Source organism: Candidatus Manganitrophus morganii, from assembly GCA_021651055.1.
Classification (GTDB): Bacteria; Nitrospirota; Nitrospiria; order SBBL01; family Manganitrophaceae; genus Manganitrophus; species Manganitrophus morganii.
Genome location: JAJHOH010000001.1, coordinates 115344 through 230686, shown reverse-complemented (window position 1 = coordinate 230686; position 115343 = coordinate 115344). Strand labels below are relative to the sequence as shown.

The 115343-nt window shown below is 53.4% G+C and carries 102 protein-coding genes and 2 pseudogenes (1 of these 104 only partly in view); 82 read left to right on the top strand and 22 right to left on the bottom strand.

Annotated features, from left to right (window positions below; all coding sequences use genetic code 11):
- Positions 1–140: 140 nt before the first annotated feature.
- The 20 genes from MCM46_01020 (at position 141) to MCM46_00925 (ending at position 22746) form a co-directional block, all read left to right on the top strand.
- Entirely contained in the window at positions 141–1136 is a 996-nt protein-coding gene (locus MCM46_01020; GenBank protein ID MCG3110377.1) for an NAD-dependent 4,6-dehydratase LegB, read from the top strand.
- Positions 1137–1181: 45 nt separating this feature from the next.
- A complete protein-coding gene (locus MCM46_01015; GenBank protein MCG3110376.1) occupies positions 1182–1907 on the top strand; it encodes a nucleotidyltransferase family protein in 726 nt (241 codons plus the stop codon).
- Complete coding sequence (locus MCM46_01010) at positions 1900–2754, top strand: NAD-dependent epimerase/dehydratase family protein (protein ID MCG3110375.1); 855 nt, start codon at positions 1900–1902, stop codon at positions 2752–2754. The genes MCM46_01015 and MCM46_01010 overlap by 8 nt, the downstream gene beginning before the upstream one ends.
- Positions 2755–2850: 96 nt before the next feature.
- Positions 2851–3711, top strand: coding sequence for a glycosyltransferase (locus tag MCM46_01005; GenBank protein MCG3110374.1), 861 nt, complete (start codon positions 2851–2853; stop codon positions 3709–3711).
- Positions 3712–3778: 67 nt separating this feature from the next.
- A complete protein-coding gene (locus tag MCM46_01000) occupies positions 3779–5074 on the top strand; it encodes a hypothetical protein (protein ID MCG3110373.1) in 1296 nt (431 codons plus the stop codon).
- Positions 5075–5133: 59 nt separating this feature from the next.
- The gene (locus tag MCM46_00995; GenBank protein MCG3110372.1) at positions 5134–6252 is read left to right on the top strand and encodes a glycosyltransferase family 4 protein; all 1119 of its coding nucleotides are present in this window, start codon (positions 5134–5136) and stop codon (positions 6250–6252) included.
- Between the two features lie 66 nt (positions 6253–6318).
- Positions 6319–7458: an N-acetyl sugar amidotransferase gene (locus tag MCM46_00990; GenBank protein ID MCG3110371.1), complete on the top strand. Its 1140-nt coding sequence runs from the start codon at positions 6319–6321 to the stop codon at positions 7456–7458.
- On the top strand, positions 7455–8069 hold the full coding sequence (gene hisH / locus MCM46_00985) for an imidazole glycerol phosphate synthase subunit HisH (protein MCG3110370.1): 615 nt from the start codon (positions 7455–7457) through the stop codon (positions 8067–8069). Before MCM46_00990 ends, hisH begins: the two co-directional genes overlap by 4 nt.
- Positions 8070–8071: 2 nt before the next feature.
- Positions 8072–8845: an AglZ/HisF2 family acetamidino modification protein gene (locus MCM46_00980; GenBank protein MCG3110369.1), complete on the top strand. Its 774-nt coding sequence runs from the start codon at positions 8072–8074 to the stop codon at positions 8843–8845.
- A 100-nt stretch (positions 8846–8945) separates the two neighbouring features.
- Positions 8946–11087 (top strand): bi-domain-containing oxidoreductase, encoded by a 2142-nt coding sequence (locus MCM46_00975; protein MCG3110368.1) that lies wholly within the window; start codon positions 8946–8948, stop codon positions 11085–11087.
- Positions 11084–12166, top strand: coding sequence for an acyltransferase (locus tag MCM46_00970; GenBank protein ID MCG3110367.1), 1083 nt, complete (start codon positions 11084–11086; stop codon positions 12164–12166). Before MCM46_00975 ends, MCM46_00970 begins: the two co-directional genes overlap by 4 nt.
- Positions 12167–12280: 114 nt before the next feature.
- A complete protein-coding gene (wecB, locus tag MCM46_00965) occupies positions 12281–13333 on the top strand; it encodes a UDP-N-acetylglucosamine 2-epimerase (non-hydrolyzing) (protein MCG3110366.1) in 1053 nt (350 codons plus the stop codon).
- Positions 13334–13377: 44 nt separating this feature from the next.
- Positions 13378–15060: a heparinase II/III family protein gene (locus MCM46_00960; GenBank protein MCG3110365.1), complete on the top strand. Its 1683-nt coding sequence runs from the start codon at positions 13378–13380 to the stop codon at positions 15058–15060.
- 8 nt (positions 15061–15068) lie between these two features.
- Positions 15069–16244 (top strand): glycosyltransferase family 4 protein, encoded by a 1176-nt coding sequence (locus MCM46_00955; GenBank protein MCG3110364.1) that lies wholly within the window; start codon positions 15069–15071, stop codon positions 16242–16244.
- The gene (locus MCM46_00950) at positions 16241–17218 is read left to right on the top strand and encodes an SDR family oxidoreductase (protein MCG3110363.1); all 978 of its coding nucleotides are present in this window, start codon (positions 16241–16243) and stop codon (positions 17216–17218) included. The genes MCM46_00955 and MCM46_00950 overlap by 4 nt, the downstream gene beginning before the upstream one ends.
- Positions 17202–17762 carry a sugar transferase gene (locus MCM46_00945; GenBank protein MCG3110362.1) on the top strand — a complete coding sequence of 187 codons (561 nt, stop codon included), beginning with the start codon at positions 17202–17204 and terminating at the stop codon, positions 17760–17762. Before MCM46_00950 ends, MCM46_00945 begins: the two co-directional genes overlap by 17 nt.
- A 75-nt stretch (positions 17763–17837) precedes the next feature.
- A complete protein-coding gene (locus MCM46_00940; protein MCG3110361.1) occupies positions 17838–18452 on the top strand; it encodes a YdcF family protein in 615 nt (204 codons plus the stop codon).
- 431 nt (positions 18453–18883) lie between these two features.
- Positions 18884–21499: a polysaccharide biosynthesis protein gene (locus MCM46_00935; protein ID MCG3110360.1), complete on the top strand. Its 2616-nt coding sequence runs from the start codon at positions 18884–18886 to the stop codon at positions 21497–21499.
- A gap of 163 nt (positions 21500–21662) precedes the next feature.
- Entirely contained in the window at positions 21663–22217 is a 555-nt protein-coding gene (locus MCM46_00930) for a hypothetical protein (protein ID MCG3110359.1), read from the top strand.
- Between the two features lie 34 nt (positions 22218–22251).
- Complete coding sequence (locus MCM46_00925; GenBank protein ID MCG3110358.1) at positions 22252–22746, top strand: hypothetical protein; 495 nt, start codon at positions 22252–22254, stop codon at positions 22744–22746.
- 8 nt (positions 22747–22754) lie between these two features.
- Here MCM46_00925 and MCM46_00920 read toward each other — a convergent pair whose 3' ends face one another.
- Together MCM46_00920 and MCM46_00915 are read right to left on the bottom strand one after the other, a co-directional pair.
- A complete protein-coding gene (locus tag MCM46_00920; protein ID MCG3110357.1) occupies positions 22755–23606 on the bottom strand; it encodes a squalene/phytoene synthase family protein in 852 nt (283 codons plus the stop codon).
- Positions 23603–24745 carry an NAD(P)/FAD-dependent oxidoreductase gene (locus MCM46_00915; protein MCG3110356.1) on the bottom strand — a complete coding sequence of 381 codons (1143 nt, stop codon included), beginning with the start codon at positions 24743–24745 and terminating at the stop codon, positions 23603–23605. Before MCM46_00915 ends, MCM46_00920 begins: the two co-directional genes overlap by 4 nt.
- Positions 24746–24847: 102 nt before the next feature.
- Between MCM46_00915 and MCM46_00910 the strand changes: the two genes are divergently transcribed.
- The 4 genes from MCM46_00910 to MCM46_00895 all read left to right on the top strand — a co-directional run bounded on the left by MCM46_00910 (position 24848) and on the right by MCM46_00895 (position 28483).
- Positions 24848–26392: an FAD-dependent thymidylate synthase gene (locus tag MCM46_00910; protein ID MCG3110355.1), complete on the top strand. Its 1545-nt coding sequence runs from the start codon at positions 24848–24850 to the stop codon at positions 26390–26392.
- Positions 26393–26631: 239 nt separating this feature from the next.
- Entirely contained in the window at positions 26632–27255 is a 624-nt protein-coding gene (locus MCM46_00905) for an MBL fold metallo-hydrolase (protein ID MCG3110354.1), read from the top strand.
- Positions 27256–27320: 65 nt separating this feature from the next.
- Positions 27321–27515, top strand: coding sequence for a hypothetical protein (locus tag MCM46_00900; protein ID MCG3110353.1), 195 nt, complete (start codon positions 27321–27323; stop codon positions 27513–27515).
- A 23-nt stretch (positions 27516–27538) separates the two neighbouring features.
- Positions 27539–28483 (top strand): histone deacetylase, encoded by a 945-nt coding sequence (locus MCM46_00895; protein ID MCG3110352.1) that lies wholly within the window; start codon positions 27539–27541, stop codon positions 28481–28483.
- Between the two features lie 38 nt (positions 28484–28521).
- Here the strand turns inward: MCM46_00895 and MCM46_00890 are convergent, their stop codons facing one another.
- Together MCM46_00890 and serB are read right to left on the bottom strand one after the other, a co-directional pair.
- Positions 28522–28869 (bottom strand): DUF2203 domain-containing protein, encoded by a 348-nt coding sequence (locus MCM46_00890; GenBank protein MCG3110351.1) that lies wholly within the window; start codon positions 28867–28869, stop codon positions 28522–28524.
- 124 nt (positions 28870–28993) lie between these two features.
- Entirely contained in the window at positions 28994–30220 is a 1227-nt protein-coding gene (serB, locus tag MCM46_00885) for a phosphoserine phosphatase SerB (protein MCG3110350.1), read from the bottom strand.
- Positions 30221–30451: 231 nt separating this feature from the next.
- Here serB and MCM46_00880 point away from each other — a divergent pair, with 231 nt between their 5' ends.
- The 19 genes from MCM46_00880 to MCM46_00790 all read left to right on the top strand — a co-directional run bounded on the left by MCM46_00880 (position 30452) and on the right by MCM46_00790 (position 45143).
- Positions 30452–31981: a SagB/ThcOx family dehydrogenase gene (locus tag MCM46_00880; protein MCG3110349.1), complete on the top strand. Its 1530-nt coding sequence runs from the start codon at positions 30452–30454 to the stop codon at positions 31979–31981.
- Positions 31978–32616 (top strand): CoA pyrophosphatase, encoded by a 639-nt coding sequence (locus tag MCM46_00875; GenBank protein ID MCG3110348.1) that lies wholly within the window; start codon positions 31978–31980, stop codon positions 32614–32616. The genes MCM46_00880 and MCM46_00875 overlap by 4 nt, the downstream gene beginning before the upstream one ends.
- Positions 32613–33425, top strand: a complete 813-nt coding sequence (locus MCM46_00870; GenBank protein ID MCG3110347.1) for a hypothetical protein — start codon at positions 32613–32615, stop codon at positions 33423–33425. Before MCM46_00875 ends, MCM46_00870 begins: the two co-directional genes overlap by 4 nt.
- A gap of 14 nt (positions 33426–33439) precedes the next feature.
- Positions 33440–33730: a Fe(2+)-trafficking protein gene (locus MCM46_00865; protein ID MCG3110346.1), complete on the top strand. Its 291-nt coding sequence runs from the start codon at positions 33440–33442 to the stop codon at positions 33728–33730.
- 15 nt (positions 33731–33745) lie between these two features.
- Entirely contained in the window at positions 33746–34507 is a 762-nt protein-coding gene (nth, locus tag MCM46_00860) for an endonuclease III (protein ID MCG3110345.1), read from the top strand.
- The gene (locus MCM46_00855) at positions 34504–35382 is read left to right on the top strand and encodes a YicC family protein (GenBank protein ID MCG3110344.1); all 879 of its coding nucleotides are present in this window, start codon (positions 34504–34506) and stop codon (positions 35380–35382) included. Before nth ends, MCM46_00855 begins: the two co-directional genes overlap by 4 nt.
- Before the next feature lie 50 nt (positions 35383–35432).
- Entirely contained in the window at positions 35433–35741 is a 309-nt protein-coding gene (locus MCM46_00850) for a DUF370 domain-containing protein (GenBank protein MCG3110343.1), read from the top strand.
- A gap of 18 nt (positions 35742–35759) precedes the next feature.
- On the top strand, positions 35760–36389 hold the full coding sequence (gmk, locus tag MCM46_00845; protein MCG3110342.1) for a guanylate kinase: 630 nt from the start codon (positions 35760–35762) through the stop codon (positions 36387–36389).
- 53 nt (positions 36390–36442) lie between these two features.
- A complete protein-coding gene (rpoZ, locus tag MCM46_00840; protein ID MCG3110341.1) occupies positions 36443–36829 on the top strand; it encodes a DNA-directed RNA polymerase subunit omega in 387 nt (128 codons plus the stop codon).
- A gap of 75 nt (positions 36830–36904) precedes the next feature.
- Positions 36905–38101 carry a bifunctional phosphopantothenoylcysteine decarboxylase/phosphopantothenate--cysteine ligase CoaBC gene (coaBC, locus tag MCM46_00835; protein ID MCG3110340.1) on the top strand — a complete coding sequence of 399 codons (1197 nt, stop codon included), beginning with the start codon at positions 36905–36907 and terminating at the stop codon, positions 38099–38101.
- Between the two features lie 51 nt (positions 38102–38152).
- Positions 38153–39349, top strand: a complete 1197-nt coding sequence (locus MCM46_00830) for a tetratricopeptide repeat protein (GenBank protein ID MCG3110339.1) — start codon at positions 38153–38155, stop codon at positions 39347–39349.
- A complete protein-coding gene (locus tag MCM46_00825) occupies positions 39339–39698 on the top strand; it encodes a hypothetical protein (protein ID MCG3110338.1) in 360 nt (119 codons plus the stop codon). Before MCM46_00830 ends, MCM46_00825 begins: the two co-directional genes overlap by 11 nt.
- Positions 39698–40177 (top strand): type II 3-dehydroquinate dehydratase, encoded by a 480-nt coding sequence (gene aroQ / locus MCM46_00820; GenBank protein ID MCG3110337.1) that lies wholly within the window; start codon positions 39698–39700, stop codon positions 40175–40177. The genes MCM46_00825 and aroQ overlap by 1 nt, the downstream gene beginning before the upstream one ends.
- Complete coding sequence (gene efp / locus MCM46_00815) at positions 40174–40734, top strand: elongation factor P (protein ID MCG3110336.1); 561 nt, start codon at positions 40174–40176, stop codon at positions 40732–40734. Before aroQ ends, efp begins: the two co-directional genes overlap by 4 nt.
- Before the next feature lie 81 nt (positions 40735–40815).
- Positions 40816–41265: an acetyl-CoA carboxylase biotin carboxyl carrier protein gene (gene accB, locus MCM46_00810; GenBank protein MCG3110335.1), complete on the top strand. Its 450-nt coding sequence runs from the start codon at positions 40816–40818 to the stop codon at positions 41263–41265.
- An 83-nt stretch (positions 41266–41348) separates the two neighbouring features.
- A complete protein-coding gene (gene accC, locus MCM46_00805; protein ID MCG3110334.1) occupies positions 41349–42707 on the top strand; it encodes an acetyl-CoA carboxylase biotin carboxylase subunit in 1359 nt (452 codons plus the stop codon).
- 104 nt (positions 42708–42811) lie between these two features.
- Complete coding sequence (gene thiE, locus MCM46_00800; protein MCG3110333.1) at positions 42812–43420, top strand: thiamine phosphate synthase; 609 nt, start codon at positions 42812–42814, stop codon at positions 43418–43420.
- A gap of 77 nt (positions 43421–43497) precedes the next feature.
- A complete protein-coding gene (locus MCM46_00795) occupies positions 43498–43641 on the top strand; it encodes a hypothetical protein (protein MCG3110332.1) in 144 nt (47 codons plus the stop codon).
- Positions 43642–43679: 38 nt separating this feature from the next.
- Positions 43680–45143: a response regulator gene (locus MCM46_00790; protein ID MCG3110331.1), complete on the top strand. Its 1464-nt coding sequence runs from the start codon at positions 43680–43682 to the stop codon at positions 45141–45143.
- 6 nt (positions 45144–45149) lie between these two features.
- On the opposite strand, the gene bioD is transcribed toward MCM46_00790, so the two are convergent.
- From bioD to bioF, 3 genes are read right to left on the bottom strand one after another with little or no spacing between them, the layout of a single operon-like run.
- The gene (gene bioD / locus MCM46_00785) at positions 45150–45884 is read right to left on the bottom strand and encodes a dethiobiotin synthase (protein ID MCG3110330.1); all 735 of its coding nucleotides are present in this window, start codon (positions 45882–45884) and stop codon (positions 45150–45152) included.
- 8 nt (positions 45885–45892) lie between these two features.
- A complete protein-coding gene (locus tag MCM46_00780) occupies positions 45893–46642 on the bottom strand; it encodes an SDR family NAD(P)-dependent oxidoreductase (protein ID MCG3110329.1) in 750 nt (249 codons plus the stop codon).
- A gap of 7 nt (positions 46643–46649) precedes the next feature.
- Positions 46650–47759 carry an 8-amino-7-oxononanoate synthase gene (gene bioF / locus MCM46_00775; GenBank protein ID MCG3110328.1) on the bottom strand — a complete coding sequence of 370 codons (1110 nt, stop codon included), beginning with the start codon at positions 47757–47759 and terminating at the stop codon, positions 46650–46652.
- 241 nt (positions 47760–48000) lie between these two features.
- Between bioF and MCM46_00770 the strand changes: the two genes are divergently transcribed.
- From MCM46_00770 to MCM46_00645, 26 genes and pseudogenes are all read left to right on the top strand, one after another.
- The gene (locus tag MCM46_00770) at positions 48001–50430 is read left to right on the top strand and encodes an ATP-dependent Clp protease ATP-binding subunit (protein ID MCG3110327.1); all 2430 of its coding nucleotides are present in this window, start codon (positions 48001–48003) and stop codon (positions 50428–50430) included.
- A gap of 137 nt (positions 50431–50567) precedes the next feature.
- On the top strand, positions 50568–51386 hold the full coding sequence (locus MCM46_00765; GenBank protein ID MCG3110326.1) for a tetratricopeptide repeat protein: 819 nt from the start codon (positions 50568–50570) through the stop codon (positions 51384–51386).
- Positions 51383–52396 carry a tRNA (adenosine(37)-N6)-threonylcarbamoyltransferase complex transferase subunit TsaD gene (gene tsaD / locus MCM46_00760; protein ID MCG3110325.1) on the top strand — a complete coding sequence of 338 codons (1014 nt, stop codon included), beginning with the start codon at positions 51383–51385 and terminating at the stop codon, positions 52394–52396. Before MCM46_00765 ends, tsaD begins: the two co-directional genes overlap by 4 nt.
- 451 nt (positions 52397–52847) lie before the next feature.
- Positions 52848–56012: a tetratricopeptide repeat protein gene (locus MCM46_00755; protein MCG3110324.1), complete on the top strand. Its 3165-nt coding sequence runs from the start codon at positions 52848–52850 to the stop codon at positions 56010–56012.
- Positions 56013–56348: 336 nt separating this feature from the next.
- The gene (locus tag MCM46_00750; protein ID MCG3110323.1) at positions 56349–57710 is read left to right on the top strand and encodes a hypothetical protein; all 1362 of its coding nucleotides are present in this window, start codon (positions 56349–56351) and stop codon (positions 57708–57710) included.
- 5 nt (positions 57711–57715) lie between these two features.
- Complete coding sequence (locus MCM46_00745) at positions 57716–61549, top strand: FG-GAP-like repeat-containing protein (GenBank protein MCG3110322.1); 3834 nt, start codon at positions 57716–57718, stop codon at positions 61547–61549.
- A gap of 173 nt (positions 61550–61722) precedes the next feature.
- Positions 61723–62031 carry a hypothetical protein gene (locus MCM46_00740; GenBank protein MCG3110321.1) on the top strand — a complete coding sequence of 103 codons (309 nt, stop codon included), beginning with the start codon at positions 61723–61725 and terminating at the stop codon, positions 62029–62031.
- 60 nt (positions 62032–62091) lie between these two features.
- On the top strand, positions 62092–63342 hold the full coding sequence (locus MCM46_00735; GenBank protein MCG3110320.1) for a capsule assembly Wzi family protein: 1251 nt from the start codon (positions 62092–62094) through the stop codon (positions 63340–63342).
- 15 nt (positions 63343–63357) lie between these two features.
- Positions 63358–64320, top strand: a complete 963-nt coding sequence (locus MCM46_00730; GenBank protein ID MCG3110319.1) for a metal ABC transporter substrate-binding protein — start codon at positions 63358–63360, stop codon at positions 64318–64320.
- A gap of 20 nt (positions 64321–64340) precedes the next feature.
- Entirely contained in the window at positions 64341–65156 is an 816-nt protein-coding gene (locus MCM46_00725; protein MCG3110318.1) for a metal ABC transporter ATP-binding protein, read from the top strand.
- On the top strand, positions 65149–66066 hold the full coding sequence (locus tag MCM46_00720; GenBank protein ID MCG3110317.1) for a metal ABC transporter permease: 918 nt from the start codon (positions 65149–65151) through the stop codon (positions 66064–66066). The genes MCM46_00725 and MCM46_00720 overlap by 8 nt, the downstream gene beginning before the upstream one ends.
- A gap of 539 nt (positions 66067–66605) precedes the next feature.
- On the top strand, positions 66606–67283 hold the full coding sequence (locus MCM46_00715) for a MotA/TolQ/ExbB proton channel family protein (protein ID MCG3110316.1): 678 nt from the start codon (positions 66606–66608) through the stop codon (positions 67281–67283).
- Positions 67284–67292: 9 nt separating this feature from the next.
- Complete coding sequence (locus MCM46_00710) at positions 67293–67718, top strand: biopolymer transporter ExbD (GenBank protein MCG3110315.1); 426 nt, start codon at positions 67293–67295, stop codon at positions 67716–67718.
- Positions 67715–68476: a TonB family protein gene (locus MCM46_00705; protein ID MCG3110314.1), complete on the top strand. Its 762-nt coding sequence runs from the start codon at positions 67715–67717 to the stop codon at positions 68474–68476. Before MCM46_00710 ends, MCM46_00705 begins: the two co-directional genes overlap by 4 nt.
- 12 nt (positions 68477–68488) lie before the next feature.
- Positions 68489–69925 carry an ABC transporter permease subunit gene (locus MCM46_00700; protein MCG3110313.1) on the top strand — a complete coding sequence of 479 codons (1437 nt, stop codon included), beginning with the start codon at positions 68489–68491 and terminating at the stop codon, positions 69923–69925.
- A 9-nt stretch (positions 69926–69934) separates the two neighbouring features.
- Entirely contained in the window at positions 69935–71308 is a 1374-nt protein-coding gene (locus MCM46_00695) for an ABC transporter permease subunit (GenBank protein ID MCG3110312.1), read from the top strand.
- 49 nt (positions 71309–71357) lie between these two features.
- Positions 71358–72128, top strand: a complete 771-nt coding sequence (locus MCM46_00690; protein ID MCG3110311.1) for an ABC transporter ATP-binding protein — start codon at positions 71358–71360, stop codon at positions 72126–72128.
- A 259-nt stretch (positions 72129–72387) separates the two neighbouring features.
- Positions 72388–72600 (top strand): annotated as a pseudogene (locus MCM46_00685) (TonB-dependent receptor plug domain-containing protein).
- Positions 72580–72696 (top strand): annotated as a pseudogene (locus MCM46_00680) (TonB-dependent receptor plug domain-containing protein). The pseudogenes MCM46_00685 and MCM46_00680 overlap by 21 nt, the downstream one beginning before the upstream one ends.
- Entirely contained in the window at positions 72673–74466 is a 1794-nt protein-coding gene (locus MCM46_00675; GenBank protein ID MCG3110310.1) for a TonB-dependent receptor, read from the top strand. Before MCM46_00680 ends, MCM46_00675 begins: the two are co-directional and overlap by 24 nt.
- A gap of 137 nt (positions 74467–74603) precedes the next feature.
- The gene (locus tag MCM46_00670; GenBank protein ID MCG3110309.1) at positions 74604–74756 is read left to right on the top strand and encodes a hypothetical protein; all 153 of its coding nucleotides are present in this window, start codon (positions 74604–74606) and stop codon (positions 74754–74756) included.
- Between the two features lie 99 nt (positions 74757–74855).
- Positions 74856–75113 (top strand): hypothetical protein, encoded by a 258-nt coding sequence (locus MCM46_00665; GenBank protein ID MCG3110308.1) that lies wholly within the window; start codon positions 74856–74858, stop codon positions 75111–75113.
- A gap of 283 nt (positions 75114–75396) precedes the next feature.
- The gene (locus MCM46_00660) at positions 75397–76446 is read left to right on the top strand and encodes a metal ABC transporter substrate-binding protein (protein MCG3110307.1); all 1050 of its coding nucleotides are present in this window, start codon (positions 75397–75399) and stop codon (positions 76444–76446) included.
- Positions 76447–76528: 82 nt separating this feature from the next.
- Complete coding sequence (nikR, locus tag MCM46_00655) at positions 76529–76945, top strand: nickel-responsive transcriptional regulator NikR (protein ID MCG3110306.1); 417 nt, start codon at positions 76529–76531, stop codon at positions 76943–76945.
- 2 nt (positions 76946–76947) lie between these two features.
- The gene (locus MCM46_00650; GenBank protein ID MCG3110305.1) at positions 76948–77784 is read left to right on the top strand and encodes an ABC transporter ATP-binding protein; all 837 of its coding nucleotides are present in this window, start codon (positions 76948–76950) and stop codon (positions 77782–77784) included.
- Positions 77781–78746, top strand: a complete 966-nt coding sequence (locus MCM46_00645; protein MCG3110304.1) for a metal ABC transporter permease — start codon at positions 77781–77783, stop codon at positions 78744–78746. Before MCM46_00650 ends, MCM46_00645 begins: the two co-directional genes overlap by 4 nt.
- A 21-nt stretch (positions 78747–78767) precedes the next feature.
- On the opposite strand, the gene MCM46_00640 is transcribed toward MCM46_00645, so the two are convergent.
- The 3 genes from MCM46_00640 to MCM46_00630 are packed head-to-tail and all read right to left on the bottom strand — an operon-like array spanning position 78768 to position 82203.
- Positions 78768–80738 carry an Ig-like domain-containing protein gene (locus MCM46_00640; protein ID MCG3110303.1) on the bottom strand — a complete coding sequence of 657 codons (1971 nt, stop codon included), beginning with the start codon at positions 80736–80738 and terminating at the stop codon, positions 78768–78770.
- A 4-nt stretch (positions 80739–80742) separates the two neighbouring features.
- Complete coding sequence (locus tag MCM46_00635) at positions 80743–81219, bottom strand: hypothetical protein (GenBank protein ID MCG3110302.1); 477 nt, start codon at positions 81217–81219, stop codon at positions 80743–80745.
- Between the two features lie 24 nt (positions 81220–81243).
- Positions 81244–82203 carry a D-glycerate dehydrogenase gene (locus MCM46_00630; GenBank protein MCG3110301.1) on the bottom strand — a complete coding sequence of 320 codons (960 nt, stop codon included), beginning with the start codon at positions 82201–82203 and terminating at the stop codon, positions 81244–81246.
- Between the two features lie 158 nt (positions 82204–82361).
- Here MCM46_00630 and MCM46_00625 point away from each other — a divergent pair, with 158 nt between their 5' ends.
- From MCM46_00625 to MCM46_00595, 7 genes are all read left to right on the top strand, one after another.
- Positions 82362–83933 (top strand): peptide ABC transporter substrate-binding protein, encoded by a 1572-nt coding sequence (locus tag MCM46_00625; GenBank protein ID MCG3110300.1) that lies wholly within the window; start codon positions 82362–82364, stop codon positions 83931–83933.
- Between the two features lie 256 nt (positions 83934–84189).
- On the top strand, positions 84190–84279 hold the full coding sequence (kdpF, locus tag MCM46_00620) for a K(+)-transporting ATPase subunit F (protein MCG3110299.1): 90 nt from the start codon (positions 84190–84192) through the stop codon (positions 84277–84279).
- Positions 84279–86072 (top strand): potassium-transporting ATPase subunit KdpA, encoded by a 1794-nt coding sequence (gene kdpA / locus MCM46_00615; protein MCG3110298.1) that lies wholly within the window; start codon positions 84279–84281, stop codon positions 86070–86072. The genes kdpF and kdpA overlap by 1 nt, the downstream gene beginning before the upstream one ends.
- 253 nt (positions 86073–86325) lie before the next feature.
- Entirely contained in the window at positions 86326–88398 is a 2073-nt protein-coding gene (kdpB, locus tag MCM46_00610) for a potassium-transporting ATPase subunit KdpB (GenBank protein MCG3110297.1), read from the top strand.
- 315 nt (positions 88399–88713) lie between these two features.
- Complete coding sequence (kdpC, locus tag MCM46_00605) at positions 88714–89301, top strand: potassium-transporting ATPase subunit KdpC (protein ID MCG3110296.1); 588 nt, start codon at positions 88714–88716, stop codon at positions 89299–89301.
- 118 nt (positions 89302–89419) lie between these two features.
- A complete protein-coding gene (locus tag MCM46_00600; GenBank protein MCG3110295.1) occupies positions 89420–92128 on the top strand; it encodes a sensor histidine kinase KdpD in 2709 nt (902 codons plus the stop codon).
- Positions 92125–92817 (top strand): response regulator, encoded by a 693-nt coding sequence (locus MCM46_00595; GenBank protein MCG3110294.1) that lies wholly within the window; start codon positions 92125–92127, stop codon positions 92815–92817. Before MCM46_00600 ends, MCM46_00595 begins: the two co-directional genes overlap by 4 nt.
- A gap of 4 nt (positions 92818–92821) precedes the next feature.
- On the opposite strand, the gene MCM46_00590 is transcribed toward MCM46_00595, so the two are convergent.
- From MCM46_00590 to tkt, 7 genes are all read right to left on the bottom strand, one after another.
- Entirely contained in the window at positions 92822–92962 is a 141-nt protein-coding gene (locus MCM46_00590; protein MCG3110293.1) for a glucokinase, read from the bottom strand.
- Positions 92959–93435 carry a ribose 5-phosphate isomerase B gene (gene rpiB / locus MCM46_00585; protein MCG3110292.1) on the bottom strand — a complete coding sequence of 159 codons (477 nt, stop codon included), beginning with the start codon at positions 93433–93435 and terminating at the stop codon, positions 92959–92961. Before rpiB ends, MCM46_00590 begins: the two co-directional genes overlap by 4 nt.
- Positions 93432–94220 carry a 6-phosphogluconolactonase gene (gene pgl / locus MCM46_00580; GenBank protein ID MCG3110291.1) on the bottom strand — a complete coding sequence of 263 codons (789 nt, stop codon included), beginning with the start codon at positions 94218–94220 and terminating at the stop codon, positions 93432–93434. Before pgl ends, rpiB begins: the two co-directional genes overlap by 4 nt.
- Positions 94177–95748, bottom strand: a complete 1572-nt coding sequence (zwf, locus tag MCM46_00575) for a glucose-6-phosphate dehydrogenase (protein MCG3110290.1) — start codon at positions 95746–95748, stop codon at positions 94177–94179. Before zwf ends, pgl begins: the two co-directional genes overlap by 44 nt.
- The gene (gnd, locus tag MCM46_00570; GenBank protein ID MCG3110289.1) at positions 95726–96625 is read right to left on the bottom strand and encodes a decarboxylating 6-phosphogluconate dehydrogenase; all 900 of its coding nucleotides are present in this window, start codon (positions 96623–96625) and stop codon (positions 95726–95728) included. Before gnd ends, zwf begins: the two co-directional genes overlap by 23 nt.
- Before the next feature lie 102 nt (positions 96626–96727).
- A complete protein-coding gene (gene tal, locus MCM46_00565; protein ID MCG3110288.1) occupies positions 96728–97870 on the bottom strand; it encodes a transaldolase in 1143 nt (380 codons plus the stop codon).
- Positions 97867–99921 carry a transketolase gene (gene tkt / locus MCM46_00560; protein ID MCG3110287.1) on the bottom strand — a complete coding sequence of 685 codons (2055 nt, stop codon included), beginning with the start codon at positions 99919–99921 and terminating at the stop codon, positions 97867–97869. Before tkt ends, tal begins: the two co-directional genes overlap by 4 nt.
- Before the next feature lie 325 nt (positions 99922–100246).
- Between tkt and MCM46_00555 the strand changes: the two genes are divergently transcribed.
- From MCM46_00555 to MCM46_00540, 4 genes are all read left to right on the top strand, one after another.
- Entirely contained in the window at positions 100247–101167 is a 921-nt protein-coding gene (locus tag MCM46_00555; GenBank protein ID MCG3110286.1) for an ABC transporter permease, read from the top strand.
- Positions 101168–101175: 8 nt separating this feature from the next.
- Positions 101176–102057 (top strand): ABC transporter permease, encoded by an 882-nt coding sequence (locus MCM46_00550; GenBank protein MCG3110285.1) that lies wholly within the window; start codon positions 101176–101178, stop codon positions 102055–102057.
- Between the two features lie 25 nt (positions 102058–102082).
- Complete coding sequence (locus MCM46_00545; protein MCG3110284.1) at positions 102083–102268, top strand: hypothetical protein; 186 nt, start codon at positions 102083–102085, stop codon at positions 102266–102268.
- Positions 102269–102390: 122 nt separating this feature from the next.
- Entirely contained in the window at positions 102391–105279 is a 2889-nt protein-coding gene (locus MCM46_00540; GenBank protein ID MCG3110283.1) for a PAS domain S-box protein, read from the top strand.
- A 68-nt stretch (positions 105280–105347) separates the two neighbouring features.
- Here the strand turns inward: MCM46_00540 and MCM46_00535 are convergent, their stop codons facing one another.
- The 3 genes from MCM46_00535 to MCM46_00525 form a co-directional block, all read right to left on the bottom strand.
- Complete coding sequence (locus MCM46_00535; GenBank protein MCG3110282.1) at positions 105348–106490, bottom strand: pectinesterase family protein; 1143 nt, start codon at positions 106488–106490, stop codon at positions 105348–105350.
- Positions 106491–106678: 188 nt separating this feature from the next.
- Entirely contained in the window at positions 106679–110149 is a 3471-nt protein-coding gene (locus MCM46_00530; GenBank protein ID MCG3110281.1) for a translocation/assembly module TamB, read from the bottom strand.
- Positions 110146–111927, bottom strand: a complete 1782-nt coding sequence (locus tag MCM46_00525) for an autotransporter assembly complex protein TamA (protein MCG3110280.1) — start codon at positions 111925–111927, stop codon at positions 110146–110148. Before MCM46_00525 ends, MCM46_00530 begins: the two co-directional genes overlap by 4 nt.
- Positions 111928–112218: 291 nt before the next feature.
- On the opposite strand from MCM46_00525, the gene MCM46_00520 reads away from it, so the two are divergent.
- Both MCM46_00520 and MCM46_00515 read left to right on the top strand, forming a co-directional pair.
- Positions 112219–112704 (top strand): MarR family transcriptional regulator, encoded by a 486-nt coding sequence (locus MCM46_00520; GenBank protein MCG3110279.1) that lies wholly within the window; start codon positions 112219–112221, stop codon positions 112702–112704.
- The gene (locus MCM46_00515; protein ID MCG3110278.1) at positions 112701–113150 is read left to right on the top strand and encodes a DoxX family protein; all 450 of its coding nucleotides are present in this window, start codon (positions 112701–112703) and stop codon (positions 113148–113150) included. The genes MCM46_00520 and MCM46_00515 overlap by 4 nt, the downstream gene beginning before the upstream one ends.
- 45 nt (positions 113151–113195) lie before the next feature.
- Here MCM46_00515 and MCM46_00510 read toward each other — a convergent pair whose 3' ends face one another.
- Together MCM46_00510 and MCM46_00505 are read right to left on the bottom strand one after the other, a co-directional pair.
- Entirely contained in the window at positions 113196–114593 is a 1398-nt protein-coding gene (locus MCM46_00510; GenBank protein MCG3110277.1) for an NAD-dependent succinate-semialdehyde dehydrogenase, read from the bottom strand.
- Between the two features lie 307 nt (positions 114594–114900).
- Positions 114901–115343, bottom strand: the 3' portion of a protein-coding gene (locus tag MCM46_00505; protein ID MCG3110276.1) for a hypothetical protein. It continues 322 nt past the right edge of the window; 443 of the gene's 765 nt are visible here — the last part of the coding sequence; its start codon lies off the right edge, out of view; its stop codon occupies positions 114901–114903.

Sequence of the window (115343 nt, the reverse complement as noted above, 5' to 3'; positions counted from 1 at the left end):
AAAGGACGACCTGAGGTGGCGCTTCGAGGTCCGGACGGTGAAGGAATCTGAAATGTTTCCACCTTCGATGATTCGGCGCTTGCAGTTAACGCGAGGGAAAACCGCTTTTAAATAGCTGCACTGATATTGGGGAATATACCATGAAAATATTGATCACCGGCGCTGACGGTTTTATTGGCTCTCATCTTACAGAGGCTCTAGTCCGCGAAGGACATGATGTTCGAGCCTTTGTTCTCTACAACTCTTTTAATTCTTATGGTTGGCTTGATTATTGCGCAGCGGACGTGAAAAGCCGGTTTGAGGTTTTCGCGGGCGATATTCGCGATCCGCATGGAGTAAAAACAGCCATGCAGGGTTGTGATACGGTGTTGCATTTGGCCGCTCTGATTGCAATTCCGTATTCCTATCACTCTCCAGATACCTATGTTGATACCAATGTTAAAGGAACTCTCAACGTGGTGCAAGCGGCGCGAGAAATGGGGGTCCGCAAGGTTGTCCACACTTCCACCAGCGAGGTATATGGGACGGCGCAGTTTGTCCCGATCACGGAAGAGCACCCGCTACAGGGTCAATCTCCCTACTCGGCAAGTAAGATCGGCGCCGACCAGATTGCTCTCTCATTTTATATGTCTTTCGGTACTCCACTTGCGGTATTGCGACCCTTTAATACCTATGGTCCTCGGCAGTCCGCGCGGGCAGTTATTCCTACGATCATCACCCAAATTGCTTCAGGTAAACGCAAAATTAAATTAGGTGCTATACATCCAACCCGTGATTTTTCCTATGTGGATGACACTGTTCGAGGTTTTATTTCTGCAATGAGTTGCGAGGCAGTTAATGGCACTGTGACCAATATTGGGAGCGGTTTCGAAATTTCGATTGAGGAGACTGTTCGTACCATTGCGGAATTGATGGGAGTACGGATCGACATCGAGTGTGACGCCGTTCGACTTCGCCCTGAAAAAAGTGAAGTGGAGCGCCTCGTTGCAAGCTACCAAAAAGCAGAGAAACTGATGGGCTGGAAGCCTCAATATAGCGGTCTGGAAGGTTTTAAGCAGGGGTTGAGAAAAACGATTGAATGGTTCACCGATCCGACCAACCTGGCACGTTATAAGATCGATGCATACAACTTATGACCCAGAAATGAAGTCCAATGATCAATCTGTTTATGATGAGGATACATGAAAAATAGGATGTCTAAGCGCGCAATCATTCTCGCGGGCGGCAAAGGTACACGCTTGCGACCGTATACAGTTGTCTTACCTAAGCCGCTGATGCCGATTGGCGATTATCCGATTCTGGAGGTGATCGTCCGGCAATTGGCCCGTCAAGGGTTCGATCACATTACCTTGGCGGTGAACCATCAGGCTGAGTTGATCAAGGCTTTCTTCGGTGACGGTACCAAGTGGAATGTCTTGATCGATTATTCACTGGAGAGTCAACCGCTTGGAACCATGGGGCCGTTGCGTCTGATTTCAGATCTTCCAAAACACTTCCTTGTCATGAACGGAGATATTCTTACCGATCTGGATTTTGGTGCATTCTACGAACAACATATTAAAGATAATCGTCTATTCACCATTTCGGCGCACCGGCGTGAGCAACTAATTGACTATGGCGTGCTGGAGACAGATGGTCATGAGATTCTGAGAGGTTTTTGTGAAAAACCCAAAACCAGTTATGAGGTCAGTATGGGAATTTATATGCTTAGCCGTGAAGTGTTGCGATTCATACCCGATAGTATTCCGTATGGTTTTGATAGGCTGATGTTAGATCTTCTTGCGCAGAAACATGGCATTGCCGTGAAAACCTATGGCGGCTACTGGATGGATATAGGACGTCCCGATGATTACATGCAGGCGATTGAACAATTTGAATGCTTGAAGGGAAAGTTTATCGATGGCTAAGGTTTTAGTGACAGGCGCATCGGGGTTTATTGGCAAACATTTGGTCTCAAAACTTCTCGCTGATCAGCATGATGTCATCAAAGTAAGCAGTGCTTCGGGTGATATCGCGGAAAAGACTACCTGGTCCTCTCTTCAGGCTGCGGAGGTGGTCATCCACCTGGCAGGTAAAACTTTCGTTCCCGACAGTTGGAAAGATCCGGCCGGTTTCCTGAAGACGAATCTATACGGTACGATGGGTGCTCTTGATTATTGCAGGCAATTTCACGCTCGGTTAGTGTTTCTGAGTTCCTATTTATACGGCAACCCGGAGAAACTGCCGATACCGGAATCTGCATCGTTAAAAGCAAATAATCCATATGCCCTTTCAAAAAAACTAGCTGAAGAGGTCTGCGAGTTTTACGCGAATCATTTCGGTATCAAGGCGACCATTCTGCGTCCGTTTAATGTCTATGGTCCTGGGCAAGCCGACTCCTTTCTTATTCCATCAATCGTGAATCAAGTGAATGCTGGCGATATCGTTCGTATCAAGGATTTAGAGCCCAAGCGAGATTATATTTACATCGACGACTTGGTGGATGCCATTATAAAGGCTGTAAACCTGGATCGAGCGTTCAGCATCCTCAATGTGGGCACAGGAGTCAGCCATTCGGTTGCCGACATTATTGATTTAATTCAAGAGATTAAGGGTACGAGCTGGGTTGTCCAATCGGCTTGCGAAAGGCGCCCTGAAGAGATCATGGATACGAGGGCCGATATCACAAAAGTATCTGAAGTTCTGAAATGGACTCCAAAGTGGTCCCTGAGATCGGGGCTGGAAAAAGTTTTAAGCGAGGCCTATGTCTCTTAAAAATTTATATTGGTCGATGTTCTCTATTCACGCATGGAGCGAGAAAGAGCGATGACTGTAAAACCCCTTCGGAGAGCTCCCAGAGTCTCGGTGATCATGACTATCTATAACGCGGCGCCGTTTCTGAAGGAGGCCATCGACAGCATTGTCACGCAGACTTTAACCGATTGGGAGTTGATTGCGGTTGAGAACGGCTCGTCCGACGAGTCGCCGACCATCTTGGCCGGCTATACCGATGAACGGATACGCGTATTTTCTTTGCCCAAAAATATCGGTCGAACCCCCGCATTGCGATATGCCTTCGAGCGGGCGCAAGGAGAATATATTGCGGTATTAGATGCGGATGATGTCTCCTATCCGGAAAGACTTGCACAGCAGACTGAGTACTTGGACCAGCGACCTGACGTCGGACTGGTGGGGTCTTGGGTCGAATATATTAATGAAAAAAACGTTGTAACCGAGAAATTTAAGCCGCCCGTAGAACCGGGCGAACTATATGACCTATTGGGATGGATGAACCCTTTTGTGCACTCTTCAATTATGTACCGAGCAAGACTTGGAAAGGATAGAGGTGGATATCCAGAGAGATATGTCTATGCTCAGGATAAAGCGCTTATTCTGAATATTGCCAAGGTTTCTCAGGTGGCAATGATAGACGAATACCTTTGCAGATTGCGAGAAACGGCATTGAGCATCACACGGTCTCCGGAATATTCTGTCACGGTTGCAACGGAAAGGCTTTTATTGCTTAAGCAGACAGCCAGAGATCTTTCACTGTCGAAAAAAGCATTAAAGCAGAATAGACTCAGACAAGCTGCAGCGCAACTAAAGCTAGGCGCCGCCTTATTGAGAAGATGGCATATTTTAGATGGGTTGAAACACATATTATTGGGTATCGTCAAAGATCCTTCCGGGCTTTGGAATAACGGTGTTACTAACAGACGGCTGATATCTTGAAAGAATAAGCTCTTAACTAGAATCTTACTACGTTCATCATCTCCCGAACGTTATATCGGCAAAGTAAATGATGCTCGCCAAAGACAGCACATCAGATTCCATCTCGATCCCGGCCGTTTTGATCGCAGCGACGGCTCTCATTTTTCCTTTCGTAAACATCATTTATATTATTTACCCAATTACATTTTTAGGGAAGAACGTTTGGCTTGTTGCACCGGTCCTTGTCATTATGGCGCTTTATTTATCGACTTTGTTTGATGTTCGAAAAGGCTTCACGGTTAAGAAGACTGACATTATTTTCTTAGCGATTGTTATCGCTGGCGGATTAATTTTTTATTTAAGGGAACTGGTTTATGTGGAACGGAGATCCTTTTTGGATTATCGATATATCCTTGCCCCAACTATTTTTTTATTGGTCTCCAAAAGATTTGTAAATGGCGATAAAAATATTAATTTTCTTTCCTCCGCTTTGGTTCTTACCTGTTTTATTCAGGCCATTTTGGGAATTTTGCATGCCTCTTTTTTCCCTGAATTAAATATTAGTTTTGATCCGGATAATGTTAAAAATGTCGAGTTTGTATTTGACGCGGAGAGGACCCGGGAGGGAGGAACATTGGGAGCTTCCATTTACGCGAATGTAATCGTTTGCGGGATGTTTTTGCTCGCGACAAAAAGGCCAACCCCGACATCGTTGCGCTCATCTATTTTATTAACTATTTCAATCATGGTGATGTTATACGCAGTAACGCTGAGCGGCTCGCGCTATCCGATCGTCATTGCCGGTCTGCTGACCCTTACTTTCTTCATAAACTCTCTATCGAATTGGCGGCAGTGGGTGGCGATTGGAATGCTCGCGATATTCTCAATTATTTGGTTTACGAACATGGAGAATGTTGAGTTCTATTCCATCTTTAGATTCAGCGAAGATTCCGGTGGACGTATAGATAAATTAATACTTCCCTTTGAGCTTCTTATCGCGGATATGTTCCATCTTTTGGTTGGAGCTTCTAATGAACTGACGGCGAACACGTATTCTTCCTCTGGCGTGGGAATATCCGATAATTCCTATTGGCTCCTGTCTTTGCAATTCGGGCCTATATTTGCGCTTTTCTGGTTTGGTTTTGTAGTCAACCTCCTTATGAGAGATATTGTGAATAACGCGTCATTCTTTTTTCTAGTTTATTTCCTTATTGGACTGGGGATTACCAATTGTATTCTCTGGGAGCCTTGGGTTTTTTTGGCAATTTTCACGGGTACCATCTTGCATAGGCGTGACCAGATCGGGGGCGAAATCTATGATAAGTATTACCCACACAGTGAATTAAGATGGAGATTAGAAAATAGTACAGAACCAATAAACTAAGTATGTAGGAAACATAAAACGGTACAACAGCCGATTTTAGAAATGGGTGAATAGATTAGATGATGGAAAACGTGAAGGCTGCAATGAGTGAAATAATAATCATTGGGAATGCGCGTTGTTACCATTCCATGGATTGGTACAGAACGATAAAGAAAGTTTGCAGCCACAGAGAGATTCTATTTGCAACAGACTTGATTGATAGTGAAAGCCATCAGAAGATTACTTGCGAAGACGATCATATTATCGATTTGTATAATATCGATTGGCTGTTATTCAAGCGGCAAACCAACATGGGGAATGTGTGGAGAAATATCGTGAAATTCCTTGTTTCCCCGCTGCAGATATTGAAAATAAGATCAATCGAGAAAAAATATCCAAACGCCGTTTTTCATGCTCATACAATGTACTATATGTTTTGCTGCTGGTTGGCTCGGATCAAATTCGTCGGGACGCCGCAGGGCAGCGAGGTGCTCGTTCGGCCGGATCGATCCTCCATTTATAAGTATTTTGCCTGTAAGGCATTAAAAGCAGCCGATCATCTGATCGTCGATTCTACTAATTTGAAAAATAGAATCCGGGAGTTGTGCGGTAAGGATGCAGTGGTCATCCAAAACGGAATGGATGCTTCCACTATTTTAATGAAATCAAATAAAAAAAATGAGCGGACAAAGGTCACGTCGTTTCGGGGGATGTATCCGATTTATCGTATAGACGAAATCGTAGAGGGGCGAACAAACTCTAGACTAAAACCGCCATTAACATTCAGTTATCCTTTTTGGGAAGAGGAATATAAAGGAAAAATTATATCGAAATTGGAACGAGGCGACACTGATTTGGGTCGCCTTCCCCTCAAGGATGAGGTGTATGAATTGCTTTTCACGACAGTACTGGCGATATCTATTCCCAAAAGTGATTCATCCCCCAGAAGTGTGTATGAAGCGATCTTTTGTGGATGCTGTGTGGCGGTCACCTACAATCCATGGATTGAAAGCCTGCCTTCCTGTATGAGATCGAGATTATTTATCGTCGATCTTCAGGATAAAGCCTGGTTCGATAAAGCGATCGAGTTTGCACATTCAATAACAAAGAATCCATTTGTACCTTCTCAAACGGCGTTAGATTTGTTTGATCAGGAACGGACGATGAAGAAAGTTGCGGAGACATTCTACGAAGTATAGTTGATCAGAGGGAACAGGTTGTATGATCCCTCCCTCACGAAAGAGAGATGGAAGGAAGCTCAAATGATGAGAAGTAATAAAAGCCAAGTTTGCTCCAATTGCGTCATGGACACGACCGACTCCCATATCACTTTCGACGATAAGGGGGTCTGCGACCATTGCAACAACTTTTACAAGAATATCCTTCCCAACTGGCATACGGATGAAAGGGGAAGGCGGGCGCTTCAGGAAATCGTGGATGAAATCAAGAAAGAGGGAGTCGGAAAGGATTTCGATTGTATTATGGGGATGAGCGGGGGCGTCGACAGCTCCTATCTGACCTACATCGTGAAAGAACAGTTTGGATTACGGCCTTTGGTTTTTCATGTTGATGCCGGCTGGAATTCCCAGGAGGCGGTCAATAACATTGAAAAATTGGTCGATAAATTGAATTTGGATTTGTATACCGAAGTGATCGATTGGGAAGAAATGCGGGATCTTCAGCTGGCCTTTTTTAAATCCGGTGTCCCGCACCTCGACACCCCTCAGGATCATGCGTTTTTCGCGACCCTGTATAATTTCGCGGCAAAGTATAAAATCAAATATATTCTGACGGGGGCGAATTTTTCAACCGAATGCGTCAAGAATCCGCTTGAATGGCACTATCATGCCAGTGATTTGGTTCAACTGAAGGATATTCATAATAAATTTGGAGAACGTCCTCTGGCAAATTTCCCTTTGGCCAATATTCTGAAATACAAAGTCTTTTATCGTTATTTCAAAGGTGTACAAGTCGTCAAACCCTTAAATTATGTGCCATACATCAAAGAGGAGGCCATGCAACTCCTGATTGATCGATTTGGATGGCAAAAGTATCCACAGAAACACTTTGAATCGAGATTCAGCAAATTTTATGAAGCCTATTGGCAGCCTAAGAAATTCGGCATCGATAAAAGAAAGGTTCAATTCTCAAGCTTGATTCTGACGAAGCAGATGACCAGGAAAGAGGCATTGGAGAAACTTTCGAAGCCGGCATATGACGAGAATACGATAAAACAGGATTTCGAATATATCGCCACCAAGCTCGGCATTTCCGTGGCGGAGTTGCAAGGATACTTAGACGCTCCCAATAAGTCTTATCGGGATTACAAATCGCAATTGGGGACTTTTGTGTTGGGGACAAAAGTGATGACGGCATTAGGCATGGAAAAAAGAGCGATAAGATGATCGCCATCGTCGATTATGGATTGGGTAATATCAGGGCATTTGCCAATGTCTATAAAGAATTAGACATCCCGTTTTTGATTGCTTCAAAAGCCGACGATTTGAAAAAGGCGAGCAAGATCATCTTGCCGGGGGTTGGCGCGTTTGATCAAGCGATGGAACTTCTGCAAAATTCCGGTATGCGGGAGTTACTGGACGATCTTGTGTTACAACGTAAACTTCCGGTGCTGGGGATCTGCGTTGGAATGCAGATGCTGGCGCATTCAAGTGAGGAAGGAAAATTGCCCGGGCTTGGATGGATTGATGGCGTCGTCAAAAAATTCAATGCTTCACGCTTAGTATATAAGACCCGTCTTCCCCATATGGGGTGGAACAAGATAAGTCCCAAAAAGGAGAACAAATTGTTTCAGGAATTGGGTGACGGGCCCCGGTTCTATTTCCTTCATTCATATTATTTCCAGTGCCATTATGACGGGGATACCGCCGCGCAAACGGATTATGGAGATCTATTTTCCTCTGCGGTTAATTCAGGGAATATTTACGGCGTTCAATTCCACCCGGAAAAAAGCCATCGAAATGGCATTCAACTTCTTAAAAACTTTGGAAATCTATAAAAATGCTGTACCCAAGAATCATTCCCTGTTTATTGGTTAAAAACAAAGGTCTTGTCAAAACAACGAAATTCAAGGATCCCAAGTATGTCGGAGATCCCATCAATGCGGTGAAAATATTCAATGAAAAGGAAGTGGACGAACTGATTGTACTTGACATCGATGCGACGGTCGAAAATAGAGAACCCGATTATAAGATGATTGAAAACTTGGCGGCAGAATGCAGAATGCCGCTTTGCTATGGCGGAGGCATTAAAAAGGTCGAGCAGGCACAAAAGATTTTTGGTTTAGGGGTTGAAAAAATTGCAATCAGTTCTGTCGCGCTGGATCGTCCTGACCTTGTAAGGCAGATCGCTGAACAAGTAGGTAATCAGAGTGTCGTTGTGGTTTTAGATGTTAAAAAGAGTTTGGAGGATAAGTATGAGGTCTGGACACACAATGGGAAAAATAATACAGGAGAATGTCCGGTAGCCCTCGCAAAGTTAATGGAAAGACTTGGAGCCGGCGAAATCGTCATCAATTCAATTGACAATGACGGCATGATGAAAGGGTATGATTTTTCTATCGTCGATAAGATCCGAGAATCAGTCAGTGTTCCAATGTCCGTACTTGGCGGGGCAGGGTCTCTTCAAGATATCGGTCAATTAATTGGTAAGTATGGAATCATTGGTGCTGCAGCAGGGAGCCTGTTTGTATTTAAAGGGGTTTATAAGGCCGTTTTGATAAATTATCCAAATCGTATTCAAAAAGAGGCGCTCATAAAAGAGAATTTTTTATAGACGGTGAAAACCGAAGAACCCAGTTTAGGCTTTTTCGTATTGAATTTGATGCCGGGGCGTATCTTAGACGTCCGCAAGAAAAACCCTGAGTGAGGAAAAAATGAAACAAATTCTTCAAAGTCTTAAAACAGGCGCCACCGAAGTGGCGGAGATCCCTTGTCCTGCAGTCAGGCGGGGAGAGTTGCTCATTCGTTCAACGCGCACGCTGGTGTCGGTCGGCACCGAGCGGATGTTGGTGGCGTTCGGCAAGGCCGGGTGGATCGAGAAGGCCCGCCAGCAGCCGGATAAAGTTCGCATGGTGTTGGACAAGATCAAAACGGACGGACTGATACCGACATTAGAGGCGGTGTTCAACAAGCTGGACCAACCGCTGCCGCTCGGCTACTGCAATGTCGGCGTGGCGATGGAGCTGGGGGGCGGCGTGACCGGTTTCTCCGTGGGTGACCGGGTTGTTTCCAACGGCAAACATGCCGAGGTGATCAGTGTGCCGATGAATCTTTGTGCGAAGGTTCCGGAAAACGTATCGGACGATGAGGCGGCCTTCACGGTCATCGGCGCTATCGGTTTGCAGGGTATTCGCCTGGTACAACCGACCTTGGGTGAAGCGGTGGTGGTGACCGGCTTGGGACTGATCGGTTTGGTCACTGTACAGTTGCTGCGAGCGCACGGTTGTCGCGTACTCGGCATTGATTTTGACGCCGAGAAGCTGGCCTTGGCGCGGCAGTTTGGCGCCGAAGTAGTGGACCTTTCGGCAGGGGAAGATCCGGTTTCCGCTGCGAATGCATTCTCCCGCGGTCGCGGGGTCGATGCCGTCCTCATTACCGCCTCAACCAAGAGCAGTGAGCCAGTCCATCAGGCCGCGCTCATGTGCCGCAAGCGCGGCCGCATTGTGTTGGTGGGAGTGACGGGGCTCGAATTATCCCGCGCCGATTTCTTTGAAAAAGAGCTGACTTTTCAAGTTTCCTGTTCCTACGGTCCCGGGCGCTACGATTCGAATTATGAAGTAAAGGGATTCGACTACCCGGTCGGCTATGTCCGATGGACTGAACAGCGTAACTTCGAAGCGGTGCTCGATATGATGGCCGACGGGCGGCTCGATGTAAAACCGCTCATCTCGCACCGCTTTGCCATCGACGACGCGGAGGAGGCCTACGCGCTGGTGGGCGGGGCGGGCCCCTCGCTCGGCATTCTATTGCAGTACCTGACCGAAGCTCAGAAGCCGGAGATGGAACTGCGACGGTCGACCGTGGTGCTGGCTCCCACAGGGGCAAGGGGAGAGGAACCATCCAATGTGGCGTTCATTGGTTCGGGGAACTATGCCACGGCAGTATTGATTCCGGCTTTCAAGGAGGCGGGAGCGCGACTGAAGACAGTCGCTTCCAGCGGCGGCGTCAGTGGTCTTCATGCCGGGCGTAAGTTCGGGTTTGAGGTGACCACGACAGATACCGACCGCGTTTTTTCCGATCCGCAGATCAATACGGTCGTCATCACCACCCGGCACGACAGCCATGCGCGATTGGTCTGTCAGACATTAAACAGAGGAAAGCATCTCTTTGTCGAAAAACCACTGGCGCTGACATTGGCTGAACTGACGGCCATTGAGCAGGCCTATGCGGAGGCGCTTGGTGCCGGCCAGAATCCATTGGTGATGGTCGGTTTCAACCGCCGCTTTGCTCCCCAGGTTCAAAAAATGAAAGCGCTTCTAAACGGGGTGAAGGACCCGAAGGCTTTTGTGATGATGGTGAACGCCGGCGCCATTCCTTCGGAACACTGGACCCAAGATTCGGCGGTCGGCGGCGGCCGCATCATCGGCGAAGCCTGTCACTTTATTGATCTTCTCCGCTTTCTCGCGGACTCGCCGATCCGTGGATTTCAGACCATCTCGATCGGCAAGGAGCGCGGGGTGATGGCGGAGGACAAGGCGAGTATAACGCTGCACTTCGAGGATGGCTCTATCGGCACCATTCATTATCTGGCAAACGGCCACAAGTCCTTCCCAAAGGAGAGGCTGGAGGTTTTCGCCGGCGGGCGAATCCTCCAACTGGATAACTACCGTAAGCTCAAGGGCTTTGGCTGGGCGGGGTTCCGCACGATGAACCTCTGGCGGCAGGACAAGGGACAAAAGGCGTGCGCAGTTTCCTTCGTACAGGCGATCAAGCTAGGTGGAGCGGCGCCGATTCCATTTGATGTTTTGGTGGAGGTGAGTCGGGTGTCGATTGAAGTCGCGGAGATGCTTCGATGATGTCCAGATCAGCACCCGTACATCCAAATGGGGCATCTGCGGCAATGAGACTCAATAATTTTGATCTAATAAGGCTTTTTGCCGCGCTGCAAGTTTTGATCGGGCATGGGAGTACCCATCTAGAAGCGGCGGTCCCTGGTTTCGTTGGGGCTATTCTGGCGTATTTTCCTGGCGTACCAATTTTCTTTATTATTAGCGGTTTCCTGATATCTATGTCATGGGATCGGGCACCCTCGCTGAAGCAATACGTTTGGAATCGGGCGTTGCGAATTTATCCGGCTCTGTGGGTTTGTCTGTTTTTTTCAATCGGAATTTTTCTTGCTTCCGGTGTAAAGCCGGATTCCTTACCGAGTTTTTTTGGGTGGTTTTTCGCACAAATTACATTATTTCAATTTTACAACCCGGATTTCCTCCGTGGATTTGGAATTGGAGTAATCAATGGCAGCTTATGGACGATACCTGTAGAGCTTCAGTTTTATATCTTATTACCGTTGCTTGCGATTGCAGCAAAAAGAACCCGCTTGATATGGGTGGTACACACTTTAATTGCGGCTGCGCTGATGATCCTCGCGATGCCCTATTTAGCTGAACGGCATACCACTATTCAGAAATTGTTTGGTGTTTCGATTATTCCATATCTTTTTTTATTCTTGATCGGCGTTCTTACACGCCAGCTTTATGAGAAATACCCAAACCTTTTTAAAGGAAAAGGCCTTATTTGGAGTGGGGTATACGGTTTATGGGTTGCTATTGAAATTATTTTTGATATCGATGGAGGGTCAGGGAATCGGTTGAATGTAGTATCGATCATTCTTCTTGGAATGCTCACTGTGAGCTTCGCTTTTTCAAAATCCGAGTTATCTTCTTATATTTTGAAAAACAATGATATTTCGTATGGCGTATACATCTATCATGTTCCGGTGATAAATTTTCTAATGTTCAATCAAATTATTGGCTTGTTGGGTTTTGTTGCCATGTTGTTTGTTACGATTGTGATCGCGATGCTTTCTTGGCGATTCATCGAGAAGCCCGCACTGGGCCTAAAGAACTATTCACTCTTGCAACGGGGTGGTGTATGACCGCATGGTGGTCCGTCCTACGTATGGGCCAATCGGCACCATTTAAATTGCCCGAACAAATGCGATAGCCCGATGCCAATTATTGACATCATCGCCGGTGCACGGCCCAACTTCATGAAAATTGCTCCGATCATTCGAGCGCTTCAGTTGCGTCAGGCCGCGGGAGGCCATCTTCGATATCGCCTCGTTCACACCGGCCAGCACTATGATGCCCGGATGTCGGGGGATTTTTTTGACCAACTCGACATCACCAAGCCCGACGTCAACCTGGAAGTCGGCTCCGGAACGCAGGCCGAGCAAGCATCGGCCATCATGCTCCGTTATGAAAAACTCCTGCTGGAGCAGCATATCGACCTCTGCCTGGTGGTGGGCGATGTCACATCGACCATGGCCTGCGCGATTGCCGCGCAGAAGCTTTGTGTGCCTGTGGCGCATGTAGAAGGCGGGATCCGTTCCGGCGACTGGACCATGCCCGAAGAAATCAACCGAATGGTAACCGACGCTATCACGAATTATTTTTTTACAACCAGCGAGGTTGCAAATCAGAACCTGCGGCGATCGGGGGTGGCCGACGAGCGAATCTTTTTCGTCGGCAACACGATGATCGATACGCTGCTGGCCAATATGGATCGGCTGCGCCCGCCTGACTTCTGGGATAAATTGGGGCTCAAAGCGGGGAACTACTTTGTGGTGACCCTCCATCGGCCGGCGAATGTGGATGGTGAGCAGCACCTTTTGCGACTGCTCCATGCGATCACCGAAGGAACAAAAGGGTTGCCGGTGGTCTTCCCGGTGCATCCGCGCACCGCGAAAAGTCTGCATGAGTTGGGAAGGCAGGTTCCGGGCATGCAATATGTCGATCCGCTGGGCTACCTGGAATTCAACTATTTGGTTAAACATGCCAAGGGGGTGATGACCGACTCGGGCGGAATCACGGAAGAAACCACAGTGATGGGGGTCCCCTGCATGACCTTGCGCAATAACACCGAGCGTCCTGAGACGGTCACCGTTGGGACCAATGAGCTGATCGGCACCGACCCGGCCAACTTCGCTCCAGCACTGAAGCGGTTAATGGCCGGGGACTGGAAAAAGGGCAGGATTCCGGAAAAATGGGATGGCAAGGCGGCGGAGCGAATTGTGGCCGAGCTCGAACGGCTGTTGGCATAAGGCAATGAATTCGATCGATGAGTGTCCTATCTCTTGGAGGCCGCATGTCTCCGCATAAGATCCTTCGGCTATTTCATACCGTTCGCCACCTTAAGGCAGAGCAGGTTATTTATCGTCTCTACTACAAATTTAAAACGGTTCGTCTCACGGAAAGGGGTGAGTACCGTCAAAGAGGTTGGCCGGCGGCATGGTCTGATCCCGAGCTTCTTCCCACCACGATGGTCGGCTATAACCGTTTTGAGTTTCTAGGGGAGACCGGTGACATCCATGATCAAGAGGCTTGGAACGATCCTAAGAAGAGCAAGCTGTGGCTGTACAACCTTCACTATATGGATGACCTGAATTCCGTCAGCGCTGAGCTGAGGCATGAAGCGCACAAAAATCTAGTCGATCGCTGGATCGCGGAGAATCCGCCCGCGACGGGGAGCGGCTGGGAGCCTTATCCACTTTCTCTCCGGATTGTGAATCTGGTGAAGTGGTTTTCCCGTCAAAAAGCGATTGAACCGATTTGGCTGAAAAGCCTGGGTCTGCAGGCGCAAGCCCTGTATAAACAGCTGGAGTTCCACATTCTCGGGAACCACCTGATGGCAAACGCCAAGGCGATGATATTTGCCGGTGCTTTTTTGGAAGGGGATGAGGCGCAAAAATGGTTGAACAAAGGGCTTCGAATTCTGGATCGTGAGATTCCGGAGCAGTTTCTTCCGGATGGAGGGCATTTTGAACGATCTCCCATGTACCACGCCATTTTACTGGGCGATCTCTGTGATCTGTTAAACCTCGCCGAGCGATCAGGGATCATAGATTTGAAAGAGCGAATTTCAGATTGGCGCGAAAGGGTCGCCCGGGGCCTCTCCTGGTTGGCAACCATGTCGCATCCCGATGGCCGCATTGCTTTTTTTAACGACGCCGCCTTTGGCATCGCTCCCGACCTTGAAGCGATCAAAACCTATGCCAAGCGCCTCGGCTGTAAGGTCGAGCCGGCGCTGCCGAGAAGCCTACAGGGTGAGGGGAAGGTCTCCTTGCGCCGGCTGGAAAACACCGGTTACTATCGCGTTGACCTCCCTGGCGACGGCGTCTGCTTGCTGGACCTGGCGGAGATCGGACCTGATTATCTTCCCGGACACGGACATGCAGATACGCTTAGTTTTGAGCTGAGCATTTTTGGCCAGCGGGTCTTCGTCAATTCAGGGACTTCGCAGTATGGGGAGGGAGTTGAAAGGCTGCGCCAACGAGGGACCGCAGCGCATAACACGGTGGTCATAGACGACGAGGACTCCAGTGAGGTATGGGGCGGGTTTCGTGTGGCGCGCAGGGCATATCCCAACAAGCCGCTCATTTCCGAAGACGACAAATCGCTGGTGATCGAAGCAAGTCATGACGGCTACAAACGGATCCGAAACGGCGTCATCCACCAGCGGAGTTGGAATTTTACCTCGCGCTCGCTGGTGATTCAAGACTGGATCACAGGGGATTTCCAAACAGCGGAAGCGCGTTTTCACCTTCATCCGGATGTCCGCATCGATCGAAGCCATTTCTCAGGTTACCGACTCTTACTCCCGTCGGCCCCAACAAAAACCGTGAATTTTAGCGTGCAGGGAGCAAAGAATGTCGAGCGGGTGGCGTCTCAGTGGCACCCAAAGTTTGGAACGTCCGTACCGAATATTTGTATTGCGATAAAATTCACCGGGCGCCATCTGACGACTCGAATTGAATGGGGTGATCTTTGAGAGTTTTGGTGCTTAGTTTCTACTATAATCCCGACTTGTCGGCAGGCTCCTTTCGCACGACGGCACTGATCAAAGCCTTGACCGAGAAGCTGCCTGAAGGGGCGCACGTGGAAGTGGTCACGACGTTGCCTAATCGCTATCGTACCTTCAGCAGTGAATGTTCTGAGCTCGAAACGCACCCCAGTCTGGAAATTCGTCGAATCAGGCTGCCAGGTCATTGCAGTGGCATGGTCGATCAGTCGAAGGCATTTTTATACTTTGCCAAAGAAGTGAAGCGTCATGTGGGATCTCGCCAATATGACTTGGTTTATGCGACCTCCTCACGGTTGATGACCGCCGCATTGGGGGCCTGGATCGCCAGACGTAAAAAGGCAAAACTTTATCTTGATATTCGCGACCTTTTCGTCGATACCATTAAACATGTGCTCCCCCGTAGGCTGCTCCTGCTGACCCGGCCTCTTTTCTCTCTGGTAGAGCGTTGGACTATCCGGCGAGCGGACAAAGTCAATCTCGTATCACGCGGTTTCAAGTCTTACTTTGACTCCCGTTATCCATCCCTTCCATGTTCTTTCTTCACCAACGGGATCGATGAAGAGTTCATCGCGGCGGGTACCCGCCTGAAAGGTTCGAAGCCAGCGCACCCGCTATTGACGGTGCTTTATGCGGGAAATATGGGAGAAGGACAAGGCCTGCACATGATCGTGCCTGCGTTGGCCAAGCGCATGCGAGGACGGATTATTTTCAGGCTCATTGGAGATGGGGGCCGTGCCGCCGCATTGCAAACTGCTCTGCAAAATGCCGGAGTTGATAACGTGGAGCTGTTATCCCCGATGAAGCGGGATCAATTGATACAGGCTTATCAAGAAGCGGATGTTCTTTTTCTCCACTTGAACGACTATGAGGCTTTTAAAAAGGTGCTTCCATCCAAGCTGTTTGAATATGCGGCGATGGGAAAACCGATCTGGGCCGGGGTGTCGGGATATGCGGCGGACTTTGTGAAATCCGAAATTACTAACGCCGCTGTGTTTCATCCCTGCGATGCTGCCGAAGCGGAGGAGGTCTTTGAAAAGCTCTCTTTAATGAATACGCGGAGACCTGAGTTTATCGACAAGTATGCTCGAACCAAACTCATGCAGGCAATGGCAGACGACCTGCTCTCCGTCGCGGGAGTGCGTTTAAGATGAAAGTCCTTGTCACTGGGGCGAGCGGTTTTGTCGCCGGCGCGGTTCTCTCTCGCTGGGCTCCGAATCCTCAATATCAGATCAAGGCTGCCCTGCGGCGTAAGAGATCAGAGATACCGCATAGGGTTTCTCTGGTTGAAATAGATGACCTGGGCCCGAAGACCGACTGGAAGGCAGCCGTATCAGGAATGGACGCGGTGGTCCACACTGCTGGCCGGGTGCATGTGATGAATGAGCCCGCGTCCGATCCTCTCGGTGAATTTCGTCGGGTGAATGTGGAGGGCACGTGGAATCTGGCCTGCCAGGCTGCGGCGGCCGGGGTCCGACGATTTATCTACATCAGCTCAGTAAAGGTCAATGGGGAGGAGAACTTTTCGGAGCAACCCTTCACTGAGACCGATCGGCCTAATCCTCAAGATGCCTATGGCTTGTCCAAGTGGGAGGCCGAACAAGCGCTCATGAAGGTCAGTGGCGAAACGAAGTTAGAAGTTGTTATTTTACGCTTTCCCTTGGTTTATGGTCCCCGAATGAAGGGAAACATGCCCCGGCTTTTTTGGCTGGCCGATCGAGGGCTCCCGCTCCCTTTTCAAAGGGTTCGCAACCGCAGAAGCCTGTTGTATGTTGGAAATGCCGTGAGTGCGATTTCAAAATCGCTCTCTCATCCGAATGCCGCCGGTGCGACTTTTATGGTGAGTGACGGCGAGCCGGTCTCGACTCCTGAGCTGATCCGCCGCATCGCTTCTGTCTTAAATCGGCCCGTCCGATTGATTCCTTTTCCGCCTTCTGTGTTGAGGTCAGCCGGTAGGCTCATACGTAGATCGGAGGAAGTAAATCGGCTGCTCGATTCGTTGATAATGGACAGCAGTAAAATCGGCCGCGTATTAAATTGGAACCCGCCTTATACCCTCAATCAGGGACTGAAAGAAACAGCGAATTGGTATAAGAATGAAATCGGTGAATATGAAACGCATCTTTGATTTTACATCGGCGTTGATTTTGATCGTTATATTTTTTATCCCGATGGCTTTTATCGCCTTGTTGGTCAAGATTACCTCGAAAGGCCCCGCTTTTTATTGGTCAGATCGAGTGGGGATTAATAATACGATCTTTAAAATGCCGAAGTTTAGAACAATGAGGATTGACACGCCTGCGGTGGCGACTCACCTCTTGGATAATCCGCATCGTTATCTTACTCCAATCGGAGGGTTTTTAAGGAAGACGAGCTTAGACGAGCTTCCGCAACTCTACAGCATTCTAAAAGGTGAAATAAGTTTTGTGGGTCCGCGCCCGGCGCTCTTTAATCAGGCCGATTTAATCGATCTTCGTACCCAGAATGGGGTTCATAAACTGGTTCCAGGATTGACAGGATGGGCACAAGTGAATGGGCGCGATGATCTTTCCATTCCCAAGAAGGTTGAATTCGATGGGTACTACTTAAAAAATTGTTCATTTGTTTTGGATCTTAAAATTCTTTTTATGACCTTTTTAAAGGTGATTCGAAGCGAAGGGGTGAGACACTAATAATGGGATCTCTGTTTATCTTATGCAAACCACAGCGTCGCTTAGCTTGTTTTGGTGGTCTTGAGAAAGAATTAAATGAGAAGTGCAATTCGAAAGAGGTGGAGACTCGGTCTTGCAGTCCTGATTTTAGGTCTTTTGATCTATGCTACGTATCAATGGTATTTGGCTAAGCTCGGCCATTTCTTTATCGTATCCGACGCCTCGGTGAAGGCAGATGTTATCATCGTATTAGCGGGGGACAGCGCGCGAGATGAACGACTCCTCCATGCAATCAAGCTATGGCAGGAGGGATATGCACCTAAAATCGCCTTAAGTGCGACGTTAGCGGACTGGCAAAACCACGAAGATTTTCCGACATGGCGGCACGCGACAAAATTAAACATTCTCCCAAAAGAATCCCTATTGGTTTTAGAACATGAGGCGGATTCAACCAGCGAAGAAGCGCAGTCCCTGCTGCCCTATGTACGGGATCAACAAATTAAGAAAGTGATTATTGTAACCTCCAATTATCACACGCGGCGCAGCAAAAAAGTCTTTCAGAAGCAATGGGCGGGCAGTGGGATTCATATCACTATTTCAGCGGCGCCTTTTTCATTTTTTCGTCCCGATAATTGGTGGAAGCATCGTTCAGATAGTAGAACGTTGTTCTTGGAATCGACAAAGACGCTCTGGTATGTATTATTTGAATGATCTAAGTGACATCAAAATGATTCAACCCTAAATTAGAATGATGGGTCGTAAGGATAGCCGGTTAGCTACTGACGTGCTTTCTGAGATTCAACGTGCTTCTCCCTCTCTTCATTTGACGGAAATCCCACCTCCGGATATACTAAATCTCGGTATTTAGAATACTAAATCGCATAATAAGTATATTTAACGTGATTACAATCTCCAGAATATTGACGGTGAGTTTTGTTGCCCCCATTTGGAAGACCTCATTTAAATTAACTGCTAAATAACATGGTCCGTTGTTCAGGCCGATGCTGGATCATAAATGCCTTTGCTGCCGATAATGATAAATGAGACGAAGCCATTTTCCAGTGCATTATCGCACGGGTTATTTTAAACATGCCATTTGTTTGTGATGCAATAAGTCGTACAAAATCGGTTGGAGGAAGTTGATGTTGCTAACCTTTGTGAACCCTCCAAAAAGAAGGGTCAGCGTAAAAAGGATATTTAACTGTGGGTTAGCTCTGATCGCGCTTGTTTTGCTGGCTCCTGTCTTCATTCTTACTTGCATTATTATTAAATTAACTTCCAAAGGACCCGTGTTTTTTAAACAGGAGCGAATCGGGAAAGTCTTCCGTCCCTTCCAAATCTATAAGTTTCGGACCGTTGAAATACAAACGGAAGTGAATAGCCAGACGCCTTTCCTTCGGATCACGCGGATTGGACGATTCCTTCGTTCATGCAAGCTCGATAGGCTTCCTCAATTATTAAATGTCCTGAAAGGAGAAATGAGCTTAGTAGGGCCACGCCCAGAGCTTAAGAAGCATGTTGAGCTATTCCGGAAGGACTATGAAACAATTCTAACAGTGCGGCCCGGAATGACCGATTTCGCAACGATTGAAATCAGGGATGTCTCTCTTCTCCTGTCTCAAGTAGATGATCCGGAAGCCTATTACATTAATACTGTTTTGCCAAAAAAGATTAAACTAGCCAAACAGTATGTTCTGCAACGGAGTCTAGCTCTTGACATAAAGATTCTTTTTACAAGTCTAATGACGCTTGTATTGAGTCTTCCCTTCCCATTTTCAAAAAAGGAGAAAACCAAAAAGAAAACCCTTAAAGAAGTCATGGAAAAATATCGAAGAGGCATTATTGTCTTCATCCATGCTGGAGCAATCGTATTATCAAGTTACTTGGCTTTTACCCTCCGTTTTGACGGGAAGATTCCGCAGGATCAATTTAATCTGTTCAGAGTAACCTTGCCTTTTATCCTGGTATTCAGACTTGCTTCGCTTCAGTATTTTGGATTGAATCGGGGGCTTTGGCGTTATGCGAGCATTCAGGACATGATTGCTTTAGGGGCGGCGATCTTCTGCAGCTCGATAGTGAGTTGGGGGGGTATCACACTGTTGCAGATAAAGGGGTATCCTCGATCTGTTTTTTTGATCGATGCGCTTCTTCTCTTTCTAATTTTGGCGAGTTTTAGAATTGCAAAAAGAGTATATGCAGTTTTGACACAGGTGCCAATTGGAGCCCGCCGAGTTTTGATCATCGGCGCCGGGAATGCCGCGGAGATGATGGCTCGCGACATGATGCAGAACCCCTCCTATAACCGTCACCCGATTGCGTTCATTGATGATGATCTTAAGAAAAGGTCTTCAAAAATTCACAATATCCCCGTCATTGGAAATAGCCAAGAACTGGAAGCAGCGGTTCAAAAGCTCCACCCGGATGAACTCCTCATCGCGATTCCATCTGCAAGCCAAAAGCAGATTAAGCGAATGATTAGTCAATGCAAGTCTTTCGGACTTCCGATAAAAATTCTTCCGAGCCTGACCGGAATGCTGGGAGGAAAGGTCTCCATCTCCGATATCCGGAATCTTGATATTGAAGACCTCATCGGGAGACGAGAAATCGAGATCTACGATCCAAATGTCGAGGTAAAGATCAAAGGAAAGAGAGTTTTAGTGACCGGTGCGGGAGGATCCATCGGGTCTGAGCTTTGTCGTCAGGTCGCCGCTTTCCGTCCTGAACTTCTGATCCTTTTTGAAAGGAGTGAAAACAATCTCCACCATATCCAGGTCGAGCTTTTGGATAAATTCCCCGGCATTTCTCTCATCGTCGTTTTAGGAGACATCCTCGACGAAGAAAAACTTCATCAGGTTTTCTCCATGTATCGTCCTCATGTTATTTTTCATGCGGCGGCGTATAAACATGTTCCGATGATGGAAAGCCATCCCCTGGGGGCGGTCCAAAATAATGTCTTGGGAACCTACAATGTGATTGCAATGGCGGACCAATACGGCGTCGAAGACTTTGTGTTGATTTCGACCGACAAGGCTGTGCATCCGACCAGCGTCATGGGCGCGACCAAGCGTGTTGCTGAAATGCTGGTTCGATATTTTAATCAACAAAGTAAAACCAGATTGGTTTCGGTCCGTTTTGGAAACGTTCTCGAAAGCAATGGAAGCGTCGTCCCGCTCTTCCGCGCTCAAATCAAAAAAGGGGGACCGGTCACTGTTACCCATCCTGATATCAAGCGATACTTTATTACCATTCAAGAGGCGGTTCAGCTTGTCTTGCACGCGGCGGTTCTTGGGGAAGGAGGAGAGACTTTTGTTTTGGATATGGGGGATCCGATCAAAGTTATCGATATTGCCAGGACAATGATCATTCTATCCGGGTTTTCCCCGGATGAGGATATCCCCATTCAGATTGTCGGCTTGCGGCCGGCGGAAAAGCTGGTTGAGGGCCTTTTCGAAGAGTCAGAAAAGGTGGCTCAGACCCGCCATGAAAAGATCCGGGTGGCGCAAAATGGAAAAGTCACAGATGAGTTAATGTCTTATGTTAAAAAATTTGCAAGCATGGATCATGAGACAGACCCGAACGAAATCAAAATAACACTGAAAGAACTCATACCGACTTATCAGAACGACTCTCTTCCGTCTCACGCTTCTAGCAAAACACCTTCTGCCTGGCTACCGATGTATGACGATGCTTCACCGAACAACTCGCTATTTCCTGCCCCAACCCGGCCCCCTTCTTCTGAAGCGCCTCTGTACCACTAATCAGAACCGAATCACCTCTTATTTCCCTTTTCAATAATCGGTCCGGCAATTGCAATTCTCAGCCGTCGAATTCCAATCAAAATTCGACGAAGCGTGATCCTAGAGGAACGGATGCCACTAACCACGCTCATTCTGTCTAATGGATGATTTGCATGGAGTGGCAATGTTCCCGAACGTTTTTCGATTTGCTTGTATTATGCAGAAACTTGCAAGAATGCTGCAAGATTTTGCAGGAATGTGCCATAGAAAGGTTATTTTTTTCTATGTTATTTCCCATCTATTTACTCAGCTCCTCATCGTAGATCCAGTGGCAGCTGAGGAGCGTACCCCACCTTCTGACGTCCGCGTCGGAGTTTATTTTAATTACTACCTTCCCAGCTATACAAACACCCCTCTCTTTATCCGGAGGCAGTGCGGTTGCCAATTGGGATACCAAACAGGAGTGGTTGTTCAGTCGCCGATGTTCTGGCGGCTTTGGTTCAATTTTCACGGGTATGTCCTGGGGGCCAGCCCAAGCCTCGCCCAATCGCCGGAGCAGTTCGGGTCCCGATTCGAATTTCATGTCCGCTTTGAACGATTCATTTTTCTATTCGGGCATCATGGCGAGTGGGATGTTTATCGCTCATCGAATTTCCCGACACATTCAAAAGAGGGAAACTACATCAGTACGGGGGGACTTCGGGAGACTTATATCGGCATTACCTGGTTACTGCGTTGAGGTATTTTTTGATGTGAGGTGAGAAAGGAAGAATATGAATTTATGCAATCGACTGAAAAAAGAGATTTTCCTGATTTTGTTCACTATTATTTTGCCGACCCTGATGGTTGATCAAGCGATCGCCCAGGATGAGGCCTCTCCGTTGGATACACGGGTCGGTCTTTATTTCAATTATTACTTCGAGCGATATACGAACACCCCTCTTTTGATCCGCAGAGACTGCACCTGCCAGCTCGGATATCAAACCGGGATCGGGATTCAAAAACGGTTCTTTTCGAAGATGTGGCTTAATCTGCATCCCTACGTCCTCGGCGGGACGCCGGGAGCGGGGGAGAGCCACGAGCAATTCGGTGTCCGAATGGAAGGACAGTATCGCCTCGACCGCGTCACCTTCCTCATCGGCGTGCATAATGAATGGAACGTCGATCGACCTTCCAACTTTCCGACGACCTCCCGGAATGGGAACGATGTGGGAACGGATGGCCTCCGGGAGAACTACGTCGGGATCACCTGGTGGATTAAACCATAGAACGGGGGTCAGGAGACGGAGCGACCGATCAGCGTCCGGGCAATGACTTGACCGCGCCCCCACCAGGAGAGCCGGATCTGCCGATCCAAAACGGCAAAGGGCTCTTTCTCGATCCGGTCGATCAGGGCCACGTAGACGTTTCGCATCAGAGAGACCGACAGGCGCGCGTCCGCCTCGATCAGCGGAATCAACTGGGCCGATTCGTTGAAGTAGTTTCGGATGCGGTCGCACTGAAACCGCATCAGCTTCAGAAACGCCTCGTTCTTCACCCGCGCCGTCAATTCCTCTTCGGAATAGCCGGCCGCGTTGATTTCATCCAACGGAAGATAAATCCTTCCCCGCCCCAGATCTTCTCCGATGTCCCGGACGATGTTGGTCAACTGCAGCGCCGTGGAGAGGGCCCGGCCGTAAGCGACCCCTTTCGGGTCTCGATAACCAAAGACGGGGAGGGAGAGATCACGGATGGTCGTCGCCACCAGATCGCAGTAGACCATCAATGAATCAAAAGTGGGATAGCGGTTATAGAGGAGGTCCATCCGGCACCCCGCGATCAATCCTTCGAAGCCTTTCTTCGGGATCGGATAACGCCGGATCGCATCGGCCAAGGCGACGGTGATCGGATGGGTCGGCTGCTGCTGGTAACAGCGGTCCAATTCTTCTTGCCATGAATGGAGGAGGTTCTCCAGCGACGCCTCCTGCGCCTCATCGACGATGTCGTCGGCGTACCGGCAGAAGGCGTAAACGGCATAAATTGCGTTTTGCTTCGATGAGGGAAGAAAACGGAACCCGACCGAGAAGTGGGGACCGGAGCGGTGGGTGAGCCGGCGACAATATTGATAGGCCTCTTCCACGGAAATCATGGCTTGATCGGCCCCAGTTCGGGATGAGCGGAGACCGGCTTGTGCCGGCACCAATGGGGGGAGAGTCGATGGGCGCACCGACCGGCCCGTTGCCATCCCCATTTTAAAATCGGCAGGGCCAGACGCTTCCACCAGGAAGGGCGGTGCCACCCTCCCAGGTAATCTTGAAGATCGCCGCGGCCGGCCCGTTGGATAAAAAGGGAGAGGCCACGATTGCCCCCCACTTCGTAGAGGAACCGGTTGACGACGCTGACCTCCTGCGCCGGGCCGAGCGCTTCTTTCCAGAGGAGGTCATAGGAGCGTTTCTTCAAGAGGCTTTCCGCCGCCGCGTGCCCGGTCGTGAGGGCGTAACGAATTCCCAGCCCGAAGAGGTAGTCTTGGAATCCTCCCGCCTCTCCGACAAAACAACGTCCCCCGGATTGGGCGGACCCTTTCAGGCTGAAGTTCATAAAGGAGTAAGCGGTCCGGTCGTTCTCGATCGGAAAAGAGGTTAACTCCTGAAACCGTTGCAACGACCGGTCGAAGTGATGATTGATTCGGGAGAGGTCCCGGGTGATCGCGCAGCCGAAGGTGGCGATGCCGTCTAAGACAAAGAGGTAAGTGTAGCCGCCGGGGGAGAAGTTCATGTCGAAGAGGACCCAGACGGTGTCGGGAAGGGAGGTGGTGAAGGTCATCTCCTTCGCGAGTCCGTCGGGGGTGGCCGGCCCGGTGGCGATGATGTCGGCTTCTTCCGGTTTGATCCGTGTTTGGTAGTGGATCTTTGCTCCCGCCGCGAGCGCCTGTGTCAGAAGGCCCCGGTCGAGGGTTTCCCCCTCGCTTCCCCGCCGGATGAAGTAGCCGAAAGGGCGGCGGCTCCCGACCGTTTGCGAGCGAAGCCGATGATCGAAGAAAACGGCTTGCCGGACCGGACGGATGAAGAAATTCGTATCGAGACCGAACCGCTTCAACATTTCCAGTGCATCTTCTTCCCGGCTCATATTTTCGATCACCTGAAAATCGCCGATAAAGCGCGCCCCGACCGCTTTACGCCCTTCAAAGAGGTCGACCTCGTAGCCGGCCTTGGCGAGGACAATCGCCGCCGAGAGTCCCGAGGGTCCGGCGCCGGCGATCTTGATTTTAGGTCCTGTCTGTCCTACCATGACTCGATCTCTATGGAGGCGATTCTTTTTACTTTACCGCAGGGATTCTATCCAATATAATACGGGCTGTCAAACGGAAGACTCGATAGATTGGACGTAAGAATGAATGATCGTTTTCTCTCTCCGGAGCCGGTCGTTGTTTTAGAGAAGGCCTTTGTCCGGCCATTCAAAAACTTCGTGGCAACAGCCAAGACCTGCTATTCCGGAAAAGGGGTCGTCCGCGACGAGGATCTCATTGAAGGTTATGAGCTGTTGGCCCAGAGCATTTATCAGGCGGGCCATCATACCACCCTCCAGCATGCCCACTTTCAATTCACCCTGACCAATGTCTCCCGGCAGTTTATCTGGTCGTTTCTCCATAGCCATCCTTTCTATAATTCCGAACAGGTCAGCCAGCGTTACGTCGCGGTCAAGCCGGAGAGCTTCTCGATTCCGCCCCTCTCGGGGGAAGCGCTGGACCTTTACATCGCCGGCGTCCACGAGCAGATGGAGGCGTACAAGAAACTGAACGAGATGCTCCTGCCGTTGGTCGATGCTGAGTACGCCCGGCTTTTCCCGCGCCAGCGGAGAAACTTCAATCGGGATGTCAAAAAAAAGGCGCAGGAGATCGCCCGCTACGTCGTTCCGATCGGCGCCTTCGCTTATCTTTATCATACGATCTCCGGGGTCACCCTCCTCCGCTATTACCGGCTCTGCCAGCAGTACGACACGCCGCTGGAGCAGCGGCTGGTGGTGGAGAAGATGGTTCAGGCCCTCCTCGACTTTGATCCTGAATATAAAAAGATACTCGAGCAGCCCCTTCCGATCGAATCGACGCCGGAGTATCAGTTCTACCAAAAGCATGCGGAGGAAATGACGGCGCAGGCGACCGAACGGTTTCTCGATGAATTTGATGTTTCACTTGAAGGACGGGTCTCCAAACTGGTTGATTATAAGATGAACCAAGAGGCGGTTCTTGCCCAATCGGTTCGGGAGGTGTTAGGGGTGCCTCGGGCGGCGCTCGATGATGCCGCGGCAATCCGCCTGGCGCTCGATCCGGGGGAGAACCGATTGCTCGGAGAATCGCTCAACCTGACGACCCTCTCGAAGATCAGCCGGACCCTCTTTCATCCTTCTTACACCTTCCGGAAGAAGCTTTCGCATACCGCCGACTCTCAGGATCAACGGCACCGGATGACCCCGGCTTCCCGGCCGATCCTCTTTGCGCACACGAGCGATCGTCCCGATTACATTACGCCGGCGCTGATCAAAATCGACCCCAAGATCGAGGCATATTATCAAGAGGTGATGTCCCATTGCTGGGACCGCTTCGCCCGGATGAAACGGCTTGGCGCCCCACTGGAGTATGCTCTTTATCTTTTGCCGAATGCGCTCTCAATTCGATTCACCGAATCGTCCGATCTTCTGAATCTGCACCACAAACATGCGATGCGCCTTTGCTATAATGCCCAGGAGGAGATCTGGCGCGCTTCTCTCGATGAGGCGCAACAAATTAAAGAGGTGAATCCGTCGATCGGAAGTTACCTCCTTCCCCCCTGCACCCTGCGGAACATGGCCGGGACCCGCCCGGTCTGTCCAGAAGGGGAGCGCTACTGCGGCGTGAAGGTATGGCGCCTCGACCTCTCCGAATATCAGCGGATCATCTAAAAACTCTCGGGAAGTTCTCCGATTGACACTACCCAGGCGGCTTGTTAGTATTAGCCTCATGGTTTTTCTTGATTAGGGTGTGGGGCAAGGCGCACCTGGTGTGAAGATGTAAAACCAACAGATTTCTTCCGGCGCCGGCCCCACATACAAATCGATCTGGGGCAAGGCGCACCTGGTGTGAAGATTGAAATGAAGAAGCTTCTTCCGGCGCCGGCCCCGCATAGAATACAGGATGACGAATGATCGTTGAGTCTTTTCCGGTCGGACCGTTTCAATGCAACTGCGTCATCCTCGCCTGCGAGGAGACGCGGACCGCCGTGGTATTCGATCCGGGAGAGGAGGCCGATCAGATCCTCGGGAGCCTCGCGCGGCATCAACTCAAGGCGGTTTTTCTTTTCCATACACACGCCCACCTTGATCATATCGGCGCCACCGATCTTGTCCGGACGAAGACGGGGGCGGCGGCAGGACTCCATGAAGAAGATATGCCCCTTTGCGAGAATCTCCATATCCAAGCGTCGCTCTTCGGCCTTCCGACGCCGCCGACGCCGCCGATCGATCGTTTTTTGAAGCATGGCGATTCATTCTCATTCGGCAAGGAAAAGGTCGAGGTGATCCATACGCCCGGCCACACACCGGGGAGTGTCAGCTTTCATGTTCCGGCATTCGGTCTATTGACGGGGGATACCCTTTTTGCCGGGAGTGTCGGTCGCACCGACCTTTGGGGAGGGTCCCACCCGACCTTAATCAATTCGATTCAAAAACGACTTCTTTCATTTCCGGACGAAACGGCGGTCCTTCCCGGTCATGGTCCTCGGACAACGATCGGCAGGGAGCGTCGGAGCAATCCTTTTCTTGTCTGAGGGGTGTCCCGGCTTTACCGAGGTTCGGGATGGATATTCAAGTAGGTTAGAAGGGGAGGAAGAGATTGAGCACCCTGTACGGCGTTATCTGTCCTTATTGTCAGAAGAAGGCCTATGTTCAGGTTCCCGATACACCCTCGCCCGGTCCCAACGACGGAGCGTCGGAAGTGACGGAAGAGAGCCCCTGTACCGCATGCGGTCAGACGATTGTCGCCTATACGAAGTCCAATGCAGAGTGGGGGGTCCGCCAGAAGAAATAGCGAATCCAAGGCAAGGAAAGAAAATGAAGACCGGCTTTGTTTCCCATCCTATTTACCGCCAACACGATACCGGTCCGGCCCATCCGGAGTCGCCGGAGCGGCTTGCCGCGATCGAAGGACACCTCGTGAAGAGCGGTCTGATCTCGGAATTGGTCGAAATCAAACCGGCCGACGGTCCGGACCTGGCCGCCTGGATTGATACGGTCCACCATCCCCGTTATTACGAAACGTTAAAAAAAATGGTCCCCGAGGACGAAACGGTTTACCTCGATCCCGATACCCCTTTTTCCCCGCTGTCGCTGGCGGCGGCGGAGAAGGCGGTGAGCGGGGTTTTGACCGCCGCCGACCGGGTGATGTCGGGAAGCATCCAAAACGCTTTCTGTGCGGTCCGGCCGCCGGGCCATCATGCCGAAGCGGATCGGGCGATGGGATTCTGTCTCTTCAACAACGTCGCCATTGCCGCGCGGTATCTTCAGAAGAAGCATCATCTGGAGCGGATCTTTATCCTCGATTGGGACGTCCATCACGGGAACGGCACGCAGCATCTCTTTTATTCGGACCCGACCGTCTTCTACTTCAGCACCCACCAATATCCTTTTTATCCGGGGACCGGCTCCGAACGGGAGCGGGGAGAGGGGGAAGGGGAGGGATTTACGTTGAACTGCCCGCTTTCATCCGGGGCGGGCGATTCCGATATTCTTCATCGGATTGAAACGGTCATGGCGCCGGCGCTGGCGGCGTTCAAGCCCGACTTCATCCTGATTTCCGCCGGGTTTGACGCCCATCAGAGCGATCCGTTGGCAAGCCTCCAGGTGACCGATGAAGGCTTTTCGGAGATGACGCAAATCGTCCGGTCGCTCGCAGAGACCCACTGCGGAGGAAGGATCGTTTCCTGCTTGGAAGGGGGATATCACCTCGCTGCGCTCGCCCGGTCGGTTGGACGGCATCTTGAGGCATTATCTGTGTAGGGGCGAGGGCATGTCCCGCCCTACATCAACACGATCTATTAAAACAGCTTGCTTCGCCCCGCAAACCCTTCCGTGTAGCCGTGGAAATATTCAAGGTTTGATTCGGGATATTGCCAACAGTAATATCCTTCCCCATTGTCGAAATCGACCAGCCAGAGCCCTTTGACTTCACACCCCATCTGCTCAAGGGTCTGAACCCAATTGTTCACGATTACCGCCTGCTGTTTTTCGTACCGCTTCTTTTGATCTTCATCGCGAAGGGCGAAAATCTGGGCCGCGAGAACGCTGATCTCTTGAATCGCTTCTGTGGTGATTTTTTGGACCTGAGGAAGTGCTTCGAGGGCCTCTTCGTATGTAAAAATGCGCTTTGTCTTGTATTCTGCCATGGCTGCTCCGGATGCCTCTCCCTAGAATGGTTGATCCGCGCGAAGGGTCCTCCCGAAGTTCCGGTCCGGATGGAGGCCCTGCACGGATGCTCATATCTGAATTATATCGCGATCAAAATGACGATTACAACGTGGTCGTTCGGCGTTGCTTCCTCTGTCTCATGGCGGTGAGATCCTTCTCGGTGATTCCAAGAAGATAGAGGATGGAGTCGAGATTTTTCTGGGTGATGCTGTAATGTGCTTCTTCCCTGACGCGGGGTTTGGCGTTAAAGGCGATGCCGAGGCCGGCGCGGGTGATCATCGGGAGATCGTTCGCGCCGTCGCCAATGGCGATCACCTGATCGAGCGTGACCCCTTCCTTCCGTGCGATCTCTTCCATCAGGGCCGCCTTTTTCTTGCCGTCTACAATTTCGCCGACGATCTCGCCGGTTAAAACCCCCTCTTTAATCTCCAACGTGTTGGAGTAGGCATAATCGAGTCCGAGCGACTCTTTTACTCGAGCGCTAAAATAGTCGAATCCTCCGGAGAGGACCGCGGTTCGATATCCGAGCTTCTTGAGAATAGAAACCAGCTCTTTTGCACCCGGCGTAAAAGGCATCCGCTTGCAGACCTTTTCAAGGACGCCCACCGGGAGTCCTTTTAACAGGCGGACCCGTTCTCGAAGCGCCTCCGGAAAGGAGATCTCCCCGTTCATTGCGCGATGAGTGATCGAGATGACCTTTTCGCCGACCCCCGCTTCTTTGGCCAACTCATCGATCCCTTCGATCTGGACCAGCGTCGAATCCATGTCCATGACGATGAGTCGCTTGGCGCGGCGGAAGAGGTTCTCTTCCTGAACGGCGATATCGACCCCGAACTCGGCATTGAGGCGAAGCAGCTTTCGAGTCAGAAGACGGGGGTCGATCGGCTTGGTTGTGGACAGGGTCAGTTCAATACATTCCAACTGCTTGCGAGCGATTGTGTTAATCTTCTGGATGTTGACACGCTCCTCGGAGAGAAGCGTCGCGAGCTTGGCGATGACGCGAAGGGTCACCGCGGGGCCGAGGCAGGTGACGACGTAATTCTGGACGGGGGCCTTCTTTAGAATCTCCGTCGGCCGGACGACTTTGAACTCCATTGACAGACCGAACTCGTGCGCCCGGAAGAGAAGGTCGCGCAAAAGGTGTCGCTCTCCCTCTTCCGCGCCGTCCAGCTCGATCAAGATGGAGAGGGATAAAATCGACTGGGTCACGACCTGCTCGATGTCGAGAAGCCGGACATCGGATTCAGCCATAATCTCGGTCAGCGCGGCGGTAATCCCCGGCTGATCGGGGCCGGTGACGGAGACAAGAAGGGTTTTTCTCTTCGGCATGGTTTTCCTGATGACGGTAGAACCTCAGTGTTATACAAGAAAGAATAATCGAAGGCAAGCAGTTTTTGTCTATCGCCAAGGACAAGTGCATCCATATTATAGGGGTAAGAAGGAGGGGGAATCCGACTGAAACTGATCCGTGCCGGTTTCATTCTTATAAATTGACACCGGTCGGTTTCTATATTAGATTAAGAAGATTTTAAAGGATTTTAATTCACGCGGGAACCCTGGATGGACAAAAAAGCGCTTGCGGAAATTTACCATGAAGAGACCAAATACCATGAAGCGCGGATGGGGAAGTTTCAGCGGCCGCTCGATTGGGGGGCGCAACCGTCTCCCTACAAAGAATATCACAGCGATAAAAAGGTCGACCTGATCCCGTACCTTCCTTTTCAGAATAATCCCTTTACCGGAGAACCGCTCCCGCCCGCGAAAACCCAGGGGGGATATCCGTTCGGGATCGCAGAGATCTCGCGGTTGCTTTACTTCACCAATGGCGTCACCGGTATTCTGCAATACCCGACCGGCCAGACATTAACCCTTCGGGCCGCGCCGACCGCGGGGGGGCTTTATCCGACCGAGCTCTATGTCGCGATCCGCGGCCTCTCGGTCCTGGAGAACGGGATCTACAATTTTCAGGTGAAAGATCATTCGTTGGTCCTGGTTTGGGAGGGAGACTTTTGGGAGGAGTTTGAGCGATACTGTATGCACCACGAGGCGATCGCGAAGTCAAACCTCCTCGTTATCATGACGGCGGTTTATCAACGGAGCGCCTGGCGTTACCAGGAGCGGGCTTATCGCCGCATCCTGCTCGATACCGGCCACATTCTCGGGAACCTCGTCGTTTATGCGCCGGAGGAGGGTTTTAGCCCGGTCCCCATCGGCGGTTTCTTGGACACCTCTTTGAACCGTCTCCTCTTCTTGGATGAAGCGGAAGAAGGGGTCTTGGCCGTGGTCGCCTTGCCGCAAGGGGAGAAGATTAATCCCGAGGAGATCCGTCCGACCTCGGCGGTGGCGTCGATGCCGATCCCCAAGGGAGAGAATGACTTAAAGATGCTCCAACTCCAGCTCCACCGAGTCTCATCGATCTTGCCGGGGGAGAAGGTCGACCTGTCGGCCGTCCGCCGGCCTCCCGATCTGAATGTTCTGGAATCGAAATATTCCTACAAAGAGGCGACCCTCCTTCCCGAGTCGCCGATCGATTGGGGAGAGAGTGTCGGTCAATCGATTCTTTTGAGAAGGTCGACCCGCGGATTTTCGGGAGAAGGCTTTTTGAAGGAGGAGCTTGCCGGGATTTTAGGATATGCCTACTTTCCCGTTGCGGCGGTTCCGTCGCCTTTTTTCGATCCCTCGATTCTCCAAACCTATCTGGTTGTACAGAAGGTGGTCGGATTGCAGGAGGGGATCTACTACTTTGTGCCGCAAAAAAACGAGCTGCGCCTCCTGTCGGCCGGAGATTTCCGCGAGCAGACCTGGCACTTCTGTTTGGGACAAGAGTTGGCGCGCGACGCGGCGGCGCTGGTGATCCATATCGCCCATCTAAAAAGAGCGGTCGAGAAATATGGCGACCGGGCCTACCGTTATCTCCACCTCGATGCGGGGCAAATCGGAGAGCGGCTGAATCTGGCGGCGATTCGGCTTGGTTTGGGGGTCAGCGGGATCGGCGGCTTTTATGATGATGAAGTTAATGCGCTGCTCGGCCTCTCCCTCGACGAAATCGTCGTCTACATCACCACCCTGGGAAGGCCGCGATCCTCATGACCGGAGGTCCTCCTTTGGGGAGGGATGCCGAAGTGCGGGTGGAACGGTTTTGGGAGGTTTTAAAATCGTCTGTAAAGGCCCGGCCCGGCGATATCCTCTCCAAACCGGAGTTGCGCCCCGCCGCAGTCCTGGTCCCTTTCTTCGACAAGGAAGGGGCCCCTTATCTTCTCTTAACAAAACGAAGTGAAGGGGTTCAGCGGCATCAAGGGGAGATCGCCTTTCCGGGGGGCTGTTGGGAGTCGTCTGATGCTGATCTTTTTGAAACGGCGCTCCGGGAGTGCCGGGAAGAGATCGGCCTCGAACGGAACGCAGTGACGCTCATCGGGCGGCTCGACGACCACGAGACGGTGACCGGTTTCTCGGTCGCTCCATTTGTCTCCATGATTTCTTATCCCTACCCATTTCGATTGGATTTTCGAGAGATCACGGAACTGATCGAGGTTCCCTTTTCCTTTTTAATGAATCCGGAAAATTGCCGATCGCGAACGATGCGATTCAGGGGGACGGAAAGAACGGTCCGATCCTATCTGTACAATGGAAACGACATCTGGGGGGCCACGGCCGAAATGATCTATCGTTTGGTCGCACGCGTTCAGGAGGGCTCAGGCAATAGAAATGCTCGGGGGAAGGGGTGAATAAGAAAAGGGATGTTTTGAAGCGTCACAGTCGAATAAGCGGATTGTTGGCCGTTTCGGTCTGTTTGATGCTGGCCGGTTGTTTCGGTCCGAAAGAGCCTCCCCGTTATCTGGATGAAGGGGAGGGGCATCTGGTCCGCCTCGATCGAGTCGATCCGGCCGAGCAATATGATCATCCGGCGGAGATCGAGCTTGAAACGATCCAGGCGGTTTTGAACTCGATTGTCGTCCGACATGAAGTTTCGTTCTTGAATCGCCTCCTCACCCAACAGAAGGAGATCCGGGGGGCTGCCTTTACCCCGGAGGAGGCGACCCTACTGGCGGAACGGTTGAAGCGCGCCCTGGCGATCGCGACACCCGAAGAACGGGCGGCGTTTTTCCTGACGTCGCAGAAAAACAGTATGACAACGTTGATTACGTCGGGGGTTGCATACGTCAAGGAGAAAGAGATCCACCTGATCTTCGGGAATGATCGGACGGCGCTCTCGAACGAACACCGTCCTCACATCCCGCGTGAGAATCCGCTTTATTCCTTTGAGCCGGGGAGCTTCGCGATTCTTCCTCAATCTCACCAGAGGAAGCTTTCGGGGGAAGGTCGAAGGGTCGAGGCGATTGCGGTGGACTTTGCCGCGCTGGTGGCGCCGCCTCCGGAACCGATTGCTTCAGAAGATGAAAAACCGGCGCTTTCTTCGGAAGGTACTCCGCTTGAAGCGCAGCTCCGGCTTCTGAAAAAATTAAGGGAAGAGGATCTGATCACCGAGGAAGAGTATAAAGAGAAGAAATCAGAGCTGCTGAAAACATTGAAGTGAACGAGGAGGAAGAGATGGCGGATGTGACCTGTATTCGGTGCGGTCAAACGCGGGCGGAGATCGAAGGGATGCCGTACGGTGGAAAGGTCGGCGTGGAGCTCAAAGCGAAGGTCTGCAACGTCTGCTGGAAAGAGTGGTATGACATGTCGGTGAAGATCATCAACGAATACCGGTTGAATTTGCGGGAGCCGACGGCGCGGGAATTCCTGGCGACGCAGATGCGGATCTTTTTCAAAATGCAGGCGCCGCCCCCCGGCGACGGAATTCAGATTAAAGATACCCCCGATAAAGCCTCCGGCGGATAAGAGAGAGGGTCATCGTTGTCGGCAAAACGCCTGCCAAAAAATCTGGAGGAAGATCGCGCCCGAATGGCCGAGATCCTTCGGCGTCTTGAGAAACAATTTCCGGAGGCCGAGACGGAGCTGAGTCATGAGGATCCCTTTCAGCTTTTAATCGCCACGATCCTTTCGGCCCAATGCACCGATGCGCGGGTCAACCGGGTGACGCCGGTCCTTTTCCGGAGGTATTCGACGCCGGACGCGCTTGCGAAGGCCGACCGGGAGGAGTTGGAGTTGATCATTCGATCGACCGGATTTTTCAAAAGCAAGGCCAAGAACATCCTTGGCTGTGCGGCGGCGATTGTGGACCGCTTCGGGGGAAAGGTCCCTGTGAATATGGAGGCGTTGGTGACCTTACCGGGGGTCGGTCGGAAAACGGCGAATGTCGTTTTGGGGAGCGCCTTCGGCAAACCGGCCATCGTGGTCGATACCCATGTTCGGCGTGTTTCCAATCGGTTAAAGTGGACGCGATCGGAAGATCCCGATCAGATCGAGGTCGATTTGAGCCGGCTGTTGCCGGAGGAGGAATGGACGGTTGGATCGCACCGGATCCTCCTACACGGGCGGTATCTCTGTGTGGCCCGCCGGCCGCGCTGTCTTGAGTGTCCGCTGTTCGATCTTTGCCCGGCCGAGACGGAAAAAAAAGGGGCGGAAAGCCGGGCAAAGGGCCGCTCTCACATTGACAATACGGGGGGCAACGGCTATAATCAAGCCCCACCTTTAGTGAGTGAAAAATACAAATGATCCGAAGTATGACCGGCTACGGCAGGTCGGAGGGGAACTATAAAGGACGTCCTGTCGCGGTGGAGCTTCGATCAGTGAATCACCGCTACTGTGATGTCGTCATCCGCCTTCCAAAGCTGCTCGCACCGCTTGAGGAGACATTCAAAAAAAAGGTGCAAGCGCGCTTTTCCAGGGGGCACATTGAGCTCTCCATCAACTTCAACAGCTCGGGTAATGCTCCAAAAGAGCTCAAGCTCGATCTGGAGTCGGCCGAGGCGTACCATCGCATTCTAAAAAAACTGAAGACATCGCTCCATCTGAGCGGAGAGATCGACGTGGCCCTGATGAGCCATTTCAGAGAGATCATTACGACCTCCGAGCCGGAGGAAGACACGGCCCCGCTGGGACGATTTGTCGATCGGATGGTGGAGCGATCGATGCGTGCGCTGGAGAAGATGCGTGGTGAAGAGGGGAGGGCGCTCGGTGAAGATTTGGCGGGTCATCTCGATGAATTGGACCGTATGCTGGGCCTCATCAAACAACAGGAGAAAAAGGCGGTCCAAGCTTACCATGAGCGGCTTCAAAAGCGGGTTTCCGAATTGACCCAAGGAATCGCCGTTGATCCCGCGCGTCTGGCTCAAGAAGTTGCCATTCTGGTCGACCGGAGCGACATCAGCGAGGAGACGGCCCGTTTGAAAACCCACCTGGAGCAGTTCCGAAAAATGCTCCAGAAGGATGAGGCGGTCGGGCGCGCCCTGGAATTTGTAGTGCAAGAGATGAATCGGGAAGTGAATACGATCGGCTCCAAGGCGAACGACGTCACCATCTCTCTGCAGGTGGTTGCCATGAAAAGCGGGCTTGAGAAGATCCGGGAGCAGGTTCAAAATATCGAGTAGCGTCGTTCCAACCGTGGCCTTGGTAGTGATGCGGCCACCAGAGAGAAATCGTGCCGTTTAAGCTGGTGAATATTGGATTCGGAAATGTGGTCCCTGCATCACGGATCGTTGCCGTTGTCGCGGCGAACTCTTCTCCGATGAGACGCTTCAAAGAAGAGGCGAGGGCGGGAGGAAAGCTTGTCGATGCGTCCCAGGGGAGGAAAACGCGCACCGTGATCATCACCGACAGCGGCCATGTGATCCTCTCCGCCATTCAGCCGGAGACGATTGCGCAGCGATTCGCTTCGGATGAAGACGGGCTCCCCGCCGGTTCCGCTCCCCTCGATGAGAAGAAGGGGAGAAAACGTCGCTCTTCATGATGAGGCAATTGGATAGAAATGGATAGAAAAGGAATTATATTCGTTGTCTCGGCCCCTTCCGGTGCGGGGAAGACCTCTCTGTGCAGGGAGGTCGCCAAGCTGGTTCCAAACCTCCAGTATTCGATCTCTTATACGACGCGCTCTCCCCGGCCGGGAGAGACGCATGGGAAGGATTACTTTTTCGTCGATGAGGCGACCTTCCGAAACATGATCGATAAAAACGATTTCATCGAGTGGGCGGAGGTGCATGGGAATCTTTACGGCACTTCGCGCGAGCTTTTGATGGATTGGGTGAACCGCGGGATCGATGTGGTCTTGGACATCGACTCTCAAGGGGCGATGACGATCAAGAAAAAATATAACGACGGCGTGTATGTTTACATCCTTCCCCCCTCCTTCGAAGTGCTGCGGCAGCGTTTGGTCGATCGAAAATCGGATTCTTCGGAAGAGATTTCACGGCGCCTTCAAAAGGCGCGTGAAGAGATCTGGAATTACCGGCAATATTATTATCTGATCGTGAATTCGGAATTTCACAAAGCATTGAAGGAACTCGAAGCGGTCATGATCGCCGAACGGATTAAAATGAAGCAGATGAATCTTTCCTGGATCGAGGAGACCTTTATCAAGCAGATGAGCAAGGAAATCTGACCTACACCTTAGAAGGGAGGAATAATCCCTTCTTTATTTGAAAGGAATGACTGATGGAAATTATTTCTCTTCCCGTTGAGACAGATTATTCGAAGATCGATTCCCGGTATCGGTTGGTGATCATTGCGTCGCAGCGGGCGCGGCAGCTGATGGAGGGGGCGAAGCAGACGCAACAAAGCCGGCATGCCAAGGCGAGCACGATTGCGCTTGAAGAGGTGCTCGGGGATGAATTGGAAGTCCTCTATGGAAAAGAAGCGAAACAGGCGCAGCGCGATGCAAAACGCCTGCGTGAGGAGATGAAAACCCGTCAGTTGCTGACCGAACGGGAAGAGGAGTTGGCAAGCGAAATTCGAAAGGATTTGAGCGTTTACCTGGAGGAGGCGAAGCGGCAAGAAGTGGCGCCTCCGGAGCCGGTTGTCAAGGAGGAGAAAGAGGAATAATCACTCCTCGGAATGTCTTGCTCTTTGAGAAAGACGGTCCGCTTTGCTTTTTCGCGATACAATGGGATGACTGCGATGCTTTCAGGAAAAAAAATTCTCCTCGGAATCACGGGAAGCATCGCCGCCTACAAATCGCTCCAGATTCTCCGCGACTTAAAGTCAATGAGGGCCGACGTTCAGGTCGTTCTTACCCCGACCGCCCACCGGTTTGTCCCCCCCCTGACCCTCCAGGTTTTTTCGGGAAGGCCGGTCTTCACCGATCTTTTTGACCCCCATGAAGAGGTCCTTCATCTGACCTTGGCCGAAAAGGCCGATCTGATCTTAATCGCGCCGGTCACTGCTCACTTTATCGCCAAAATGGCGGTTGGTCTCGCTGATGACCTTTTAGGAAATTTGCTCTTGGCGGCTTCCGCTCCCATCCTCATCGCCCCTGCCATGGATGTCGGGATGTGGGATCACCCGGCCGTCAAAGAAAATGTGTCGCTTCTTCAGAAACGGGGCGTCCAGATCATCGAGCCGGAGGTCGGTCCCCTTGCTTCCGGCAAGGAGGGAAAAGGGAGACTGGCGGATGAAAAGATCATCCTTGAAAGGGTTATCTCCCTCCTCGCCTCGGAGCGCCCATTAACGGGAGAGGTCGTTCTCGTGACGGCGGGACCGACGCAAGAGCCGATCGATCCGGTCCGTTTTATCTCGAATCGATCTTCCGGAAAGATGGGTTATGCCTTGGCTCGCGCCGCCAAAGAGTCGGGCGCGCGCGTCATTTTAGTCAGCGGTCCGACACAGATGACTTCTCCTTCAGGGGTGGAGCGGATCGTCGTTCGGACTGCGGAGGAGATGAAGAAAGCGGTTGAAGCGCGCTACAGCGAAGCCACGGTCGTCCTAATGGCGGCCGCCGTCAGCGACTACCGGCCTGAGGCGGCTTCCCCGCAAAAAATGAAAAAGAGCGGCGAGGCTCTATCGGTTCGCTTAAGAGAGACCGAAGATATCTTAGCGGGATTACGGCTTCGAAAAGAAAAGAGGATCATCGTCGGCTTTGCCGCGGAGACCGAGGCCTTGGTTGAAAACGCTCGGAAAAAGCTTTTCAGGAAAGGGTTGGATCTGATCGTGGCGAACGATGTCACCCAGGAAGGGGCCGGGTTTGATGTGGAAACAAATATCGCACAACTCATTGATTCAAAAGGAAGAATAACACCACTTCCGAAAATGTCCAAAGAGGCGCTTGCCCGGTATATCCTGGAAGAGGTTGTCCGGCTCAAAACGGTCGTTTCTTGACTTTTTACCCTGATTTGTTATGATCTTCAAAATTATTCCTTTGAGCTGAAAATGTCGGATAAAATCGTTTCTCCCGAAATCGTGAAGCTGATGGACAAGATCACGCAGAATCCGACATCGCGTCTTTTTGTCCCATTGGCGGAAGAATACCTGAAGTGCGAGATGGTCGATGAGGCCATTATCGTATTGGTGGAAGGAATTAAAAACCACCCCAGTTATGTCGCTGCACGGGTCATGCTTGGGAAGATCTACTTACAGAAGAGCCAGATCTCGGAGGCGCAAGCGGAGTTCGAACAGGTGATCGCGATTAATTCGGATAATATCCTTGCGCACAAGAAGCTGGCGATGATTTATCAAGGACAAGGACAACTGCAGCGGGCCCTGGAAGCCTGTAAAAAAGTATTAATCATTGACCCTTCCGATAAAGAAGCGAAAGGGCTGGCGGGAGTGCTCGAAAATTCAGTCGCGTCCAGCGCGCCGCCGGGAGAAGCAGCCGTCCTTTCGAACGCGTCCGCTCTGTCTGAGCCCAACCCTGTAAGTGGAACAGAAACGGTGAGTGAAACTGGAATGGAGGATGCCAATTTCCTCTCCCCGGTTGAATCGCTCCCCCCTGTTGAAGCGGTTTTGAGTCAAGCGCCTTCCCCTGAAGTGCCAATCGAAGAATCTCTGATGCCCGTTGAACCGTCCGCTCCAGTCGTAGAAATCGCGTCCGGAGTTCAAGCGGAACCGATCCCGGCCGATCCAGAAGTCAACGTCCCGGAGGTTTTTGAAAACCCGGTCGTGGCGCATGATGAAAGGGTTGCGGAAGCGCCGATTGAGAGTCCCGTTATTGCGGAGGAGAACGGCTTCGCTCAAGAAGATTCCTGGGAGGGGGATAAAACGGTGGTGGCCGGATTTGAAATCCCTTCTAGCGAGAAAGAACCGCTTTTTCCCAGTGTGGAGGGGGCATCGACCCCCGAGAAAGTGGATAAGAAGGAAGAGTCGCTTCTCTCGACAACGCTTGCCTCTCTTTATATGAGCCAGGGGCATTATCAGCAGGCGGCGGATGTATATGAAAAGTTGATGGCGCGAGATCCTTCTGATGAAGAAAGCAGGCAAGGTCTCGAAAAGGCCCTTCAGTCTCTTTTACTTAAACAGGGAGGGGGCGGAGCTTCCCAGGAAAGTTCCGGAGCCGACGACCCGAAAAAGAAGAAGGCCCAACGTCTCCAATCTTGGCTCGATTCCATCCGGAAAAAGAATGAATCTTAAAGAGAATCTGAAAAAAATCTCCGACAAGGTAGATGATCTCAGGGGAATTGCCATCGCCGCCGCGGACGGCATTATTGTGGAGGAGCATCGGGTCGATTCCTCTCTGGACCTAATCTCCATTGTTGCGGAATGCGGGGCTCTCTGGAAGTCGGCCGAGAAGGCCAGTCAGTCTGTCGAGCTCGGCGCGAGCGAGGAAATGACGATCGTGACCGAGCGGGCGATTATCCTCGTGAAAAAAATCAACCCGGAATATTTCCTGCTTCTGGTCGTCGCTTCAGAAAAGAACTTTGGGAAGGGAAGATTTCTCCTCAGAATGGAAGCCGCCACGTTGGTGGAGGAGTTGTCGTAGTGGCTCGTATTCTTGTTCTGCACGGTCCGAACCTGAACTTGCTCGGGATCCGCGAACCGGAACATTACGGGACGCTCCGATTGTCCGAGATCGACCGGCAGATCAGCGATCTTGCCGGTAAGGAGGGGGTCGCCGTTGAGATCTTCCAGTCCAATTCCGAGGGGGCGCTCGTCGATCGAATCCAGCAAGCCTTGGGCAAGTTCGACGCCCTCGTAATCAATCCGGCCGCCTACACGCATACCAGTATCGCCATTCGGGATGCCATCCTTTCGGTCGGAATTCCAACGATTGAAGTCCATTTGTCCAATATTCATTCCAGAGAGGCTTTTCGGAGGACCTCCCTTATTTCCGACGTGGTCGTCGGTCAAGTATCGGGTTTCGGTCCGCAAAGTTATCTTTTGGGTTTCCTGGGCGCGATCGAGTATCTTCGAGGGCCGGTTCAAATTCGAAAGGGGAGAAAGAAAGGGGAAGGGAAGTGATTTCAACGAGCGATTTTAAGGGTGGAGCCAAGATTCAATTGGATGGAGACCCGTACACCATTGTGGAATATCAACATGTAAAGCCGGGAAAGGGAGGCGCTTTCGTCCGGACAAAGCTGAAGAACCTCAAAACCGGAAACCTGCTGGAGCGAACCTTTCGCTCGGGCGAAAAATTTGAGCAGCCCGATCTTCTTGATCGGGAGATGCAATTCTTGTATGCGGAAGGTTCAGAGTATCATTTCATGGATAACAATACGTACGAACAATTGTTCATTACCTCGGAGCAACTCGGCGCCGCGAAGGACTTTCTCAAAGAGAACATGGTGGTGAGGATTCTTTTCTTTCAGGGGAAGCCGCTCGGAGTAGACCTGCCTCTCTTTGTCGAGCTGAAAATCGTCGAAACAGATCCGGGAATCCGCGGCGATACGGCGACAGGCGGGACAAAGATTGCAAAGCTCGAGTCGGGTGGAACCGTCAAGGTGCCCCTCTATATTGAGGAAGGAACGGTCATCAAAGTAGATACGCGAACAGGAACGTACGTTGAGCGTGTGAAGTAGCAATCGTTCGTTCCGACTCGATTCGACTGCTGAGGCAGGGCCTTTTCACTTACTGAATTTGTGACACTGAAGAGAGCGATCATGGACTTGAACGAAATTAGAAAATTGGCCGACCTGATGTCCGAGATGGCGCTGACTGAGATCGAGCTGGAAGAGGGCGGGAAACGGATTCGCCTCCGCAAAGAGGTTCTCTTCGGGGCGAAAGAAAGAGGCGCGGCGCCGGCCGCTGCGCCCCAAATCGAGAGAGAGACGGGGACCGCCATCGAGATGAAGGCGGCGGAAGAGGGGCGTTATGCGATCGTCCGTTCACCGATCGTCGGGACCTTTTATAAATCGGCTTCACCCGATGCCGACCCTTACGTCGAGGTGGGCGACGTCGTAAAAAAAGGGCAGATCCTCTGCATTGTCGAAGCGATGAAATTGATGAATGAAATCGAGTCGGACGTAGACGGCAAGGTCGCCGAGATTTGTGTGGAGGATGGGACGGCCGTCGAATATGGAAAACCTCTCTTTCGTATCGAGCCCCATTAACTTTCTTCTTTTACTGCCGGCAAGCGAGACAAGTTTCCAGCCGATACTTCCGTCGTTTTTTTAGAACCCATGGGTTGAGCACTGTGTTTAAGAAAATTCTCATTGCGAATCGGGGAGAAATCGCTCTCCGGATTATCCGAGCGTGCCGTGAGCTCGGGATTCAAACGGTGGCGATTCATTCGGAAGCCGACGCCGCTTCGCTGCATGTGCGGCTTGCAGACGAGAGTGTCTGTGTCGGTCCGGCCGACGCCACCCTTTCTTACCGGAATATTCCAAATATCCTCAGCGCGGCCGAGATCACCGGCGCCGAAGCGATCCATCCCGGATATGGATTTCTGGCCGAAAACAGCCATTTTGCGGAAGTCTGCGAATCGGCCGGGATTAAATTCATCGGCCCTTTTCCAGAGTGTATCAGCTTAATGGGGGATAAAGCGAAAGCGCGGGAGACGATGATAAGGAAGGGAGTCCCCGTCATCCCCGGCAGCGAAGGAAGGGTGACCAATGAGAAAGAGGCGATCGAGATCGCCAAAAAAATCGGCTACCCGGTCATCGTCAAAGCCGTTGCGGGGGGAGGCGGGCGGGGAATGCGGGTCGTTCACAAACAGGAGGATCTCGCGAAATCGTTGCAGACGGCTCAGATGGAGGCGAAGACCGCTTTCGGCGATGATGGGGTGTACATCGAAAAATATTTCATCGACCCGCGCCACATCGAGGTTCAAGTTCTAGCGGACGAAAAGGGGAAAGTGATTTACCTCGGCGAGAGAGATTGCTCTATCCAACGAAGACATCAAAAGTTGATCGAAGAGAGTCCTTCTCCCGTTGTCGACGATCGGTTGAGGCGCGAGCTGGGGCGGGCGGCCTTGGATGCGGTCAGTGCTTCACATTATGTAAATGCCGGAACCGTCGAGTTTCTCCTCGATAAAGATCATAATTTCTATTTTATCGAGATGAACACGCGGATTCAGGTCGAACATCCGATTACGGAGATGGTCAGCGGAATTGATTTGGTCAAAGAACAGATCAAGATTGCCGCGGGCAGATCGCTCGAATTCAAGCAGAGTCAGGTCAAGCTCCGCGGGCATAGCTTCGAATGCCGGATTAATGCGGAAGATCCTGAAAAGTTCACCCCCTCACCCGGAACGATTACCTCCTTTCATCTTCCCGGCGGTCCGGGCGTTCGGGTCGATTCAGCGATCTACTTGAATGGCGTTGTCACCCCGTATTATGATTCGTTGATCGCCAAATTGATCGTTCATGCCGGGACCCGCGATGAGGCGATCGCAAAGATGCGGGGAGCGCTCTCCGAGTTTGTCGTCGAAGGGATTAAGACGACCCTTCCGCTTCATAAACGCGTTTTTGATGATCCGGCTTTTATCAAGGGCCGTTTCTCAACAAATTTTCTGGAACGTTTTTTATCATCCCTTTCTCTCCCTTTGCAGTGATGTTTCCGCTCTACTTCATTACAGACCCCTTTTTTTCTACAGTCAGAGACAATAAACATCCTCCCGCGACACAACGTGATCCGCACAAATTGCTCCTGGATGCGGTGCGGCAAGCGATCGAGGGCGGGGGCCGTCTCATTCAGTATCGGGATAAGACCGGCGGGAGAAGGGAGATGTATGAGACCGCCAAGCAACTTCGAAAAATGACGGCGGAGCATGGGGCGGTCTTGATCATCAATGATCAGATCGATCTCGCATTGGCGGTGAAGGCCGATGGGGTCCACCTCGGTCAGGACGATCTTCCCCTATGGATTGCCAGAAAGATGTTGGGGAATGAAGCGATTGTCGGCATTTCAACGCACACACTGGAAGAGGCGATACACGCCGAATCGGAGGGGGCTGATTACATCGGTTTCGGTCCGATTTTTCAGACGCAAACCAAGGAAGACGCCAGGGCCACTGTTGGACTGGAGGCGATTGCCAAGGTCAAGCAGAAGGTGCGCATTCCGATCTACGCGATCGGGGGAATTCAACGATCCCATCTTTCCGATTTGATCACGGCAGGGACTGACGGTGTGGCGGTAATCTCCGCCTTGGCCGGCGACGTGCGCGCGAACGTGGCGGAATGGCTTGGAATCTTTAAGCGATTCGGAAAGCTTGATCTTGACAAAACAGAGGAGAGGGGATACCCTACTTTTACAAAAGGTTTTTAGGTTTGATGGTACGGAGACTTTATCTAAAAGTAGGTGATTGGGTAATCCATGGTCAGTTTCCGGAGTGGGGAGAGGGCATGGTGGTCGAGGAGCGGAACTCTGAAGTTCTGGGAGGCCTCTGCATGGTTCGCGTTCTCTTCAAAGACGGAAAAGAGAGATCTTTCATCAATAATTTGGACGACCACAACTGCTGTTATTATGCGGGTGTCCGTCTCTCCTAGGTTTCGCATCCTTCCCGTGCGGTAGATAGAGATCCGGTATGGCGCATGAAAAGATCTTGGTGGTGGATGACGAGGCGAATATCCGCCTTTTGTGCAGCGAGATCTTAACGCGCCACGAGTATCTTCCAACCTGTGTGGACAGCCCGCACATGGCATTGCGGGCCGTGGAAGAAGAGAACTTTGACCTCCTGATGACCGACATTTCAATGCCGGAAATGGACGGTCTTCAACTTCTCCAATCGGTCCGAGAATTTCAACAAGACCTTCCTGCGATTATCATCACCGGCCACGGCCGACTTGATCAAGCGATCCACTCCCTCCATCTCGGCGCACAGGCGTTCATTGTGAAGCCGTTCACCCAGCAAGAACTCCTTCAGGCAATTCAGGAGACGTTGGAGAAGAATCGTCTTACGAAAGAAAATCTTCGCTTGAAGTTGCTCATGCCTTTGTTTGAGATCAGCCAGAATCTTCTTCTGGAAGTCAATCCGACCGCGCTTTTTGAACAGATTGTGAATGTCGCCTCCAAGGAGACAAAATCAGATCAAGCGATTTTATCTCTTAAGGACGATGTGAGCGGGGCGCTTGAGATAAAGGCCTCTTTTCCTCCGTTGGATCTCGGCAGCGACGGGATTGATCTTTTTAAGAAGATCGGACAGAAGACGATTGAAGGGATGGAAGCGATTATCCATGTGGAAGGGGGCAAGCTGGATGGGGAGTGTTCCGAACTTCTTGAGAGATGCGGTTTCTCCTCTTTGGTCTCGATCCCCCTTTCCTATCAAGGAAAGGTGCCGGCGGTTTTGAGTTTATTTAAAAGAGCCGATAATATCTCTTACAACCAGAGTGATATCGAACTCATTTCTATTCTTTCCGGACAGGCCGCCATCGCGATCGAAAACGCCAAGTTATTCGACCAGCTGGAAAGATCCCATTTTGAATCGATGAAGGCATTGGCCCAAGCCATTGAGGCAAAAGATCTTTATACCCGCGGCCACTGCGACAGGATGGTCGAATATGCACTGGCGATTGCGGAGCGATTGGGCCTTTCTGCCGAAGAAAAAAAACATCTCGGTTACGGCGCAGCGCTTCATGATATTGGAAAGATCGGCATCCATGAACTCATTCTCAATAAGTCGGGAAAACTGACGGATAAAGAATATGAGATCATGAAGGCCCATCCGATGCTGGGCGCCGAGATCATAAAGGGGGTGGATTTTTTAAGCCCTGTTGTTCCGATGATTTATTATCATCAGGAGCGGTATGACGGAAAAGGATATCCGGAGGGGCTCTCGGGCGAGCAGATTCCGATCGGCGCCCGAATCATTGCAATCTTGGATACTTTTGATGCGATGACCTCGGACCGCCCCTATCGAAAGGCTCTTCCGATGGAGGTTGCATTTGCGGAACTTCGTCGGTGTACGGGAACCCAGTTTGATCCGACGATTGTCGAGACGCTCATTAAGATCATTCAAGAAGACCCACAGAACTCTTCCCACGCTCACTGATCTTCGTCACATTCTATCCGTGTCGATCCAGCGAAGGATCGCACTTTTCATCAATTCATTTCCCATCAATAATTTTTCAGACCGATGAATATCTTTCTCCCGATTCCCGCTTTTCTTGAAGTAGGAAAGGGTGCCTAACAGCGGGACGTCCGTTCGCTCAGCCAATATCGCCGGGTTTGTTTTGTCGGCCAGAGAGATGGACGGGACCGTTCGATTGAATAAAACCCCTAGAAATCGAATTCCAAGTCTTGCTCCATGATGAAGGGTGAGAAGGGTATGATTGAGCGTTCCCAGTCCGCTTCGGGCCACCAAAAGAGCCGGTAGATCGAAGAGACGAATGAGATCGGAAACATCAGCGTGGGCGGTGAGAGGAACCATCAAACCGCCCACTCCCTCAACGATCAGGAACGGGTGCTGTCGGCGAAGCCGGTCATATGCGATAAGGATTGTTTCTAAATCGATCTCTTTTTTTTCCAGATGGGCTGCTGCCCTTGGAGCGAGAGGGGCATGATAAACATAGGGGGTGATCATTTTGAATGGATCGTTTGCCCGTGCCGCGGTTCTAAGGTAGGGCGCATCGGATAACGTCAGCCGGCCGTTTCTTTTGCGACATCCGGTTTCAATCGGCTTCATGATTCCGACGTCGATTCCCATGGAGGAGAGGGCGCGTGCGATGGCCGCGGCGACCACGGTTTTCCCGACGCCGGTATCTGTTCCTGTAATGAAAAGGCCTTTACCCATCGAGGCTACTAATAAATCCTGCTGTCTAGATTGAATATTTGTCCGGAAACAGATTTCATCTTTGACAGCTGGAAGATGAAATCTGAAACTTCTGCCAATGTTGAAGGCCGGTTTAATGCGTTTTCTTCAATGAGGATTCTTTTTTGCTCGGGTGTCAATGAGGCGGTCATCGCCGTATCGAGGAAGCCCGGTAATACGGCATTAACCTGTATCGCGCTGGCTCCCCACTCCCGCGCGGCGGAGGTCGTGAGTGCAATCAGGCCCCGTTTTGAGGCTGTATACGCCGCTTGGCCGATTCTCCCCGTGAATGCGCTTAAAGAAGCGATATTGATGATATGTCCTCCGCCCTGGTCCTGCATAATTCGTCCCGCTTCGCGCATGGAGTAAAAAATGCCGGTCAGATTTGTTCGAATGACATGATCCCATGCGGGCTCGCTTAGTTTCGAAAAAAGATGGTCATCAATGACCCCCGCGCAGTTGATCAGGATGTGGATGCGTCCCCATTTTGTCAGAAAATCATCAAACATTTTCCGCGTTGATCCGGAATCGCCCAAATCAGATCTGTTGAGCAGCGCTTCTCGACCCTCCGAGGTAAACGAGCGAACGAGCGCTTCTCCTTTTTCGACATCTGAATATACATGGATCCCAATTACATCATTCCCTTGCAAAAAGGATTTACAGAGCGCTTGACCTAGTCCGCCCGACGCGCCTGTGATGACGACGATCCTTTTCTCGAATTTGTTCTTTGGTTTTGACATTCTTTATTTAGATGAGCCGGAGTTTCTTGCCTATATTTTCGAGAGAGTTTAACAAAAATTGAATCTGCTCATCCGTGTGTGTCGCCATCAGGCTGATTCGAAGCCGGCTCGTTCCATCCGGGACGGTGGGTGGGCGAATGGCCGGTATGTAGATACCCTCTTCCACCAATTTTTGAGAGAAGGTCAGAGCCGTTTCCGTTGGGCCAATGAGGATCGGAATGATGGGAGTTTCGCTTCCACAGGTATTGAAGCCCATCTGATTGATTTGCGTGCGGACATGGCTGGTAAGTCGCCAGAGGCGATTTCGAATTTCTGGATCGTTTTCGATCAAATCGAATCCGGCGAGAGCGGTTGCCAGGAGTGCCGGTGGGAGGGCGGTCGTATAAATAAAGGGCCTGGCTTTATTAATCAGATATTCAATGAAGACTCGATCGGTCGCGATGAAACCGCCGAGGCTTCCCAATGCCTTGCTCAGTGTCCCCATTTGAATGATTCTTGGACTCGAGAGGCCAAAGTAGTCGCATGTTCCGCGCCCGTTGGGTCCGAGCACTCCGATTGCGTGGGCGTCGTCCAGATAAATGAGCGCATCAAACTCTTCCGCAAGACGCAAGATTTCAGCCAGGGGAGCAATGTCTCCATCCATGCTGAAAACCCCATCGGTGATGATTAGCGTTTGCTCTTTCTTTTTTTTCTGTCGGAGAAGTTTTGCGAGTTGTTCGGTATCTTTGTGACGATAAACTCGAAGCGTTGCCTTGGAGAGCCGGGCCCCGTCGATGAGACTGGCGTGGCAGAGGCGATCGGCGAAAATGAGATCATGTTTCTGCACCAACGCTCCGATAGAGCCGATATTCGCGGCATATCCGGACGGAAAAACCAAAGCTGATTCGGTGTTTTTAAATTTGGCTATTCTTGTTTCGAGTTCGAAATAGAGTCGGGAATTACCTGAAACTAAACGGGAAGCGCCCCCACCAACTCCCCAATCTTGAATCGCTCTGATTGCTGTCGATTTCAGGGTGGGGTGACCTGCAAGACCGAGATAATTATTCGATGAGAAATGAAGAAAGGTCTTTCCCTCTTGTTCTAGAGTGGTTGCCTGTCCCGAGTCGATTGGGACCAAAGTTCGAAGGAGATGATGTTTTGAAAGAAATGAGATTTCTTTTTGGAAGTGAACCATTTAGGAGACTCTTTTTGTCGCCATTGTTAATCGATTTGTCTGCCATTGTCAATCTGTTTTCCTAGAAATACCTTGACAACCCATGACTAGCGGGTTAGAATTAAAACGTAAGGTTTGAGTCTTCATAACCTTTAATAAGTCCTTGAAAAAAGCTCGAAAAAAGCTCAGGTGAAAAGGAGGAGGGATGTTCGAGAAATTTACGGATAGAGGCAGAAAAATTATTATTCTTGCCCGCGAAGAAGCCGAACGACATCAAAATGATTACCTGGGAACAGAGCATCTTGTCTTAGCCCTTTTGCGGGAAGGAGATGGGATAGCGCTTGCAGTCATTAAGAAAATGGGTCTTTCGGTTGAGCAAATCCGTTTAGAGGTGGAGCGAAACCTCCCAAGTGGTAGTAATACGATGACCTTTGGAGAGATTCCTTTTACCCCTCGAGTTAAAAAAGTGATCGAGTATGCGGTTGAAGAAGCAAAACTTCTTGGCCATAACTACATCGGCAGTGAACATCTTCTGCTCGGATTGTTGAGGGAAGAGGAAGGGATCGGAGGGAAGATCGTCCGAAGCCTTGGCGGAAATCTACTGACCGCACGGCAGTTAACGATTAATCTCCTCCGTAAAACGACCCCGCGAGAGAAAGATAAAAAGAGCAATACACCTGCCCTTGATGAATTCGGTCGCGATTTAACTCAGCTTGCTGCGGAAGGATCGCTTGATCCTGTGATCGGCCGTCACGATGAGATTGAGCGGGTCCTTCAGATCCTCAGCCGTCGCACGAAGAACAATCCCGTTCTGATCGGCGAGTCCGGTGTCGGGAAGACCGCCATTGTCGAAGGTCTTGCTCAAAAGATTATCTCGATGGATGTTCCGGACAGCCTTTTTAACAGACGGGTAATTGCGCTCGATCTTGGTTCTCTTGTCGCCGGCACCAAATATCGGGGGCAATTTGAAGAACGACTCAAGGTAGTCATGAAGGAAATTGTCACTGCCGGCAATATCATTATTTTTATCGATGAGCTTCATACCTTAGTTGGTGCAGGTGCGGCCGAAGGGTCGATTGATGCTTCCAATATGCTAAAGCCGGCGCTCTCCAGAGGAGAAATCCAATGTATCGGCGCGACTACGCTGGATGAGTACCGGAAACATATTGAGAAAGATTCCGCTCTAAAGCGAAGATTTCAGCCGATTTTTGTTCAACCTCCATCACCGGATGAGACCATCCAGATCATCAAAGGATTGAAAGATCGGTATGAGGAGCATCACGGTGTGTCGATTACAGACGATGCGGTCGAAGAGGCGGTTCGGCTTTCCGATCGCTACATTTCGGATCGTTTTCTGCCCGATAAGGCAATTGATGTGATTGATGAGGCTGGCTCGAGAGCAAAGTTAATGGCTTACTCCAGACCGGAAGAGTTGCGGGCACTCGAACAGGAAGCGAAAAAAGTTGCCCGAGAAAAGGATTTGGCTATTCGACTTCAGAACTTTGAAGAGGCGGTTAAATTCCGAGAGGAAGAAGAACGTCTTAAAAAGTTGGTTGAAGAGACCAAAAGAGAGTGGAAGAAAAACCAAGAAAAAAATCGTCCGAGTATTAATCGGGAAGAAGTGGCTTATGTCGTTTCAAAAATGACAGGGATTCCGCTCTTCCGCATGGAAGAAGAAGAAACGAAAAAACTCCTTCATATGGAAGAGGAGCTCCACAAAAGAATCGTTGGACAAGAAGAAGCGATATCGGTTATTGCACGGGCCATTCGACGCTCTCGCGCAGGTCTTAAAGGAAATCGCCGGCCGATTGGCTCCTTTATTTTCTTGGGGCCCACTGGGGTCGGGAAGACCGAGCTTGCCCGGGCCGTTGCCGAATTTCTCTTTGACAGCGATGACGCTTTGATTCGGATCGACATGTCTGAGTACATGGAGAAATTTTCGAGTTCACGGCTTGTCGGCGCACCTCCGGGCTATGTCGGTTATGAGGAAGGCGGCCAGTTGACCGAAAAGGTCCGAAGGAGACCGTATTCCGTCGTTCTATTCGACGAGATTGAGAAAGCCCATCCCGATATGTTCAACATCTTGCTCCAGGTGCTTGATGATGGTTGCTTGACCGATAGTCTGGGTCGAAAAGTCGACTTTAAAAATACCGTCCTCATTATGACCTCCAACTTGGGAACAAGGATGGTTGATAAAGCGGGAACATTAGGCTTCCAGAAGACATCGGATACCAGTCTCTTGGGAAAGATGAAAGATGCGATCCATGCCGAGTTGAAGCGGTCATTCAATCCGGAATTTTTGAATCGGATCGATGACATTGTCATTTTCCATCCGCTTGAGAAGAAGCACCTTGAGAAGATTGTCGATATTCTCGTCAATGAATTGAACCAGAAACTCACTGAGAAGGGAATCCATATCGAATTAACAGAGGAAGTGAAGCATTGGCTGATTCAAGAAGGATATGAGCCGTCTTATGGCGCTCGACCAATGCGGCGCTGCATTCAGAAAAATATCGAGGATTCTCTTTCCGAGGAAATTATTAAAGGTCGCTTCAAGGATACCAAGAGAATAAAAGTTGTCCTCAAGGATAATGCCCCCGCTTTCGTTGAAGAAGAGGCAATGGCAGGAGTATAAAACCTCGAATCAAAAGAGACAGACCTCGTGAATGAAATTAGAATACGGTATCGAGAATGAAAGCTCTCGATACCGTATTTTCATTATAAAGTACTTTTTTCAACCACGCAGAAACCGATTCTTGGAAGTTCTCTCAGATGAGTATTATTCATGAAGCTTTAAAAAAAGCGGCTTCAGAAGGCGCTTCAGAGACCACAAGATCCATCTCTCATAGCCATTTATTCAGAGCTTCAACACAGACGCGGCGAGTATATCGGTGGATTGCTATCGGTATATCGTTTTTAGTTCTGTCCGGTTTTTTCTTTTCCGTGCGGTATCCATTTTCTTTACAAAGTCATTTAGATAAATCGACAACTCCTTCCATATTGCCCTCCTTGGAGTCAAAAATAGAGTCTTCGGTCCCTCCGTTAGATCACATCTTGGCTGAAGATAAGAAAATAGATGACTCAGAAAGTACAGGGACATTGCTGAATTCACAAGTAGAAGACGGCGAGCGTATGCTTATGACAGGAATTAAACTTTACAATGAAGGGAAAATTGAAGAGGCAAACAGCGCCTTCACAGAAGCGGTTGAGTTGCTCCCTCAATCTGCAGTAGCACATAACAATTTAGGAATAGTGCTTCGGTATCAAGAAAAGGCGGGTGAAGCGTTAATCCATTACCAGGAAGCAATTCGGCTTGATCCCAATTATGCTGAAGCGGAAAATAATATCGGTCTTATTTATGATAAAACGGGATCGATCGATCAGGCGGCCATTCATTATAAGCGTGCAATTAATATCAAACCTGCTGTCCCCGTATTTCATTTAAATTATGCGACTTTATTGGAGCGAAAGGGTGATTTTTTGAATGCTCGGAAGGAATACAAAACTTACCTTGAACTTGAAACAGATCAGAAGAGCGAAATGATTCCTCTCGTACGTTCTCACCTTAACAAGCTAAAAGGCTTTGAATGATTATTCTCGGCATTGAGACCTCTTGTGATGAGACCGCAGTCGCTGTCACACAAGATGGGAAGATTATTCTTTCTGATCTCCTTTCATCACAAATCGATCTGCATCGTAAGTATGGAGGAGTGGTTCCGGAACTGGCCTGCCGAAGGCACATCGAGGTGATTGGTCTGCTTGTTAAAGAAGCCATTGAGAAATCGGGCCGGTCGAATGAACAATTGAATGCCATTGCGGTTACAATGGGTCCTGGTTTAGTCGGTGCCTTGTTGGTCGGTGTTTCAATTGCAAAGTCCCTGGCCTACTCTCTGAAGATTCCGCTTCTAGGTATTCATCATCTGGAAGGACACATTTCAGCGGCTTTTATCGAGCATGAGGACATCGTTTTCCCGTCTATTGCATTGGTTGTCTCAGGGGGACATACTAATCTTTATTATATGCCACAGAGAGGAAAATATCGGCTGCTCGGGAAAACAATCGACGATGCAGCGGGAGAAATTCTAGATAAAGGAGCGAGGATGTTGGGTTATTCTTATCCTGGAGGACCTGTCATCGACCGTTTGGCTCAGAAGGGAGATCCGGAACGAATTCCCTTTCCTCGTCCTTATCGGTCATCTTCCAATTTAGATTTTAGTTTTAGCGGACTCAAAACATCACTCATGCATACCCTGTTCAAGATGGGAAAAGCCCCTGAGGATTATATGTCCTCTCATCCTGATATTGCTGCAGGCTATCAATCGGCGATTGTGGACACTTTGGTCGAGAAAACATTTTCAGCCGTTCAACGGGAGGATGCAAAGAGTGTCATGCTGGTGGGGGGAGTGGCCGCAAATAGCCTTTTAAGAAAGAAATTCCTTTCGGCTGGGGAGCGCCTCGGGATTGCAGTGTATATCCCTTCATCCCGGTTGTGCACGGATAATGGTGCAATGATTGCCATGGCTGGCATGTCTCATCTTGAAGAACGTCATTTTTCATCTCTGGATTTAAATCCGAGTCCAAACTTGGAATTAATGAGTTAAATCCTTCCTGAAAACATTTTCCCCTTTGTAATCTTACATCACACAACCTCCATATTTAATGAACTGACGTTGCCGTTTGAGCGCTCTAGGGGGCTTCCGACATAAGCAATATCATGTCACGTTTACTCTCCTGCCTCAGTTATTAGAATTTTTCATGAATCATTTAACAATGTTGTTATAACCCATCTATTTTATTCATATTTTAATCTATAAAATTTCCACTTTATTTGACAATTTTAAGACATATGATAGGCTAGTTATCGGGGTGGTATAATACCGATTTGGTCTTGAATTATATGCCCACCAAAGTCAAATGATGATCGGAATTAACAAAAATAATTTAATATAAACAAGATCTTCAGCGAAGTTTATTGCATATTGGCAGAAAGTTATTTCTGACCAAAAAATAACTACCAAACAGAGGCATGATGCTTACTCCTGGGAAAAACACTTGAGTAGACGAATATCCCACTACCTGCCATATATTATTTCTATCCTGTTCGTTTTATCTCCAATATTAAGAAACAAGTGTTATTCCGAAGAATTACCTCTCCATACTTTTGAAAAAGGAGTTGAAGCGCTTCAAAAAGGGGACCTTAAAGCAGCGGAAGAGATTTTTCGTGCAGTTTTGAAAGGTGATCCTGAAAATCCATTCGTTTATTTTAATTTAGGGAGTATTTTCGCTGCGACACGACGAATAGACCTGGCTTTGACGGTACTGAATCGAGCTGTTGAATTAAAGCCGGACCTCGTTGCTGCCCATATTCGTCTCGCTGAAATTTATGAGAGTCAGGGAAATCTTGAAGAAGCTCTGAGAGAGTATGAAGAGGCATATCTTTATCTCACGGACAGTTCTCCTCTTCAAGAAACGACTATCTTAGCTCGTCTTGAAAATATAGAGAAGACGATTCACTTCAGGGAAAATTGGGACCGTGGAATAAACTTTTTTCGGAACGGAAACTATCAAGCGGCGGAGAATGCTTTTCGAACCGTTCTTACAGTTCAGGCCAACAATGCTCTCGCACACTATTGGCTTGGAACTGTATTAGGCGTACAAAATCGTTTCGATGAGGCAATTGAAAGTTTCAAGGCATCACTGCGGCTAAGACCGAACATGACCGACTCCAGAATTCGGCTCGCAGAACTTCACGAATTGAAGGGAGATCTTTTAGAAGCGAGAGTGGAAGTGGAAAGGGCTCTCTTCTTTATAGAAGACCGGGATGGTCCTGAAGTGCAGTCTCTTGAGGAAAAATTAAATGCGATTGAAGATCAGCTTGAGGTAAAAACATACATCGACCAGGCCCTTATACAAGCCGATAACAATAATATTGATGGCGCTATTTCAACATTGCAATCGTTGTTTAAGATTAATCCCAATCAGGCATTAGCTTATTTCAATCTTGGAAATCTATGGGCTCGAAAGAATCGGATTGATCTTGCAGAAACGTCTTTTAAGAGGGCAATTGAGATACAGCCGAACTATTCGGAGGCCCATCAGCGCCTCGGCCAAATTTATGAAATGGTCGGATATTTCAATCGTGCAAAAACGGAATATCAAAAAGCCCAGACGCCCTTGCAGAGGAACGATCGGCACCGAACGGAATTGGATCACTTCGTTGCAAGGGTTGAGCAACAGATAAAGTTTGCGGATGAATCCGCCCGTGAACTTTATGAAGAAAGTCAAAAGCTGCTCCAAGAAGGAAAAGCTGAAGAGGCGATTACAAAATTAGAACAAGCAATCTCCATTCGTCCCGAAGATTCAGATCTGCACTATAAACTCGGTCATCTCTATCGGCAAAATGGAAAAATAGATTTGGCGATTAATGAGATGTTAGGGGTTCTCGAGTTCAATCCGGGGCATGTACAAGCTCGTCAACAACTTGGGGCGATGTATCATGAAAAAGGATATCTTTATCAAGCTTTAAAAATGTTAAAAGACGTCGGTGCGCTCCTCGTCTCAGACGAAACAAGATTACATCTTCAGAGTCTTGCAGAAAAGCTTTCTAAAATCGAATCGGAAACGGTTCTTCTTGTCAGAAAGGCGGAGGAAGAATCCGCGGGCGGAAAATGGACAGCTGCAACTGAAACGCTGAAGCGGGCATTGTCAATCGCGCCTGATGATATCCGGATAAGACTAAAGTTGGCCCTTCTTTATATAAAATTAGGTAGTACAACAGAAGCATACAGAGAGTTGAACAGCATATCGTTACAGGATCCGTCAACAGGGGAGGAACAATATCATCTTGGCCTTCTCTATTTTTCGGCCGGTCAATGGGAAGATGCCAAACGAGCGTATGATCTGGCATTAAAGGCAAAAGCATTGCCTGAAGAGCTCCGCCCGAAGATTCAAACCGAGTTGGAACGGGTGAAGCGAAAGATCAAAAATGAGATTGAAGCAAGACGGTATTTCAATCGCGGGAATCGATATATGAACGAGCAGGATTATCGCAGTGCGATTGAATCGTTTGAAAAGGTGGTTCTTTTTTATCCTTCGGATGTCGCCGGTTTATATTTTATCGGTTCATCGTACGAAAGCCTTGGAGAGGATGATCAAGCAAGCAGATATTATAAAAAGGTTTTGGAAATAAATCCCATCAACATCCAGGCGAATCAAAGACTGTCTTTCCTTTACGAAAAAGAGGGGAGAATTGAGAAAGCCATTCAAACATACCGCAATACATTGGAGTTTTTAGGAGAGGGGGACTCTCCGGATGTGCTCTGGACGAGAGGGCGGCTCTCTCCTCTTGAAAAGCGATATACGATTAATCTAAGCCAGGTTATTTTAGGTTATGACAGTAATCCAAGCGGTGCATCAAATGAGGGGGGGGATATCTCTTCGTCTCTTGGGCTCACATTTAATTATTACCTTAAAAAAGACAGACGTTTACAAATACCGATCGGATTCAGCACCCAGAATACTGTTTTTTTTAGAACGAATACGGTCTTTAGCAGCGAGACCTTTTCAATTTCCGCAACCAGGTTTCAAGATCCTTATTCTTTATCTTTTGAATATAACTTTTATTTGGGTATCGCCAGGGGAGGACCGACCAGCAGAGGACAAACCAGTATTCTGAGCATTTACAGAAGGGGCCATACACCTTCGGTATTGGGATTTGTCTACAGCTATGATGATTTTTATTCATATGCTCGGGAGAGCAACGATGCTGTCCGTCATAGAATTAGAATAAGCGCTGTTCAGAACTGGAAGCTTAATAGCCTCAATGCCTCATATAGCTATTTTGATAATGATACCAATCTGAGTGACCAAGCCTATCAGTCTCACGGAGTCGGGGTCTCGTATAGCCGGCCATTTCTAGAAAATGCTGCGAGGGGAAGTATTTCTTATAACCTGGAGATGAAAGAATTCAAGAACCCTGATTCTTTTCTAGGAAGTTCTGCCTTTCGGAGAAATTTTCTCCACTCATTTACCCTAACCGCTCTCTATTTCCTTCAGGAGAGCTTATCCCTCGGACTCAGTTATACCGACCTAAGGAATCAATCGAACCTTCCAGCTGCCGTTTTTGTAACTGCGGAACAAAGACTATCGGGACAAGCAGAATCCTTAGGAAGCTTCAGGGAGAAGATATATAATTTATTTATGAACTGGTCTTTTTAAAACTAATATAAATCAATGACTTGCGTAATTGACAGTGATTCACTCGTCTGGTAATTTTGAAATAGTATTGGGAAAAAAATGCCAGGTTTGTATATACAAATAATAAGTAGCCACAAAACAGCATATCGTTTCCTGCGTGTGCTGAGCGTTTCCCTCCAATGGCTTGCGTTTATTTTCATCCTATCTCGAGGAATTGTATTCGGACAAGATGTCGAGGACATCTTCCCCAGCATTAAAACTCCGGAACAAAATGAGAAGCCTACTACCCCTCCACCCGCACCTGAAAAAGGGGGACAAGATCGCATAGAAAAACCGGCCGCGCCGCCATCCCCTCTCTTGAATCGGCTTTTAGAGAAAATAAGCGATGATCTAACCTGGGGGGGGTATCTTCGAAATGAGACCGCATTTCGGTATGTTTCCCCGACCGGTTTTGACAAAATCCTCAACATCCTTCATCTGGAGGGACGTTACCGTCTGGCTCCCAAGGTCCAACTTGCTGGACGACTCCGTGCATTTTACGACGCCGTCTACGACGTGGAAAGCATCGATGTGATTAGCCCGAGAAAGGGCCCAGACACGATCCTCGTCGACAATGTAACAGAGCCCGATCAGGTCAGCGGGCTAGACCCGAATAATGTTCGAGATGTTCATATCGTCAAGTCTCGTATTGAATTAAAAGAGCTTTATCTCGACATCAACTTTCAAAATTTCGATCTTCGTATCGGTCGACAGATCGTCCGTTGGGGGGTTGTTGAAGGGGCTCGCGTCACAGACGAGATTAATCCGCTCGATTTTTATGAGTTGATCCTCAGAGATATTGATGATCGATACATTCCTCTCTTTATGATCAAAGGGGATCTCTACCTGGGATCCAATACATTTGAAGGGATTATTATCCCGGAGGTTCGGGGTCACCGTCCGGCTCCCAAGGGAACAGAGTGGGAGCAATTCAGACTGCTCCCAAACCTTGAAAAGCCGGGGCAACCTTATGAAGATTTTCCAAATAACATCGACAACACGGAAATCGCCTTAAAATACACCCGTGTTTTCTCCGGTTTCGAACTCTCAGCAAGCTACTTCTACACCTGGGACGATTTTCCTTCCTCTTTCCGGTCTATTGCCGGTTCAGGGGAATTCGCCCTTGCCCCGACTGTGGACTTTGTCCCTAAATATAACCGTCTTCATATTTATGGGACGACCTATTCAAAAACCTTTTCGGGTTTTGTATTTAATGCGGAGGCGGCCTACGTCGATGGAAAAGTGTTTGGCGCTCGGTTTGGAGATGGATTATCGGTTCAGCAAGGGGAGATCCAAAAGAATTATGTGAAATATGCGGTCGGATTCGACCTCTATATTTTAGGAATGGATGTTTCTCCCGCCGCGATCCAACAATACATTATCGACTATGATCAGAACATTATTCAGGACAAGGTAGATACGGTCGGGGCCGTTTTTATTCGCAAAGAATTTATTCACAATCTTTGGACGGGTAATCTACTCGTTCTTTACTTTTTTAACGACGAGGACTGGCTGATTCGGCCCCGAACATTTTATAACATCACCGATCGTCTCCGTGTCTCCTTCGGAGTCGATCTCTTCGAAGGAAAAATCGGAACCGGTCTCCCGGGAGAATTCCACTTTGTTGGATTTTTCGATAACAACGACCGAATTTTTTGGGATATCACCTATAGCTTCTAATGCTTATGCGTACGCTCGTTACATGGTTTATCATTTTTATAGCCCTTGCTTTTGTCGGTTGTAATTCGCAAACCTTCCCCGGCGGGCCCGGATCGACCGGTATTCGTGATGTTCCCTTCTCAGAGACCTATCTTTTCGACTTCAAAACGGGCGCCGGTCCGATTTCCCGAGGCAATCCCGACGGCAATCTTCAAATTATCTCTGCCGCCGATCTCTTAACCCTCCTTGCAGCGGCTCAGGACCAGCAGTTACTCGGTCTCGGAACAGTGAGCGGACTCGTGCTTTTCAATGGAAGCCCTGTTCAAGACATTGCGTTAAAAGTGACTGATGCAGATGGGAATCTTCTGGCGATTCGGATGGAAGGGAAAAAGGTGGGGAATAATCTTGTGCTTCCGGATGGGTTCATCTGCCCCGCAGAGAATATTTCGTTTGATAATATCTGCATCAAGGGAAGCGTTTACTACAACAGTCCGGGAGGGGTTCCCGATTTCTCGAATAACAGGGGGACTTCCGTCGCCGGGACATACACAATTTTCAACCTTCCTCCGGGAGAAGTCTATTTGTGGGCATCGCGGGGAGGAAGAGGCAATGCCCGTATCAAAGTCTTTGCCAATAAAATCTCCGTCGGAAAGCTTCAAGTTATTCCGATCGCCATTTCGACCGTCGGCGTCACCGGAAGCGTGATTGAGGCGAAGGATGAATCGACAGCCGTCCCTGAGGCAACCGTTTCTGTCTTGGGGACTACGGATTCGGGATTAACGACCACCAGCGATGCAAACGGCCTTTATTCATTTATCTCCATCGGGACCAATGGTAATTACCTCTTAAATGTAAGTAAATCGGGTTATTGGGATTCATACCACTCTCTGAACACAACTCCTTTCCAAGCAGCGACTAATATTCAAGATGTTACAAAAACCGTATCAACTTATTCGAACAGCTACATTGCCGAGATTGCCTCTGAGGGAGGAGTTCCGGTCGATCCTGGTAAAGGGATTATCACCGGACGAGTGACCGGAGGGGATGGAACGCCGCAACATTGTGCCAAACTCTCTGTTAGGGACGCGGCTGGAAATGACCTTTCTGCATCCGGCGCAGTGATTGTTTATGTCGATGGGTCTCGCGGCAGTTGTGAGGTTACAACCGATACGAATCAAACCTCTACGAATGGACTTTTCTTTATTTATAACGTTCCGCCCGGAGAAATATTTGTAAGCTATTTCACAAAAGTGACCCTTGGATCGGGAGGGGCCACCAGCAGCTCCAGCGGCGGAATGATCGTTCCCTCTTTTCCGGGGGTGGTATTTGTACAAAACATCACGAACTCGGGAACAAATACCGCTCAAGACCTCTCCGGAAGCATCATCGATGGAGCGAGCTCAGCCTCGGTATCCGGGGCACAATTGACCTTCTTGGGGATAACCTCCCAAATATACTCAAGTGATTCGGCGGGCGACTATGAAGTTCTAGATGATACGCTCATCGGCGGAAGAGCATACCGGGCCAAAATATCAGAGGCCGGGCATGCCGACACCTATGAAATCTTCACCATGACCGATACAGAGACAAAACAAAATTTTATCATTAGCCCGCCTTCCACCACGACGAATCCTGCTCTGGGAGAAATCTACACACTCTTAATCGATCAGGGAACGGGTCAGACGGCTGAGAATGTGACCCTGAGGATTACTGATCTCAATGGAAGTCCAGTCGCAGGAGGGGAAATCACCTCATCCGACGGCATTTTCCGTATTCCCAATGTGCCTCCCGGGATGGTGAATCTCTCTGTCATCTCTGGGGAAGACTCCGGTAATGCGACTCTTTATGTCTATCCAAACGGGGTGACCTATTTCGAATTCGTCATGACAAAAGTCATCCCGTCACGGGTAACTGTCTCAGGGACAATAAAGGATTTAGCAGGCGCCTCCGTCGTCGGGTCTCAATTGAGGGCCGTTGGCAGGAGTGATGTCATCTCGGCGGATGGTAATGGCGATTATCAGGGAACCTTGGAATCTTTTGGCCGGTTTATCATCGAGACGGAAAAAGATGGTTCCTACGACACCTATAATTTTTTCCCTCGCACCGGGGTACTCAACTCAAAGAATCTCGATCTTTTCTCCATCTCTCGTGCACAGATCGGTGACACGGCAACCCAAGCAGGAATCGCACAGAGCGGCGCCAACGGGTTGATTGTCGGGACGACGATTCGTAGCAGTTTTTCCCAAGAGATTTCTTCGACAGCGCTTGGAGCGGGCCCTCACGCCGCCGCGCTTGGGTTTTTTAATCAAGATGCCATTCTGGACATCGCAATTACAAATCCGGGAACGCCTGGAACAGTGACCGTGCTTTTTGGATCGGAAAGTGTGGACGGCGGCTTCGGTAATCCTAGCGTCGTTACCGATGGAATTGAAGATAATCCGTCGGCGATCGCAGTGGCGGATTTTGATGGAAATGGAAGCGCGGATTTGGTCATTACAAATCGGGACGACGATTCGATCACTGTCCTCAGGGGAGATAAGAACGGGAACTTCGTTGCTGTAGACGAACCCATCGTTGACGCCGAGCAGCAGGAAATAAACCCCCACCCGCTGAGTGCCCCTATTGCGGTGGTTGCAGGTTTTTTTGATTCAGACACTTTTGCCGATATCGCTGTTGTGAATGAAGGAGATAACTCCGTGATTGTCTTGTTGGGCAACGGGAACGGCACTTTCCACCCCATTGTCCAGAATACCAGCATCGTTCAAAATGGGGTCGAAAACGCACCGAAGGCGATTATCGCCGGCGATTTCAACCAGGACCAGCGGATGGATATGGCCATTTCTAATTCAGGAAGCGGAACGATCACCGTTTTGCTGGGAAGCACCGATGGCACTTTCCAACCATTGAGCGACCCAAACAGCGGTTCACCGATCTCCGTCTCGGTCGGAAGCGGCAGTCAACCCGAGTCGATGGCGTTAGTGGATCTTAACTCCGACGCCCGTTTGGATTTGGCTGTTATCGACAAAAACACAGATGTCCTAACAATCTTCATCGGGAATACCAGCGGAGGGTTCGATCGATTAGCCGACGCAAATCAGAACTTCGTACCGTCCATCGCAATAGGAAATAATCCTTCCTCTATCAGCGTCGGGGAGTTCAACGGGGATGGGCGGGCGGATTTGGCCATCACGCGTCAAGCGGATAATTCTGTTTTGGTCCTATTTGGGAACGGGGACGGGACATTCACTCTTTCCGACCCGATTGCACTCGGGGCGCCGTTGACAACGCCAGAGAAAATCTTACTATCGGATCAGGACAGGGACGGTCTTTTTGATCTTGTCGTTGTTGGCTCTCATATTGCGACCTTATTGGGACGTGAGAATCCGGTCGGCGGTATTTCGCTTGAAGCAAGGGATATGAATGGGGCAAGGGTCGGAGAGGTTCGCTACCTGGATAGTGCGGGGCAAATTGATGAGAGTCTGAGCGCGACCTCGGCCGGGGTTGGATTTAACGGTGGATTTATTATCTTTAACGTTCCGCCCGGATTGGTTGTTGTCCGTGCGATTAATGGGGGAGTGGGGAATAACATCCTCGATTCGATTCCGGATGCAGTTTCTTATACGAAGCTTCGGGCGCTTTCATTGTTGCCCTCTGTGGTGTCGATTAACGGGGTTACCTATGATCCTGTGGGACCGCCGCCCGCCGGTGTTCCCGTCGGAGCGGTCAATATCCAGGTGTTGGGAATGGATGTGCAAACAAAATCGGATGCGAACTCCGGGAGTTATTCATTCGATATCGATGCAAACGGAGAATATATCGTAAGATTGTGTTGGGACCTTCCCGGTCAACCCTGCCAATAAGGGCTTATTGCCTCCTTTCATTATAAAACTCCCTTATATTTGTCGACCGTTTTAGCTTAATTTCTTCTTGACATTTCTCCTCTTAGTGCTATTATATTTTTAAAAGTAGCATGGTATAGATAAGGTTATACTTATCGTATCACCTAGATCGACAGATGAAATCGGAGGAATTGATGTCTTGTGACGAGTTCTATCATCGCCATTACCATAAAAAGGTCACTCACACGCATGCTCATTCAGACGATACGCATCATCACCACACCCACCCTGAAGGGTTCAATGGCCATGATCATCATGAAGCGGCATCCTCTGGTGATCCTAACCATCTCCATGAACATACCCATGAGGCAGCAGAGCACCAACATTCTTCAGAACACGATTTGCTTCATTCATGCGATTCTTTAGAAGAAAAGAATCCGTTGAATGGAAAAAAAAGGCATGCAATGCATGATAGAGAACCAATACAAACAGAGGAGGAATAAATGTCCCAATTTCCAAAAAAAGAGAGGATGTGTCGCTCTCTGTCTGTGTGGAAGATCTTCTTGGTTGTTCTGATGCTCGGCGTTTTTATTTCTAAGGCGCCCTCTGCAGAAGCCCACACCAAAGGGGTCAGCTTAAGCCGTTATGGATTGGTCGATGTCTCCTGGACGGCAAACATCGTCTATGGGGCCTTTACCAATTATGACGAGGGGGTGAATCCAGTCAAGCTGGGCGACCGGCAATTTGAGGGCTTGTCCGTGACCAGCTTCGATCTGGCCTTCTCTCAGGATTGTTTTATTCTCTATGCCAACCTTCCGTGTAAGTGGGCGCTCTTTACGGCATTTGCACAGGATGAGGCTGCAATTGAAGAGGCATTTATCCTTTTTCATAAATTGCCTTTTTCCCTTCAGGCGAAAACTGGAATCTTTCGAGTCAATTTTATGAAGTTAAACCAGTATCACGACCATGAATGGGCCTTTGCCGATCCTCCTTTGATCTCGACCTTCTTCCTTGGCGTCGATGGGGTTCATAATGTCGGACTTGAGTTCAATTGGCAACCGCCAACGCCGGTCTTCATGGAGCTATCGGCTGCTCTCATGCGAGGTCCGGTCGGAAACTTCGACCGCACCTTCCCTGGTGAATGGGATGAGGTGGCGGGGGATGTTAGCGCCAATGAGTTTATTTTCTTTAGCCGGGCAACGACCTTCTTTGATCTGACCCTCAATTCCAACCTGGAGTTCGGAGCCTCTTTTGCGACGGGAAAGAATAAGAGCAACACAATGGACTTTGCTGATCCTGGCTTTAATCCGCTCGCAATCGACGCAGGTTTGGGCGACCGAACCATCCTCTACGGCGCCGATTTTACGTATCAATGGAAGCCGGCTCCATACAGCCCGTATGTTCGATGGACAACCGAGTATTTGGCAGGGAAACGGGAAAATCCGGTCGTATTGGCGCTCGACCGTTCCACCCGCGCCCCTGGGGTCGATCTTGAAAGCCAGGTTGTAAGTACGGTCATGGAGGATGATACAATCGGCGGTATGTATACGGAACTAGCTTATCGATTCTCTTACTATTGGGAGGTCGATGGCCGCTTTGATTATGTCGGTATTCCGAGGGGGCACGAAGACCGACAGGCCCGTTATACCGCCAGTCTCCGGTATTACATCAACCCTGTCAGCCGGATCAGCTTCCAATATAATCATACCGATCAATCCGGCGCGGATGAAGACTATGACGTTTTTTATGTCCAATTCAATATCGGCGGCGGAACGGTTACGCCGGGGTTGGGCAAGTTTTACAATCTATTCTAGTAAAGGAGTATCGGCATGAAAAAGACCATTTTGGGAATCTTCGCTTTAATCTTTTTGGGAGCCGCTCCGTCTTGGGCAAAGCTGAATATCGTGACCAGCTTTCCCCAGGATGCCGCGATTGTGAAAGCGATTGCACAGGATAAAGCCGACGTCAAGAGTCTCACGCTGGCGTCCCAGGACCCCCACGCCATCCAGCTGAAGCCGAATCTCGCGGTGATGCTCAATCGGGCGGATCTTCTAATCGTCAATGGTCAAGATATGGAGCTCGCCTGGCTTCCGACCGCGCTGACAAATGCCAGAAATTCTGAAATACTGGAAGGAGCGCCGGGCTATCTGAATCCGTCGGAGGGGGTCGAGCTCATTCCTTACTCCCCGGAAGAATTGTTGAGCACCCCCTTTTTCACAACCAATATTATCGCCGGAACGCAGTCGGCGGGGGGAGGGCAGGTATCGGTCGTTCGGGGGAATCACCACTATTGGCTCGATCCTGCGAACGGTCTGATTGTGGCCCAGAACATTGCCAATAAATTGGCCGAAATTGATCCGAGCAATGCGGACTTCTACCAAACGAATTTAACCCAATTTCAGAGTGCCCTGAAAGAGCGGATCGCAAAGTGGGATGCGATGATGGAGCCGTTCAAAGGGACCCCCCTGGTGAGTTACCATCGGGATTGGATTTACCTGATCAAACGTCATGGCTTAAAACACGCCGGCTACATTGAGCCGCGTGAGACCATTCCGCCCAGTGCCGCGGAGATGGCTTCCCTGATTCAGAAGATGAAAGCTCAAAAAATTCCTTTGATCGTCACCTCCCCGTGGCAGAATCTTCGTATTCCGAAAGAAGTCGCAAAGCAAACCGGCGCAACCCATCTCGTTCTTCCCTCGTCTGTGGGGGAGGATGTCGGCGTGAAAGACTACTTCGACCTCTTTGAGGTGGTCTATGGTAAACTCACGGACACGTTGAAGGGTATTCAATGAGTTCAAACCGGATAAAATGAATGCAGGTTTCAGCGAAAGATTTAACAATCGGCTATCGACGCACCCCGATTCTCTCGGAAATTAACGTCTCAATTGATCGGGGGGATTTCTGGGGGATCGTCGGGCCGAACGGGGCCGGTAAGACCACCCTGGTTAAGACGCTTTTGGGGATTATTCCTCCCTTGAGCGGGGTGGTGGAGCGGGCGCCGGGGGTTCGGTTCGGTTATGTTCCCCAGCGAGGCGTCATCGATGATATCTTCCCGGTGACTGTCCGTGATGTGGTTCTAATGGGGCGATATCCATTTCTTGGATTGCCGGGACGGCTGGAGAAGAAAGATCACGATCTTGCTGCACATTTCATCGAAAAGGTCGGGATGACGTCTCAGGTAAACAAACCGTATCGGGCGCTCTCAGGAGGACAGAAGCAACGAACACTCATCGCCCGTGCGCTTGCAGGCGAGCCTGATATTTTGGTGTTGGATGAGCCGACCGATGGGATGGACATTGCCGGGGAGAGCACCATTATGCAGCTCCTCCTCGACCTTCACAAAGAGGCGAGGTTATCGTTGGTGATGATCACCCATATGCTTAATCTGATCTCGAATTATGCGCATAAGCTGATTATCATCCACCGTGAGAATCAGACGGTGAAAATCGGCGACACGGAGACGTTGCTGACGAACGCCACGCTCAAAGAGATCTATCAGCTCGATATCGACGCGCATCTCCTCCACGGACATAAGTATTTCTTCGTCCATCGCCACAGCGATCACGACCATCCCGATCGGAAGGGGGATCACGAACATGGCGGGCAGGGGGATCACGAACATGCTTGAGTCAATCCCGATCATCGGCAGACTTCTTCTGGCGGAAAACGGCGGAATGACCTTTTGGGAGGCCCTCCCCATCCTTCAGAGCGGAGTCGTCGCCTCGATCATGGTCGCCCTGTTGGCCGGATATCTCGGCATCTATGTGATCTTAAAACGGATCGTCTTCGTCTCGGCAGCGCTCTCCCAGATCTCCTCACTTGGGATTGCCTTCTTCTTTCTCGGAAGTGCTCTTCTGGGGAGCGGGGCTGCTTCCGCCGGGTTGCTTCCGGCGGAAGAGGGGATCGTGAACGGGCCGCTTCTCTCCTCGCTCTTCTTCGGTTGTGTAACCGCCTCAATTCTGGCGGTACAGGTCGGGGAGAAGAAGCTGACGCGGGAGAGCATCCTCGGCATCGGATATGCCTTACCGGCGGGACTCGTTTTTCTGATCCTCGATAAGCTGGCGGCCGAGACCCACGATATTGAGAATATTCTCTTCGGAAATGTCATCTTCGTCCCGGAGCGTCATCTCTGGCTGCTTGCCGGGACACTCGTCGGAGTCTTTTCGATTCACTTTCTGCTCTATAAGCGTTTTGTTTATATCTCTTTTGACCCGGAGACGGCGCAGGCGACCGGGTCGAATGTCCGCTTGCTGAACCAGGTTCTTTTCGTTACCTTGGCATTTACGATCTCGGTCTCGATCGCGGCGATCGGCGCCCTTCCGGTTTTCTCGTTCCTGGTCATGCCGGCTGCCTCGGCGTTGATGCTGACTGATCGTTTGAAGATCGCATTTTCGCTGTCGATGATCTTCGGCGTTCTTTCGGCGGCGATTGGATTTTATCTCTCATTTGTTTACTCGTTGCCGACCGGCCCGGCAATGCTTGGAGCGGCTGGATTCTTTTTGATCCCTGGGATCATCAAGAGGGTATTGGGACGATGATGTTTGTGTGGAAGGATGAACAATCGATGTCGACTGACCAACGAAAAGCTTCGATAAGTTCTGACTCGAAAATAGAAGGTACGGCGCTCTGCTCTCAAGGCCGATGCCCTTTTTGTAAATATCAGATCCATGTCCTGGAGGAAGGGACCTCTGCGGTGATCAAGGCGGCGGTCATTAAGACCGACCTCCAGGCGAAGAGAACCTTTGCAAAGTGTCCCAAGTGTAAACATTGGTTAATTGTGCCGTTGCAATATCATCCGGACCGCGCGGTCGGAACATGAAGTAAATTTGATTTGCGTTAGTTAAATCGAGCCAGGCAAAGAAGTCGTTTAAGACAAAAAAGCCGCAACGAGGAGAATGAGTGTTCTCCCGTTGCGGCTTTTTCTTTTGCTATGTCGTGTGATCAGTATTTCGAGCGGTGTCTTCAGAATAAGTTCGATACTGTTTTCCAATCAGAAAATAAGAAGCCGTCTCACGAAGAAGTTTCGGCGGAAGGCCCCCCCTGGCCAGCATCACCGGGGCGTTGAAAGGAGCTTACCATGTTTGATCTCTATCTTAAAGGCGGGATCTGGATGCACCCGATCCTTCTCGCTTCGATCGTGGCGGTCACCCTCATCCTGGAGCGGGGATGGTTTTTTTTGAGGATCTCCGCATCCCCTTATTCTTTGTTCGACCACCTGAAAGATCACCTCTCACGAGGCGATATCAAGGGAGCGCGGAGCGCGGCCGAGCAGATTCGCGGGCCGATCGGTGCCGTTTTGAAGGAGGGCCTCTCCGCTCCGGAAGAGGAGATCGAGATCATCCAGGAGTCGATGTCGATTCGGGGCGAGGAGATGTTGCAAAGCGCCAACCGGGGAATTCCGGCGCTGGCCCTAATCGCATCCATCTCCACCATGCTCGGATTGCTCGGCACGGTTGTGGGGATGGTCGAGACGTTTCAACAGGTGGCGGAGATGAAGGAAAGCGTCTCCCCGGCCCTCCTCGCGTCGGGGATCTGGACCGCGCTCATCACCACCGTGGGGGGGCTTCTGGTGGCCATTCCGACCCTCATCGCCCATCACTATCTTAAATCGAGGGTGTCTCATCTTCGTTTCCAGTTGGAACATTATGGAAGCGAGCTCCTTCTCCTCCTGAAGAAATACCGCTTCCAGGAAATTAAGGAGAAGGAGAGGGTGAGAGAGGCCGTGATCGGCTTAACAACACCGAACGGCAGATAAGGAGGGGGCATGTTTCGTCTCAAGAGATCCGGAGAGGAGGAAGCGGCGACGGGAATCGACATGACGCCGATGATCGATATGGTTTTTCAACTTCTTATCTTCTTCATGCTCACATCCATCATCGCTGCTCGACCGGTCCTCGACCTGGTTCTCCCTCAGGCCGATCAGGCGAAACCGAAAGAGGAGAAGGAAGAGATCCATCTCCTCCTCCGTAAAGGAGGGGAGATCTTCATCGACGAGGCGCCGGTCACCCGGCAAGATTTGCCGGAGGTTTTGAAGGATCGGATCGAAGCGGGGAAGACGAAGACCCTTTTCCTCTCGGCGGATCGGCAAGTTCAATTTCATCATTTCGTCGATCTGTTGGATTTAGCCAAGGGGTTGGGGGTGCCCGATTTGGCGATCGTCACCCGTTCGGCGGATGGAGAATCGGAGTGAGTCCATCGACCGTCGCGGCCACTTTGGTTTCGATCTTGCTCCATGCGGCGTTCTTTTGGATTCGTCCGTCTGCGCCAGAAAAGATCGCCACGCCGCCGGCTCAGACTATTCGGATTCAGATCGCCGCTGCCACGGCCTCTACCCCTCCGAAGAAAAGGGTTGAGGCGCCTCTAAGCCGGGTCGAAAAAAAAGCAATTCCTCCAAAAGAAAAACCAAAACGGAACCCCCCTCTTCCAGAGCCGATTCCGGTTAAGGAAGTTGAGCCCGACGCGCCTCCAGAGGAGATGCCGGCTCTCCAGGAACCCCCTGTTGCCATAACGCCTGAGGTCCCGGCGGTGGAAGTGGCGGAAGCGCTGCCGGTTTCGGAGGAGCCGACTGTGGTGGATGTGGAGCCGGTCTCCGAAATCGAACCGCTCCCGATGCAACCGATTCACCTTACCCCATCGCCAGGAATGCCCGATGATGGCCTCGGTCCTTTTAGGAAAGCATTGTTAAAACAGATCGCGGGCCACCGGCTCTATCCAAAGCGGGCGCGAGATCGTGGGATTGAAGGAATGGTTTATGTTCAGTTTACGATCGACCCGAAAGGCCGTGTGCACGAGGTGGAGATCCTTCCTCCCGCGGAGGCGCATCCCTTACTGGTACAGGCGGCGATGGAGACAATCCGCAAGGCATCGCCCCTCCCTCCCGTCCCGGATTTTCTGAAGGGGCAGGACCGGATCGTCATCATTCTCGGCATGCGGTTCGAATTGAAATAAAGAGGTGTAACGATGAATCCCTATTTCACGGTCATTCAACACGAGCTGGCGCAGGCGCGGGCCAGCCGCCGTTTCTGGCTTCTCTTGATGACCGCGACCCTCCTCATTTTTCTAGCGGTGGCGCAGGGAAGCCTTCTCTATCAGCGACAGACTGCCGAACGAGTGAAGTTGGAGCAATCGGCCCAGGCGGAGTGGGTTTCTCAAGAAGCGAAGCGTCCCCATGTGGCGCATCACTTCGGCAAGTGGGTCGTCAAGCCGCTCTCGCCCCTCTCGATCTTTGACCGAGGGGTGGAAGACTACTTGGGACAGCAGATCGTCCTCGACGCGCACAACAGCAGCGACCCGGTCGGGAGCAACGCCGAGGAAGATCCGCTTCTGGCCCAGATCGGCGCGTTCGATCTCGCCTTCGTCACCGCCTTTCTTCTCCCGCTCATGGTGATCTTTTTAACCTATGACGCCGTCTGCGGGGAGAAGGAACGGGGGACCCTCCGGATGGTCCTTTCTCATCCGATCTCCAGAAAATCGTTTCTTCTCGGTAAGTGGAGCGCGAACGGCCTGATCATTCTCATCGCGTTCGGGATCCCCCTCGCTGCCGGCATACTCATCGCGCCGATCATCTTCAGTATCGATTTTCACGCCGACGAGCTTCTCCGTCTTCTCGCTCTTCTCGGCGCCTCGTTGGCATATCTTCTCTTTTTCGCTTTTTGCGCGATGTGGGTTTCATCGATCACCCCCCGGCCCGCAACCGCTTTGGGATACCTGTTTGTCATCTGGGTCACGGCGGTCTTTTTTCTCCCGAAGATGTCGGTATTCATCGCGGAGCAGGTCCATGCCTTGCCCGATCCGGTTCTCCTACACCGGGAACAGGCGGAGATCCGGGAGGCCCGGCAGGAGTGGCGGAATGTCCGGTTCAATGAGGTCGTGCAGGAGCTTCGGAAGAAATTCCCCGAGATCCCGGAAGACTTCGCGTTTACCGCGATGACGCAGAGCGAACGGGCGCCGGCCGACTGGCGGGTCGACCCGACCGGCGTCATGGCGATGGAGTCCAATGCCCAGTTGAATGCGCTGCGGCGGAAAGCGATCGACAAGGTCAAAGGACAATACGAGCGGCAGGAGCGTTTGGCCATGCGGACGGCGCTGGTTTCTCCCACCACTTCGTTTTTGAACGTCTCGATGGCCCTCGCCGGAACCGATCCGGCGCGTCATCGGCATTTCAAGGAACAGGTCGATGAATTTTTTATCACGCTGGGGTCTTTTTTCAACGACCTCTGGGGCAAGAATGTCCAGACGTTCAACGACTGGGAGGGGGTTCCGAGTTTTCAATACCGGGAAGAGCCGCCCACGGCGGTATGGAGCCGGTTTATCGGATGGTTCTTCATCTTGACGATCTTCTGTGTCGTTGCGGCGGTCGGATCGATCTTGCAGCTCAACCGCTACGATGTCCGATAGGAGAATGGGATGGAAAAGAAATCGACATTTGGGTCTCTGCTCAGCCATGAGTTGGACATGCATCGCTCCAATCCGGCCCATCGCCTCATTACCGGTCTGATGATGGCGATCATCGTTCTGGCGATCTACCGGGGCGGGGAGATCTTTCATCACCGGTCGGAGAGCATCCGGGAGGCGGAAGAGGCGGCCCGCGCAGAGTGGGCTAAATTTAAACCGGAGCAATGGCTGTCGGCGGGGGTCGGCTCGGGAAAATGGATTTACCAGCAACCGCTTCCATCGAGCATATTGATGGATGGCATTTCTCGAAATCAAACGGCGGGATTGCGTGTCCGGGTCGGATTGGCGCCGGCCCATCGGACCGAGCTGACCGATGGCCAACAGGCCTGGAATCCACAGGTCAGCCGATTCGGATCGCTCGATCTCGGCTTTGTTTTGACCGTCCTGGCCCCCCTTTGGGCGATCTTGCTGACCTTTGACGCCGTCTCGGGAGAAAAGGAGAGGGGAACCCTGAGATTGCTTTTCAGCTATCCGGTCTCCCGGAGAAGCTTCTTGAATGCAAAGGCGGTCGGATTTCTAATCTGGATGGCCGCGCCGATCTCGATTGCTCTTTTGATCGGGATTGCGACCAGCGCCGTCGGCGGGCATTTCCAGAACGGCTTTATCGCGCCTTCACGATTGGCGTTGTTCGCGGTAACCGCTTTTCTCTATCTCGCGTTTTGGGGGATGGCCGGTCTCTGGGCCTCCGCGCGGAGCATCGATTCCCGGCGAAGCTTGATGCTCCTCCTCCTGATTTGGGTGGTTTTCACATTTTTTATTCCTCGGATCGCGATGATCGTCGGCGATCAGCTTCACCCTCGGGCGACGAAGATGGAGATCGATATCGCCAAACGGGCGCTTCTGGTCGAGGCGCGGCGTATTCTCGATCAGGACCATCACGGCAATCCCCCCGCCTCCTGGATGGAGGAGCGGGTTCTCGTTGCAGGAAAAGCCCTTCCGAAAGAGGCCGAAATCGACCGGGCCTTTGCCATGGAGCGGGAGGCCGCGCTTCGAACGAAGACCGGTTTGGCAAGTCTCTCTCCGATGGCGATGGCCAGCTTCGCATTGATGGATCTGGCCGGGACCGGGGAGCGCCGTTACCGGGACTTTATCGAGCAGGTCGAGACATTCCGATATGAGCTTTCAAGATATTACGCTTCGGTCGCCCGTCAGGAGCCGAAAGAAGTGAAGGCGATCTTCGCAGGCATCCCCGGTTTTCAATATCGGGAGGAGTCTCTGGCGGAGGTGGTGGGTCGGACCTGGCCCAAGATGTTCTGGCTGGCGCTTCTGTCAGGGGTGGCTTATGCGGCCGCCGTCCGAGGGATCCGCCGGTACGATATGCGTTAATTTTTTGCCTTCGTTGGAACGTGAGGACGATGACGATCAGGAGGACGGAATGTTAGAGACGCACGGTTTAGCGAAAATTTATGAAGACGGCAACATCGGACTTCATGACCTGAATATTCAAGTGCAGCCGGGAGAGCTCTATGCCCTTCTGGGGGCCAACGGGGCCGGAAAGAGCACCACGATCAATCTTCTGCTCGGCTTCATTCAGCCATCGCGGGGAACGGCGAAGATCAACGGCCTCGACGTGGTGGCGCAGCCGGTGGAGACCAAACGACATATCGGTTACATCCCGGAGCAGGTTGCTCTTTATGGCGATCTGGATGCCCGAACCAACCTCCGTTACTTCGGCCGGCTGGCCGGGCAGAATCCTTCGCTCGAAGCGTGCGACCGCATGTTGGAAGAGGTCGGTTTCCCGAGAGAGGCGCTCTCCCGGAAAGCGCGCTATTTAAGCAAGGGGATGCGGCAGAAGGTGGCGATCGCGGCGATCAAGATGAAGGGGGCGAAGCTCCTTTTGTTGGACGAGCCGACGAGCGGCCTCGATCCCCGCGCGGCGTCGGAGTTCTTCCGGCTCCTCTCCCAGCTTCGCGCAGAGGGGAGAGCGATTCTGATGGCGACGCACGATCTGCTTCGGATGCATCAATTGGCCGATCGGGTGGGGATCATGAAGTCGGGAAAACGGGTGACCGAATTGACCCGCGGGGAGCTCGATCAGCTCGACCTCGAACAGGTCTATTTAAGCTACATGGAAAGAGAAGCGGATGAAGACCACAGGCAACAATTACAAAAGGAGGTATCCGGTAATGCAACAGGAACCAATTAAAGGTTGGAATACGTCCGTTCGAATTCTGTCGCTATTATTCTGGCTGATTGCATCACCGGGGTTGGCCCAGGAAGAAGAACCGATCGCAACAGAGACGGAAGAGACAACGGCAGGGGCGGAAGAAAGTAAGGGGGTGGAAGAAGAGACCAGTCGGATCGAATTCGATGAAGAGATGACGGTCACGGCAACGAGGACCGAAGAAAAAGTTGAAAAAGCGCCGGCGAGCACGTCCATCGTGACCGACAAAGAGATTGAAAAAATGCATGCGCCGACGTTGGATGAGGCGCTTCGGCGCGAGGTCGGCGTCTCTGTTTTGAAGTTCCGCGGACCGGTCGACAACCATACGATGACGATTATGCGCGGCTTTCAGGGACAGCAGCGGGTCCTGTTGATGCTCGACGGAATTCCCTTAAACAGCGCGATCACGGGAGGAATCCCCTGGAGCGAAATGCCGGTCGATGAGATTGAACGGATTGAGGTGGTCCGCGGCCCTTACTCCGCGCTTTATGGAGGGTACGCCCTTGGCGGCGTGATCAACAGCATCATGAAGACGCCGGATGAAGAGACCATCGTGGCCCGGGTGGGTTATGGATCGTATGGCACCGGCAACGCTCACCTTCAATATGGAAACCGGGTCTTTAACGATCGGCTGAGCTTTATTATCGGGCTGGACCGGTGGTGGACCGACGGCTACGTCGTCTCGACCATCGAGCGCCCCCGAGGAAACACGCCGGCGAACGGAACTGAAACAGTCGTGACCGGGTTTAGCCGAACCACCGATGTGACCGGAGCGCCCTTGTACACCGTGGGAGACGGCGGAAAACAGGTATTTAATCGGGATTATTATACCGGGAAGCTGAGCTTCGATTTAACATCGCATTCAAATCTTTCTTTAACTGCGCTTTATGGCGAGTGGACGCTCGACCAGCCAACTTTCAACACCTACCTGCGCGATCAGAACGGCTTTCCGGTCGTCAGCGGGACCTTGAATATCGAGGGGAATCGAGTGACCCTTTCCGAGCGGAATTTTTTTCCGATTACCCGAGAAGATGAGGCCAGCCTCTACGCTCTACAATACAGTCTCGAAGTTACCCCGGCGATTTTGGTCAAAGCCAACCTCGGGTATCAATCGCAGTTCAACCGAGAAACCGAGTTTCGGGACGTTCCAACGAATTTTCTCGTGGGACTCGGTTTTCCGACAGGAACGACTGCGGCTTGGACAACGCGCGATCGAGATTCTAATGCCATCCATGCCGAGTTGCTGAGCAACATGCAGGTAGGACAGCGCAATTTGCTGACGATCGGCGTGCTCTATCAGACGGCGAAGGGGGATCAGCGGATTCCGGTCCTGCGTGATCGTCGGGTTCCCGAAGCCCTCGGGATTGCCAGCAAGAGCGGCGGAGAGCAGCAAACCCAAGCGATCTACTTGCAGGACCAACTCAGAGTCCTGGACAACCTGACGTTGTACCTGGGAGGCCGTTACGACCGGTGGGAGAATACCGATGGTTTCCAGGAGGTGGTGGAAACAATCGGCTTCAGCAGTACGCGGTTCGAAGATAGAAGCCAAAACTCTTTCAATCCGAAAGTCTCGGTCGTCTATTCTCCGTTTACTTCAACGAACCTCAGGGCATCGGTTGGAACCGCTTTCCGACCGCCGACGCTCGATGATCTCTACGTCAATTCGGTTCACGGAACATCGCGAACGATCGGGAATCCCGAGCTTGAACCGGAGGAGGTTTTCGCATGGGAGGTCGGATTTGTTCAGGACCTTCCGACAGGGACCCGGATCGGCGCGACCTATTTTGTGAACGAGATAGAAGATATGATCTTCCGCCGCACCATCGGGGTGGATCCGATTGATCCTGCGATACAGGTTCGGCAGCTTGAAAATGCCGATGAGGCCGAAACCAAGGGAATCGAAGTCGATCTGGCGCAGCGGATCACCTCCTACCTCGGTCTTTTTGCGAATTACACCCGGATGGATGCTGAGATCACAAGTTACCCCGCCAATGCGGCACTGGAAGGGAATGCCATTCCGCTGGTTCCGGAGTACATCTACAACATCGGTTTGGACCTCACTGCCGGATCGTTCATCGGCTCGCTTGTTTACCAGGCGGTAGGGAATGCATTCGCCCGAGACGACAATACCGATGTGGTCAACGGGGTCCGCGGAGGGCACGATCCTTATAAGGTCCTCGACGCTAAGGTAATTTACAGCGGTTGGGAGAAGGTGTCGACCTCCTTGGCGGTCAACAATATTCTCGATAAGGAGTATTTTCAGAGCTTCGGCCGGTTTCCCGGACGGACCTGGTTTGGTGAGCTGATCGTTCACTTCTGAGAAAAAATGGGGTGGGGTCGTTCTCTTGTCGTTTGATGGGGGTGACGAGGGATCGAAAAAAAGGGAGACCCGGTTGCCGCCGGGTCTCCCAGGATCGGATCTTAGTGTTGATGGTGCGGCTCGTTATGGTCATGCGCATGGCTGTGCGCCATCGGCTGGTGTTCGTGATCGTGAGAATGCTCACCCTTCTCTTGATCATGCTTGTGATGTTCGTCGGGACGATGCGGGTGATTGTGCTTCAACGCGGCATGCTGATGGGATTGATCCTGCATGTGATCCTCCTTATATGAAGTGTGAAAGATCGTTTCTGTCGAACCGGCTTTTTTGTCGTAAAGCGACTTTTTTGCCTCTGTGAGATTGTAGCATCTTATTGCGATTGGAGCCAAGAGGTGCGGAAAGGGCTGGTCATGAGTGATCCCAATCCCGAAGATCCGAAAGACCTCTCCCCGCAGGGACGATGTCCCTCCTGTAAATATCGGATCTATATCGAAGAGGAGGGAGGGGCCGTTGTGATCAAGGCGGCCATCATTAAGGCTTTCCTGAAGGAAGGGAGGGTCTGCGCCAAGTGTCCGAAGTGCAAGAACTGGCTCCTCGTCCCGCTGCAGTATCTCTCTGAAAGAGAGGTGGAAGGGGAGACCGGCTCGTGATTCTCTGCTGATATTTAAAATACGTTTCCGACCGATTCTCGCATCTCCTTTTATCCTCCGGGTGCACTGTGAAACAGTGCAAGCAGGCAAAAGAGGGGTTTTTCAGATGAAGGTCTGTCTACGTTGACATTCAATTGTGGGTGTGTTAGAAGGCAGATGCTGGCGCGGTCCGGCAAATACGGCAAGACGCAAAAGGCCAGGATAGGGTAAAATTGATCAGGGTCATGAGACGATCGGCGATGGGGTACCTCACTCAAAGCCGATTTTTAATGATGGAGGAATCATGCTGGAAAGATCAACCCCTTTTGAAAACGTTCCGCTCAATCATTTGAGAGGCGGAAAAAATCGCCGATGCGCGAGATATCAGGGCCGAGCGGTCGTGGTCGGGAGCGTCCTTATCGCGTTGATCCTGGTTTTCAGCCTGATCGTTCCTGATGTGGAGTCGGCGGGCAAGTTGAAAGTCGTGACCACCGTCGCTCCGATCACCAATATCGTGAAGAATATCGGCGGGGATCGGATCGATCTGCACGGAATCGTCCCGGAAGGGACCGATTCGCATACCTTTGAGCCGGCCCCTTCCGACATCAAATACCTAACGCAGGCCGACCTCTTGATCTTCAACGGCCTGACGCTGGAAGTCCCGACGGAGGCCTTGGCGAATGCGAACAAGAAAAAGACGGCGAAGGTCCTCAAGCTTGGAGACAACACGATCGGCAAGAAAGAATGGGTGTTTGATTTCAGTTTCCCGGAATCGGAGGGAAATCCGAACCCTCATCTCTGGCTGAGCGTGGCCCATACGATGCGCTACACCGAACTGGTCCGCGATGCGCTGACCTCGCTTGATCCGGAGGGAAAAGCCTCCTATGAGAAGCGGGCGGCGGAATATCTGGCCCGATTGAAGAAGCTGGACGAGGCGATTTTTAAAGTGATGGAAACGATTCCCGCCAAAAATCGAAAACTATTGACCTATCATGACTCCTGGGCCTATTTCTGCCCCCGTTACGGCTGCACGGTGATCGGCGCCGTTCAGCCCTCTTCTTTTTCGGAGCCTTCCCCGAGAGAGATGGCGCGGCTGATCGATCAGCTGAAGGCGGAAAAAGTCCCGGCGATCTTCGGCTCCGAGGTTTTTCCAAGCAAGATTCTCGATCAGATCGGGAAGGAGGCGGGGGTAAAGTTTGTCTCGACCCTCCGGGACGATGATCTTCCCGGACCATTAGAGGCCCCCGAGCATACTTATATCGGGATGATGGTGGAAAACGTTCAGACGATGGCCTCGGTGCTCGGCGGGAAAGCGGACGCACTAAACGGAATCGACGTGCGAAACCTTCCGTAGCGGCACACCAAATCCCTTGACATTTCAGATGTTTTATAGCACACTCTCAGAAAAAGTGTTATCTTTCTGATGGGGGTTTTCCGTGGCAAATTTGGTTCGATTTGGCGTCTCGATGGATGCCGGTCTGTTAAAACTATTCGATAAAATGATCGAAGAGAAGAAGTACACCAACCGTTCCGAAGCGTTGCGAGATTTGATCCGAGACCATCTGGTCGAGCAGGAGTGGGACGAAAACAAGGAGACGATCGGGACGATCACCATCGTCTACGATCACGGCGTCCATGAGTTGATGGAGAAATTGACCGATCTCCAGCACCTCTATTCGAAGTTGATCCGGTCGACGCTTCATATCCATCTCGACGAACATCGTTGCCTGGAGGTGCTGGTGGTGAGGGGACGGGCCGGAGAGATCAGGAAGATTGCCGATTCGTTGATCTCCACCAAAGGGGTCAAACATGGAAAGCTGACCGCCACAACGACCGGGAAGGACCTCAGCTAGAAATGTCCGCTTATTCAGACGGAGAGAAAGCACTGGTTTCGCTCCAGGAAGTGACCTGCGGTTACCCCAAAAAAACGGTTTTTCAAAATCTCACCCTTCAGCTTTACCCCGGACAATTCGCCGGCTTGGTCGGTCCGAGCGGGACCGGAAAATCGACCCTTCTCAAGGCCATCTTAGGGATCGTTCCGATTCTTTCCGGTTCGGTCTCCGTATCGGGAACGCGGGTTTCTCAGCAATCACTTCCCCACGTCGGTTATGTCCCTCAGATCGAGACGGTCGATTGGGATTTTCCGGTGACGGTGGAGCAGGTGGTGGCGATGGGGCTCTACCGGGAGTCGTCGCGGCTCCCCTGGCTGACACGGCCGGAGCGCGCCCGGATTCAGACGTTGCTCGAACAGCTCGGCATCGGCGCCTACGTGCAGCGGCATATCAAGGCGTTGTCGGGGGGCGAGCAGCAGCGGGTTTTCCTGGCGCGGGCGTTGATCGGAAATCCGAAACTCTTGATTCTGGATGAACCGACCTCCGGAGTCGATCTGAAAACCCAACATGCCATCCTTCATCTGCTCGGAGAGTTGAACCGAGGCGGAGTCACCATCCTCTTGACGACACACGACCTGAATGCCGTCGCACGGCATCTTCCCTGGGTCATCTGCTTCAATCAAACTATTATCGCGCAGGGGTATCCCGAAGAGATTTTTACCTCGGCCATCCTCTCCAGAACCTACGATTCGGAGATGTCGGTGGTCCGCCAGGGGGATGTGATCCTGGTGGACGACAGCCCGAAGGCCGGATTGCACTTCAAGAAACAGAGTCATTCTTCAGCCCAAGGATTCCATTGAATTTCGTAACGGCCCCCCTTCAATATGAATTTTTTGTGCATGGATTGATTGCCGCCTCGCTGGTCGGCTCGATCTGCGGATTGATCGGCGTTTACATCGTTCTAAGAAGGATGAGCTACATTGGGCACGGGCTTTCCCACGCGGTCTTCGGCGGCGCCGTGGTGAGTTACGTGATGAACTGGAATTTTTATCTCGGGGCCGGGTTGTGGGGATTTCTCTCGGCCCTTTTGATCAACATGGTGACCCGCCGGAAAAAGATCGGCGCCGACGCCGCCATCGGCGTCGTGACGACCGCGAGCTTCGCGATCGGCGTGGCGATCATCAGCCAATACCGCCGCTTTACGAAAAACTTCGAAGCCGCGCTTTTTGGAAACATTCTCGGCGTGACAACGCAGGATCTCTGGGCGATCGCCGCCGTCACCGCGGTTTCCGGCTTGCTGATTTTTATTTTCTACCGGCAGTTTCTCTTCACGACGTTCGATGCGGAGGTGGCGCGGATTTACGGGGTTCCGACGGGGTGGGTCGAATCGCTTTTCTCGCTGATGCTGGCGGCGACGATTATCGTCTCGATGCAGGTGATGGGAGTCACGATGATCGCCGCGGCGATCGTCTTTCCGGCGGTGGCTTCCCGGCTTGTCACCGACAGCTTCAACAAGATGGTCTTTCTTTCGACGTTGATCGGTTTTCTCTGCGGCGTCGTCGGAATGTATTCGAGCTTCTATTTCAATGTCTCATCGGGAGCGACGATCGTTCTGGTCGCCGCGCTCTTTTTCATGATCGCCTACGCTTATCATTTGATCAAGGAGAGCGGTTTTTCCGCACGGAAGGAAGCCGGCGCGCCGATCGAGACCCCCCCGGGGCACGACCATCCGCACGACCATGCCGGTCTTCAACACGTCCACGAACATTCCCACCAAAAAACATCCGCCCACCACAAGGGGGAACCCCCCGAGTCGCGCTGAATCGAACGGTCAGACGATCGACTACTCTTTCTTTAATTGAATGTCATACGATCCGAGAATTCCTGCTGACGGAGGAGCATTCGGAGAGCGCTCGACATGCGCATAAAGCGTAGTTGTGTTGCTGGCCGTCCAGTTAATCGATGAAGAGAGGGTGGTCTGGTCATTGTTAGGGCAGGTGCTGTTTCCTGTGAAGGGATTGGCGCCGCAGTTCTGATGATTCCGGCCGCTTCGGTTATCGTTTTGCAAGCCGGATAGCGGCGTGCTGGAATTTGGCGAATCGGTAATGAAGAGATAAGTATCGGCTCCGTTCGCGAGGTTCACGGTTTCCAGCGTGTACCTCTCTCCCGCTGTCACGGAGAAGGGGATGACATCTTCGTCACCTGCTGCGGCAGCCGGGGAGGTTTGATAAAGGGTATGTTCCTGTGCGGCGCCATTTTCGGTCAATGCGGTTGCTTCGGGGGTTTGACCGCTCGTCTCGGAAGCGTCGGCGAAGAGCTCCATCTTTCGCTCCACCATGATCGATTGGAGGCCGGCGGCCGAGCCGGGATAGCTCGATTCGAATTGTAGCCAGAATGTTTCCATCGTTGCTGGTACGGCATCGGTAAATTGGAGGAGCGTCTGCCAGATCGGCTCAAATCCGAGGGCGATTTGGTCATGGGGCTCAATTACGGGAGAGACCAGCGTGGCCGAATCGTCAAATAGGTCCCAGAGAACGCCGGTCACGGCGATTTCGCTGGTGGTATAAATCGCAACGCTGTTGAGGGTTGACGGCGTGGGTGCGGAGGAGTAGTCCTCGAGATTGAACGAAAAAGAGCCCCCTGTCGAAGTGTCTACGTAGATGGGGTTGTTCCGAACGGCGCTGGAGAAGAAATTTCCCCAGCCCTCCGACCAGCTCAACCGGATGTCTTGTTTGTTGTCGGTGATGAAATGCGCTCCGCCGGGAGAATCATCGATGGAAAAATGACGAACGGCGAAGTGGCCGTATTCATGAGCGATGACGGAATCGTCATATTCGTCGTGATCTCCGTCCGCATTTCCCCCTCCCAGGATAAAAATGGCGTCGAGTTGATCTTCATAGAAACTTCCCTCCGAACTCCCGGGTTCCCAGTAAGCCACCAGAAGGGGAGGGACGCAGGCGTCGGTCGCCGGCGGCTTGCAAAGGCCTCCTTCCTGCTGGATGAATTCGCTCGACATCGAGAAGACATCGAGGATATTGAAGAGGCCGCCGACGCCGGAATCGACGGTGGCGGTGACCGGAAGATTGGTAAAGTCGGTTCCGCTGCTGTCATCATATCCGGGAGAGATTAAAGAGAGAAGGGCTTCTTCGTCCGGATTGTTTCGGATCTCAATTCGGGTTGGATTGTCCGGCTCCGTTTTGGAAACAACCTCGATATAGATACCTCCCTGCCGGCCGGAGTTGTCAATGCCGCTGAAACTAAAATCACCATTGTTATCGGTTTCACCGGTGGCGATTGTGGCGAAGCCGTCGATCGCCACGAGATTGACGACGGTTCCCCGGACCGGCAGAAACTCGGTGTCGCCGGTGAACCCTTCCATATCGTAGGGTCTATCTTCATATTGGACTGTTCCGGAGAAGGTGAGGTTGCTTTGACCGGAGTTGGGGCTGAGCACGCCGACCATTGCGCTTCCGCTGACGGTTCGGGTGAAATTTCCGGATTTGTACGTTCCGGTGACTGCAATGATCGCAACGCCGACCTCGTTCCCGGTGGCTACGCCGTTTGAATCGATGCCGGCGATGGTCGGATCGAGTGACTGCCAGCTAAAAGAGACATTGTCTACTTCTTTTCCGGAGGAGGTGAGTGCGACCGCTGAGAAAGAGATCGTCTGGCCAACGATCAGGTTTCCTTGTTCAGGGGTAATCACGATTTGGGTGGCGGTTCCGGATCCACTGCTGCCGCCTCCGCCGCCGCAGGCGGATAAAAGAAAAAGGCAGAATCCTAGGGCAGCCTGAAGGCGGGTTCGATTGAGCATGATCTCATTTCCCTTTGAATTGGAGGATGGTCTCTCCCCCTTCTTTCCGCTTGACGGAGGGGGCGCGGCGCGGCGAGTCGCTTTTTGCTTCATTGAGGGTCAGGGTCGCTTGTTCCACAAACTTTTCTCCTGCGGTTAATTCGATGACGGCCTTGCCGGTCACTTGATGGGGCGCCTTATTCGGGCTTTGAACAATTAACTCGATCTGTTTCGTCTCCCCCCTTTTCAACGGACCCTCCCATTCCTCCTCTCCTTCAACCAGTGAAAGGCCGAGCGGGAGCTCAAGCGAAAGATCGACATGGCTGATATCGACATTGGCCCTCGCAATCATCATCAGCTGGCTCTGCCCTCCGGAAAGGGGGATCTGCTGAAGGGAGAGCTGCAACGGCGGGCGGGGTTTAATCGCCCAGGCGGGGGGAGTGATCGCTATCACAAAAAGGAAAGCAGCGAAGATCCAAAGGACAATCTTGTGATAAAACATGGTTCACCCTTCCAAATTTAGTTTCTAGTTTACCATATTTGGCGGTTTCTTCCCGGTTAGGGCGGCGACCAAATTTCCCAGGACGATCCGCCCCATTCGGATGCGGGTTTCCAGGGAGGCGGAGCCGAGGTGGGGGAGAAGTACGGTTTCTTTTCTCTCGCGCAATGCCCGGGGAAGGCTTGGTTCTTCTTCGAAGACATCGAGACCGGCTCCCGCAATCTTTTTCTGATGGAGCACGTTAATGAGCGCCTTCTCATCGACGATCGGGCCGCGCGCCGTGTTGATCAGGAATGCCGTCGATTTCATGAGACGGAAAGCTTTCCGGTCGATCAGATGGCGAGACTCCTTCGTCAACGGAAGGTGAAGGGAGACAAAGTCCGATTCCTTCAGGAGGTCCGGCAACGGAAGAAAAGAGAGCCGAAGCCGCTTCTCATCTCGAACGGGTAAGCGGTGTCGGCTGTGGTAAACGACCCGCATCTCAAACCCGATCGCTCGCCTGGCGACCGCCTGTCCGATCCGCCCCATTCCGATGATGCCGAGTGTTTTTCCAAAAACATCGCCCCCGAGGAGCTGGGTGGGGGCCCAGCCGGTCCACTTTCCGGACCGGGCGAGCCGCTCCCCCTCGGGGAGGCGCCGGGCGGCGGCCAGGATTAAAGCCCAGGTGAGATCGGCGGTTGTTTCGGTCAGAACGCCCGGTGTGTTGGTGACGAAAATGCCCCTCTCCCGCGCGGCGATCAAATCGATATTGTTATAACCGACCGCGTAGTTGGCGATGATCCGAAGACGGGATGCGGCGTGGATGATCTCCCGGTCGATCGGATCGTTCAACATCGAAATGAGTCCTTCTGCGTTGCGGAGGCCGCGAAGGATCTCCTGCTTAGAAAGGGGGCGATCTTCACGGTTGTACCGGAGACGGAAGTGCCGTCGGATCTCTTTCATCACCGGATCGGGGAGGGCGCGGGTTAAGAAAACGGTCGGCGTCATGACCGGCGATGATAGCGGAGTTGGTTTGTTTTGACAAGTAGGGGCGCAATTTATTGCGCCCTTGGCGCCCTTGCTTTCGTGATCCACAGACCGGGACGTGATAAATCACGCCCCTACCACTTTGACGTCCCAATAAAAATGTCCTATCATAAGGCGACATGAAAAAGCTGACTTTTTTTGCCTCCCTCATTCTTTTCTCCCTTCTCTTTTTCGCTTGGAATCGTCCCGATCAAGAGACCGACGGCGGGTCGACATTCAGAATGAACATCGCCTCGGAGCCTCCGACGCTCGATTGGTCGCTGGCGACCGACAATGTTTCGATCCGGGTCCTCGAAAACCTGATGGAAGGTCTGGCCGAATATGACGAGGCGCTTCGACCCCAGCCGGCCATTGCAAAGGGCTGGGCGGTTTCGCCCGACGGACTTCGTTATGTCTTTATCTTGAGAGATGATGTCTTCTGGACCGATGGGAAGCGGGTGACGGCGCATGACTTCGAATATTCCTGGAAGCGGCTGCTCGATCCGAAAACCGCATCGGAATACGCCTATTTCCTGTACGACATTCGGAACGCGGTCGAATATAACAGCGGGGAGCTGAAAGATCCCGATCAGGTGGGGGTGAAGGCGATCGATGAAAAGACCCTTCAAGTCGATCTGAAAAAGCCGGCGGTCTATTTCCCGTCGATCACCACCTTCACGGCGACCTTCCCACTGCGGCGCGACGTGATCGAGCGATATGGAGACCGCTGGACCGAACCGGAAAACATCATCACCTGCGGCCCCTTTCGCCTCAAGGAATGGCGGCACGAGTACCGTCTCATTCTGGAGGCGAATGATCGCTACCACGGCGGCCGTCCGGCGCTCGACCGGGTGATGTTTTATGTCGTCGAGGAAGATACGACCGCGCTGACACTCTATGAGACCGATCACCTCGACCGGGTCGCCCTTCCCCCGGTGGCGATCCCCCGATACAAAAACCACCCCGACTATCTTCGGGCCCCTTTTTTAAGAGGTTATTATTACGGCTTCAATGTTCAGAAAGCCCCCTTCAATGATCCCCGCGTGCGACAGGCTTTCTCGATGGCGGTCGATCGGAACGAGATCCCGCAGATCTTGAAGGGGGGGGAGATCCCGGCGACCTCCTGGATTCCGGCGGGGATGTTCGGGCACAATCCGAAGATCGGGCTTGGCTTCAATCCGGAACGGGCCAAAGCCCTTCTGGCGGAGGCGGGTTTTCCCGGTGGGGCAGGACTTCCCCCGGTAACCCTTGGCTTCGACACCACTCAGACCAATCGGCTGATTGCCGAGAATATCCAGGCGCAGTGGAAGCGGAATTTGGGGGTGACGGTTGCGTTGGATAATATGGAATGGAAGGTTTATCTGAAGCGGTTGCGGGAAGATCCCCCGTCGATCTTTCGCCTGGGATGGGGGGCCGACTACCCCGATCCCGACAACTTCATGAACCTCTTCACCGGCACCAGCGGAAATAACCATACCCGCTGGAAGAGTCCCGAATACGACCGTCTCATTTCGGAGGCGGCCAGCGAGCCGGATGAAACCCGACGGATCGGTCTTTACGATGAGGCCCAGCGGATCTTGACCGAGAAAGAGTCGCCGATCATGCCGCTCTTCTTTGCGGCGCAGAATCTCCTCATCAAGCCATCTATTCAAGGATTGGAAGTGAATGCGATGGATCTGCTTTACCTTAAAAAGGTGAAGAAGGCGAATTAAGTAAAAACCGATTTCCCAAATATTCCCGCCGCAACGTCCCCTCTTTAACGGCCTCCATTCATTTTTATGAAATTTTTATGCAGCATGGCTCACCTTTTATACTGTTTTTATACCCAAATTGATACGATCATTCGTAATTAACAGGAGGGTCCTATGGAGATCATCTGGGATGTGATTTACCTTGCAAGCACGATTTTGTTTTTCGGGCTCACCGGAGTTTTGGTGAAGGCCCTAGCGAAACTATAAGGAGGCAGCCATGAATCTAATGTATCTCATCGGTGGACTCCTCGCGGTCGGTCTGCTCTTTTATTTATTGTATGCGCTCTTGAAACCGGAGAGATTCTAATGACAACCCATGGCGTTCTACAAATCACACTTTTTTTCGTGGTGTTGGTGGCCCTGGTCAAGCCGCTGGGATGGTACATGGCCCGGGTTTTCGAGGGAAAGCCGGCCGGACTGAATCGTCTTTTGGCGCCGGTCGAACGGCTGATCTATCGGCTCTGCGGTGTTCGGGAAGAGGAAGAGATGGACTGGCAGCGCTATACGGCGGCGCTGCTGCTGTTCAGCGTCGTCGGGTTGATCGTCCTTTATCTACAGCAGCGGCTCCAAGGTTTTTTGCCGCTCAACCCGCAGGAATTGGGCGCGGTGTCGCCCGACTCCTCCCTCAACACGGCGGTCAGCTTTACGACGAATACCAATTGGCAGGGGTACGGCGGCGAGACGACGATGAGCTACCTCACCCAGATGCTCGGGCTGGCGGTCCACAATTTCGTGTCGGCGGCCACCGGCATCGCCATCCTGCTCGCGCTGATCCGGGGCTTCACACGCCGGTCGGTCGAGGGGCTCGGCAACTTCTGGGTCGATCTGACCCGATCGACCCTCTATGTCCTCCTTCCATTCTCGTTTATTCTTGCCCTGATCCTGGTGGCTCAGGGGGTTCCGCAGACCTTCGGCGTTTACAAAACCGCGAAGTTGCTCCAGCCGACAAGCTACGACCAAGCGGTCACCGACCAAAGCGGGAACCCGGTTCTGGATGAACGAGGCCAGACGAAAACAGAGACGGTGATCGTGACCGAACAGTCGATCGCGGTGGGGCCGGCGGCCTCTCAAATCGCCATCAAACAGCTCGGCACGAACGGCGGCGGGTTTTTCAACGCCAACGCCGCCCATCCATTGGAGAATCCGACGCCGCTCTCGAATTTCCTGGAGATGCTGGCCATTCTCCTCATCCCGGCGGCGCTTTGCTACACCTTCGGTATGATGGTCGGAGATACGAGGCAAGGATGGGCCATTCTGGCCGCCATGACCATCGTCCTGGTCTTGTTTACTGCCGGAGGATATTGGGCGGAGTCGGCCGGGAATCCGATGGCGGCCGGCGCCGGCGTCGACCAGGCGGCGGGGAATCTCCAGCCGGGCGGAAACATGGAAGGGAAAGAGGTCCGCTTCGGCATTGCCAATTCGGTCATTTGGGCCGCGGCGACCACCGCCGCCTCCAACGGCTCGGTCAACTCCATGCATGATTCTTATACCCCCTTGGGCGGGTTGGTCCCCCTCTTACTGATGCAGTTCGGCGAGGTGATTTTCGGCGGGGTCGGCTCCGGACTTTACGGCATGCTTGTCTTTGCGATCATCGCCGTCTTCGTCGCCGGCCTCATGGTCGGGCGGACACCGGAGTACCTCGGCAAGAAGATCGAGGCATATGAGATGAAGATGGCGTCGCTGCTGATCCTGATCATGCCGATCACGGTATTGGTCTTGACGGCGGTCGCGATGGCGACCGACATCGGCAAAGCGTCGATCTTCAATCCCGGCGCGCACGGCTTCAGCGAAGTGCTCTATGCGTTTACCTCGATGGGGAACAACAACGGCAGCGCCTTTGCCGGGTTGGGAGCGAACACGCCGTTTTATAACCTGACCGGTTCCTTTGCGATGTTGGTCGGGCGGTTCTGGCTGGCGGTGCCGACGTTGGCCCTGGCCGGGTCACTGGCAAAAAAGAAGCGATTGCCGATCGGCGCCGGGACCCTTCCAACCCATACGCCGCTTTTCATCGCGTGGCTGATCGGCGTGATCGTGATCGTCGGGGCGTTGACCTTTTTCCCCGCCCTGGCCCTGGGCCCGATTGCAGAGCATTTTCAATAGGGCGTGGGGCAAGGCGCACCGAAGGTGAAGATCTAAAATCGAAGTCTTCTCCCAGCGCCGGCCCCACATATAAATAGGGCGTGGGGCAAGGCGCACCTAATGTGAAGGCCTAAAAGTAACAAGGAAGAGCCTAGCACCGGTCCCACATGAAATTATAGTAAGACAGGGCGTGGGGCATGGCGCATCTGGTGTGAAGATCCGAAATCAAATAGTTCTTCCAGCGCCGGCCCCACATATGATAGAGAGGAAGAAAATGAGCGACTCAAAAAAGAGCCGGCCGTTGTTTGATCGGGCGATCCTTCATCAGGCGGTTGTGGAGGCGTTTCGGAGGCTCGATCCAAGAGAGCAGATCCGAAACCCGGTCATGTTTGTGGTCGAGATCGGAAGTATCCTGACGACCCTGTTGTTTGTACAGGCGTTGTTCGGCAGGGGTGAAATGCAGACCGGATATATCTTGGCGATCTCCGTCTGGCTTTGGTTTACGGTGATTTTCGCCAACTTTGCCGAGGCGGTGGCGGAGGGGCGGGGGAAGGCGCAGGCGGCGGCGTTGAAGCAATCCCGCCGGGAGCTTTCCGCAAAGAAATTGGCCGATCCGGAGGATCGTGGCCGGTATCAAGCCGTTTCTGCCAGCTCCTTACGTAAAGGAGATGTTGTGCTGGTCGAGGCGGGCGACGATATCCCCGCGGACGGGGAGGTGATCGTCGGGGTCGCCTCTGTGAATGAAAGCGCCATCACGGGAGAAAGCGCCCCGGTGATCCGAGAGTCGGGGGACCGGAGCGCCGTGACGGGGGGAACGCGGGTCCTCTCCGATTGGCTCGTGGTCCGCATCACCACGAATCCGGGGGAGATGTTCATCGACCGGATGATCGCCATGGTGGAAGGGGCGAAGCGCCAGAAGACCCCGAATGAGATCGCCCTGAATATTTTGCTCGCGTCTCTCACGATCCTCTTCCTCTTGGTTTGCGTGACCCTCTTGCCCTTTTCCTTGTACAGCGTGACCGCCGCAGGGAGTGGAACGCCGGTGACGGTCACCGTCCTGGTCGCTTTACTGGTTTGCCTGATCCCGACGACGATCGGCGGTCTCCTCTCGGCGATCCGGATCGCCGGGATGGACCGGATGGTCCAAGCAAATGTGATTGCCATGTCGGGGCAAGCAGTCGAGGCGGCGGGGGATGTCGACGTGCTCCTTCTCGATAAAACAGGGACCATCACGTTGGGAAACCGTCAGGCGACCGAATTTACACCGGCGCGGGGGGTGACCCCGGAGCGCCTGGCCGACGCGGCGCAGCTCGCCTCGCTGGCCGATGAAACGCCGGAAGGCCGGAGCATCGTCGTGCTGGCCAAGCAGCGCTACAAGATACGAGAGCGGCAGATCCATGAGATCGGCGCAACGTTTGTCCCCTTCTCCGCGCAGACACGGATGAGCGGCGTAAACCTTCCGGCGGGAGAGCAGATCCGGAAAGGCTCCGGCGACGCCATCGAGAGCTGGGTCAAAAGCCAGGGGAGCGAAATCCCGTCTGATGTCCGAGCCGTCGTAGAACACATTGCGAAACAGGGGGGGACGCCGCTGGTCGTCGCCGATGGGGGAAAGGCGCTCGGGGTGATTCATCTGAAGGATATCGTCAAGGGAGGGATCAAAGAACGTTTCTTAGAGCTTCGCAAGGCGGGAATCAAAACAGTGATGATCACCGGAGACAATCCGCTGACGGCGGCGGCCGTCGCCGCGGAGGCGGGGGTCGATGATTTCCTTGCCGAGGCGACACCGGAAACCAAACTGAAGCTGATTCGTGATCTGCAGATCGGCGGGCGATTGGTGGCGATGACCGGCGACGGGACGAACGATGCGCCGGCGTTGGCCCAAGCCGACGTGGCGGTGGCGATGAACACCGGAACGCAAGCGGCCAAAGAGGCGGGAAACCTGGTCGATCTCGACTCCAATCCGACGAAGCTCATCGAGATTGTTGAGGTCGGAAAGCAGCTTCTGATGACACGAGGGGCTTTGACGACCTTCAGCATCTCCAACGACATTGCGAAGTACTTTGCCATCCTTCCGGCGGCCTTTGTCGGAATTTATCCTGGGCTCGGAGCGTTGAACGTCATGGGATTGGAGACACCGCAAAGCGCGGTCCTCTCGGCGGTGATCTTCAATGCGTTGGTGATTGTGGCGTTGATCCCGCTCTGTCTTCGAGGGATTCGCTACCGGCCGGTCGGCGCGGCGTCCTTGTTCCGGCGCAATCTCTTGGTCTATGGATTGGGGGGGATGGTTGTTCCTTTTATCGGGATTAAAATGATCGATCTGATCTTAGTTGCGCTGGGTTGGGCGTAGGGTGTGGGGCATGGCGCACCTGGTGAGAAGGTCTGAAATCAAAGAGTTCTACCAGCGCCGGCCCCCACATACAACCGATCTGGGGCATGGCGCACCTGGTGAGAAGGTCTGAAATCAAAGAGTTCTACCAGCGCCGGCCCCCACATACAACCGATCTGGGGCATGGCGCACCTGGTGAGAAGGTCTGAAATCAAAGAGTTCTACTAGCGCCGGCCCCACATACAATCGATCTAGGGGATGGGCGCGCCGAGTGAGAAGATCCGAAACCAAAAGCTTCTTCCATCGCCGGCCCCGCATATAAAATAGGAGGTGTTTATGTGGAAACGAGAATTACGACCGGCGGTGTTGATGTTTTTGGTTCTCACCGTCATTACAGGGGCGCTTTATCCCCTCGGCGTGACGGGAATCGCGGGCCTGCTCTTTCCAAATCAAGTCGATGGGAGTCTGATCCGCAAAGAAGGCGAGGTGGTGGGGTCCCGGCTTGTCGGCCAGCCGTTTGACGATCCGAAATATTTTTGGGGCCGGCCCTCTGCGACCGGACCGTTTCCGTACAACGCGTCGGCGTCGTCGGGATCGAACCTCGGACCCGCCAATGACGTGTTGAAGAAAGCGGTCGCAGACCGCGTGGCGGCGCTCAAATCGGCCGATCCGGAGAATACCGATCCGGTGCCGGTAGACCTCGTCACCGCCTCCGGCAGCGGGCTCGACCCGCACATCACCCCGGCATCGGCGGAATATCAGGTCGGACGCGTCGCGAAGAGACGGGGGTTGGAGGAAGAGGTGGTCAGAGGGTTGATCGCCAGGCAGACCGAGGGGCGCCAGTTCGGGGTGTTGGGAGAGCAACGGGTCCATCTTCTCGGATTGAATCTGGCGCTCGACGACCTGACGAAGAAGAGTCAATGAAAAGATCCGATGCGCCAAGTAGACCAAGCTTTCAGAATACGTTTATGGTAAAAATAGACTTAAGCTGATCACCCAAACGGTTGGCATCGGCCAATGGGGTATGGCCAATGGAGTATGGATGGACGAACACCGGCCAGATCCGGATGCGCTTTTAAAGCGCTTCCGTGAGGAGGAGAAAAAACAGGCGCGCGGCAAGCTGCGCGTTTTTTTCGGCGCGGCGGCCGGCGTGGGAAAGACCTTTGCCATGCTGGAGGCGGCCCACGAACAGCTTGAAGCGGGGGTCGATGTCGTCATCGGCTGGGTGGAAACTCATGGACGGCGGGAGACCGAGGCGTTGGTGGAAGGGCTGGAGAGGCTGCTTCCCCGCCCGGTCGAGTATCAGGAGACCGTCCTGAAGGAGTTCGACCTCGACGCGGCCCTAAAACGCCGCCCCACCTTGATTCTGATGGATGAGCTCGCGCACACCAATGCGCCGGGATCGCGGCATGCCAAACGATGGCAGGATGTCGTAGAGCTGCTTGATGCGGGAATCGATGTCTATACCGCAATAAATGTTCAGCACCTCGAGAGTCTGAACGACGTGGTCACGCAGATCACCGGCATTCCGGTGCACGAAACGGTTCCCGACTCCGTCCTGGAGCAGGCCGATGAGCTGGAACTGATCGATATTCCTCCGGAGGATCTCATCCGCCGCCTCAAAGAGGGAAAAGTCTATGTTCCGGAGCAGGCCGAGCAGGCGATCCAAAACTTCTTTCGAAAAGGGAACTTGACGGCGCTTCGAGAGTTGGCGTTGCGCCGCACGGCCGACCGGGTCGATGCGGAGATGCAGGTCTATCGTCGGGATCATGCGGTTCCCCGAGTCTGGCCGGCGGGGGAGACGATCATGGTCTGCGTGAACCCGACCCCCCGCGCGCGGAAGCTGATTCGGACCGCGCGCCGCATGGCCGCGGGATTACACGGAAAATGGATCGCCGCCTACGTGCAGACGCCGGAGCATGCGCGCCGGCCGGAATCGGAGCGGGACCAGGTGGTCCGGGCGCTGCGCCTGGCCGAGCAGCTGGGGGCCGAGACGGTGACCCTCACCGGCCACCGCGTCAGCCAAGAGATCCTCAGCTATGCGCGCGCGAAAAACGTCAGCAAGATCCTCGTCGGAAAACCGGTCCGGTCGCGTTGGAAGGAGCTTCTCTTCGGCTCCGTGGTGGCCGATCTCGTCCGCCAGAGCGGCGAGATCGACATTTATGTCATCACCGGAGAGGCGGGCAAAAGCCGTCCGATGACGGAGCGTATTCTGCGCCGTTCGAGCGCCTGGCCGGCCTACGCGAAGGCGGGGCTGGTTGTGGCGCTCTCCACCCTGGTTGCCTGGTGGATGCAGCCGGCCTTTGCCCGAACGAACATCGTGATGATTTATCTGTTGGGGGTCGTCTTCGTCGCGTCGCGGTGGGGACGCGGACCTTCCATTTTGGCCTCCATCTTATCGGTCGCCGCGTTCGATTTCTTTTTTGTTCCCCCGTACCTGACCTTTGCGGTCTCCGATACCGAATACGTGATCACCTTTTTGGTGATGTTGTTGACTGCGCTGATCATCAGCAATTTGACCATACGAAATCGGGAACAGGCCGAGCTGGCGCGCGGGCGGGAGCGGCGCACCGGGGCGCTTTACGCGTTGAGCCGCGAGCTGACCGAGACCCGATTGGTGGAGCGCCTCTCCAAAGTCGCGCTCAGGCATATCAGCGAGATCTTCAAGTGCCAGGCGGCGGTGTTTCTGGCCGATCCGATGAAACATCTGGGACCGGGGATCGGAGAGCAGGCGTCGTCGTTTTCGGATGCCAAGAATATCGGTGTCGCGCAATGGGTTTTCGACCACGCGCAGATGGCCGGAATGGGGACCGACAACCTCCCGGGAGCCGATGCCCTCTTTTTGCCGTTGACGGCGTCGCGCGGTCCGTTGGGGGTGCTGGCGGTTCGGCCGGAGCAGCCCCGAGAGCTGTTGGCGCCCGACCAGATTCATTTGCTGGAGACCTTCGCCAATCTCATGGCCGGCGCGATCGAGCGGGCGCGGCTGGCCGAGGAGGGACAAGAAGCCCAGGTGATGATCGAGGCGGAGCGGATGCGCAACGCTCTGCTGAGCGCCGTCTCTCATGACCTTCGAACACCGCTGGCGGCGATCGCCGGCGCGGTGAGCAGCCTCTTTGAAGGAAAGGTCGATTTCGATCCGCAAACGCGGAAGCAACTGATCCAATCGATTCATGACGAGGTGATGTGGATGGATCGTCTCGTCAACAACCTTCTCTACATGACCCGATTGGAGGCGGGCGCCATCCAGATGCACAAAGAGCCCCTTCCGCTGGAGGAGGTGGTCGGAGCGGCCCTCGTGCGGCTTGAGAAAAAACTGAGCGACCGGACCGTGACGACGCAGGTGCCGACCGATGCGCCGCTGGTCCCGATGGACGGCGTCTTGATCGAAGAGGTGTTGATCAACCTTCTGGAAAATGCGACGAAGTATACCCCGGCCGGCGGCCCGATTGAAGTGTCGGCGGAATTTGAGGAGGGTCAGGTGACGATTTCGGTGGCGGATCGGGGGCCGGGCATTCCACCGGGGGAGGAGCAGCGGATCTTCGATAAGTTCTACCGGACCGGTCCGAAGCGGACCCGCGGCGTCGGCTTGGGGCTGGCGATCTGTCGGGGGGTCGTGGAGGTGCACGGAGGCCGCATCTGGGTTGAGAACCGTCCGGAGGGAGGGGCCTCCTTCCGGTTTACCCTTCCTGTCAGCGGAGAGCCGCCGCATCTCGAGCCTGAAGAAGTGCAGAAGCAGGCGACCCAACCATGACCACTTCTCAACCGACGATATTGGTCATTGAAGATGAAACTCCGATTGGGCATTTCATTCAGACGACCCTTTCGGGCGCCGGCTATCGGGTGGTCGATGCCGAGACCGGAAAGGAGGGGCTGACGCAAGCCATGGCCTGGAATCCGGACGTTGTGCTCCTCGATCTGGGACTTCCCGATATCGACGGCTTGGAGGTGATCCGACGGCTGCGTGAATGGACGTCCAAGCCGATCATCGTTCTCACCGCGAGGTCTCAGGAGCATGATAAGGTGACGGCGCTTGACTTGGGCGCGGACGACTATCTGACGAAACCGTTCGGGATCGAGGAGCTTTTGGCCCGCATGCGGGTCGCCCTCCGCCGCACCGCCCGGACAGAGGCGGGGGAGCCGCTTTTCCAGATCGGCGATCTCCGAGTCGATCTTGAAAAGCGCCGGGTCTTTATCGCCGGCAAAGAGGTCCATCTCAGTCCGACGGAATACAAGTTGCTGGGTGTTCTGGTGCGCCATGCCGGAAAGGTCATCACGCATCGCCAGCTGCTCAAGGAGGTGTGGGGACCGCTGCACGCGGAGGAAGCGCAATATCTGAGGGTCTATATGCGGCAACTGAGGGGGAAGCTGGAGGAGAATCCGTCGCGTCCACGCTATCTGCTGACGGAGATCGGGGTGGGATATCGCCTCCGAGTGGATTGACCGGTCATCTCTTTCCCCCTTCGAGATCTGGACAAAGACGGCTTGGATAGACCGCTTCCCTGATCAGGCGCATCCCTTCTTTTTCACCGGTGAACAGCGCCAGAATGGTTTTTGTTCCCCCGATATCTCCGGCCAAGGCCGTCATCTTTTCCTCATGAGGCGTTGTGTTTGATATTTCTTTTCGATCCGGATGATCTGATTGACCCGGCGCCGGTGCCGGCCTCCTTGGAATTTTCCATCCAGCCAAGCCTGAACGATTTTTGAAATCTGATCCTTGTTGTTTTCCCAACCGCCCAAGACCAGGAGGTTCGCGTCGTTGTGTTCGCGGCTGAGCCTTGCATCTTTCACGCTTCCGACCAGCGCGGCCCGGATGCCCGGAATTTTATTGGCTGCGATGGAAGCGCCGATTCCGGTCCCGCAGGCCAGAATGCCTCTGCCGCCCCGCTTCGCAACGACCTTCAAGGCAACCTTCTCCGCATACTCCGGATAATCATCCGACGGGATCATCTCGTACGCGCCGACATCTTCGACCCGATAGCCCCACCTCTCCAGGAGATTTTTAATCCGTTCTTTTACCTTAAATCCCGCATGATCGCTTCCGACCACAATCGTCTTCATCGGAGATTCTTCCCGAGGAGCGCGGCGGCGTCTCGATCTAAAAAAAAGAAACGCTCCCCCTTCCGGGGTTGAACCATGCGGGCGGGGAGATTGGTTGATGGAGAATCGTCCGAAAGAACATCTCTGATAATCGACCTCTTCTCTTTCCCTGCCGCGAGGAAGATCACCCGCCGCGCATGATTGAGCGCCGGCAGGGTGAGGGTCAAACGCACGGCGTTGAGTTTCTCGACGTAAGGTGCGGCGACCCACCGAACCGTTTCCTTCAAAACCGGCGATCCGGGGAACAATGACGCGGTATGCCCGTCCGATCCGATGCCAAGCAAGACGAGGTCGAACGAAGGCCATCCCGGATCCGACGGACCGAAGAAATCGCGGAGGGTTTTTTCATATTCATCGGCCGCCGCTTGAAGATCGCTCCTCTCGCCCGGCATCCGATGGACGTTTTGAGGCGGGATCGGGACGTGAGAAATTAACGCCTCATTCGCCAGATGGTAGTTTGAATCGGGATGATCGGGGGGGACGGCGCGTTCGTCTCCCCAAAAAAGGTGGACCGACTTCCATAAAATCTTCTCTGCAAACGCGGCGCTCGCCAACGACCGGTAAATCGTCCGGGGAGTCGCGCCGCCGGCCAGCGCCGCCGAAAAGCGGCCGCGAAGCGAGACAGCCTCTTGGGCAAGTCGGACGAAGGAGCGGGCGGCCTGGTCTCCGAGGTCGTCCCGGTCGCGGCAGATCACGATCTCTTCAGGGGGACCGCCAGTGGCGCCCATCTCGTTCGATAAGCTCATCCGCCTCCTTCGGCCCCCAGCTTCCGGCTTCATAACTTGGAAGAGAAGAGGCAGCGCTTTCCTTCCATCGGTTCAGAACCGGAGCGAGAATCGACCAGGACCAATCGATCCACTCCTCCCGCGAAAAGAGCATCGGATCTCCCGCCAGACAATCCAACAACAGCCGCTCATAGGCATCGGGGGAGGGGACCTGAAAGGCGCCGTGGTAATTAAAGTCCATCGTCACCGACCCCATGCAGAGTTTCGCCCCCGGGCGTTTCGCCTGGAAGGTGAGAGAGATCCCCTCGCTTGGTTGGACGCTCAGCACCAGCGTGTTCGGCTCGATCTTCTCCGAGAGGAGCGGCTTGAAGAGAAGATGCGGGACCTGCTTGAATTCGATGGCGATCTCGGTTGCTTTTTTGGCAAGCCGCTTCCCGGATCGCAGATAGAAAGGGACCCCCTGCCACCGCCAATTGTCGACATAAAGCTTGAGTGCAGCGAAGGTCTCGGTTTGAGATTGCGGGGCGACCCCCGGCTCGCTCCGATATCCGACAACCGGACGATCTTCGATCAGGCCGGCTTGGTATTGTCCTCGAACCGCAAACCGGTCGACCTCCTCGGCAGAGATGGGCCGGACCGATCGTAAGACCTTGGTCTTCTCATCCCGGATCGCTTCCGCTTCGAAGCTCGCCGGCGGCTCCATGCCGACCACGCAAAGAAGTTGAAGCAGGTGGTTCTGAAACATATCGCGGAGTGCGCCCGCGCTCTCGTAATAGCCGGCGCGGCGCTCGACCCCGAGACGCTCCGCGGCGGTCACTTGCACATGGTCGATGTAGCGCCGATTCCAGATCGGCTCGAAGATCGTATTGGCGAAGCGAAAGAAAAGAATGTTTTGGACCGCTTCTTTCCCCAGGAAGTGATCGATCCGGTAAACCTGCTCCTCCCGAAAAGCCGCCCGGACCTGGCGGTTCAGCGCCCGGGCCGATTCGAGGTCCGCGCCGAACGGTTTCTCGATGATGATCCGAGTCCATCCCTTCCCGGAGGATCGGTTGAGCCCCGCCGTCCCAAGCTGGCCGATAATTTCAGAATAAAGAGAAGGGGGGGTGGCGAGGTAAATCAGCCGGTTCCCGCCGGTTCGGTTGTTCTGTTCGAGTTGGATCAGCCGTTCTTTCAGTGAGGGATAATACTCCGGGTCATGTGAGTCGCCGGCCAAATAATAAAACCGGCTCATGAAGGCGTTTCGGAGAGAAGGGCTTGCAGACCGGGCGGCTGGAAGGGCCTCAAGGGATTGGGCAACGGTTTTACGAAAGCCTTCGTCGTCCATCGCGGTCCTTCCAATGCCGACCACGTACCATTGATCGGGAAGAAGGTTTCCTTGGTCCAAGTGGAAGAGGGCCGGGATCAGCTTACGGTGGGTCAAATCGCCGGAAGCGCCGAAGATAATGATGCCGCACGGTTCCGGAATCGATTCCGCACAGTCGCTCTGCCGGGTGATCCCCCCGGAGACCACGGCCGGCGGCGGCGCTTCATTTTTTTGATTTTGTTCCATGGCCTCCAAACTCCTTTCGAAGCGCGGCGATAAACTGATCGGAGAATCGGTCTTCTTGGCGCGACTGAAAACGGCGGAAGAGAGAGGTTGCAATCGCCGGGACGGGGACTCCTCGCTCGACCGCCTCCAAAATCGTCCAGCGTCCCTCGCCGGAATCTTCTACGTAACCTTTGACGCTGGAGAGGGTGGGATCTTTTTCAAAGGCCTCCTCCGCCAGCTCCAGAAGCCAGGAGCGGACGACGCTTCCCTGGTTCCAAAGGTGCGCCACCTTTTTGAAGTCGAATCCGAAGGGGGAGGCCTTCAGAAGCTCGAATCCCTCTCCATACGCTTCCAGCATCGCATATTCGATTCCATTGTGAACCATCTTCGCGAAATGTCCCGCTCCGTTTTTGCCGCAGTAGAGATAACCGTCGGGTGGGGCGAGCGTCTCGAAAATCGGTTCAAGTTTCTTGAAGTGCTCTTGTTCCCCGCCGATCATCAAGCAATAACCAACTGAAAGTCCCCAGATTCCTCCGCTGGTTCCGACATCAAGAAAAGAAATTTCTTTTTTCTGTAGGGTCTCCGCCCGTTGAATCGCATCCTTATAATAGGAGTTTCCGCCGTCGATGAGAATGTCCCCCGGAGAGAGGTGGGGAAGGAGGGTGTTGATCGTCTCCGCCACCGGCTCTCCCGCCGGCACCATGATCCAAACGGCGCGGGGCCGCTCCAGCTTTCCGGTCAGATCGGCGAGGGAGGTCGCCCCGACCGCGCCGTGGCGGGTGATCTGCTGCACGGTGTCCGGGCTTCGATCATAACCGACGACGGCGTGTCCCCCCTCCGCGAGTCGTTGCACCATGTTGGCCCCCATGCGTCCCAGTCCGATAAATCCGATTTGCATCGGTTGCTCCTTCTATTTGTATGCGGGTTGTATGTGGGGCCGGCGCTGGAGGAATTCTTTGATTTCAGATCCTCACACCAGGTGCGCCATGCCCCACACCCTTCAGGCGATCTTTTTAGCGAGCATGTTCCGCCGCTTCTCCGCAAGGCGGGCAAACAATTTCTCAAATGACTCCGAGAACGACTTCACCCCTTCTTCCTGAATGTCATGGGTCACTCGTCGGAGATGAATCCCGATCGTGGATAGTTTCTGGAGTGTCTCGCGCGCTTCGCCGAGGTTTTCTTCCAAACTCGGTCGAACCTTTCCATGGTCTTTAAAAGCGGTCAGGGTGGCGGGCGGAACGGTATTGATCGTTTCCGGTCCGATCAACGCTTCAACATAGAGCAGATCCGGGTAATTTGGGTTTTTGGTTCCGGTGCTGCCCCACAAAACGCGTTGGAGAGAGACACCCTGCTTTTGGAGTTCGAGAAAGTCTGGACCTTGAAAGATCTCTTTGAACTTTTGATAGATCATCTTGGAGTTGGCAATGCCGGCTTTGCCGAGGAGGGCCTTGAACGCCGTCCGCTCGGCCTCGATCCCGGCCTCCTGAATGTGCGCTTCCAGAAGCCGATCGACGGCGGTATCGATCCGGCTGACGAAAACAGAGGCGACCGACCGGATCGATGCCACCGGCCGGCCTTGTTGGAGCCGGCTTTTGATCCCCGCGATGTAGGCGCTTGCGACCTGCACGTATCGCTCGAGCGAAAAGAGAAGGGTGATGTTGATCGAGATCCCCTCCGCCGTCAGGGCTTCAATCGCCGGAATTCCAGCCTCGGTGGCCGGGACTTTGATCATCACATTCGGCCGGTCCAGCCGGGGGTGGAGCGCTTTGGCCGCTGCGATCGTTGCTTCGGTCTGATGGGCGAGCGCCGGGTTCAGCTCGATCGAAACAAATCCGTCCGCGCCGTTCGTTCTCTCATAAATCGGCCGAAAGAGATCGGCCGCCATCTGGATATCTTTGATCGTCAGCGCATCGATGATTTCCGAGACCTCCTTTCTTTCCGAGACGAGCCGCCGGATGTCCCCGTCATAGTCTGCGCTCTCTCCGATCGCCTTCTCGAAGATCGTCGGGTTGGAGGTCAGCCCGGTCAACCCCTCATCGATCAGCCGTTGCAGCGCTCCGGAGGTGATCAAGGCGCGATTTACATTGTCGAGCCAGAGGCTCTGGCCCTGCTTCTGTAATTCCTTCATCGGATTTTTCTTCATGACCCTTTCCTCCTTCCCGCGCCGGCCCCGGAAGGGGTGTTGAGAAGCGGCCGGGCGTGGGCCAGCACATTTTCTACGGTAAACCCCAGCTCCCGCATCACCACCTCGCCGGGAGCCGATGCGCCAAATCGGTTCAAGCCGATCATGGCCCCGCTTCCTCCGACGTAACGCTCCCAGCCGAAGGTCGAAGCGGCCTCGATCGAGATCCGCACCGTGACCTCCGGGGGGAGGACCGCCGTGCGATAGGCGACCGGTTGCCGCTCGAAGAGTTCCCAACTCGGCATGCTGACCACCCGGACGGCGGCCCCCTCCTTCTCCAATGCCTGCGCCGCTTCCACCGCCAGATGGACCTCCGAGCCGGTCGCGATCAAAATCATCTCCGGCGCGCGCCCTTCCGTCTCGCTCAGGACATACCCCCCCTTCTCCAGTTGATCGGCCGGGGCGGACCGGCTTCGATCGATGAGGGGAATTTTCTGCCGTGTGAGGATCAACGCGACCGGTCCTTTGCGCCGCGCGACGGCCAAGCGCCATGCCGCGGCGGTCTCCGCCGCGTCGGCGGGACGGATGACGGTCATATTCGGGATTGCCCTCAAGCCGGCCAACTGCTCGATCGGTTGATGGGTCGGCCCGTCTTCTCCCAGGCCGATGCTGTCGTGGGTGAAGATATAGATTACCGGCAGCTCCATCAGCGCCGCGAGACGGATCGAGGCTTTCATGTAATCGGAGAAGATCAGAAAGGTTCCCCCATACGGGATCACGCCGCCATGGAGCGCCATTCCGTTGAGGGCCCCTCCCATCGCATGCTCGCGGACGCCGAAGTGGAGGGTGCGCCCCTCATAATGCCCCGCGAGAAAATCGCCCAAGCCTTTCTGGGTGGTATCATTCGAAGGGGCGAGGTCGGCCGATCCGCCGATCAGGTTTGAGAGCTGGGGGGCGGTGAGGTTGAGCACGTCTCCGAAGGCGCGCCGGGTCGCCGTCGCCCCCTTCGGCTGGTATTTTTTGATCTCGGCGTCCCACCCCTCCGGTCGCTCGCTTTTCACCATGCGCTGCCACTCCTTTGCCAGATCGGGCTCGGCGGCGGCGTAGGCGTCGAATCGGCGCTGCCACTCGGATTCCAGCCGCGCTCCTTTCTCGGCTGTTTTTCGATAATGTGCGAGCGCGGGCTCGGGAACATAGAAGTCGGGCTCCGTCGGCCAGCCGAGATGTTCTTTCGTCAGCCGGACCTCTTCTTTCCCCAGCGGCTCGCCGTGTGCTTGGGCGCGGTCTTGTTTGTTCGGACTTCCGTAACCGATATGGGTCCGGACGATAATGAGAGACGGACGCTCGGTCTCGGCCTGGGCCGCTTGAATCGCCTTCGACATCGCCGCAAGATCGTTCCCGTCGGGCAGGGGGCCGATCACGTTCCAGCCGTACGCCTCGAAGCGCTTTTTGACATCTTCACGGAAGGCGAGGTCGGTGCTCCCTTCGATCGTGATCTGATTGGCGTCGTAGAAGCAGATTAACTTTCCGAGTTGAAGATGTCCGGCGAGCGAGGCCGCCTCCGAGGCGATCCCTTCCATCATGTCGCCGTCGCTGGCAATAACATAGGTGTGATGATCGACGATGGAATGGCCGGGACGGTTAAAGTGCGCCGCCAGAAAGCGCTCGGCGATCGCCATCCCGACCCCGTTGGAAAATCCCTGCCCCAGCGGGCCGGTTGTGGTTTCGACGCCGGAAGGGACATGGCCCTGCTCCGGATGGCCGGGGGTCTTGCTCTCCCACTGCCGAAACCGCTTGATCTCCTCCAGCGACAGATCGTAGCCGGTCAGGTAAAGCAAGCTGTAGAGGAGCATCGAGGCATGTCCCGCCGAGAGAACAAAACGGTCCCGATCGGGCCAATGCGGATTCTTCGGGTTGTGTTTTAAAAACTGCGTCCAGAGGAGATAACCTAACGGGGCCAACCCCATCGGGGCTCCGGGATGGCCGGAGTTGGCCTTTTGCACCGCATCGGCGGACAACATTCGGATCGTATTGATGCAGAGTTGATCGAGATCGTGCTCTTTCAGATCCATTTATCCTCCTCCAACGTCGATTCTCCCGTCCTCTCCGCCCCCGCTCCTCAGAACAGAATAAGCCGGGCTTGATCGCTTCTTTTAGTCTGCACCATTCGGCTCGACAACGTCTACCCCCATCCTCCAAATTCCAGATGGGGAGAGCAGAACGTAGAATAGACCCGATCCATCATAGCGGGTGGAATAAAAATATTCAATCGGACGAGGCCGCTCTTGGGAAAGATCGATCTCCGATTACATCAAATCTAGACTTCGGTCGGCGGAAAGGATACACTGTCGCCTTGAGACTCAGATGCACCGCATCATCCGTTTCAAAGGTACCTGAATGATCCTGACTTTCATTCTTCGCCGCATCCTCTGGGCGATCCCGGTTCTCTGGGTGGTCGCGACCCTCACCTTTTTTATCATGCATGTCGTGCCGGGGGGGCCGTTCGACCGGGAGAAGAAGCTTCCACCGGAGATCAAGGCGAACGTCGAGGCGAAGTACCATCTCGATCAGCCGCTCCTCCGTCAATATCTTCTCTATATGAAGGGGTTGATCCAGGGAGATCTCGGTCCATCGTACAAATATCTTGGACGGACGGTCAACGACGTCATCGGCGACACCCTTCCCGTTTCGATCCAGTTGGGTCTGCTGGCGCTCGGCATCGCCGTTCTGTTCGGCTTGATCGCCGGGATGATCTCCTCGGTGACCGCCCATTCCTTTTGGGACCGCTTCAGCATGTTTCTCGCCACGGCGGGGATATCGACGCCGAACTTCGTCCTGGGAGCGCTGCTGATTTATCTTCTCTCCCACCGTTATCAGCTTTTCCCTCCGGCCCTCTGGGAAGGCTTTCGCCATGCGGTTCTTCCCGCCGTCACGTTGGGACTGGCGCCGGCGGCCTACATCGCGCGGCTGAGCCGGTCGAGCATCCTCGAAACCAATCGACAGGATTACGTTCGGACCGCCCGGTCGAAGGGTCTCTCCGAGGGGGTGATCCTCTTTCGGCACATTTTGAAAAACGCCCTCTCCCCGGTGGTGACGATCTTAGGTCCGCTGACGGCGGCCCTGGTGACCGGGTCGTTTGTCGTCGAGTTTATCTTCTCCGTTCCGGGGATGGGAAAATTTTTCATCACCGCCGTGACCAATCGGGATTACCCGCTGATCATGGGGGTGACCCTCATCTACGCCGTCTTAATCGTCGTCGCGAACCTTCTGGTCGATATTTTTTATACGTTCATCGACCCGCGCGTGAAATTATCGTAGGATTTCATTTGGAAGAGAATCCGTTTTGGAAACGATTCAAGCATGATCGGCTCGCGATGGCGAGCTTGGGGATGATCGTCTTGCTCTTCTTCGTCGCCCTCTTCGGAAATGCGGTGGCCCCTTATCCGTTCGATTTGCAGAACACGGCGGAGAGTCTCTCCCCGCCGAGCCGCGCCCATTGGATGGGAACCGACGAGCTGGGACGGGATCTTTTCTCAAGATTGATTTACGGCACCCGCGTGTCGATGTCGGTCAGCCTCCTCACCGCCCTCTCGGCGTTGGTCCTCGGGACGCTGTACGGCGCGATCTCCGGGTATGTCGGAGGAAAGATCGATAATTTAATGATGCGGGGGGTCGATGTCGTTTATGCCCTTCCCGATCTGCTGCTGATTATCCTGATCACCGTGGTGATCGGCCGGGGGATCGTCGGCGTCTTTTTGGCCCTGAGCCTAGTCGGATGGATCACCGTGGCGCGCCTGATCCGCGGGGAGGTCCTTCGCTTGAAGGAGTTGAGCTACATCGAAGCGGCCCGGTCGATGGGGGCGACCCATACGCGGATTCTCCTCCGACACATTCTCCCGAACACGGTGGGGGTGTTGATCGTCACGCTGACCTTTCGAATTCCCTCGGCCATTCTGGCCGAATCGACCCTCAGCTTCATCGGCCTGGGACTGACCCCGCCCGCGGCGAGTTGGGGAACGCTGGCGAACGAGGGGTGGAAGGCGCTTAAGTTTTATCCCCACCTCATTATATTTCCGAGTCTTGCGATTTTTATTACCATGCTGGCGTTTAATTTTCTGGGAGACGGGCTGCGGGACGCGCTCGATCCAAGCCGTTCCGACGCGCCGGGTCCGATCCGGCGGACAGAGGTCAAACGGGTCGGGGCCTAACGTCCGGAGGGACGTTATTGGGCCGATGCGTGTCGGAATTTTTCCGACAGAGATTTTTCGGTTGATTTGTCTTCCGTTTTTATACAAAATGAGTTACCCGCTGGATTTCCAAGCGGATTCGCATATTGTCACCCCCAAACCGGTATTTACCGGCCCTGAAAGAGATTTTGCTCCAGCGGATTTGATCGATCTCAGCCGTTTAGCGGTTTAGTAGGAGCAGAGATGATCCCAATGATTTTTTTGTCAGGGGTTTTACTTCTTCTATTTGCACCTTTTTTTGTTTTTCTCTATCGAAAGAATCAGGCCGCTCCGCGGCAATCGGGTAGAGAGCCCTTGGAACAGAGCGATAAGACCCTCCTCGATCACATCAACGACGCCGTCATCGTCGCCGATGCGGAATGGATGATTCTCGATTGCAATCCCGCCTTCACGGCCCTTTTCGGCTATACCCCCGATGAGTTAAATAACAAGCACCTCCGTTTTCTTTATTCGGAGGGGGAGACCGGTGCGTCGGAGGCCGATTTCCGCAAGGCGGGCCCTTTAAAGGTGATCCGCTACCGGACGAAGAGCGGGGAGACTTTTTTAGGAGAGACGCGTTTCTCGTCCGTCCCGGAAGGCGGCCGCTCCCTGAGCCGGATCGTTGCGCTCATTCGGGACCTTCCTCCCCGGTCGGAATCAGAGTCCGATATCCAGCGTCTGAACGAAACTTTGGAGCGACGGGTCATCGATCGCATGGCGCAGTTGCATGCGATGAATCTCGATCTTCAGATTGAAATCAACCAGCGGAAGCGGGTGGAGAGCCATCTTTCCGCCGAACATGCGATCACCCGCATCCTGGCCGAATCCGGAACGCTGTCCGAGGCCGCTCCCAGAATTCTCCAGGTCATTTGCGAAAGCCTCGCTTGGGATCTTGGTTTTTTCTGGAAGACGAATGATCAGGTCCGTGTCTTGACCTGTATTGAGACCTGGCGTCCCCCCTCCGCCGGTATTTCCGAATTTGAAGCGATCAGTCGTAAAAAGATTTTTTGGCCGGATGAAGGGCTCCCGGGGCGTGTTTGGTCCGAGGAGGAGCCGATCTGGTTGACCGATGTGACCGCCGCAGCCGGTTTCGTCCGGATGGTCCAGGCGGCAGAGGAGGGGTTCCATTCGGCGCTGGCCTTTCCGATTCGAAGCGGCGACGGGGTCTCGGGGGTCATGGAGTTCTTCGGCTGCGGGGTCAGACGGTCCGATGATGAGCTTTTGGAAATGTTATCGAGCATCGGGAGCCAGATCGGGCAATTCATCGATCGGAAAGAATCGGAAAAGGCCCTTCGGGAAAGCGAGACGAGAAAACGGGCGATCATGGAGTCGGCGCTCGATTGCATGATCACCATCGACCACGAAGGGAGAATCCTCGAATTCAACCCGGCCGCCGAGCGGACGTTCGGCTATTCAAGAGGGGAGCTTCTTGGGCAGAACTTGGCCGAGCGGATCATCCCGCCGCATTTGAGAAAACGCCACCGGGACGCTTTTGCGAGGTATTTGGAGACGGGAGCGGGGCCTGTTTTAAATCAGCGGATCGAGACGACCGGCATGCGGGCCGACGGAAGCGAGTTTCCGGTCGAGCTGACGATCATGCGGATTCCGCTGGAAGGTCCCGCCGTGTTTCAAGGCTTTCTTCGCGATATCACCGAGCGAAAACAGGCGGAAGAAGCCCTTGCGGCTGAGAAAGAGCGTCTGGCGGTGACCCTTGGCTCCATCGGAGACGGGGTGATTGCCACCGATGTGACGGGCCGCGTGATCTTCATCAACCGGACCGCGGAGGAGCTCAGCGGCTGGTTTCGAGCGGAGGCGATCGGCCGGCCGTTGCCGGAGGTCTTTCGAATCGTTCATGAAAAAAGCCGGACCCATTGCGAAAATCCGGTGGAAAAAGTCCTTGCCACGGGGAATGTCGTCGCCCTTGCAAATCATACCGTTTTGATCGCAAAAGATGGGAAGGAGCATGCCATCGCCGACAGCGGGGCGCCGATCCGAAACCGGGAAGGGGAAGTGATCGGAGTGGTCCTTGTTTTTCGAGATGTCACGGAGAACCAGAGGATGGAGGAAGAGCTCCTTCGGGCCAGCACGCTGGAGTCGGTCGGCCTCCTTGCAGGGGGGGTGGCGCATGATTTCAACAACATCCTGACCGCCATCCTCGGGAATGTTTCTCTCGCGATGCTCTCGCTCGACGAACGGTCGGAGGCCTACGAGCGGCTGGCGCAGGCGGAGAAAGCGTCGATGCGGGCGAGAGATCTCGCCCAGCAGTTATTGACCTTCGCAAAGGGAGGCGTCCCGGTCAAAAAGACCGCGTCCCTCGTCGATCTTCTCCGAGATGCATCCAATTTTGTGACGAGAGGGTCCAATGTTCGATGTGCGTTTTCAATCCAGGAGGGGCTTTGGCCGGTCGAGATCGACGAAGGGCAGATCGGCCAGGTGATCCATAATCTGGTTCTCAATGCGCAGCAGGCGATGCCGGAAGGAGGCACCCTTGAAATCCGCGCCGCAAACAAGACGGCCGGCGAGGTGAAGGGGCTTCCCCTCCACGAAGGAAACTACGTTCATATCTCCGTCCGGGATTTCGGGATCGGCATTCCGAAGAGTCACCTTGCGAAGATATTCGATCCGTACTTTACGACCAAACAGAAGGGAAGCGGCTTGGGGTTGTCGATCTCTTATTCGATTGTCAAAAAACATGACGGCTACATGACCGTCGACTCCGAACCGGGAAAAGGGGCCACCTTCTCCCTCTACCTCCCCGCATTCCCGAAGGCCGCTCTTCCAAAGGGAAAAGAGACGGCTGAAGTCGAATCCTTGACCGGCCGGGGAAGGATTTTGGTGATGGATGATGAGGAGAACATCCGCGACGTTCTCGGCAAAATGTTGCGCCGGCTCGGCTATGAGGCGCTCCTTGCCGAGGATGGAGCGGAAGCGATTCGGCTTTATCGGCAAGCGATCGAATCGGAGACGCCGATCGATGCCGTCATCATGGATTTGACGGTGCCGGGAGGGATGGGCGGAAAAGAGGCGATTCTTGCATTGCGCGAGATCGATCCGAAAGTCAGGGCGATCGTTTCCAGCGGCTATTCGAATGATCCGATGGCGGCCGTTTTCATGAAATACGGATTCAGCGAATTTATCGCCAAGCCGTTCAAGCTTGAAAATCTGGGGAAGGTTCTCAAACGGGTCATTCCGAGGGGGCGTTGAACAGGTCCAAGAAATTCGTGTTGTTTTTTGCCGGGGCGTATTGCAATACGCCCCGGCAATCATCCTTCCTACGGCGCAGGCGCCGGCGTCCCGTCCGATTGGACGTTGAATGACCCGACGCCGGTATTCCCGTCGATGTCGTCGTAAATATTGAAGCTGATGTTCGGTGTGCTGATCGGATGAACGAAGATGTCCGCTTCGGCCGCGCCGTTTCCGGTGATCCGATTGTGCGTGATCATGATCGGCGACGACGAGAGGTTGAAAACCCCCTCCTCCCCATTGTCGGTGACGGTGTTTCCGATGATATTCACCGACGCCCCGATTTCATTGGTAATCCCTTTTCCGCCGTTTCCCGAGACGGTGTTGCCGATGATCGTGGGGGACCCTCCCTGGCTGGAGATCCCTTCGGTGGTGTTCCCGGTGATCAGGTTGCCGTTCAAGTTGGGAGAGGAGGAAACATTTCGAACGCCGGCGCCGTTATTGTTGCGAATGATGTTGCCGACGATCGTCGGGGCGGTATCGACGGAGTTGAGAATCCCGCGGCCGTTGCCGGTGATGATATTTCCCTGAATCATCGGGGAGGCGTTGTTGAAATTGTCGATTCCTTCGTTCGTATTGTCCGCAATAATGTTTCCGGCGATGATGGGCGACGCGTTGTTTTGGCTGGTCATGCCGAATTGATTTCCGGTCATCGCATTGTGCAAGATCGTCGGCGAGGAGGCAAGAATGGAGATTCCGAAAAAACCGTCGGTGACCGTCAGGCCGGAGATCGCCACATTGGTCAGGGTATTCAGGACGATCACGCTCTGGTCCGGAGCGGCCGATTGGATCGTCGTCACCTCCCGGCCCGCCCCTTTCAGGTGGACGTGGCTCTTCATCATAATATTGTCGATGTAGGTTCCCGGCATCACCTTAATCAAGTAGGGATAGTCGGCAGAAGGATCGATGTCGGCCAGCGCCTCGCTCACGCTGGTGTAGTCTCCCCCTTTTTTTGCCACGATCACGACGTGGGCCGGTTTTTTCGTAAGGTCGAAATCAAGTTCGTCCTCGGAGACGCAGGCATTGCAGTCGAGATCGGTTGCGGTTTTGTCTTTGACCGGTTTCCCTTTTTGAAAGCCTCCGGGAACCTTTTTTGCTTCGGCGTTTTGTCCGAAGAAGAGGAGGATCGTCATCAGCATCACCATTCCGTACGAACAGGCGCGTTTCATCATCGGGGTTCTCCTTTCTTTAAGGGTGTGAAGAGAGGAGCCGAGCACTCGAGAAAAAGAGCGATCGGTCCCTGGTGTTGAGGATGAGAATAATCGGTTTGGTTTTTCCCCGTCTGTAACTTGAATCACAGTGCGCCGGGAGCGGATTAAAGAAAGGTGTTTTACGTTTAAAGACGGGGAGCTTCAGAGGGTCACTCGTACTCCCGCGTATAGAGAAGGTCGAGGCTGCTCTCTTCGCCGCTCTCGGCGCGAAGGGTCAGCTTCCGGTTGATCGTGTAACGGAGAGAGAGGGTATTGGCCGCTTCAAAGAGACCGATTCCGTAACTGACATAAAACCGGGGCGACAGATATCTCCCGATCACCAGCGTCGTCTCCTCGATCGTCTCTCCTCCCTCCAGACGGACCTCGTCGAGTCCGAGGGTCCGGCCGATCCGCTTGGCGAGGAGGTTTCCCCCCTTTACGCCGAGGGCCGCGATCGCCTTTGTCATCAGATCCCCTTCCTCCCCGGAAGCTTGGTTGAGGGGGCGTCCCAGGAGGAGATAGGAGAGGGTATTCGCTTCGTCCATCGGCGGGTCGGAGAAGAGGGTGCTCTGCGGGCGCTTCAGCGTGCCGCTGACATGAATGCCGGCGGTGATCTCTTCCACTTTTCGGACCGCCCGGATGTCGAGCCCGGGGTTGTCGGTTGGGCCGGCAAATATAATCCGTCCCTCGGTGATTTCCAACTTCTGGCCGTAGGCCTGATATTTTCCTTCCACGATTCGCAACGTTCCTTCCGCGAGGGTCGGCCGATTGGGGGCGTCGGTCGCCAGCAGTTCACCGGTGATCTTTCCGGTCAGACCGAACCCGTTGAAGGAGACCTCTTCTCCCATACGAATCCTCACGCGGGTATGGATCTCCCATCCCTGCGCGGAATCCGCCTCGGATTCCTCTCCAGAGGGAGCGCGAACGATGACGACATCCTCCGAGACCTGGACCGCCCCCTCGGGAAGCTCGCGCGGGGTGATCTCGGCTTCCGGAATAAAAACTTCGCCGGCCAGTTCGATCCGCCGTCCCAGCACCTGCAGGGTGAGATCGGGGGAGGCGAGAAGATGCACCTCCGGCAGATCGACCGCTTCAAACCGCTCGCCGTGGATCGAAAGTCGCGCCGGCCAGCCTCGGTCGGGATCGATCGCGATTGTTCCATTCACGTTGATCCGGCCGGGACCCGATCCGGCTTCCGCATCGATGAGAAGCGTTCCCGGGTCCCGGCTTCGAATCTCCAGGCGGAGGGGATCGAGCGTGATCCCGAGCGCCGCAATCCGAACCGTCCCTCCCTGCAGGGTCGCTTCACCGGTAACTTGAGGATCGGTTGGGCTCCCTCCCAGAGCGAAATTGATCCGCAGTTTCCCTCCGGATTGTGTCACGTTCGGGATGAGTGCCGTGATCGGCTCCAGCCGGTCGAGGTTCGCTTTCACGGTTCCGTCAAGGCGGCCCTCCCGCCAATCGGCATCGAGATCGAACGGGGAGAGGGTGACGACGCCTTGAAGGCCGCCGTGTCCCGTCAGGGTCAGCCGGGCCTCGGCGAGAAGGCGCTTTTCGTTCAGCTCCGCTTGAAAAAGTCCGTCCTGATAGGGGAAGCGGAGCGTTTCCTCTTCGGTCACGTTGTAAACCAACGTCCCCGGTTGCGGAATCCATTTGGTTTTGAACTGAAGCCGGCCGTCCCGTTGGCTCGCGCGCCACTCCCCATCGAGCGCGCTGGAGAGGGTTGTCTCGGGGGGAAGCCACGGTTTGATAAGATCGAGCGGGATCTGCTCCGCGCGCCCCTCCGTCCGCCACCCCTGCTCTTGCTGCCACGCTCCGGCGATGCAGAATCGGGCCGCCTCCTGATGCCAGCATCCCGTTTCGACATCAGCCGCGTCGGCCGAAAGGATCATCTGAACCGGTTCGTCGAGAATCCAGTTGCCGAAGGCTTTGTCCTGCAAGGCCGATCGTCTCAATGCCCCTTTCCATTGTTTCCCCTCAACGCCTCCCTCCATCCGAAGGAAGACCCGTTGATCGCGGGTGCGGGCATCGGCCTGGAGGGCATGGCTCGAAAGGAGGCCCTTTCCTTCCACCTCGATCCGGGTGATCGTCTCCCCGGCCGCTTCGACCCCTTCAACGTCGATGTCGATAGAAGAGGGCATTTCATCTTGAAGATCGACCGATCCTTTCAGCCGCAGCTGCTTTATCTTCGTCTCCGCCCATCGCAATCTTTCTCCGCGGACCTCGGCCGAAATGGCCGGAAGGGATCGCGGGCCGCGAATCCGTCCGCTGCCGGCGAGCCTTCCGCCGGCGTCGGGGAGAAGGGCGGCGAGATCGGGGGCCTGAATTTTCCAGCGAAGGTCCCAGTGACCGGACATTTCCCCGGCGGCCGTCAGACGGGCCGATCCGGAGTGAAGTTCGAGCGCTTCAATTTCGTAGGTTTCCCCATCGACCTTTAGATCGGCCTGCGCGCGGACCGGGTAGCCGCGAAGTTCTCCCTGAAGCGCGTCGAGTTGAAACGTTCCAACCGGACCGGCGTCGGTCAATTTCCCTTCGGTGTTGAGATGGAAGGTGATCCGTCCGTTCCATTCGGGCCAGCGCGCTCCCGGATTGAGGGTTGACCCATCGAGGGCGAGCGCCCAACGGACCTCCGGCGCCCACGCGATTTCTCCTTTGCCGTTGATCTTTCCATCGAGCGTCCGGACCGCCACTTCACGGACGTTCGCCATTTTTTCAGATCCGGTCCCTTCGATTTCCAAGAGGGTCTCGGGAAATTGCGGACCGCGCAGGTCGGCCTGAAGGCGGAAACGATAATCGTCCATCGGCCCGCTGAACTGATAGGTTCCCTGATTGCTTTCGACCATTGCCTCTTCCGTAAGAGGCCACTGCACGTCGCTCCAGGAGCCGGTTAGGTCGACCACCGGTGTTCCCTCTTCCAGCCGGACCGTCCCTTGTGTGTCGATAGAGAAAGGCGCGGTCAGTTGGTGGCGAAGGTCAAATTTTTCCAATGTCCCCTTCGCCTCGCCCTTTCCTTGAAGCGAAGCGTCCGGAAGGAGATCGGCGGACCAGTCGGCCGAGAGGTCGAAGGGATAAGCTCCGCGCGGATCGACCTTTCCGGAGAGCGAGACGGCGAATTGAGGCGCTTCGACTCGGAGCGATTCGATCCGAAGACCCTGTTCATCCATCCGTCCGGCGAGCGCGAGATGGTCGATCGTGACGGTCTGATCGTCCGAGGTGAAGGTGATGTCGTCCAGGGTCGCCTTCGAGACGACGATCCGGATCGGAAGGTCGATCGACGGGAGAGCGCTCTCGCCCGTTTCAGGGGGAGGGGTTTCCTCGGCGTCCTGTTCATAATCGACCCACTCGATCGACAGGAGTTCGATCGAAAGCTCCCCGCTGAGCAGGTGCGCCGGACGCCAGGCGAGCCGGGCTGCTCCGATCGAGAGCCGGCGGGTCTCATCTACATACGCGACCCCTTTTAAAGTAAGGGGGCCGAGAAGCGTTCCATCGACCTGCTCGATCTCAAGCTCTCCCGGGACAAATCGGCCGGCCTGGGCAAGGAGCCACCGGGCGCCCGGCTCAGTGGCGACGAGGAGCACGGCTCCGAGTCCGAGAAAGAGAATCAGGAGTAGCGGGATGAACCAGAGCCATCGGTACCTCATAGATCGGGCCCCATGTTGATGTGGACCCGCAAGGCGAAGCCCGGCCGATCAAGGGCATAGGCGAGATCGACCCGAATCGGTCCGACGGGCGAATACCACCGGCCCCCGATGCCGACGCTGTCTTGAGGATTGAGATCCCAATCGTTCGCGGCGTTGCCGATATCGTAAAAAAGAGCGACCCCCCACTGCTCCGCGATTCGATAGTCATACTCCACGCTTCCGGTCGCGAGGTAACGTCCTCCGATCACCTCGCCCGATTCGTTTTCGGGTCCCAGGGTGTTGTAGCCATAGCCGCGGATGCTCCGATCTCCTCCCGCGAAGAAACGGAGGGAGACGGGAAGATCGTCGAAGTTGGAAACGGAGGTCCATCCGAGCTCTCCGCGAAGGAGGATTCGGCCCGACGATCGGACGGGCCGGATGATCTTCGCGCGCACTTCCGATTGAAGCAGGCGGATGTCGGAAAAGAGGACCTCGTCGGTCCCCCGGACGGTGACGGAGACGCGACTCCCGCGGCGGGGATTCAGGCTGCCGTCGGCGAGGGTGCGGGTCCAGGTGACCCCTGGCAAAATGAGCCGGGAGTGTCCCACCTCCCCGCCGACTTCGAATGTTTCCGTTTGATAATTGATGAAGCGGGTCTCGATCCAGCGTCTTCCCCGCAGAACGCTGTGGCTCACCCCGATTTTTCCGAGACGGGACTCGGCTGTCTCGGTCTCCTCCCGTTGGATGCCGGCCTGTAGATCGACCTTGTCGGTCGCCGGCCGCCGGAGCGGAATTTGATAATCGGCGGTCAGGCTTTGTCGGAGAACGGAGAGCTCCAACTCCGAGTTGAAGCGGTGGCCCCATTCGTTGACCCGGTGGTTACCCCAACCCAGGATCGCGCGGGGTCCCGTGTCGGTGCCGTAGCCGAGCCCGATCGAGAGCGCATATTGTTTCCGCGCGATCGCGGTCACTTCAATCGGCACCGTGTGATCGGCCGCTTCTTCTCGAAGCGGCCGCAGATCGACCCGGGAAAAATAGGCGCTGTTGACCAGAAGGCCGTTGAGGGCGAGGATCTGATCGGCATGGTAGGGTTCTCCCGGCTCGAAAGGGACGAAACGGGCGAGGAAGCGGGGATCGAATGCCGGCTCCTCTTGTTTAAAACGGACCTCTCCGAGGCGGTAGCGCGATCCCGTGTCGAAATCGATCTCCACGGCGGCCTCGTTTTTCACGAGATCGACGGCCGCCCGGTGGGTAATGAAGCGCGCATCGAAGTAGCCCCGCTCCGCCGCGAGATTTTGAAGCATCTCTTTTGTCCGTTCGTATTCTCCGTGGTGAAACGGTTCTCCTTCCCGGAGCGGAATCTCAGCCAGAAGCTCGTCGAAGGCGGGATCGCCTTTCCCCTCGCCGGTGACGGTGAGATCGATTCGAGCGACACGGACCGGCGGGCCGGGATCGATCTTGAACCGGGCGACCCAGCGCTCTTCGGCGCGGGTCAGCTCGGAGTCGATCCGGGGTTGATAGTAGCCGAGCGCCTGAAGGGCCTGATGGATCTCCTCCGGCGCCTGGCGGTAGAAGCGCCGGAGGGTCGATTCGGTGAGGGGGGAAGGAGGTTCTTCAAGGCTCAAATAGGCTTGAACATTCTCAAGTAGCACCCCTTCAACCCCTTCGATCTCGACCGTGATCTTCTCTTCACCCCATGCAGCCAAGGGAAGCCAGAAGAAAGAAATGAGGAGGATGACGGCGAGGCGAAGGTGCCGTTCGGTCTCGACCCGCGCCGGGCGGGGGAGTATAGGGTTCAACGAATGATCCGTCCGAGAGAGAAGGTTAAAGGAAAAAGGCGATCATGGGTGAAGCCGGTAGGCTGCAATCGTCTCGTCTCCCAGAGTTCGGTCACCTCTTTGGAGGACACTCTTATCGTACTATAGTTCGGGCGGTCGGTTCAAAGGGGGAATGTTTAAGGGGTCGCTTTTAACCGGACGGAACACGGGAACGATCAAAACAGATTCTTATCAGTACGGAAAATTGGTGATTGACATAGTTCTAATTAGAACTATACTGATTAGGACAGTTATTCATCGAAGGAGCCGAACATGAGCCCTGCGCCGAAAGATCCCGGAGATGAGCCTTACCTGAAAGTGCTGCGGCCGCTGGTCGAGGCGTTTTACGCCTTTCTCTCGAAGGATGATCGCCATATCCGCTCCCTGGGACTCACCCTTTCCCAGTTCGACGTGATCGCCACTTTAGGGGACACCCAAGGCATGACCTGCAAACAGCTGTCGGAGGAGACGCTGGTCACCAAGGGGACGTTGACCGGGGTCTTGGACCGGCTAGAAGAGAAAGGCCTGATCGAGCGGGTTTTTTCTGAAGAAGACCGCCGCGTGACGATGATCCGCCTGACCCGACAAGGGGAAAAGAAATTCAAAGAGGTCTTCCCGGCCCATATTTATTACATCAAACCGTTCTTCGAACGGGCCCTCTCTCCCGCCGAAATGAAGACGCTGCGGGGGCTTCTGCTTCGTCTGAAGGAAAGTTTCGAGCGGGATGAGGGAAACATCATCAAAGGAGGAAAAAAATGAAAGGACTCTTTCAAACCGATGATTCTTGGTCGAACTTCATCTTGCGGGTCATGATGGGTCTGATCATGTTTCCGCACGGGGCTCAAAAGTTGTTGGGATGGTACGGCGGATTCGGGTTTTCCGGAACGATGGGTTTCTTTACGGAGAAGATGGGGCTTCCGTGGATCATCGCTTTTCTCATCATCATGGGAGAATCGATCGGCGCCCTGATGTTGATCGGCGGCGTCCTGACCCGGTTTGTGGCGGCGAGCCTCGCGGTGATCATGGTCGGCGCGATTTGGTTGGTTCATTTGCCGACCGGCTTCTTCATGAATTGGTTCGGGAAGCAATCGGGGGAGGGATATGAGTTCCATCTCCTCGTCATTACCATCTGTGCCGCGTTGGTCCTCTGCGGCGGGGGAAAGTGGTCGGTAGACAAGGTGATTGCGGAGAAGCTGGAGAAATAATCGGTCTCTCGGCGATCTGTTCAATTCGACGAGAAAATAAAACGGCTACTCGATCTCACTTCTCCGTCCTTCTTCTCCCTCTTTGATCCAGACCGTTTTGATGTTGACGAATTCCCGGATTCCGAAGTCGCTCAGTTCTCTTCCATAACCGGACTGCTTCACCCCGCCGAAGGGAAGACGGGGGTCGGAGGCGACCATTGCATTGACAAAGACCATTCCCGCCTCCATCTCTTCGATGAAGCGGGCCCGTTCCGCGCGATCGTTCGTCCAGACGCTGCTGCCGAGGCCGAAGATGGTATCGTTTGCGAGATCAATCGCTTCATCGATATTTGCGACACGGAAGAGCGAAGCGACCGGACCGAACATTTCTTCGCGATAAGCCGGTGTTTCTTTCGGAATGTCGGTGAGAACCGTCGGCGGATAATAAAATCCGGGGCGACCGACCGGTTTTCCTCCAGTCAGAAGCCGGGCGCCTCCGGACACGCTTCTTCGTACCTGTTCATCCAATATCTTTACCTGATCGGCCGTGGCGAGCGGACCGATGTCGGTCTGCTCATCCATCGGATCGCCGATCTTTAGATTTTTCATCGCCTCAACAAATCGCCGCTCAAATGGTTCCGCGATCGACTCCGCCACGATGAATCGCTTTGCGGCGATGCACGATTGGCCGTTGTTGATCGTCCTGGCCTGGACGGCCGTCTTGACCGCTACATTAAGGTCGGCGCTCGGCATGACGATGAAGGGATCGCTTCCGCCCAATTCGAGGACCGTTTTCTTAATCCGCCTTCCGGCTTCTCCTCCGATCGCCTTTCCCGCGCCGATGCTCCCTGTCAATGTCGCGGCGCGGACCCTCGGATCATCGATCACATGTTCCACCTCTTCGGATCCGATCAAAAGAGTTTGAAAGACCTCCGCCGGAAATCCGGCGCGCGTAAAGATTTCTTCAATCGCGAGAGCGCATTGCGGCACGTTGGAGGCATGTTTGAGGAGGGCAACGTTCCCCGCCATCAGGGCGGGGACGGCAAATCGGAAGACCTGCCAAAAGGGAAAGTTCCACGGCATGACGGCGAGAATCGGGCCGAGCGGTTGGAAGTGAACACTGCTTCGGGTCGCATCGGTCTTGATCTCGATGTCGGATAAAAATCGCTCTCCATTTTCGGCATAATAACGGCAGGCCCAGGCGCACTTGAGCGCTTCGGTTTTGGCGGCGTTGATCGGTTTTCCCATCTCGAGGGTCATCAGCCGCCCGAACCGATCTTGTTCCTCTTCGAGGATTCGGGCGGCCTGAAGCATCCATTTTCCCCGGTCGGCGAAGGAACTCCAGCGATAGGATCGGAAGGTCTCTTCGGCCTTTCCGATCTTTTCATCGATCTGTGGATCGGTCAGCGGGGCAAAGGTTTTGATGATTTTTCCTGTTGCCGGATTGATGGTTGCGATGGCCATGGTTGACCTCTCTAAATTGTCAAAGCGATTTCTTCTATTCTAAGAAGTAGTGAGGAATGGAAACAATCCGCTGAGAAGATGATGTCGATTCGGATAATTGGTGTGATAGTCAACAAAGGGGGAGCTTAAAAAAGGGCTGGCTCATGCGACGCGCCGATGATTTCTTCGTCCGTCTTTCAGCGATTCGAGGAATTCATTGGTCCGAGGGTATTGAGAATATCGGAGCGCTCGATCCAACCGCGACGGGCGACGCCGATTTCATAATGGAGATAGGATCTGACGCGGCGCATGTCCTGTCACACTCGGCTCACCTGGCAAGTTCGCCGAGAAGGATGAGGGCTGAGAAGCCCGAAGCGGCGAGAACGCCGGAATAGCGGGGTCCATTGTGGAAGGCCTCCGGGATCATCGTTTCCGCCGCCATCGCAATGAGCGCCCCGGCTCCGGATGCCTTGAGGATTGCCGTCACGTCAGGGCCAAGATCACTCAGGAGGTAGAAGGCAAGTGTCGTTGTCGCCGCAGTACCGAGCGCAATACCGCTCCATAGGCTCAGCACATAAGTAGATGAGCGCAACGCGAGGCGCATCCCGGCCGTCCCGGAAAGCGCCTCCGGCAAGTTCGAGAGCACGAGCGCCATGACCAGTGCCAGATCGGGTCCATGGGTCCGTAGGGTGATGCCAAGGACCAGCGCCTCCGGCACCGCATCCAGCGCGGTGCCGAGCGCAATCGAGGTGCCGCTGCCCGGCGCTTCGG

What these genes read in the sequence shown, in the direction of transcription:
- MCM46_01020 (MCG3110377.1), top strand. Translation starts at nt 141, where the DNA reads ATGAAAATATTGATCACCGGCGCTGACGGTTTTATTGGCTCTCATCTT.
- MCM46_01015 (MCG3110376.1), top strand. Translation starts at nt 1,182, where the DNA reads ATGAAAAATAGGATGTCTAAGCGCGCAATCATTCTCGCGGGCGGCAAA.
- MCM46_01010 (MCG3110375.1), top strand. Translation starts at nt 1,900, where the DNA reads ATGGCTAAGGTTTTAGTGACAGGCGCATCGGGGTTTATTGGCAAACAT.
- MCM46_01005 (MCG3110374.1), top strand. Translation starts at nt 2,851, where the DNA reads ATGACTATCTATAACGCGGCGCCGTTTCTGAAGGAGGCCATCGACAGC.
- MCM46_01000 (MCG3110373.1), top strand. Translation starts at nt 3,779, where the DNA reads ATGATGCTCGCCAAAGACAGCACATCAGATTCCATCTCGATCCCGGCC.
- MCM46_00995 (MCG3110372.1), top strand. Translation starts at nt 5,134, where the DNA reads ATGATGGAAAACGTGAAGGCTGCAATGAGTGAAATAATAATCATTGGG.
- MCM46_00990 (MCG3110371.1), top strand. Translation starts at nt 6,319, where the DNA reads ATGAGAAGTAATAAAAGCCAAGTTTGCTCCAATTGCGTCATGGACACG.
- hisH (MCG3110370.1), top strand. Translation starts at nt 7,455, where the DNA reads ATGATCGCCATCGTCGATTATGGATTGGGTAATATCAGGGCATTTGCC.
- MCM46_00980 (MCG3110369.1), top strand. Translation starts at nt 8,072, where the DNA reads ATGCTGTACCCAAGAATCATTCCCTGTTTATTGGTTAAAAACAAAGGT.
- MCM46_00975 (MCG3110368.1), top strand. Translation starts at nt 8,946, where the DNA reads ATGAAACAAATTCTTCAAAGTCTTAAAACAGGCGCCACCGAAGTGGCG.
- MCM46_00970 (MCG3110367.1), top strand. Translation starts at nt 11,084, where the DNA reads ATGATGTCCAGATCAGCACCCGTACATCCAAATGGGGCATCTGCGGCA.
- wecB (MCG3110366.1), top strand. Translation starts at nt 12,281, where the DNA reads ATGAAAATTGCTCCGATCATTCGAGCGCTTCAGTTGCGTCAGGCCGCG.
- MCM46_00960 (MCG3110365.1), top strand. Translation starts at nt 13,378, where the DNA reads ATGTCTCCGCATAAGATCCTTCGGCTATTTCATACCGTTCGCCACCTT.
- MCM46_00950 (MCG3110363.1), top strand. Translation starts at nt 16,241, where the DNA reads ATGAAAGTCCTTGTCACTGGGGCGAGCGGTTTTGTCGCCGGCGCGGTT.
- MCM46_00945 (MCG3110362.1), top strand. Translation starts at nt 17,202, where the DNA reads ATGAAACGCATCTTTGATTTTACATCGGCGTTGATTTTGATCGTTATA.
- MCM46_00940 (MCG3110361.1), top strand. Translation starts at nt 17,838, where the DNA reads ATGAGAAGTGCAATTCGAAAGAGGTGGAGACTCGGTCTTGCAGTCCTG.
- MCM46_00935 (MCG3110360.1), top strand. Translation starts at nt 18,884, where the DNA reads ATGTTGCTAACCTTTGTGAACCCTCCAAAAAGAAGGGTCAGCGTAAAA.
- MCM46_00930 (MCG3110359.1), top strand. Translation starts at nt 21,663, where the DNA reads ATGTTCCCGAACGTTTTTCGATTTGCTTGTATTATGCAGAAACTTGCA.
- MCM46_00925 (MCG3110358.1), top strand. Translation starts at nt 22,252, where the DNA reads ATGAATTTATGCAATCGACTGAAAAAAGAGATTTTCCTGATTTTGTTC.
- MCM46_00920 (MCG3110357.1), bottom strand. Translation starts at nt 23,606, where the DNA reads ATGATTTCCGTGGAAGAGGCCTATCAATATTGTCGCCGGCTCACCCAC.
- MCM46_00915 (MCG3110356.1), bottom strand. Translation starts at nt 24,745, where the DNA reads ATGGTAGGACAGACAGGACCTAAAATCAAGATCGCCGGCGCCGGACCC.
- MCM46_00910 (MCG3110355.1), top strand. Translation starts at nt 24,848, where the DNA reads ATGAATGATCGTTTTCTCTCTCCGGAGCCGGTCGTTGTTTTAGAGAAG.
- MCM46_00905 (MCG3110354.1), top strand. Translation starts at nt 26,632, where the DNA reads ATGATCGTTGAGTCTTTTCCGGTCGGACCGTTTCAATGCAACTGCGTC.
- MCM46_00895 (MCG3110352.1), top strand. Translation starts at nt 27,539, where the DNA reads ATGAAGACCGGCTTTGTTTCCCATCCTATTTACCGCCAACACGATACC.
- MCM46_00890 (MCG3110351.1), bottom strand. Translation starts at nt 28,869, where the DNA reads ATGGCAGAATACAAGACAAAGCGCATTTTTACATACGAAGAGGCCCTC.
- serB (MCG3110350.1), bottom strand. Translation starts at nt 30,220, where the DNA reads ATGCCGAAGAGAAAAACCCTTCTTGTCTCCGTCACCGGCCCCGATCAG.
- MCM46_00880 (MCG3110349.1), top strand. Translation starts at nt 30,452, where the DNA reads ATGGACAAAAAAGCGCTTGCGGAAATTTACCATGAAGAGACCAAATAC.
- MCM46_00875 (MCG3110348.1), top strand. Translation starts at nt 31,978, where the DNA reads ATGACCGGAGGTCCTCCTTTGGGGAGGGATGCCGAAGTGCGGGTGGAA.
- MCM46_00865 (MCG3110346.1), top strand. Translation starts at nt 33,440, where the DNA reads ATGGCGGATGTGACCTGTATTCGGTGCGGTCAAACGCGGGCGGAGATC.
- MCM46_00855 (MCG3110344.1), top strand. Translation starts at nt 34,504, where the DNA reads ATGATCCGAAGTATGACCGGCTACGGCAGGTCGGAGGGGAACTATAAA.
- gmk (MCG3110342.1), top strand. Translation starts at nt 35,760, where the DNA reads ATGGATAGAAAAGGAATTATATTCGTTGTCTCGGCCCCTTCCGGTGCG.
- rpoZ (MCG3110341.1), top strand. Translation starts at nt 36,443, where the DNA reads ATGGAAATTATTTCTCTTCCCGTTGAGACAGATTATTCGAAGATCGAT.
- coaBC (MCG3110340.1), top strand. Translation starts at nt 36,905, where the DNA reads ATGCTTTCAGGAAAAAAAATTCTCCTCGGAATCACGGGAAGCATCGCC.
- MCM46_00830 (MCG3110339.1), top strand. Translation starts at nt 38,153, where the DNA reads ATGTCGGATAAAATCGTTTCTCCCGAAATCGTGAAGCTGATGGACAAG.
- MCM46_00825 (MCG3110338.1), top strand. Translation starts at nt 39,339, where the DNA reads ATGAATCTTAAAGAGAATCTGAAAAAAATCTCCGACAAGGTAGATGAT.
- accB (MCG3110335.1), top strand. Translation starts at nt 40,816, where the DNA reads ATGGACTTGAACGAAATTAGAAAATTGGCCGACCTGATGTCCGAGATG.
- MCM46_00795 (MCG3110332.1), top strand. Translation starts at nt 43,498, where the DNA reads ATGGTGGTCGAGGAGCGGAACTCTGAAGTTCTGGGAGGCCTCTGCATG.
- MCM46_00790 (MCG3110331.1), top strand. Translation starts at nt 43,680, where the DNA reads ATGGCGCATGAAAAGATCTTGGTGGTGGATGACGAGGCGAATATCCGC.
- bioD (MCG3110330.1), bottom strand. Translation starts at nt 45,884, where the DNA reads ATGGGTAAAGGCCTTTTCATTACAGGAACAGATACCGGCGTCGGGAAA.
- MCM46_00780 (MCG3110329.1), bottom strand. Translation starts at nt 46,642, where the DNA reads ATGTCAAAACCAAAGAACAAATTCGAGAAAAGGATCGTCGTCATCACA.
- MCM46_00770 (MCG3110327.1), top strand. Translation starts at nt 48,001, where the DNA reads ATGTTCGAGAAATTTACGGATAGAGGCAGAAAAATTATTATTCTTGCC.
- MCM46_00765 (MCG3110326.1), top strand. Translation starts at nt 50,568, where the DNA reads ATGAGTATTATTCATGAAGCTTTAAAAAAAGCGGCTTCAGAAGGCGCT.
- tsaD (MCG3110325.1), top strand. Translation starts at nt 51,383, where the DNA reads ATGATTATTCTCGGCATTGAGACCTCTTGTGATGAGACCGCAGTCGCT.
- MCM46_00745 (MCG3110322.1), top strand. Translation starts at nt 57,716, where the DNA reads ATGCGTACGCTCGTTACATGGTTTATCATTTTTATAGCCCTTGCTTTT.
- MCM46_00740 (MCG3110321.1), top strand. Translation starts at nt 61,723, where the DNA reads ATGTCTTGTGACGAGTTCTATCATCGCCATTACCATAAAAAGGTCACT.
- MCM46_00730 (MCG3110319.1), top strand. Translation starts at nt 63,358, where the DNA reads ATGAAAAAGACCATTTTGGGAATCTTCGCTTTAATCTTTTTGGGAGCC.
- MCM46_00725 (MCG3110318.1), top strand. Translation starts at nt 64,341, where the DNA reads ATGCAGGTTTCAGCGAAAGATTTAACAATCGGCTATCGACGCACCCCG.
- MCM46_00720 (MCG3110317.1), top strand. Translation starts at nt 65,149, where the DNA reads ATGCTTGAGTCAATCCCGATCATCGGCAGACTTCTTCTGGCGGAAAAC.
- MCM46_00715 (MCG3110316.1), top strand. Translation starts at nt 66,606, where the DNA reads ATGTTTGATCTCTATCTTAAAGGCGGGATCTGGATGCACCCGATCCTT.
- MCM46_00710 (MCG3110315.1), top strand. Translation starts at nt 67,293, where the DNA reads ATGTTTCGTCTCAAGAGATCCGGAGAGGAGGAAGCGGCGACGGGAATC.
- MCM46_00700 (MCG3110313.1), top strand. Translation starts at nt 68,489, where the DNA reads ATGAATCCCTATTTCACGGTCATTCAACACGAGCTGGCGCAGGCGCGG.
- MCM46_00695 (MCG3110312.1), top strand. Translation starts at nt 69,935, where the DNA reads ATGGAAAAGAAATCGACATTTGGGTCTCTGCTCAGCCATGAGTTGGAC.
- MCM46_00690 (MCG3110311.1), top strand. Translation starts at nt 71,358, where the DNA reads ATGTTAGAGACGCACGGTTTAGCGAAAATTTATGAAGACGGCAACATC.
- MCM46_00675 (MCG3110310.1), top strand. Translation starts at nt 72,673, where the DNA reads ATGAAGACGCCGGATGAAGAGACCATCGTGGCCCGGGTGGGTTATGGA.
- MCM46_00670 (MCG3110309.1), top strand. Translation starts at nt 74,604, where the DNA reads ATGGCTGTGCGCCATCGGCTGGTGTTCGTGATCGTGAGAATGCTCACC.
- MCM46_00660 (MCG3110307.1), top strand. Translation starts at nt 75,397, where the DNA reads ATGCTGGAAAGATCAACCCCTTTTGAAAACGTTCCGCTCAATCATTTG.
- MCM46_00650 (MCG3110305.1), top strand. Translation starts at nt 76,948, where the DNA reads ATGTCCGCTTATTCAGACGGAGAGAAAGCACTGGTTTCGCTCCAGGAA.
- MCM46_00640 (MCG3110303.1), bottom strand. Translation starts at nt 80,738, where the DNA reads ATGCTCAATCGAACCCGCCTTCAGGCTGCCCTAGGATTCTGCCTTTTT.
- MCM46_00635 (MCG3110302.1), bottom strand. Translation starts at nt 81,219, where the DNA reads ATGTTTTATCACAAGATTGTCCTTTGGATCTTCGCTGCTTTCCTTTTT.
- MCM46_00630 (MCG3110301.1), bottom strand. Translation starts at nt 82,203, where the DNA reads ATGACGCCGACCGTTTTCTTAACCCGCGCCCTCCCCGATCCGGTGATG.
- MCM46_00625 (MCG3110300.1), top strand. Translation starts at nt 82,362, where the DNA reads ATGAAAAAGCTGACTTTTTTTGCCTCCCTCATTCTTTTCTCCCTTCTC.
- kdpF (MCG3110299.1), top strand. Translation starts at nt 84,190, where the DNA reads ATGAATCTAATGTATCTCATCGGTGGACTCCTCGCGGTCGGTCTGCTC.
- kdpA (MCG3110298.1), top strand. Translation starts at nt 84,279, where the DNA reads ATGACAACCCATGGCGTTCTACAAATCACACTTTTTTTCGTGGTGTTG.
- kdpB (MCG3110297.1), top strand. Translation starts at nt 86,326, where the DNA reads ATGAGCGACTCAAAAAAGAGCCGGCCGTTGTTTGATCGGGCGATCCTT.
- kdpC (MCG3110296.1), top strand. Translation starts at nt 88,714, where the DNA reads ATGTGGAAACGAGAATTACGACCGGCGGTGTTGATGTTTTTGGTTCTC.
- MCM46_00600 (MCG3110295.1), top strand. Translation starts at nt 89,420, where the DNA reads ATGGACGAACACCGGCCAGATCCGGATGCGCTTTTAAAGCGCTTCCGT.
- MCM46_00595 (MCG3110294.1), top strand. Translation starts at nt 92,125, where the DNA reads ATGACCACTTCTCAACCGACGATATTGGTCATTGAAGATGAAACTCCG.
- MCM46_00590 (MCG3110293.1), bottom strand. Translation starts at nt 92,962, where the DNA reads ATGACGGCCTTGGCCGGAGATATCGGGGGAACAAAAACCATTCTGGCG.
- rpiB (MCG3110292.1), bottom strand. Translation starts at nt 93,435, where the DNA reads ATGAAGACGATTGTGGTCGGAAGCGATCATGCGGGATTTAAGGTAAAA.
- pgl (MCG3110291.1), bottom strand. Translation starts at nt 94,220, where the DNA reads ATGAGCTTATCGAACGAGATGGGCGCCACTGGCGGTCCCCCTGAAGAG.
- zwf (MCG3110290.1), bottom strand. Translation starts at nt 95,748, where the DNA reads ATGGAACAAAATCAAAAAAATGAAGCGCCGCCGCCGGCCGTGGTCTCC.
- gnd (MCG3110289.1), bottom strand. Translation starts at nt 96,625, where the DNA reads ATGCAAATCGGATTTATCGGACTGGGACGCATGGGGGCCAACATGGTG.
- tal (MCG3110288.1), bottom strand. Translation starts at nt 97,870, where the DNA reads ATGAAGAAAAATCCGATGAAGGAATTACAGAAGCAGGGCCAGAGCCTC.
- tkt (MCG3110287.1), bottom strand. Translation starts at nt 99,921, where the DNA reads ATGGATCTGAAAGAGCACGATCTCGATCAACTCTGCATCAATACGATC.
- MCM46_00555 (MCG3110286.1), top strand. Translation starts at nt 100,247, where the DNA reads ATGATCCTGACTTTCATTCTTCGCCGCATCCTCTGGGCGATCCCGGTT.
- MCM46_00545 (MCG3110284.1), top strand. Translation starts at nt 102,083, where the DNA reads ATGCGTGTCGGAATTTTTCCGACAGAGATTTTTCGGTTGATTTGTCTT.
- MCM46_00535 (MCG3110282.1), bottom strand. Translation starts at nt 106,490, where the DNA reads ATGATGAAACGCGCCTGTTCGTACGGAATGGTGATGCTGATGACGATC.
- MCM46_00530 (MCG3110281.1), bottom strand. Translation starts at nt 110,149, where the DNA reads ATGAGGTACCGATGGCTCTGGTTCATCCCGCTACTCCTGATTCTCTTT.
- MCM46_00520 (MCG3110279.1), top strand. Translation starts at nt 112,219, where the DNA reads ATGAGCCCTGCGCCGAAAGATCCCGGAGATGAGCCTTACCTGAAAGTG.
- MCM46_00515 (MCG3110278.1), top strand. Translation starts at nt 112,701, where the DNA reads ATGAAAGGACTCTTTCAAACCGATGATTCTTGGTCGAACTTCATCTTG.
- MCM46_00510 (MCG3110277.1), bottom strand. Translation starts at nt 114,593, where the DNA reads ATGGCCATCGCAACCATCAATCCGGCAACAGGAAAAATCATCAAAACC.